The sequence below is a fragment of the uncultured Pseudoteredinibacter sp. genome (assembly GCF_947500695.1).
Taxonomy (GTDB): domain Bacteria; phylum Pseudomonadota; class Gammaproteobacteria; order Pseudomonadales; family Cellvibrionaceae; genus Pseudoteredinibacter.
Genome location: NZ_CANMSS010000003.1, coordinates 346,029 through 461,371, shown reverse-complemented (window position 1 = coordinate 461,371; position 115,343 = coordinate 346,029). Strand labels below are relative to the sequence as shown.

Below are 115,343 nucleotides of genomic sequence, written 5' to 3'. Positions count from 1 at the left end.
GAGCCGCATTCGCTGCAGAAGCTACGTTCTACTTTTTCGCTGGATTGGTAGCGTTTAATTGTGTCCTGGCCCTTGGTGTAGCGTAACTCGCTACGGCGGATACGCGCATAGGAGGCGAAGGCGGCGCCGTGCTGTTTTTGACACATCTTGCAATGGCAGTGCGATGCGGTAACGGGCTCGGCCAGTATTTCATACTGGATAGCGCCGCATAGGCAGCTGCCCTGGTAGCGCACGCTGTCTTTATTAGTCATTTGTGACCATTATTGTTTTTAGTTTTTGTTTTGCTTTTCAATTGTGGCGTTCTTTTTAATGGCCACTCTCTTGCTATCCAAGGTGTATATTAAAACGGTGCGCTGCGTAGTAAATCTAAGAAGTGATTGGCTTCGCTGACTTGTTTACCTAGCTGCTCTTCCACGTCTTGTTGGGCGTTTTGCCACAGTGGGTAGGCTTCGCGCAGCAGCTTTATGCCTTTATCGCTAATACGTAAGCCGCGCTTTCGTACGCCCTCTTCTACCCTTCGCTCTATTAAGCCATCGGCTTCCAGTAGCTTGGCCCCACGTGTTAGCGAGGTGCGCTCCATCCATAATTTATCGGCAAGCTCGGTGATGGAATCGGGCTCTATACGGGCGACGGCCGCCAGCAGGGTGAACTGCGTAATGGTAATACCAAGGGGGCGCAGTGCACTATCGTAGCGCCGGGTTATGGCCCTGGCGGCACTTAAGGTACGCACCGCCATGCAGCGCCCAGTTATGTTTTCAATCATCTTTTTATCGCTCATACCGTAGATATACACGATTATCGTTGACTTTCCAATCGTGCATATGCACTATTCGTGTGTATATGCACGATACGGACTGTAAACACTTGCTGTTTAAAGCGCGATATAGCGCGCTTAGAGCATCGGTATTGAGGGCTGCAAAGACTTGGAATCACAGCTTTAAGTACGCCCATTAGCACTTAAAAAGGCTGCACGAGGAAATGCAGCAGTGGCATTAAGAACAAGTGCCCAACAGCTAGAAAACATTGATTAGTTATTTATGTGCCGGTCTCAAGCCATAGGCAAATGGCCAGCATAAGAAAGACAAACATTCGAAAACACGAAGCAATAAGAGGCCTGAGATTATGGCGAGTAATACGCAAATACCTAAATGGATAGACCGCAGCCTTGCCTACCCCTGGCTGCTGCTTGTATTGACGATGGGGCTTATTGCTGCCAGCGCGAGTTTTTTACCCAGGCTTAGCAAGGATACTTCGGCTGATGCTTTTATCGATCCGAACTCTAGCGCGCTTATTTATAAAGATAAGGTAGAGCAACTGTTTAGCCTTACCGATCCTATTGTTATTGCGGTCATTGATCAAAATGGCATTTTTAATGCCGAAAACCTCGCCCTGTTAAAACAACTAAGTGATGGTGTTAAGCAGTTAAAATATGTTGATCCGGATCGGGTAACTAGCCTCGCTACGGAAAACAATATCAACGGCACCGCCGAGGGTTTAATCGTCGAGGGCTTTTTAGATAGTGATACCGAGCACTTTAAAGCGCCCGCCGATAGCGAACAACGCGCAGCCGAGATTCGCACAGCCATTGAAGACTTCCCCCTTTATCAAGGCAGCCTAGTTGGCAAAGCGGGCACCGCTACTTTAATTGTGGCCGAGATCTTAAATGAAGATGAAGCGCAGCTAGCCTACGATGCGGTGGTAGAGCTGGTAAAGAATACCCCCAAGCCTGAAGGCACGGTGGTACATATTGCCGGTGAAGGTGCGGTAGCAGGCTTTCTTTCTACCTATATCGATCGTGATGCCAGCCGCTTGAACCCCATGGCCGGCTTGATTATCACCATTGTGTTATTGATTGGTTTTGTTTCGCTGCGGGCCACCTTACTGCCTAACATTATTGTGGCTGGCACGGTCTTGGGCAGCTTTGGTTTAATGGCGGCTTCTGGTACGTCTTTTTATGTGATTACCAATGGTTTGGTGGTGAATTTAATTGGTATCTCCGTGGCCGATTCCATTCATATTTTATCGGCCTATTATGGTATACAGCGAGCGCAGCCCAGTATCGATAAAAAGCAGGCCGTTAAATTAGCCGTTGCCAGCATGTGGCGACCTGTTAGCTTAACCAGCATTACGACCATTACCGGCTTTCTCGCCCTTTCGGCCAGCGCCACCATGCCCCCCGTGCAAGCCTTTGGCTTATATGGCGCGCTTGGCGTTGCATTAGCTTGGTTGTATTCATTAACTTTGCTGCCAGCGCTAATGATTTTATGGCCGTCCAGTCGTATTCCCCTGCCGTTTCGTAACAACAAAAACCACAGCGATAAACCCAAAGCAGTGGAGCGCTTGCTAAATGGTTTTGGTAAAGCCGTTTTGCATCGCCCTAAGCTCACCATTGCTATTGGCGCCGTTGCTTTTGCTATCGGCATAATTGGCGCAGCACAAGTTAAGGTGGATGAAGATAGGATTGAAAACTTTCAACAAAGCGAGCCGGTGTATATCGCCGATAAAGCCATCAACGCGGCCACCGATGGTATCTACAACTTAGATATCCTAGTCGAAACCGATAGCAATGGCGGCTTATACAACCCCGCGACACTGCATAAAATCGCCGATCTGCAGCAGTATATAGAAAGCTTGTACAGCGTTGGCGGCAGCACATCAATTGTGGATTATATTAAGCAACTGCACCGTTCGGTAAATGAAGGCAATAAAAATTTTTATAGCATTCCTGACGACCCAAATCTTATTGCACAGCTGTTCTTCCTATATAGCGCCAGTGCCGATCCAACAGATTTTGAAGAGGAGATTGATTACGATCATCGCCAGGCGCTTATTCGGGTACAGGTCAAAGAAGGCAAGTACAGCAACAATAAAATTCTGATCCCCAGCATCGAAAGATACATAGAAGAGCACTTTAATAGCCCGGACATTCAAGCCACGGTTACCGGCCGCGTCGCCGTGAACTATCACTGGATTAAGGGTATCGATCAGTCCACGCTGTTTTCCATCATTATTTCTTTTATCTGTGTTACGGCTACCGCTATGTTGGTTTTTAAATCAATAAGCGCTGGCTTGCTGGCCGCCACGCCTGTAGGCCTCGCCATATTATTGGTGTATGCCGTGATGGGCTTTAGCGGCATACCACTAGGTGTTAGCACCTCAATGTTTGCGGCGATTGCAATTGGCCTATCTATCGATTTTGCTATCCACACCTTAGACAAGCTGCGTGAAATTGGCCGCGAGTATGGCCTAAGCGCCGAATCGCTGATGGCTTTTTACCCCGATACCGGTCGCGCACTGCTCTTAAATTTTATTGCGGTAGCGGGTGGTTTTGGGGTGCTAATGAGCTCGGAGGTACCACCACTTGTTAAATTTGGTGGCCTTGTGGCCGTTGCGGTTTCGGTCGCTTTTCTGTCTTCGCTTAGTCTATTGCCTAGCTTGGCACTGTGGCTACAACCCAAAGCGCTATTAAGCGATAACTCATCAACTGAAGAACGTCAGGCTGAAGGAGATTCTTATGAAGCCCAATATAAATAAAGCAAAATTCCGCAAAGCGCTGAGTTTGAAAAATGGTGTTCTAAGCATCGTCTTAAGCTTTGCTGCAGCCAGCATACTGCAAGCGGAAGGTGAAAACATAGAGCCAAGCACATTAAACGCCGATAAAATTATCGCAAAAGTAAACGCCCGCCCGGAAGGTGAGCATGTTATCCGCAACTTCTCTATCGAGCTACGGGATAAAAATGGCCGTACACGTCGCGAAGAAACCATCGCCCACCGTCGTTATTTTACCAACGATAAAGGCGAGCAAGAAAAACGTACCATCATTTTTTATACCGAGCCCAGCCGGGTAAGAGGAACAGGCTTTTTAACTTACGATTACGCCAGCCCAAATCGCGATGATGATCAGTGGCTGTACCTACCCGCGTTGCGCAAAGTGCGCCGCATATCCGCATCCGATAGAGGCGATTATTTTTTGGGTACTGATTTCACTTATGAAGAAATCAAAAAAGAGCAAAAAATAGAAGCCAGCGATTATCACTTTGAACTGCTAGGCGAAAAAGAAATTGATGGACGACAGCTGCTCGTGGTGGAGGGCCTACCCGCCAAGCCACAAATCGCTGAAGAGCTTGGCATATCAAAAGCCATTTGGCATATAGACCCAAGCATTTGGATGAGCCGTCTGAGCGAATTCTACGATCAAAATGGTAACCATAGCCGTACTATGCAGCTAGAAGCCGTAGAGGAAATCGACGGCTATCTTAGCAGTAAGCAAATTATTATTAGCAACCACAAAACCGGACACAGCTCGCGCATCCGTTTTTCCAATATTGATTATGCAAGCCCAGTACCCCAAAAGCTATTTACCCAAGCACGCTTGAGACGCGGCCTATGATTCCTCTATACCCTGCCAAACGGGCGCTTAGCCCCCTCCTTTTGGGGGTACGCTTTGTTGTGGCAACATTAATTGCTGTTTTTCTGTCTGCGCAATTAATGTTGCCCAACAAAGCGCTTTCTCAAAGCCTTGGGGCAAGTAGCCAGATCGATATTAGGCATAGCCTAGATATACGCTACGCACTGGGCTTTGATAAAGGCGAAACTCAATTAGCCGAAATCAGCTATAAGCCGGAACTATCTGGCCGCTTAAATGATGGTATTGATTATTTTGTTTCAGCTAGAATACGAGCCTTCTCAAGTCAGGCGCTTGAGCAAGGTACAGTAAATAATCAAGGCGATAGCCGCTCTCATATCAATCGGCGCAGTTTTATTGGCGGTAATATAGAACTAGAACTCAAGGAAGCCTACGCCGATATCTTTACCGATAATGGCTACCTTCGTATCGGCAAGCAAACCGTGGTATGGGGCCAAGCCGACGGTTTGCGCGTACTGGATCAGATTAATCCCTTAAATTATCGCGAGTTTATTTTGGGAGATATCGAAGACAGACGCATTGCCCTATGGATGGCCAAGCTAGAACATAGCTTTGCGAATATCACCGCAGAATTCATCTGGCTGCCCGATCACAGCTATAACGACAGCCCAAATGACGGCCCCTTTAAACCCACATCACCGCGATTAGTACCAGCCCTATCCGAGAGCTTTCGGGGCACCGTAATACAACAACCAAGCGATCGCCCTAATCGATTTATCCGTGATGACGATTATGCTTTGCGCCTTAGCGGCTTTAGCCAAGGCTGGGACTGGTCGCTCAATGCGTTTTATTTTTACGATGATAGTGCCGCGATTAATGTAGATAGCAAACTAGGTAGCGAGCTGATTTTAAGCCCCAGCTATAAACGCTCATTACTCCTTGGCGGCAGCGCCTCTAACGCCTTTGACAAACTCACCTTTAGAAGCGAACTGGCCTATCAAACTAATAAGCATCAACTGGTAAACAACAAGCCAGGCTTAAACACACTTAACAAAACAGAAAAGTTCGATCAAATCAGCAGCGTATTAGGCCTAGATTATCAACTCAGTGCCAATACCTTAATTAGCGGCCAACTGTTTGTAAGCGCACTACTAGATTCAGGAGATATCGACCAAACATACAACAGCGCCACCCTACTAGCCCGCCAAGAGCTGCTAAACGATACCGTCATTTTAGAAGGCCTAATCATTCACGACCTAGACAAATCCGATGGTTCGCTACAGCTATCAGCCAAATACTACCTAGACGATGCCATCACCCTAAAAACCGGCATGGATATTTTTTATGGGGATAGAGAAGGGCTGTATGGGCAGTTTAGGGAAGCCAGTAGGATGACGGTGGGGCTTGAGTATAATTTTTAACGGATTCGCCCTTTCGTCTCCACATCTCTAGGGGTGAATACGATTCCGCCTTCAAGAAGAATAACGTTTCCGCCACCAGTAACGTATCGAATACCCCAATTCAAAAAACAATGCGAAAGGAATCACTAGTGCGATTAACGAAAAGACAGAATAAACAAATACTAACGTAGGACCAACTGCTAACAAAAACCAAACAATCTGCAGAAAGACAATGAGGGCTAAATAGAGATTCGTTTTTGAAGAGTTTAAAATACGACAAAACCATTTCACAGTGTATGCAAGCAGCACGATGGAAAGTGCCAGCAAAGTCCAATCTATCGCTCTGATAAGCGTGTATTTATAGTATTCTCTTTCCTCCAGGTTTTCCCACTTTGACCTTAGCTCACTGAGGTTTTTCTCGCTCAAAAATTTAATATCACCAGGTTCAATACGTCCTCCCTCCGACTTTACTTCCCTATAAGCCTCTAGGCCTTTCTTTTGACCAGACCACAACCAGAACCTCCAATTTAAGGTAAGTTGGACCATTCTAATTCCTTCAAAGCTATCCAGCTCACTTAACTCTCCTTCCAATACAGGCTTAGCCCAAATCGGCGCCTCTAAAACAACTGGTCGTTGGCCACAAGGCCCCCAAGCTTTTTCATAAGCGACATAGAGCACCTTCTCACAGCTACTTTTACTGCACTTGCCAATAATTGTGTCTGTACGGTAAGTACAAGATAGCGCTTCACTCTTCATCGATACCAGAAAGAGAAGCATCACTATAGCTTGGAAAAAAGTTCGCATGATCAACAATCCTTATCCATCAAAAGCACTTGAGTTAAAGAAGCTTACAGCTCAGTTGAAGTCCCAGATAGCATACTTGCTACTCACATTTAGAATGAAGCTCTATCAAGGCTAGCTTTAACCCCTTTTCAGGCTCAAGCTCCTTAATTTCATCAGCCAACTCTAACTGGCTAATACTTTTTACATTTTCAATGGTCTCGCGAATATCGCGATCGAACTCACTAAAAGTAACCTGCTGATTATTGAGTGCCGCGAGGATTACCCCGCCTTCGCGCAAGTAATTAGAACAGCGGCGAAGCAGCTTTTGATAATCGGGCCATCCTCGGAAGGAGCCCTTCTGGAAAGGTGGTGGATCTAATACGATGATATCGAACTTTGATTGCTTGGCGATTTGGCTATTGGATTTAAGAATATTCTTCTTCCAGATAGACACTCGCTCATCCAACATCGCGTTTAGCTCGTGATTATACTGAGCAGTTTTAGTAGCGCTGCCACACATATCAACGTTCACGACTTTCTTGGCGCCACCATGCAAAGCAAATAGAGAGAAAATGGAGGTGTAGGAGAATAAATTGAGTACTCGCTTATCGGCTGCATGCTCCTGCAACCAGGCCCAGCCACTGCGCATATCGGGGAATACACCAGTATTGCGGTTCTTCCCGATATTTACCTGGCACTGTATACCCTCGGCCAGCACCGTATCGAATTCCAAAGGCAGCTGCTGCTCAGCTGAACTGCGCGAGAAAAGCACTTCGTTTTCCACATCAGGCCAAGGGCGGGCTTGCAAGATGACAGATTCGATAAAGTCATGCTCTTCAAACACCGCCTGCAAAGCTGCCCTAGCCTCATCGGCTAATTCATCTTCATAACACTGCACAAACAGCACCGGCGGATACCACTCCACATTCAACTCGTCCAAAGACGGAAAGAATTTACCTCTACCATGGAATACACGGGAGACCTGCGCTGGGTGCTTGCTTAGGTTTTGGGTGATTTCTTGTTGCAGTGGATGTGGCATAGCTCAATATCATACTTTTGAAGAAAACGGCAAAGACGCCCTGAGCTACTAGTTTATATTTGGCATAGAACTAGTGGCAAATAAGGCTTCTGCGATATTATAAGGTACATATCTTAATATTTATGCAGCTTAGCGGCTTATTTCTGGAGCCGTGTTTATCTGAGGGTATTGAGACAGCGACTAACTATTACGAGACACAGCTAAGACAAAGCACATACAGTTCACTCGGCCTTATCTCGACTCCGTTGATTAAGTGCTATTGACTAACAAGGCCACTCAGAGCCCTGCTTCGACCATACCCTTGATCTTGGCAGCCTTTTCGAAATGATCCAATTGATGGGTTTGTATCCACCAGGTGGCAGCTTCCATAAGTAAGTCTGGGTCATTATTTTTGTTTTCAAAAAACGCATAAAATGACAAGCCCACCGTTTCACCTTTAGCTTCTATTTTTTTATCACAAACTGCGATTATTTTTTGGCGAAGGTTGTCCCGCATTTGATTCCTTAAGATTATTAAAAAAGCCTAGATTGATTTATTACCATTCACTTCTTGTCTAGGCTTAAAAGCCGGCAGCATAGCAAACTGGCATTTGCATACGCCTTAAGCCGGCATTATTTGACTCGGAGCCAGCATTAAAACGCGGCGGCTATGCTCTTTGCCTATTCAGTGGACTTCTTAGGCACACTCCAAATCAACAACAACAAGCCTGAAATCATAAAAATAGCGCAGCCAGACAATAACCAAGAATTGATATACCAGACCTCACCCCACTCAAAGGTGCCGCCCATTATTTTCTTCCAACCATTAAAGTGCTGATGGGCTGCCACAAAGAAGCCAAAAGCTGCGATGGTGCTGGCTAGATAGAGGTTTATCCAGTGTCTTGGGTTAGGCAGCATTAGTGCCAAACCTAGTATGCCAATAATCGTACGCTGAGCGCGACAATATGGGCAGACATACACCAGGCCAGTTAACTCTGTGGTCCAGGCCACAACACATACAATAATCGCCAATAAGCCCACAATTCGGCGATTATTCCAAAGCCAATGCAACAAGGCCTGATCCATAGTAATGCTCCAATATAAGATTTAACGATAACGTTATAATGTAACATTATATGGAGTTTTGGGCATGTGTTTTTTGAGCGCAGATCTATCTTCAAATAGCTAATCCAATAACGACTGGGCCATTGACATACCGGCTACGCCTTAACGATCTCTGCAAGTTTCGAGATCGCAAGGTCGAGTTTTTCACTCCACGGATTTCCAGCATTCAGGCGAATACAGTTTTTATAAATATCACCCGCAGTAAATATCACCCCTGGAACAATATTTATGCCCTGTTGTGCAGCTTCCTCGAAGATAGAAATACCATCGCAACCCTTTGGAAGCTGCACCCATAGGGAATAGCCTCCTGTAGGATTTGAGACTCGGACTTCTTGGCCAAAATGTTTGATTACACTCTGCCTTATCCTGTTAACCTGTACCGGTAGAGCTAAGCGCAGATTTGCCAAATGTCTCCGATATTCTCCACAGCGAATAAAATCAGCCATAGCCAGTTGAAGAGGGGTATTTACAGAAAGGCTGCGTGATAAAAGTGTGTCGTGCACTTGCTTTAAAAAGCGACCCGGCGCACACCAACCAAGCCTATAGCTGGCAATAAGCGATTTGGAAAATGAACTGCACCAAATGATATGTCCGGTTTTATCCCAGGCCTTGATTGGCAATTGGCGCTTAGTTGTAAAACCACACTCACCGAATACATCATCCTCTATGATAGGGCAGTCATATTTACTCGCCATGGCTGCAATCCGTTGTTTGTCTTCCACTGAAAGATTGTAGCCCAGCGGGTTTTGATTACACCCTGTAAGTAAGCACGCCTTTACCTGGCCACTAACCATAACGGCTTCTAATCTATCGAGATCGATACCTGCTTCAGTAGAGGGCAATTCTAATACTTGCCTATCTAAACTTGCTAATAGCTGCAGCTGCCCACTAAAACAAGGCGAGGCTATCGCTATATTATCTCCGGCGCTACTTACCGCTTCGACTGCAAGAGCAATTGCCTCCATGCAACCATTAGTGATCATAATATCTTCGGGCAATAGATTTAAGCCATCACTACTGAAGTGTTCACAGAGCGCATTTTTAAGGCAGGGCTGGCCACTAGCTGGGCCGTACATCAATTCCTCTTGGGTTGATCGTCTTATAATACGAATCAAGCTGCGCTGAAGGTTTTCTTTAGGTATCAATTCCGCTGCCAATTGCACTGTACCAAAAGGAATCCTCTCTCGATTACCAGCCGAATGCTGAACTTCAGCAAGCAACTCAGCTTTGTTGATTGGCCTTCCCACTGGTTCGATCGCAGGAAAATCTAGACTACCGGATCGATCGCTAGGTCGTCTTACATAGAACCCAGATTTAGGTTTTGCGATAAGGAAGCCCTGGGCTTCAAGTAATTCGTAACACTTTTTGACCGTTGTAATACTAACGCCGCGCTGCTGACTCTGCTGCCGAACAGAAAGCAATCGCTGGCCGTCGTTTAACCTATTACTCTCTATGTCACTAATCAGTTGAGCCGCAAGCTCTCGATAACGATAAGCCAATCTGTATCCTTTTATTATCTCATTTTTGTATCTGTTATCTTTTCAGGCCGAGAATACAATAAATTGACAACATGGTACAAATTAGGAGATATCTATCGTGGCTCAATTAGAAGAAGATGCGGCGAATTTCGAAGGCCTTGCCAGAGATGTTGCTCAATGGAGCAGTCAATTCCAGGCTGAACTTAAAAATCGACCGGTCGCGGCTTCAACTGGCCGCGGTTTGCCTAAAAGGATGCTGGCGTTAAACGGAAACGGCGCCAGATCAGCTTTCGATGATTTCACCGCTCATATCGCGCCACAACTAAGCGCATCAGCGGGGCCTCGCTATCTCGGGTTTGTTACGGGCGGAGCAACCCCAGCATCGATAATGGCAGATTGGCTTGTAGCCGCGACAGATCAAAATGTCGCTGCACCGGGTGACTCCATAGCAACTGAAGTCGAGCTACAAGCTGCATCATGGCTACTCGAACTGTTCGAGCTACCCAGCTCCTTCGAGGGGATTCTAACTAGCGGGGCGACGGCCTCTAATGTATTAGGCGCTCTCTGCGCTAGACAACATGCCGGATCGCAACAAAATTTGGATATTGCCAAAGCTGGATTATCGGGATCTGAAATAGAAGTTTTCGCGGCCACACCTCATGCCAGCATGCAAAAAGCATTTAGTTTTTCAGGTCTAGGGCGTGATGCGATTACTTTTGTTCCGTGCCTACCCAACAGCGAAAAAATGGATACCAATGCACTAAAAAGCATGCTCAAACAAAGTAAAAGTAAAGGTAAGATTGTCGTAGCAAGCGCAGGTACAGTGACTGGAACAGATTTCGACGATTTAAGGGAGATCTCGAAACTATGTAAAATTCACAAGGCTTGGCTGCACGTTGACGGAGCATTTGGGTTATTTGCAAGATTGATGCCTAGCTGTAAGCATTGGACCGAAGGAATCGAACTAGCTGATTCGATCACGGCTGACGCACATAAGTGGCTGAATGTACCCTATGACTGCGGTATATTTTTTTGTAAACATCCTAAAATACTGCAGCAAACCTGTTCTGTTGCAGCACCATACCTAGACATTGATAATACCTTGCCCGCATTTATGGATCGAGGCATTGAGAACTCTAGGCGCTTTAGAGCACTACCTGTATGGATGTCGCTATTGGCTTACGGAAAAAATGGATACCAACAACTTGTAGAAAAAAACTGTGCCCAAGCCCTGGCCTTAGCAAAATGGATCTCTGATTCGAATGACTATGAGCTTTTAGTAGAGTGCAAACTTAATGTTGTTGTTTTCCGCCCAGTAGGATCAAGAGATAAAGAAGTTAAAATCGCGCTCAAAAAAATTAATTCCACGGGAAAAGTATATATGACCCCGGGAATTTGGCAGGGAGAGGCAGCTATCAGAGCGGCGTTTAGTAATTGGCAAACATCAATGAAGGACGTAAAAATCGTGTGCAATGCCCTGAAATCTTTAACAGGCAAGGACTTAGTCTAATACAATTTCCGCGCAGTTTTTTGATACTTTAGAGAGCTTTCATTTAATGCACCATGTAACAAGCGGTGCGCTTAAGAAGTAACACCCACATTGAAAACTGCACCACAGCTTAGCGCTGCGGTGCAGTTTAAAAGTGATACTTGAAAAACTCAGCAATTTTTAACTCACAAACTCGGCTTAGTATAAGCCGCTGGCTTATCGCCTTTTTGCTGATAGCGTTCGTGCAGTAGATCTTGGCGGGCGCGGGTGCTTACTGGCTTGCCATCGATCCACATATTCAATACGCGGCTGCTTAGCTCTAGCGGATCGCCGGACCATAGCACAATATCGCGACTGCCTACTTTTAAGTAACCATCACCAAGTTTAAAAGTTTTGGCGGGCACGCTGCTTAGTGCACGGATCGCTACATCATGAGGTAAGCCGTGAGCTACGGCGTTGCCGGCATGGTAGCGCAGTTGCTGTAGATTATGACTATCTGATTCGGTTAGGATAATTTCTACCCCAGCCTTATGCAGCTTTGCTGCATTGTCTAGGCGCTGATGCAGTGAATCAAAACCTTCTGGTAGATTACGCAACGGTGATACCAAGACGGTTACTTTATGCTGCTTTAATTGCTCGGCCACATCGATGGCGCCAGCAGCGCCGGCAATCACCAAAGCAAAACCAAACTCTTCTTTTAGTTTAAGCAACTGAAGGATATCCGCCGGACGATCAGTTTTAACCATTAGCGGGAAGTCACCAGCCAATAAACGCTTAACCACTTTGATATCGTCTTTTACTGGCTTTGCTTTGGCGCTTTTAGAAACAGGCTTTTTGGCAGTTTCTAATTTCTTGCGCAGATCTTGCAAGTCTTTCGCGCGCGAGCCTTTGCCCTTACCACCTAAGGTAAAATACAAGGCAGTATCCGCTTTAAGGCGGCTTTCGGGGCTTGCACTTAGATCCACACTAAAGGCTCGGCTTTCAAATGCACCTTTAGAGCTACCCGCCACTACGGCATGACTAATACCGCCTTTACGAGTGTAAGGGATTAGCAATGATTGATAATTAAACGCCAAGCTTGGATCAAAAAAGAAACCGCCTTTTTCCTCGTAAAAATCCGAGGTCTTTTGAACAGCACTAACTTCGGTTAAACCCAACTTATTGTTTACCGCAATAAAACCGGCACTTAGCACCTTGCCTTTACCGTCAATAACGGTATCGGCGCTGAGTGATTGATCGGATAGCTCACGAATAACACCATCTTCAATCAATACATTCATATCGGTTTTAGGCGCCAAGCCTTCACCGTAAAACTTCACACCATTAATCGCCACAGTTTCTGCCAACACACTGGCACTTGCCAGCAGGCCAAATGCCGTACAGGCTAAGCGTGTTTTGTTTAATGCTCTCATTACTTATCTCCTGCTGGCTGGCCTAATAGAAAATCGCTTTGCGCTTGGAAAGCAGGATCTTCTCTGTCGTAAACCTTTGCGCCATCGATAAAGACCTGTTCAGCCTTAGCGTAAACGCTAAATGGGTTTTGGTTCCAAATAACCACATCGCCATTTTTGCCAATCTCTAAGCTTCCGGTTTTATCGGCAATACCTAAGGAGCGCGCAGCATTTAAGGTAATCCAACGAATAGCATCAGCCTCATCTAAATCGTAACCAGCTTCCTGGCTGCGATATAAAATTTTACCGGCCTCTTGGTTTAGACGCTGAATGGTACTGGCTGAGTCGGAATGCACAATGGCACAACCTAGCTTGCTGGCATCTTTACCTTTACCCGCATCCACCATGGCGACGTTTTCTTGCACCATGTCGAAGGCTTCCATTTTAAAGCCCCACCAATCTGGCCACATAGCGGCACAGTTTTGATTTTCTGCCAACAGATCAGCGATTTTGTAAGCTTCTACCGCGTGGTGGAAAGTACCTGCGTGATAATTAAATTCTTTGGCCACATCAATCATCATGGCCATTTCTTCGGCCTTATAACAGTGGTTGTGAATTAAGATCTCACCATTGAGCACACCCATCAAAGTGTCTTTTTGTAAATCACGCTCTGGGGCATTCTTTATATGGCCAGCATTGTAGTCATCCCAAGCTAGCTTATATTCCCAAGCGCTAGCCCAAGCGGCACGATAGCCCGCAACATTACCCATGCGGGTATATGGGCTTACACCTTTCTTACCGTAAACACGCTTGGGGTTTTCACCACAGGCCATCTTCAAACCATAGGGTGCATCCGGAAATTTCATCCCTTGCATGGTAGTGGCTGGCACATTGCGCAAAGTAACCCCACGGCCACCGATCAAATTGGCGGAACCCGGCAATAGCTGCAAGGTGGTGATACCACCCGCACGAGCGCGATTAAAACCTGGGTCTTGAGGCCACACGCCATGCTCGGCCCACACTTCGGCGGTAACCGGCGAGGTTACCTCATTACCATCTTGGTGAGATTCAACCGAAGGGCTTGGATAAACCCCTAGGTGCGAATGCACATCGATAATACCCGGCGTTACCCATTTGCCACTGGCATCTAACTCTTCGGCACCAGCTGGCAGCACCAAGCCCTTACCTACAGCGTCAACCTTGCCACCGATCATCAACACATCGGCTTGCTCTAGCTTTTCGCCATTGCCCAGCAATACCGTTGCATTGCGAATCATCACATCACTGCTTGGCATGGCTTCATAGGTAGAAGGGAATGGGTTTTTATTGATGCTGACCGCCTTACTTGGCCTATCTCCATTACAAGCCATAAGGCTCACAATAGAAACCGCCAAACAGGCACGCCGGAAATACTTAGGCATAAATTTATCCTGCTAGAGTTTGAGTTGTTATAGTTTTACAACGAAAGACACAGCCATACACTCAGCCAATTTTCACGACTTTACCGACATATAAGCTCATTTCAGCTTGTTTAGACTATCACTGATGTAGGGAAAAGGCGGGGTAGAAGCACCGGAACAATAAAGAGCGAGCGCCGAATGAAGCAAAATGACTCGCGTCCTTTTGCGAGGCATTTTGGTGACTGAGGGAAGCCCGGAGGGTCGCCGCTCGTTCCGGAGCTTCTACCCCGCCTTTTCTCGGCCAGCGATCCACATATTTATAATCTCAACGGTTGTTAGCAGAAGGTGGGGGCTAGCTCCTGGAACAATAAAGAAAGAGCGCCGATCGTTCCAAGAGCTAGCCCCCACCTTCTGCCGCCTCACGATTCACTATCTCTATATCAAGAAGCAAGCACTGCGCATCAACACACAACATGCTACAGTGCAGAAAAAACCAATAATAAAAACACTACTATGACACAACTATTCAAGACCCCAACCGCCACCGCCGTCATCATCGCCAACATGGTTGGCACCGGCGTATTCACCAGCCTAGGATTCCAACTTGTCGATATTCAATCGCCCTTCGCCATCCTACTGTTATGGCTAATCGGCGGCATCATCGCCTTCTGTGGCGCCCTATGCTACTCAGAACTCGCAGCCAGCCTGCCAAGATCTGGCGGAGAGTATCACTTTCTTAGCCGAATTTTTCACCCCTCTGCTGGCTTTGTATCCGGCTGGATATCAGCCACCGTAGGCTTCGCGGCCCCCTCGGCACTGGTTGCCCTCACCTTCGGTAATTATCTAGCCGCCATATGGCCAACATTAAATCCGCAGACATGCGCACTGGCCTTGCTCGCCGTTATTACTATCGTGCACAGTATAAAACGCAGCAGCTCTGGGCAATTCCAAACCCTATTTACCTTAATCAAAGTCGCACTTATTTTAGGCTTCTGCATCAGCGCATTGGCCCTAGCACCGAGCTTACAAAACATCAGCTTTGCGCCCCAACTAAGCGACAGCCAACTGATGGGCACCGCAGCTTTTGCGGTATCACTTATCTATGTGAACTACGCTTACACCGGCTGGAATGCCGTCACCTACCTAAGTAGCGAAATAGAAAACCCGCAACGAAACATTCCCATCTCACTTCTGATGGGCACTATCGTAGTGGTCATTTTATATTTGTTATTAAACGGCAGCTTCTTACTGCTCGCCCCTATGGAAGATTTACAAGGCAAGGTTGAAATCGGCTATATCGCAGCCAAGGCCGCTTATGGTGAAAGCGGCGCCATGATCATGGCCTGCATACTGGCTATTTTATTAATCTCTACAGTAAGCGCCATGCTAATGGCGGGGCCTAGAGTTTTGCAGGTTATTGGCCAAGATTACCCGCTATTTAGAAAGCTAGGGCAAACCAATAAGCAAGGTATCCCCAGCATCGCAATTATCGTTCAGGCGATAGTAACGGCGCTGTTTATAGTGAGCGCCAGTTTTGAGAGTATTTTAATTTTCGCGGGCTTTACCCTAAGCCTAAACAGTGTGCTTACCGTAATCGGCTTGCTTGTTGTTCGTCGCCGCGAACCTGAGCTAGCGCGGCCATTTAAAATGCCGTTTTTTCCGATACCGGCTGTTGTGTATTTAAGCTTGATGTTATGGAGCTTGAGTTATATAGCAATTTATAAAACCCAGCAGGTTTATATGAGTGCCGTTTTGATAGTTATTGGCTTTGGATTTTATTGGTTGACCAAGAGGATTCAAGGCGGTCGAGAAGAAAGTTAAGTGGCGAACGATCGGTAAAAGGGCGGCTAGGTTTCTGGAACGAGCGGCGGCCCTCCAGGCTTCCCTCCATCACAAAAAAGCCTCGCAAAAACACGCGAGTCTTTTTTGTTCCTTCGGCGCTCGCTCTTTATTGTTCCAGAAACCTAGCCGCCCTTTTACCTAACATTGCAGACTGTTTAAGCAAAGCGAATAGTCTCTACTAAAATTCAATTTTCGAGAAGTTACTGATCCAGCAGTCGCAGCTCTTCTTCCTAAAACCTTCCAGCCTGTGAAGGCATCTGCCATACCGCATGATGCAGCTCGAATCGCTGAAAGATTTCTTTAGCTTCTTCAACACTCCACTTTGTCCAATTTGGGCTCAAATGGCTGCCGTACCAGACCTTTGAAAACTCCCAAATTTTATTGAGGGGCTGCACATCGCCTTTATTCGTATCATGTCTTTTACACCAGCTATCAACTTCAGCTTCTGAATCGAAAATAAGCATTTTACTGCAGGTATAGGTGACATTATCCCAAGCATTTACCATGGGGATCGGAAAGTGAATAAACAAATTCTCGTTTTTAATCTGGCCATCTATTATCTCAACACGGATTTGTTTGGCCTCTCCCCCCAAGGTAGAGGTAATCGTTAAATCACAACCCAACAAAGCCGCAGCACCTAAAGAACACCATGCACAATTCCCCCACCAACTGCCATTATTTGATTCGATCCAAAAACCTGTTGGGGCAGTCGAAAAAGGATGCATCACCCAAACTTCTGATGACTTAGGGTGCAAAACAACCCCATGATAGTCCTCTAAAGCCTTCAGGGCCGCTATGGTATCTGAGCTTGAAACAGAAAAGTGCTGAGCAATACTATCGATTTTGGGAGCATAGCCATGCTCAACAATATGACTCATCACGAAGTAGTGCAGCGTCGAATTATTTAGCTCTACAGGGTTCGATTTCATCGTATCAATTATCAGATTCTTCTGGCTTAAGATGCTTCTGCAAGGTTTCACGAACAAAGTCAGGCAACGGCGCCGGCTTATTGCTTTCTCGGCTGACATAAACAACCACTGAGATCGCCTCTGAGCACAACTGGTCATTCTGCCATACCTGATGACCGATAGAGACTGAGCTGTTGCCAATCTTATGGACATAGTTTCTTACAGAAACCTCAGTGCCATGAAAAATCTCACGCAGAAAGTTTTGTTCGGTACGGGCCATAAAATAGTTAAAATCGAAGCCAGGCAATATGTGCACAATAAAGGCCTGGCAACCCTCTTCAAACCACACAGAAAGAGCTGTAGCGCCAATATGGCCACCGGAGTTGGTTTCGGAAGAGCGAGGAAGGATGGGGATTTGGTGCATTGTGAACTCTGTATTTTTTCAAGCTAGCTAATCATTGTGACCAACCATCATAACAGAACCACCAAGCAAACCACTAAGCGCCTCATGAACGAGGTAAAAAGTGGGGGCTAAGCTGTGGAACAATAAAGAGCGAGTGCCGAAGGAGTAAAAAAGACTCGCGTCTTTTTGCGAGGCTTTTTTGTGATGGAGGGAAGCCCGGAGGGCCACCGCTCGTTCCACAGCCTAGCCCCCACTTTTCGCCGATCTATAGGCACCAACAATCAAATTTAACCACCCACTGCCTGCCCAGGCTCCCCACGCGGCGGCTCAGAAAACGGCGCAGCGGCCCGACGACGTGCGATACGGAAGTTCAAATGCTCGCCCAACATCATCGATTCAAAGGCCGTAAACAAACGCTGCATTTGTGGCTGCTTATAAGGGAAGATATCCACCGGATCCATCGCATGCACATTCATCGACGCCCCCACCTCAAATACCAACAAATCACCATTCGGAGATTCACCGCAGTCAATTCCCAAATAATCTAAACCTGAAACCTCATAAATTTTACGCAAGGCTGCACGATGTTTTTCCGCAAAACCCTGACTAAAGCTCGCCATGGTATCGGCTTCTTCTTTACGCTTAACTTCACTTTCCATCATCCCAGCATTTAAATAATGCACCATCCAATGATCGGAAATCGCCATATGGGCCAAATGAGGCTCGCCATTAATAAGCATAATACGGTACTTACGGAACTGCCCATCTGTACTGCGATAATCTACAAAGCGGGCCAGATAAAATAATTCACCCGCCGTAGACTGTAAGTACTCTAACAAAGCAGCTGCATCTTCTACACAAGCTAAATCGTTACCCGCATGGGAATCTAAAGGCCTAACAATCAGCGGAAACTCGGCATCCGATAAAACTTGCTTTAGCTCACCCGGATGGATACATAGATAAGCCAATTGATCTCGACTCACAATGGCATTAATCGGCACATCAAGGCCACACATATCTTGAAGACGATAGGAAATTTGATCGCGCCCCATGCATAACAAAGCATCTGGCTTATTTAGAATTGGGCGTGGCCAGTCAGCAATCATAGGATTGATAAGATCTAGGCTTTCCCGATTGCGCTCTAACTCGCTTAAAGCGACAAAAGCCACATCATGCTCAGGTAAATACAGTGGTCGCGGTAAATCTGGGCTGATATATAAAAAATCCAATTGAAAACCAGCACCTTCGGCCAAAAACTCCAGCGGCGTATTCGTCATCAGATTACCGGGGGCCATCAAGGCCAATACCTTCAATGGGCTTTGGGGCACCTTAGGAATTAACTGAAAGTGCTGTTGAATGCTCAGCGCCTCTTGCTGTAATGCCACGCCCGTTGCCTCGTCGCCACGCAGTTGCAGTAACACCGAAAGATCCATCAGAGCGATAGCATCGCCCTCACCCGCTCGCTGCAGCAACTGCTGAGCCTCCAAGGCTAAGTCTTCGCCAGCAAAAACACGGCTCATTAACTGGGCCAAGCCCATAATGGCATTGGCATTGGAATCGGATTCACTAGCACTATTTGAGGCACTGGTTTCAGCACTCTGCAACTGGGCATTACTCATGATCGTGGAAGCCTGCATCTATAAAAACGGACAAACCTGTGCACCTAGCGGCACAGATCACTTACATCGCTACTCGTTTGATAACTCTTGCTCAAAGAACAGTGCAAAGCCTATGCCAGCAAAAAATTGGCATATAAAACAATGAACTAGCTATAAAAGAACAGAAAGAGGAAATGACAGAGGGGCAATAGCGGCAGCGATTGTTTGGCACACTGGCCACCACCACGAGCAGGCGGCAAGGATTCGCCGCCGTAAAAGGAGCTTACTTCCAGCTTTTAGGTAGCGCGATAGACTTCCAATCGTCGTTGGCACTAAAGCTTAAGCTCTGGGCCTTACCAGCACCAATTCTGGCGCCTTTTAGGTTACGAGCTTCTAGATTGACCGTGTTAATCTGCTTACTCCAAAGCGCACGCAGAGCATCTTGCTTAAACCACAGCTCTTCAGGCATTACCGCCGGTAAATCCATTTCCTGGTATACCCAGATAAAGCGGCCATCTATTTCAAAACCCAAAGTCTCTAAGTTGATCGCCTCACCATCAGCACCGCGTACCTCAAAGCTATTACTCAGGTAGTCAGCAAAGCGCTGCTGGGTGGCTTTGTTATTATGAATATCGGCGCCCTTGCCGAATAAATGCTTAATGGCATGCTCAGCATCGTGTAAATAAAACCGATGGGCCACCTCTAGCTTGCCACTGCGCTGATTAAACAGCACATCTGTAATGCCTGCCTTTTGCTGGTGTGCGCTGGCCGTAGCTGCCAGTCCAAGCATTAGCAAAGCAAGCCAAGCTCGAAGTAAAGTACTCATTTAAATTCCTCCACCAAAAACAAAGCCCCGGTATAAACACCATTTAAGGGCATCTATACAGGGGCCTTGGATTTTAAGAAAAGTTCAAGAATTATTCAGCGTCTTTTTTCTCGCCGTCTTTCTTGTCCTTGTCTTCATCGGTCTTTAGCTCAGTCTTAATATCTTGCATGATATCGCGATTAACCTTGCCAGAGCGCTTCTTAGTTTTGAAAGCCTCAACACGTGAAGGGATAATACGACGCGGGTAATGGTTGTTTTCATTATCCACATCCGCAGTTTCCCAGTGCGGGTCAACCACAACGCGCTCTAGCTCTTTTTCTTTATCAGTAACAATTAGCTTCTTCACGGCTTTCGGGGTACGACGCCAGATTTCTGCAGGAATGTACTGATCTTCAGTAGTGCCATCGGTAAAGTGCAATTGCAGCAAGATAGGCATGACCAAACCACCCTTGTTCGAGAAGTCTAGAACATAGTAGTTCTTATCTTCTTTAACAGCGCGCTCTAGGGTTTCACGCTCCCAATCTTTTAAGCCATCAATAAACTTATTGTATTTATTGCGCTCTTTGTTGGTCACAGTGAAGCGGTCGTTATCGTCGTAGAAATCGCTAACATCGCTGTTGATATCTACCCACAATTTGCGGCCTTCAGCCTTGTTGCGCATATTGAAGAAAGATTCTGGCTTATCCTGCTCTTCTTTACGCTGACGGGCAAAATCGATATCTGGGTCACGGGTATCCAAGCGTAGCTTGTAAACACGATCCAAAGAAATATCTACATGATCGGTCGAGTAAAACCAACCACGCCAAAACCAATCTAGATCCACACCAGAAGCTTCTTCCATGGTACGGAAGAAATCAGCAGGGGTAGGACGCTTAAACATCCAACGCTGTGAATACTCTTTAAAGGCGAAGTCGAACAACTCACGACCAAGAATCACTTCACGCAAAATATTCAGCGCGGCAGCAGGCTTGGTATAAGCATTCGGGCCAAGGCGCAATACCGAATCGGATTGCGTCATGATAGGCACTTGGGTTGAAGACTTCATGTAATCTACGATATCGCGTGGCTCTACACCCCAAGGAATCGTTGGATCCCACTCACGACCGGCAACACCATCAAGGAAGCTGTTTAAGCCTTCGTCCATCCAAGTCCACTGACGCTCGTCACTGTTTACGATCATTGGGAAATAGATGTGACCAATCTCGTGAATCACCACGCCAATCAAGAAGCGCTTTTCCGCCTGAGAATAAGTACGGCTACCGTCATCTTGCAGCTCGGTACGCGGGCCATTAAAGGTGATCATTGGGTATTCCATACCACCTACAGGACCGTTAACGGATTGTGCTACCGGATACGGATAATCAAAGGAGAAGCGTGAGTACACTTCCATGGTGTGAACTACAGATTCGGTCGAGTACTTCTTCCACAGATCGCCACCTTCTTTCGGGTAGAAAGACATGGCCATTACATGGTCTTGTACCTTACCACCCTGCTTATAGCCTTTAGCATCCCACATAAACTTACGGGAAGAGGCCCAAGCGAAGTCACGTACATTATCGGCTTTAAACTTCCAGGTTTTGGTTTTGCTGGTGCCTTCTTTTTCGTTTTCCAAAGCTTCTTCTTCGGTCACGATAAATACAGGGCGCTTAGCGGTTTCTGCTTTTTTCAAGCGAGAGCGCTGCTTAGCGGTCAACACCTGGCTAGCGTTTTGTAGGGTACCGGTAGAAGATACGATATGATCCGCAGGAACCGTCATTTCTACTTCATAGTCACCAAATTCCAAGGTGAATTCGCCGCGACCTAAGAACTCTTTGTTAGTCCAAGCTTCGTAATCAGTGTAAGCCACCATACGAGGGAACCACTGAGCTAGCAGGTAAATATCGTTACCGCCTTCGCGTGCATCATCTGGGAAGTGCTCATAACCAGCACGAGCCCAAACCGCGTTCTCTTCAACGATATTGAAAGCAAAATCCAAATCGAACTGAGTGCTCTGACCTGGCTTTAATGGCTTAGCCAGATCGATGCGCATATTGGTGCCTACGATGGTGTAGTCCAAATTGCGACCGGAAGATTTTACGTTGCTAATGATATAACCCAGTTCATTGTCTTCCATAAACTGGTGACGACGCAGCTCGGCCAAGCTTAGCTTGGCAGGTGCACCACTGCTGGCGGCCTTAGTTGAAGGACCGCGACGGCCGATACCGGCAAATGCGGTAGTCATCTCAGCCATAGAGTCGGTTTTAAACTTGTTCTGATCCAATTGAACCCATAGATACTTCAGGGTGTAAGGCGAATTGTTCTTGTAATAAACCTTCTGGCTAGCTTCAATGCGACGTTTGTCTTCTAGAAGCTTAACCTTGATCTTATAGTCCACCTCTTGCTGCCAGTACTGCTGGCCCGGCTCGCCAGCCGCGTTGCGGTAGATATTTGGCGTAGGTAGCACTTCGTCTAACTGACGGAATTTGTCTTCAAAATCGCCCTTAGTCTGGGAGATAGCCGCTGTTGATAGCTGACTACCAAAACCAGCCAATAATAGGCAGGAAAGCAAAGTTGCTTTTTTCATGGATGATAGACTCAATTAGGTTAATAGGATCAGGCTGGGTAAGCCCTGTTAAGTGATGGCTTTGAGCTTATGACCCTAAACCACCAAAACCGGACATTCTAGGATTAATACATGACAGATGGAAGGGGCGCGCGGGAGCACTTCTCAATATTGAGGTAAGTTGCACAATCGATGAGACAAACTACTGAAAGGTTGTTTTTTGTACAGCTAACGCTGTAGTTGATAGATACGATGGCGACTGATCTGGCGCAGCTCTACACCGTCTGGAAACTCTATGCTTTCTTTATTGCCCAAGCAGAGATAGCCACGAGGTATCAGGGACTTATAAAAGCCTTGAAGAACCTTGCCCTTTAAATTCGGCCCAAAATAGATCATCACATTTCGACATAGCACCATATGGAATTGCTCGCCGGGTGCAAAGCCACGCAAACCATGCTGGGCAAAATGGATATGATCCAATAATTCTTGGCGAAGTTTAGACAAGCCATAGCTCAAACTGAAATACTCTAGAAGGCTGGCCTGTCCACCAGCATTACGATAGCGCTCAGCCTCTTGCCTAGCAAAAGGCCCAGACAGCACGCCGCTACGAGCCTGCCGCAAGCAGGCAAAGTCTAAATCTGTCGCCAGGATTTCTGTGCGCTTAAGCAAGCCCGCCTCATGCAACATAATGGCGAGGGAAAAGGCTTCCTCCCCTGTAGAGCAACCAGCAACCCATATTTTAAGACGGGGGAATTCTGATAGATAGCCGAAGCACTGCTGTTTTAAATCAAGATAAAATTCAGGGTCGCGGAATAAATCAGTGACATTGACGGTGAGTGCATCTCTTAATAAACGGGCCCTTTTTTTTGGCTCAAACTGCAGCCAACGCAGCAGGGCGAGACTATCGCCATCACATAGATCGCGAGCTACTCTTGTTATTTGGCGCTCCAGGGAGGCCATCGAGTAACCTTCGTAGCTCCAGCCGAGTTCACTTTGAATAAAGGCTAAAATCTCTCGCTGTTCTTCTCTCCACTCCTCTTGACCAAGTTGAACATTGTCCATGATTACTCGATTGCTTAATGTCATTTATTAAAAGTAGCCCAACTTCACTTACTAAACTGGTTGCTCTTCAACCGGTAGCCACATTTGCATTAGCACTAGCAAGCGGTCAACATCAATGGGCTTAGGCAAATAATCGTTCGCACCCGCTTCTAGACATTTTTCTTTGTCGCCTTTCATAGCATTTGCGGTTAGCGCTAGGATAGGAATACTCTGCAGGTTTTCAATCTCACGGATACGGCGCATGGCTTCGTAGCCGTCCATTTGCGGCATCATAATATCCATTAACACAAGCTCGATGCCCTCTTCTTCCTGCAAGAGCTTGATCGCCTCTGCACCACCTGGAGCTAGGTGCACTACCATATTTCTCTTTCGCAGTACCTTCGCTAGCGCGAAGGTGTTACGCATATCGTCGTCCACCAAAAGAATGGTGCGGCCATCCAAATCGATATCTTCATCACTTTTTAGAATCGCGGGTTTAGCATTGGCTACCAATTGTTGATCGCTCAACTCTTTAGTGTTTAATGCTTCTTCGCTTTCAATATCAACTGGTGTACTTTGCTGCTCTTTTTCAATTTCATTACTACGACATACTAAACTGGCAAAGGTATGGATTTCTTCTAACATACGCTCTGCTGAATCATCCGATTTAATAACAATTTGCTGGGTAAAGCGTCCAAGCTTATCTTGTTCCTCTAAGCTTAAGTCTCTACCCGTATAGATAATCACAGGGGGCAAATCAGCTTTATCGTCGTCATCAAGCTGCTGCAATAAATCGAAGCCGTTTGTGTCAGGCAGCCCAAGGTCAAGTATGACGCCGTCGTAGGTTTTTTCACGCAATAACTCAACAGCCTCTTGGCCTGATCTCGCTTGACTGAGCGCAACACCTTCCATACGCAATAACCGCGTTAGAGCGAGGAAGGTGGCATGATCATCCTCTACTACCAACATTTTCAATTGAGTGACATCTGGATTCACCAACTGGCTAATTACCGTCTTGATTTCGCTTGGTGAAGATGGTTTTAATGACTTACCCACTGCCCCCATAATCTGCATATCCGATAAGCCATCTAAAGCCGTAAATACATGCACCGGTAAATCTTGGGTCGCAGCTGTGGATTTAAGCGCAGCCAAAACGTCGCTACCATCTAAACCGGGAAGCATATAATCTAAAATCACCCCTTGTATGGGGTATTGCTCGGCCATCGCTATACCGGATTCGCCATCGGCCGCGACAATCGCCTGACAATTTTGTTGATGGCAAGCTTGCAATAGGATGTCAGAGAATTTTTCATCATCTTCTACGATCAGTAGCAAGGGCTTGCCTGGCTGTAGATTTTGGCGATCATCTTTATGGATACCAGCTGCATTCTGTGGAACCTTGGCAACTTCCTGCTGCAACATGACTACCGAAGTTGGTGCTGATTTCTGCGGCCCATTAGATGCAGCCAATGCAGATAGAGGAATCTCTAAGCTAAAACAGCTGCCTTGACCTACCACACTATTTACAGATATGTCTCCGCCCAACACCTCGGCTAGTTTGCGCGCAATAGACAATCCCAAACCGGTACCGCCATACACTCGACTGATAGAGCCATCAACTTGCTGAAAAGCTTGGAAAATAGTTTGCAGTTTATCTTCAGGGATGCCGATACCGGTATCTTCGACAGAGAAGCTTAGATTATTATCACCTGCAATACCCGGTGAAACGTGAATACGTAATTTAATTAAACCCTGCTCAGTAAATTTAATAGCATTACCAATTAAATTAATAAGCACTTGGTTCAATTTTGCGCCGTCGGTATGAATTTGGGCAGGCACATCGCTATCGGCTTCGATAACAAACTCTGAACCTTTTTCTTTTGCCATATGGTCAAATCGAGTTTTCACCGACAAAAGCAAATCTGAGACACTAACAGCTTCAACGTTAAGCTGCATCTTGCCTGATTCCACCTTAGAAATATCCAAGATGTCGTTAATTAGGCCAAGCAAGTGTTTTCCACTATCGTGAATAACTGCCGCTGATTCGACTTCATCCTCACCTAAATTACCATCTTCATTGTCCATCAAAGATCGCGCTAGAATCAGTAAGCTATTTAGGGGGGTACGCAACTCATGAGACATATTCGCTAAAAATTCAGATTTGTAGCGACTGGCGGCCTCAAGTTCTCTAGCTTGGCGATCGGTTTCTTCCTTAGCAGTGCGAAGATTTTCACTTTGTACTCTTAGCTCAATACCTTTTTTTCGAAGCTCTTCATTGGCTACTCTCAACTCTTCTTGCTGCACCTGCAGTTCTTCGGTTTGCGCCTGACTTTCCTCCAACATGTTTTGGACTTGCACGCGCTGCTCGGCGGCAATCAAAGCAAGACAAATACTCTCTGAAGAGTAATCAATAAGCTCTGCGGTGCGCTCATGGGGACTACCCAACCAAGCTAGCTCAATCAAAGCAACAACTTGGCCATGATAAAGCAAAGGCACAATCATTAAGGAGTTAGCGACGGTTTGCTGGGTTCCGGTGCGAACAACCATTTTTATTTCAGAATCACCGTTTGAATTAACCACTATAGTTTTTCTATCTTGAATCGACTGACCGATAAGCCCTTGTTCAGTCGACACCAAGGCTTCAAGCTCGGGCGCCTCGCCCATTCCATAGTGACCAATTAATTCTAGGTGATCTCCAACATAGAAGTAGATTGTTGATGCTTGCGCTTCTAGCTGCTCTGATAAAACTCTTATGACATTTCTAGAAAGCACCTGGGTAGATTGATCCGCACCCAAGACCTCTGAAAGCCGAGCCATACTGTTTTTGTACCAAAGATCTGATTCTACCGAGCTAATGGTTTCTTTCAGGTTATCTACCATAGCATTCAGAGCTTTGCCCAACTGGCTAAACTCATACCACTTTGAATCCGGCACTTTTTGATCTAAATTACCTTTGGCAATTTGCTTTGCACTTCGCACCATTTCAGTTACAGGTTGTACGATGCGAAGGGCAAGAAAATATCCCGCCACTCCCACAATGACAATTGCGGTGGCTAGAAGGACAAGAATGTCTCGACTGTGAGCTTCAAGCTGACTAAATGCCTCCGCCTCATCCATTTTCACAACCATGCCAATACCGGCCGACTCAATTGGATGCCAAGCAGCAAGTACCGGAACTGGGCGATAATCTAGGGAAGCTTCAACGCCACTGTTGCCCGCTAGGGCTTCACGAATAGGCTTGGCCCATTTCCCGCTCATCTCAATACGTTTTTTGTAAGTCGCCCCTTTGACATGGCGCAGTGGAGCCATTAATAAGGCAGATCCTTCATATTGAGTCGCAAAAACAATTTCACCGGTCTCTCCAATGCCGGTGTAGTCTTGCGCGATATTGATCAATTCTCGGTTATCGAACTGCTCTACAATAATAGCCGTCAGCGATGCTCCATCCATGATGGGCATGGCAATATAAAAGGTGAACGTGCCCGGATAATTTACATCTTCAACAAAAGGAGACATCACCGGTTCAGAGGAGTTTAAGGCTCGATCAAAGAGTTTTTGTAAACCCTCGCCTTGATACCTGCCCTCGTAAATACTATAGCCTGCGTTGTTATTGTAGGCATCTTGATAAAGAACTGTTCCATTGGGATCTAGTAGGTAGAAGCTTCTGAAGCCTGCTACGGATTTTATATCCCGCACTATGTTGCGAATAACTTTGCTTTCTTTGGAGTCCTCCAGGGCCACTTCACGTCCGCTTTCGAATAGGCGCCTAAGATCTTTTACATTGTTACGTAAAGCGCTGGATCTAGAGACCAGTTTTATTCTTTGACGCTGCTGATGCTCATAGTCTTTCCAGCGTGTTAGCTTATGGTTCGCAATCGCTGATAGCGAATTACCAACCTCTTTATGAATAATATCGGAGTAAACAGCACTACTAATGTATACCAACGCCCCTAAAGGCAAGATGGCGATCAAGAAAAATGATAATATGAGGGTAACTTTCAACCTATTCATAAAACTAATAGCTCTTTACATAAGTCAGCAAAAAATTATTTATGCTCCAAAGCACAAGCTTTTTCTAGCTCATTTGAGCCGCATATATAAGTCTTAAATTCTTCATTACTGATAGCCGGGCTAAAGTAAAATCCCTGTACATAATCACAGCCAATTTCCCTAAGGAAGTCGTACTGTTCCTTGGACTCTACGCCAGTGGCAATTACCTTCATATCAAAGATGTGAGCAATTGCCATCACCGCTTTAACAATTTTTTCTTGAGCCTCATTACCAGGCACTTCCTTAATGACCGCGCGATCAATTTTTAGCTGGGAAGCTAAATTATTTTTCAAATAATTTAGCGCTGAGACATCAGCTCCGACGTTATCCACAGAAACGCCAATACCACATTGTTTGAGGTTACCAAGCTGCTGTTTAACGGAATCAAAGGGGCGCGCAAGAATTTTCTCTTTTACTTCGACTCCGAGAAAGTCATCCAGCTCATCTACGGAAACCGATTCCCCGACAGTAGCCAACACTGGGCTTAGAAAGTCATTAACATTTCCACTAAATCCATTTTCACTGATTTGTGCGGTAGCGACATTAACCATCACCCGAACTTTCTGCTGTGTTTCATTCCACCAACGCAGTGAATCAGAGAGTGCTTCGGTTATAACCCAATCACCAATACGGTCAATAACTCCACTGGACTCCGCCACCGGCACGAAAGTAGCCGGTTCTATCATGCCCAGTTCTGGGTGCTGCCAACGCAGCAAAGCTTCCGCAGCTACAACTTCTAAGGTTCCGACACAATGAATGGGCTGGTACAGCAAGAACATTTCCTGTTTCTCAATAGCTCGCTCTAAATAGGCCGACATTGACTTATACTGCTTTTCGCTTTCGCTTTGGCCGTCAACAACGAAACGAAAGCAGTTCTTACCCGCTTCCTTTGCCCGATACATGGCGCTATCCGCAGATTTAATTAGCTCTGCAGCATCAGCACCATTACCTGGGTACATCGACACTCCCAAGCTAATACTCAGTTCTAGTTTATGATTAAGCCAATGAATAGGCTTAGCACAGGCAGAGATTATCGCTTGCAGTTTGGGAATAATGCAGTCGCGATCTTGCACATCGGTCATTAGAATCACAAACTCATCGCCACCAAAGCGGGCGACAGTGTCTGTAGGACGCATCATGTTTCTTAATCGACTGGCAATTTCTTTTAAGACAAAGTCCCCAGCTTCATGCCCGTAAATGTCATTGACAGGTTTAAAGCCATCTAGATCTAAAAACAGCACCGACAACTTGCCACCATATCGATCTACACGAGCAACGCCTTGGTTTATATTGTCTAAAAGTTGACTGCGATTCGGTAAGCGAGTCAGCATATCGTGCTTAGCCAGATGGCGAATCTTCTCTTCGGCTTCTCTTCGAAACGCCACCTCTTGATGCAGACGGGAATTCATGCGCCACATCTCTACAAAGATAGCAACCTTCGCCAGTAGAATTTCAGCATCGATAGGCTTGTGGATATAATCCACCCCCCCAGATTTGTAACCATTTAGCTCATTTCTTTCATCCCGCGCCACTGCCGTTAGAAAAATAATGGGAATATGATGTGTACGATTTTCTTGCCTCAATAAAGTAGCTACTTCATATCCCGTCATCTGGGGCATCTGTACATCCAGCAGCGCCAAAGCAATATCAGGCTCTGTGAGCGCAAGCTGCAAAGCTTGATTTCCGTCACTGGCCTCTAAGACCTCAACATCATGACGCCTAAGCAGCTTGCGCATCGCGATTCGATTAGCGGCCACATCATCCGTAACGAGTATTTTTGGAATCGGTTCCATTAACGCCTCTCCACTCAATGTTCAGACAAGAATGATTCAAAGTCTTCTGCTGGCATAGGCTTGCCTATATGGAACCCTTGCATTAAATCGCAATTGACTTGCTTTAAAAAATCCCACTGCTCTTCAGTTTCAACACCTTCAGCAATTACTTTTAGATTTAAACCATGAGCCATAGCAACAATGGCGGTGACCAGAGTTGCATTCTCTTGATCGTCCGGCAAACCAAATATGAAGGATTTGTCGATTTTTACGGTATTTACTGGACAGCGTTTTAAATAACTCAGGGAGGAGTAACCCGTACCAAAATCATCAATCGACATATTAAAACCAAGATCACGTATATCGATTAGCTGCTTACCAATTTTATCGCTATCGCTCAGCAGCAGCCGCTCTGTGATTTCCAATTCCAGCTTGGCTTCAATGCCACCCATTTTTTTCTCGTTGTCTGCATGAATTCGCTTAACTTCAGCAAACAATCTAGGGTCGTGAAACTGATTCACTGAGACATTAACTGCGACGGTTAAATCACGGTGAAATTTTGATTGCCAATACTTAGAATAAAACTCAGCCTTTCTAAGCACCCACAAGCCAAGCGCATTTATCTGACCACTACCTTCAGCTATTTCAATAAAGTCTTCTGGATTCACCCAACCAAGCTCTTTGTTATGCCAACGCAGTAATGCCTCTGCAGCCACGGGCTTCCCACTAGCAACCTCTACGATTGGCTGAAACCATAGTTGCATTTGCTCTTCTTCCACGGCCTTGTGAAGCAATAGCTCCATATGCAGTTTTTCTTGGGTGCTACGATTAATATCGTCATTAAAGAAGTGGTAGTTACCTGGCCCCATCTCTTTGGCCCGGTACATCGCCGATTCGGCATTTTGAATGGCAGTTTGAGGGTCATCGTTAAAATTATTACCTAGACTAATGCCAATACAGGAAGACATTCTTACGGGTTGGGCGTCGATGGTTAAAGGCTCTTCAATCACCCCCAATATTTTGGTCGCCATTGCAGCTGCGGCCGTTGCATCATTGATGCCCTGTGGAATGATTAGAAACTCATCACTACCTATTCGCGCCACCGTATCACCAGCGCGAACCATTTCCTTAAGCCGACGACTAATCTCAACCAATACCCGATCACCCGCATCGTGACCTAAGGTTTCATTGATGCGTCGCAGGCCATCAATATCAATGAAAAACAGCGGGCAAAAATGCTCATCTCCCTCAGCAATAGAAAACGCTTGGCTAATCCGATCTAGAGCCAGAATTCGATTGGGTAGATCGGTCACCTCGTCAAAGTTGGCTTGTTTTAATAGGCGTCTCTCATAATCTTTTCGAACAGTTATATCTTCTTCGATGCACAAATAATTACTAATTTCACCGCCCGCATCATATAAGGGAGATATGGTGGTATATGACCAATAAAGATTGCCGTCCTGCTTGCGATTATGAAGTTCGCCACACCAAGACTGACCGGTCTCTATAGAAGTGAGAATCGATTGCTCCGCACTTTCTGGGTTGTAACCAGATTGGTGAAAACGCAGACTTTCCCCAAGCACTTGATCTGTCGAATAACCAGCAAGACGAGTAAAAGTTGGGTTAACAAATTCAATTTTGGCATTGGCATCGGTTATAATGACCGATGCGGGGCTCTGCTTGACCGCTTCTGAAAGCTTGCGAAGGTTTTGTTCGGCCTTGACCCTTTCGCCCACTTCAATTTTTAGCTGCTGATAGTTTTCTTTTAATTGTTTATTCAGGCTCTCCAGTTTTTGCTTTTGCTCATGCAGCTGTAGAAAAATATTGACTTTGGAAGTTAGAATGTCACGCTCAACTGGCTTTTCGATATAATCTACGGCACCAGAGATATAGCCCAACATTTCATGGCGCTCATCCTTATAGGCGGCAGTCACAAAGATAATGGGTACACAGCGACTACGCTCTTCATAGCGTAACAGCTCTGCTACCTCATAGCCGTTCATTTCCGGCATATTGATATCGAGAAGGATCAGAGCAACATTATCGTGCTTAAGCATCAACATCAGGGTTTCGTTTCCCGATGAGGCTTCGATAATATCCGCATCGACGGACTTTAATACTTGACGCATGGCTACGCGATTAGCCAGTACATCATCCGTCACCAGGATCACTGGACGTGGTAATGCTGCATTCACTTGACACCCTTCCCAAATCCTTTGCACGAGGCCTATGCAGCCACACTACTTGTGCCTATAGTTTTCAATAATTTTTAGAAATAGTTGTAAAGCTGTCATAGCAATTAACACGCTAATTTTTATGACGCCTTAAATTGAAGACTAGACCAGCAAACGCTGAATGCAATTTAGCGACAAAGTAATTATATTTAGCTGTCCTTAAGGGTTTTTTTGTTGACCAGGCTAGCAATTTTGCTTGAGAATATTAGGCTCACGCAAAGCCCTACCAATCTACGGCAGACAAATGGCGAAAAACTTATGAGCTACCCAGACTACTTAGTAAACAACATCTTGCTGCTGGGCTGCTAATGACCGCTATAGACCCCAGCTGGACGGTATCCAGCCGCCAAGCGCTGCTATTTATGCAACTTGCCGACAGTCTAGAAGTTTCACGCCAACGCTTGATCAGCGATTGCGACTTAGACCCACTGTGGCTGGAAAACCCTGATTTTCGTATGCCCGTTGCCGCTATTTATAAACTGGCCAAACGATTAGCGGAACTGAGTGGCAATGAAGATATAGGATTGTTGGTTGGGCGAGTGAGCTACCTCAATCTCGTTTCTTTGATTCTGTATTTGCCAAAAATTTGCGACAACCTTAGACAATGGCTCAATATGATGCCCAGTGTTATGGAGATGCAGGGCGATATCGGCGAATCAGTGGTAATTCGAGAAGGCGATAGCATTCGCACCCAATGGAACCCGCTGATCAATAATGAGCACAGCGGTCGCTATTTCGCCGATATGATTCTGGCGTCTTCAGTATCCTTGCTGCAATCTGTCTGTATCCAGCCGGTTAAAATACAAAAGGCCTATTTCGCCTACCCAGAACCCGTGGATCTTAGCCTGCACCATCAAATATTTGGTGAGCAACTGTTCTTTGAGCAGAGCTTTAGCGGCCTATTTTTCGATATTGCCGCTTTAGACTACCCCCTAGTCAAACCTCTAGATGAAGCCGCCTTAAGATTGCATGAAAATATCTTAGGCGCCGTAGATCGCGATAGTGGCGACGGCTTCTTACGCCAGATGCGCCGCTCTATCGTCAAGGCTCTACCAAGTGGCGCGATGAGTATCGATAGTATTGCTGAAGAGCTGAGCATCTCTAGGCGCACTCTGCAACGTCGCTTATCAGAGCGAAACACCCACTTTTTAAATGAGGTGCAGGATATTCGTTCGGCGATCGCTTCGCGCCTACTTAAAAACCAACAGATGGGCATTACCGAGATAGCCTTTCTATTGGGCTATGCTGACTCTTCTTCCTTTTCGACCGCATTTAAAAGCTGGCATGGCATCTCTCCTAAAGACTATGCTCAGCAGCATGGCGACGACAAACTCTAGGCCATCACCCTAAGCTATTTTCTAAGCTACCCTTTAGCCGCTTAAGGGCATCTATTCGCATTGGCACCGATGCCAAATCGGCTGGCACCAATTCCAATGCAAGGGTCCTGCAGCCCCTCTAAGATTGATTGTTCTACAGCTAGGACGGGCCGGTTTTACGGTGACTACAGCCTAGCAACGATAAGAAATAATGGAGAAGCCCATGTCCCTAGATTTTGATAGCGCCCGCCTACACAACCCCTTCCTCACCGAGGACCATGAGGCCTGGCGCAGTCAATTGCGTAAATTCCTTGATAGTGAAGTAGCCCCCTACTTCGATGATTGGGATGAGGCTGGCAAGATTCCCGATGAAATGTGGAAAAAGGCTGCCGATGTGGGCCTACTTCAGCTGGGCTACCCCGAGCAGTACGGAGGCATTAGTGAAGGAATCGATCTCTATCACGCTCAAATTGTAAACGAAGAGCTAGGCCGTATCGGCTCTGCGGGCGGCATCGCCAGTACCTTATTAGTCCACGGCATCGGCTTACCTCCAGTGGTGAATTTCTCTCAAGAGCACATCAAAGAAGAAGTGGTCCCTAAAGTACTAAGCGGCGAGAAGCGTATCTCACTAGGTATTACTGAGCCCAGCGGCGGCTCGGATGTTGCCAATATCAAAACCACCGCTCGTCGTGAAGGCGATTACTACATCGTTAACGGCAGCAAGACCTTTATATCGGGTGGTATGGGCGCTGATTGGATAAGCACTGCGGTACGCACCGGCGAAGAAGGCCCAATGGGCGTTTCTATGCTGCTAATTCCTACCCATTTAGAAGGCGTCAGCCGAACACCGCTAGACAAGAAACAAGGCTGGTGGTGTTCTGACACTGCAACCATTTATTACGATAACGTTAAAGTGCCTGCCGATCATTTGATTGGCGAAGAAGGACACGGCTTTCTTGTCATCATGAATAACTTTAACAGTGAACGCATGGCGATGATCGTCAATATGGAAGCCTGTGCCCGCTGTTGTTTGGACGAAGCCGTTAATTGGGCAAAAGATCGTAAAACTTTTGGCAAGCCTTTGTCTAAGCACCAGGTCATTCGTCACAAAATTTCTGAAATGAAACAACGCATCAATGCTACCCAGGCGTATATTCAAGTTGTCACCCGCGAGCTTTCTGGAGGTCGCGGCGATTTTGGCGATATTGCCCTGCTGAAAGTTCAGGCCAGTGAAACCATGGAGTTTTGCGCCAAAGAAGCCAGCCAGATTTTAGGTGGCGCTTCTTATCTGCGCGGCTGTAAAACTGAGCGAATTTATCGAGAAGTACGAGTCAATGCTATCGGCGGTGGCTCAGAAGAAATTATGCGCGATTTAGCGTCGCGTCAGTATCAGCTATAAGCGAATTTTGGAGAAGAATATGCAAACCGATGCAACGACCTTGGATGCCTTTCGCGCTGAAATTTCCCAATGGTTGATAAACAACATCCCCGAAGATCCCGGCTTCTTATTACCACAGTCCTTTATGGAAGTCGGTAGCGAAGAACAGCTAGAGTTTTTAATTGCATGGCAGAAAAAGGTCTACGAAGCTGGTTATCTTGGCATGGCTTGGCCTAAAGAATATGGCGGTGGCGGTATGCCGCAGGTTTATCAGAATATTGTCGATGAAGAATTGATGAACCACAAAGCCCCAATCATTTTCAATGTGATTGGCCTTGGCTGGGCCGGCCCACTGATTTTGGATATGGGCACAGAGGAAGAAAAGCAAAGATACATCAAAGGTATTTTAACCGCCGATGATATTTGGTGTCAGGGTTTCTCTGAGCCAGATCATGGCTCGGATCTTGGCAACGCCCAAACCCGTGCCGTACGTGACGGCGATGACTACATTATCAATGGCAGTAAAATTTGGACGACTTTCGGTAACTATGCCAAATATATGATTTTGCTAGCACGCACCAATCCAGATGCACCTAGCAAATACGCCGGCCTATCATTCTTTTTATCGCCTATGCATGCCGATGGCATCAGCACCAGTCCGATTCAAAAGATTACTGGCGAGTATGGCTTCTGCCAAACTTTCTTCGACGACGCGCGAATTCCTGCCAGCTGCTTAATGGGCGAAGAAAACCAAGGCTGGAAAGTAGCTATGCGCACCTTGGAATATGAGCGCAGCGTTCATGGTGGCCAAGCAAGTACCTATAAATTCTTGCCAATTGCCATGGAAGATTTGCTACACACCTGCAAAACCATCCAGCGTGATGGCAAGCCGCTATTAGACGATCCCGTTGTGCAGGATCAGCTAGTGCAATTTCTAATTGAAGAAAAGTCTCTTGCCTTAATGAAAGAGCGCGGAGAAATTCCTGAGCTTTGTACCGATTACCCATTTTCGCTGGCCCTTAGCGGCAAGCTAATCGCCACCGAGCTTTTCCGTCGTGCCAGACAATACGCCGTGAGCCTACAGGGCGCCAAAGGTGGTCTTTATGTTGGCGACAATATGGCAATCGAAGGCGGCCAATGGCAACGAGGTTATTTCAATAACTTCTCAGCCACCATTGGCGGCGGCACCAGCCAGGTACAGGCAAACATTATCGCTGAGCATGCTCTTGGCTTACCGAAGTAAGTAGCCATAACAGTGAGCATCTAACACAGGATACGAAAATGACTTTTATTAATATTGAAGCCAATACCGATATGCGCTTCAGCGAAGATCAGCAAATGATTCAAGAAGCCGCCCGTGGCTTTTGCCAAGATAAGTCCTATATCGAAGCGGTAAGAAAGTTGCTTGATAGCGAGACGGGTTTTCAAGCTGAGATATGGCAAGAAATGGTTGAACTTGGCTGGTTAGGAATGTGTATCGAAGAAACCCATGGCGGCTCTGCTTTAGGCTTAGACTGCCTGATTCCAATCGCCGAAAGCATGGGACGTCAGTTATTGGCGACACCTTTCTTCGCCAGTACCTTAGCTGCACAACAAATTCAGCGCGCTGGTAGCGAGGCACAAAAATCTCGCTATCTACCCATGATAGCCAATGGCACAGTTGCGACGCTTGCCCTGCTGGACAATGAAGATTGGGGCGCGGAGGTCAGTAAATGCAGTTTGAGTGCCGACGGTAAAATAAATGGCCGTAAAGTTTTGGTTGAAGCGGCCGCACAGGCCGAGATATTTATTGTTTTATGCCAACAGGGCGAGCAACAGCGCTTAGCGATTGTAGAGCGCTCGCAACTTGCTGACTCTGCGGTTGAAGCTCATACGCTGATCGATGAAACTAAACGTGCTGGTATTGTAAACTTAAACGATATCAGCATCAGCGAAGAGCAGCTTATGCCATCCTCAGCTGCGAATGCTTTAGATGATGTTAAGCTAATTGGCGCTTTACTAATCGCTGCGGAGTCCGTCGGTTCGGCAGCCGCTTGCTTAAACCTAACTGTTGAATACTTAAATACTCGCAAACAGTTTAACAAGCTGATTGGTTCTTATCAGGCCTTAAAGCACCCTACTGTTGATATGCTGAATATGATGGAAGCTGCGCGTTCACAGGTTTACCACGCAGCCACTTTATTAGCCGATAGCCAAGGCGATATCACTCGTGATGCTGAGATTGCTTGTCGCATGTCGAAAGCCAGCGCTAATGATGCCCTGCTGTTTGCCGGTGATCGCGCTGTGCAATTTCATGGTGGTATGGGCTTTACCTATGAGTGTGATGCCCAACTGTATATCCGCCGTGCTCAATGGAGCCAGCAACATTATGGCGATTCGGCTTATCACCGCAAACGCTTGACGCCACTGCTTCTTGCTTAAATTGCTACAAATAACGCAATAGTCACTTTAGGCCACAAATGATTGGCTAAAGAAGCCGACCATTGTTAGTCGAAAATAAAAACGGGCATTATTTATGCCCGTTTTTTGTTTAACTAATTTCAGCGAACAAAACGCTAACTAAGTATTAGTCGCCCACCCACCTGCAAATGGCACCGCCTGCCCAACAATATGAGTATTATCTTCGGAAGCCAAAAAGGCCATTAAGTTCGCGGTTTCTTGAGCAGGAGCACATCGCCCAGCTGGAACTTGTTTTAGCTCCTCTTTAAACTTTTCACTCTCGCGACGCTCCAGCGGATAATAAGCATCATTTTCGACATAGTTTTGCGCGATTGCATTGAACTGTACGCCAGCTCTCGCCAACTCGCTGCCCGCGGCTCGTACAAAGGCGTTTTGCGCTCCGCGCATGGCCGAGTAAGCACTTGCACCGTATATTGCTCGTAAAGGAGAGGCGCTGGTCATCCCAACAATTTTACCCTGCCCACGCGATTTCATTTGACCTGCAAAGGCACGTACCACGCGCATAAACGGATGCAGCAAACCATCACATAGGGAAAACCAATCATCGTCAGTGATGTTCTCGACCTTATTTGGACGAGGCTCAGTACCAAAGTTAGCAATCAAAATATCCGTTTGGCCCGCTTCGGCCATTAGCTTATCTACCGCCTCGTTACTATCCAGCGCTGTAGACCAAGCCAAGACGCTAGCCCCCAATGATCGAAAGTGTTCTACCGCTACAGGCCCCATGTAATTATCACTATCGGTAACGACCACTCTTTTATTTTCAAACTCGCCTTGCTTCATACTTATCTCGTCTTTTGTTACTGTTGTTATGGTGATTATCGAATTATTTTCACAGTGAGAGTGAAATCGCGAAATATGACTGACTATCCAAGCGCAAATCGCAAGACTTCATCGAGCAGCATAGTATCCGCTATATTAGTCAGCGTTTTGTTTTGCGCGGCATTAGTTGCAATTTTTGGCATTTGCCAAGTTTTACATATTAGCATGCCGAAGCTTGGCATTTACCCTAGAGAAACTGACAGTTTATTGGGCATTTTGTTAGCGCCCCTATTACATGGTTCTTGGTCGCATGTAATCAATAATATATCGGCACTGCTAGTGCTAGTTGCCGGCCTGTATTTAGGGTACCCCCGCAGCCGTTACTATGCGTTTGTTGTTATTTGGCTAGGTTCTGGAATTCTCACCTGGTTTTTCGCTCGCGATAGCTTTCACTTTGGCGCCAGTGGTTTAAGCCATGGATTGTTTTTCTATTTATTGATCATTGGCCTATTAAGACGAGACAAGCGCTCTACCGCACTGCTAATGATTGCCTTCTTTTTGTATGGTGGAATGCTAATGAGCATCTTTCCAGGCGAACCCGGAATATCTTATGAGCTCCATTTGTTTGGAGCGATGATGGGAGTGTTGATGGCTTTTCTTATGCGCCACCAAGACCCTCTTCCAGAACGTAAAACCTACTCATGGGAAGAGGAAGATGATAGCCAATTGGATGAAGATCCATATTGGCTAGAGGATTCAGAAACTCGGCAAACAACCGAAAGACAAAATGATTAAGCCCTAGTTTGTCACTTAGCTCAACTTATAAACCCAGCTCACTTAATAGCGCATCACTGTCATCGCTACCACTGCTGCTTACCGAAGTAATCTTGGCATTTTCAATCGCCCGTTGATGTCCCGCAATCACCGCATCAGGGTCATGAGCATCTTCAGCGATATAATCTTTAGTGGCGACGAATTCCGTATTATCCATGGAATATTCCAGGTAGAAGGTATTGTTGCCATTGGTGTAAAACGCGACGCGCTTGGTGACGGGTTCTTGTAAGCCAGCATCGATTGAAATTGTTAACTGACGACCGGATGTCAGCACCTTAGGCTGGCTTTGATCTACGCAGCTTTGAAGGCGCATATTCACTTTATTGATAAAGTCACCGACGATCTGGTTCATCAGTTCACCTACAATATCGGAAACCTCATCAGAAGTGTGCTGCAGAGCAAGGCTGGATTCATCCATACCCATACTGACCATATAATCTTGATAGATTTCCATGGCCGCCGCCGCACTGAAATTCAGCACTACCAAGCCGGTAAAGCCACCTTCAAATACTACAAAGCCAGAAATATCGGGCTTTAAGCTGGTCGTTTTGATGGATTGAATCATTTGCGCGTGGCGCACAGGCTTGTGGCAAGCCGCTGTTAATACAGTGGAAACAGAGCCGCACAGCTCTAAAAGTATATCTTCTGGGCCCACAACGATGTTGCTGGACTCTTGGCCATTCACCTGACTTAAACTGCTCATGCTGTTTCCTTTTCCCTATGCACTTCTTACTGAATACGCGTCTTGTTCATAGCAGTATCGGCGGTAATGCCTAAGAATTTATGCATACATAGTGTTAATTTTAACCATAAGCATAGTTGGGAAGGTCAGTTTTGCCAGTACTTACAAACCCAGCAGCCATTGTTTGACCGCATCGACAGCTAAATCCTCACCGCGCCCTTTAGGGCGTACCACAAAATAACGCTCCTCGCAGGGCAAGGATTCATCACAAGCAAGCACCAATTTCCCCTCCTGAATGTCGGCCGCCACAAAATAATCGGGCAAAATCGCCAAGCCCAAACCTTCGCTAGCCACCTGAGATATCAAACTGAAACTCTGCAGCCGCGATCCGGGCAAAGCGTCAATATCATGATCCGATAAGCCCGCAGATTTTAACCAGGCTCCACTGGATGAGGGCTTTGAGGTGTGATGCAGTAAGGGGAAACGTAAACTGTCTTCAAGCCGCTGAATTTTGCCAAATTGTTGCAGCAATGATGGCGAGCTAACGGCCACTAGGGTATCGGCCATTAGAAACTCAGCATCGAGATCAGGCCATTCCCCAAGGCCATAGAGAATCGCAATATCATAACTGTCAGACTCGTAATACAAAGCCTCCAAGTCGGTTTGCAGCTCAATATCAAGCTCAGGATGACGCTGTTTAAAAGCTGCCAGCCTAGGCACCAGCCAGCGACTAGCAATTGCAGGCTCAACACCCAAGCGTACCCGCCCAGAGACCTTCCCCTGCAAGCGCTGGGAAGCATTATGCAATCGACGCAACAGCTCTCTAACTTCTTCCCAGTAGGCTCGCCCGCGTTCCGTGAGGTAAAGACGCTGCTTTTCTCGGCGAAATAATTGCACCGAAAGCCCAGCCTCAAGCCCTGCTATCTGTCGGCTTACTGCGCTTTGAGTCATATTTAAGCGCTGACTGGCCCGGGTTACGCTGAGCAGTTCAGCGACGGCGTCAAAACATTGCAAAGCTTGTGTGCTGGGTAGGTATTTAGCCATAGACTTTATGAGTTTTAGGAATGAACTATGGAGAATAAATCGTTATTCAAAGTCTGCCAAGGGATCTATGCTTGAAACATTGAAATAAAAGGAGGCAAGCGATGACTCAGGCAATACAAACCGGTGGCGTACTGTTGGCCAAATTGATGGAAGCCTATGGTATCGATACAGCTTTTGGCATACCCGGTACTCACACCATCGAGCTATATCGCGGCCTGCCTCAAACCAATATCCGCCATGTAACTCCGCGACATGAACAAGGCGCCGGCTTTATGGCCGATGGCTATGCGAGAGTAAGCGGTCGCCCGGCAGCCTGCGTTACAGTTTCTGGGCCAGGCGCACTGAATATCGCTACCGCCATGGGACAAGCTTTACAAGACTCTGTCCCAATGCTGGTAATCTCAGCCGATAACAATCGCCACGAAAAAGGCTTGGGCGAAGGTCGCCTGCACGAGACCACAGATTTGCAACGCGCCATGGAACAAAGTAGCGTTTGGGCTCACACCGTTTCAAGAGTGGACGAGCTGCCTATGATCTTAGCTCGCGCCTTCAGCATTTTTCATAGCCAACGCCCAGGGCCTGTGCACCTTTCAATGCCGTTAGATGTGATCACCGCTGATGCCAGCCATGTTGAGGTGGAAACCTGGCCACTACCAAGCCGACCAGCAGCCAATGAAGCAAGCATTAAAGCGGCCGCCAATTTGCTAAACAACGCAGAAAAGCCTGTGCTGGCGCTGGGTGGCGGTGCCGCAGATGCCGCTGAGCTCGCCTTGGCTCTGGCTGAAAAACTGGATGCCCCCACCACCTTGACCCATAACGCTAAAGGTATTCTGCCCCCCGAGCATCCGCTATTGATAAATAGTAGCCCAAGCTACCAGGCCGTACGGGATCTCTATTTAGAGGCCGATGTGATCCTCGGTATTGGCACTGAATTTAGCGAAACGGATTATGATTTTTTCTTTGACGGGGGCTTTGCGCTTGGTGGAAAGCTGATCCGCATCGATATTGATGCCACACAGCTGTGCCGCAATGCTCGCCCCGATATTGCAATCCAAGCTGATAGCAATGCAGCCATTACCGCGCTATTGCCCGAGTTAGATTTTACCGCACGCGCAGGTGCACAACGCAGCAAAGCGGTTCGCGAAAAACTCGCTCCAAGTGTGGATCAAAATTATCAAACCTTTTTGGATGCTTTATACGAAGCGCTGCCCGAAGCTGCCATTTTGGGCGACTCTACACAGCCAGCCTACTTCGCAGCAGCACAACTGCAGGCACGTAGTACGCGCCGCTTTGCTTCAGCCGCGACAGGTTATGGCACGCTTGGCTACGCCCTACCCGCCGCCTTCGGTGCAAAGCTCGCAAAGCCAGAGTTGCCAGTGATTAGCTTAATCGGTGATGGCGGTTTGCAATTTACTATCAATGAGTTATCAACAGCCGTAGAGGCTCAGCTGCCTGTCGCGATTGTAGTGTGGAATAACCAGCGCTATGAAATGATCGCGCAAAATTTTGAAACAGCCGGCATGCAGCCCATCGCCTGTGATATTCACACGCCAGACTTTTTAGCGATTGCTACAGCTTATGGCTGTCGTGCCGCTCGAGCCGAAAATCCAACTCAACTTATTGAACTGCTGCGTGAACACCGTGAGCACAATATGCCCACGGTTATTGAAGTTCGCGAAGCCGATTTTTTAACTCAATCATAACGGATTAAGAGCCCATCATTATGACTTTCGATGCCCGTATCAGCCAACTATCGCAGCGCTTGATTGAAGAATCCTCCGGTGTTTGGGCCGTGCACGATCAAGCTTGCGAACAATTCGCTAATGGCGAAGATGTTTATTTGCTATCGGTCGGCGACCCTGACCTTGCCACCCTCCCGTCAACAATTCGAGCGACCATTGATAGCTTAGAAAAGGGCCGCACTCATTATGCGCCAGGGATGGGAGAGAAACATTTACGTCAAATTATTTCTGATATCGAAATTAAAGCCTCTGGCAAACACTGCGACCCTAGTAATGTAGTGATTTTTCCAGGCGCAACGAACGCTATTTATTCAGTTATGGCCTGCCTATTGAATGACGGCGAAGATATTATTGTGGCCGAGCCTATGTATGTTGGCTACGAAGGGATTTTCAAAGCTTTGAATGTCAATGTAGTACCTGTTGAACTGGATGTAGAAAACCATTTTGAGCTCGATGTAGAGCGCGTTAAAGCAGCGGTCACCAACAAGACCCGAGTTGTCTTTATTAACACACCAGGCAACCCAGCAGGTAATATGATCAGCGAAAGCCAACTTCGTGAACTTGCCGAATTTTGCTTAGAGAACAATTTATGGCTAGTTTGCGATGAGGTTTACTCGATGATCACCTTCGATGAAACTCACACCTCGCTACGCAAAGCAGCGGCGAGTTTGGACAACGTTGTTATTATCGATGGCTTATCTAAATCCCACGCAATGACCGGCTGGCGCTTAGGCTGGACTGTGGCGAGTACTGAGTTTTCACAACGACTATTGGATTTCACTTCATCAACCATCTTTGGGTGCTGCCAATTTGTACAGGACGCGGCAGCCTTTGCTTTGAGCAACGATGAAGAGTATATCCAGGGTGTGCGTGAAGAATATCGCCAACGACGCAACTATGTTTGTGAGCGCGTAAATAGCATCCCCGGAATTTCCTGCCAGACCCCAAAAGCCGGCATGTTTGTTATGATCAAGGTCGACGATCTGGCCGAAAACGGCTTATGTTTTGCCGAGGATTTATTGAAGAAAGAAAAAGTATCGGTGTTGCCCGGCATCGGCTTTGGTCAAAGCACCACAAATTATGTACGAGTTTCACTTGCTCAGCCAATTAATGTACTCAAGCCAGCATTTGATCGCATTGAACGTTATGCTAAAGCCTTAACCAGCTAAAGACTTCCTTAGCAAAATGAACAGGGCCTTATAAGGCCCTGTTCTCGCTCTAAAGAAAAATCCCGCCATCTATCTAGCTATCTATCTGTCATTTAGAACACAACCTTTTACTCTCACTCCAAAGAATATTTTATTAACAATCGCCATTCATCGATTAATCATCAATTATTACCACTCATCTCCATAAAGTACTAGATTCTAATATACAGGTATCTTTTTTGTTCGCTGCGGTGCGGCTTTAAAGCGTAGTTGCCTAAGAAATCACTATGCAGGAGAGACTTGTGTTTCAGTTCAAAAACTTAGCTATTCGATACAAATTACTACTGATTGTCTTAGCACCTTTATTACTCGCCCTCTTTTTTATTGGTAGCAAACTCATTCTTTTAAAAGAAAGCTCTGACCAGATGAGCAAGAGCCGAGACCTAAGCATATTGGCTATGAACGCCAATCAACTGGTACACGAAATCCAAAAAGAACGTGGCATGACAGCTATCTTTCTTAGTAGCCAAGGCAATCGATTTGCCGACAAAATCAAAGAACAACGTAAAAACACCGACAAGCTTCTTAACGTTTATCGCAAGAGTTACAGCGAATTAAGCTACACACTAAGCAGCCCAGAACAGAAGAAGCTTGGTCAGTCCATTAATCAGCAACTCAGTGACCTGCCAGACATCCGCAACAAGATTGATTCGTTCAATATTCCACTCCCTGAGGCGCTGGCAAAATTCACAGAGAAGAACAAAAACTTACTAGACCTAAACACTCAACTTAGCCTAGAACTCAATGAGCCAGACTTGTCTAGGTCTGCTACCGCCTACGTCTATTTCCTACAAGCTAAGGAAAGAGCTGGAATTGAACGTGCTGTAATTGCATCACTTCTATCATCTAGCGGCGAGCAAATTGAGTTGCGAAAGAGAGCAACCACACTAGGAATCGAACAAGAAAAGTTCATGGAACTCTTCAGAAACCTTGCCAGCCAAGCTTTACTTAGAAATTCGGAAAAACACCGCGATGCACAACTCTGGCAAAATATACAGAATGTTAGAGATTCCATATCAGAGGGGCGCACAGACAGTTTGGTGGAGGCTTCAGACTGGTTCAATATGGCCACCCAAAGAATCAACCTTCTCAAAAAGGCTGAGCTGGCGATTGAAAATGATTTTCAAAAAATGATGAGCCAAAAAAAGAACTCCAGCCAATCTGCGTTCTATACTATTCTGATCATCGCCATTGTAGGTATTGCCATCGCGGTATTGCTTTGTAGTTACACGGTGAAAGGGATTACCGAACAACTAAAAACCATATCTTCAGCCATGCATCAGCTTGGCGAAAAATCTAATCTAAAGGCCCACGCCCAAAGCAATAGTGATGATGACCTTGGCCAATTGGCAGACTCATTCAATGCCATGGTGGCACAGATGCGAACACTCATACATAACACCAAAGAAGCCGATAGCTCGCTGAATAAAACCGTAAACACTCTGGAAAATATTTCAGAGGCGGTAAACGAGCAAGTTAACTCTGGACTAGGACAAACTCAAATGGCCGCTGTCGCGATGAATCAGATGGGCTCTACCGTGCAGGAAGTTGCGCAAAACTGCTCCCAAGCAGCGTCTCAATCCGAGGAGGCCAACAACTCAGCGGAATCCGGCAATCAGATGTTGCAAACTGTACTTAGTGAGATGAAGCAGTTAAGCAATGAATTGAGCAGCACCAATCAAGTTATTCAATCTCTAGCAGAAGATAGCAGCGAGATAGGGTCAATCCTAGATGTAATTCGAGGTGTTGCAGAACAAACCAATTTGCTGGCTTTGAATGCCGCTATTGAAGCTGCCCGAGCTGGCGAGCAGGGCCGAGGCTTTGCAGTCGTCGCGGATGAAGTTCGCTCACTTGCTTCCAAAACCCAAGAGTCTACCGGGCAAATTCAAGACAATATTGAAAAGCTTCAACAAGGCAGTTCTAAAGCAGTAAGTGCCATCAGCAGCAGTTTAGAGCTCGCGGAGAATACCGCCAATAGCTTAAATAACAGCAGCGAAAATATTGGTATCGTTATCCAGCAGATCTCGAACTTAAATAAAATGAACATTCAAATTGCAACGGCTACCGAAGAGCAATCTATCGCTGTTGAAGATATCAACAAAAATGTTCAGTTTATTCAGGAGCAGTATAATAAAACCAGCAGCAGCTTAACGTCTTTAAACGCCGCCACCGATGAAGTCAGCGATCTTTCGAAGAATCTATCTGAGAACGTAAAGCAGTTTCAGGTTTAGAATTAAAAAAACAGCGAATAACCCATCGAGTTATTCGCCATGAATCTTGAACCTAGGAATGAAACTTAAAGCTATCTTAAATCTGGTAGTAATTCGGCCATCAATTCCAGAGTAGAAATACCCAAGTTTCTAGAGCGCTCAGGAGACCAGCCCTCTTTTTCATCAGGGATATTGGCGTTGTCTTTAAAGGGCATTTCTATGGTGAAAGATAAACAATCAAAACGCTGCCCTACCTGATTACAAGCGATACGCAAGTCTGCCTTGCCAGGCTCATCTTTGTCATAACCATAGACAGACTGAAAATCTGGATTTATCTCTTGATAACGGCGACGGAAGCGCTCTTCCAATTCTTGTAGGCGCAGGGAATAACTCGGGTTACCTTCACAGCCCGCGGTGAATACATACGGCAACTCTTCGTCACCATGAATATCTAGAAACATATCAACGCCAATTCTGTCCATGGCATTACGTACCATAAGCACTTCTGGGCTGGATTCAGCTGTAGGATCTTGCCAAGCACGGTTAAGATCGGTACCTGCACCATTGGTGCGTAAATTACCCGCCCATGACCCGTCGGGGTTCATATTTACCACAAAGTAAATATCGGCACCCATTAGAAGAGCTTCACTATCAGGCATGGCGAATAGCTTTTCTAGTAAACCTTCCATAAACCATTCCGCCATGGTTTCACCTGGGTGTTGGCGCGCAATTAACCACAAATTACGCTTTTCAGCCGTTTGTGCAGTGCTTGCAAACTTAAACAACTCAACACTATGACCATCGACCGTTTGGCATTGATCGATTTGTTCACAGCGCTCATGACTATTGATAGTTGTTAATAGCTGCTCGTGGCGAGCCTTATCATAAGGTGCAAAATACGAGTAATAAACTTGATCGTGCTCTGGCTGGTGTTGCCATTTCAACTGGCCGTCTTGATATTGAGCAGGGACTCGGAACCAGCTTTCGCGATCATATGAAGCGACAACATTATAATTATCCCAAGCATCGGCGTAGGAGGCCTTGCTGGCGTTTTCAAGACTAAAGCCCATCGCCTGACCCGCACAGTTTGATACCGAAAAATAAAACCACTGAAAGTAATCCGCCGCGATATCACGGCGGATCTCTAAGCTTATCTGCTCGGGGTTAGTAGCGTCCTTGACGACAATATTGCCACCATCAAAATCACTGGCAATTGAAATAGTTGTGCTCATAGCAATCTCACTTAATTTATCAACACGCAAAGATTACATCTTTGGCATGTAAAACATGACGCTCTTATTAATGACGTCTAATGTATCTAGCGGCTCTTTAGAAGTCATAAAGAAGCACCATAAAATAGCCGCACAGTTAAGCAAATTTTTAAACATAAAAAAAGCCCAACTCAGCGGATATTCCACGAGTTGGGCGAAAGATGCTTCGGCTTTACAGCCGTTGCGGGAGATTTGTTCGTTGCTAGTCTTCAGAGATCGACATTAAAGAGGCATTACCACCAGCGGCTGTTGTATCGGTAGTAATCGTCTTTTCGATAAACAAGCGTTGCTCAAAGAACGCAGCATTGGCTTGTAGCTGAGGCAAAATAGCGCCTTCACGCTGTGCCAATACAGCTTGCAACTCAGAGCTAAATGCCGGCACTAAAACAGCGGCTAATTCTGGACTTGCCAATACAGCCGCCAGCTCACTTTCACTTACTGCACAGATAAGATCAGCCGGCATATCCGCTTGCTTGGCAAAAGCTAGCAGGTGCTGGAACAGCTCTTGATCACCCTCTTGCAGGCTAACCAATAAGGCATTACCGGCCAATAGCGCTGAAATAAGTGGCGCAAAGAAATCACGGTAGTTTTGCCCATCTTCTTTTAAGGCCAGTAAAACGCCACGGGCATCGTGCCCCAAAAGATTGCTTTCACCAGTTGGGCCAGGCAGCTCTTTGATTTTGGCAAAACGATCATCCATCGCCTGCAGACTATCCTGACTATTGTGTAGCATCGCTTCAAGATTCGGGAATGTGTCCAAACCCGCCATGCTGGCAAGCAGCCTGCGCAATTGATTTAAACGCCCATCAAAGCCAATTGCATTCCAATGAGCCTGTGCGGATGAAACTTTAGCCATTAGGCGATCTGCTGCTGCATCGCGTCTTGGCTCTGGCAATTGTAATTGGATAGTGTCTGTTGCAGAGTCGCTGACATTCTTCACTAGCGCCTGCAAATAAGCTGGGCCACCGGCTTTTGGTCCGGTACCAGACAGGCCACGACCACCAAATGGCTGCACACCAACAACCGCACCAATAATATTGCGATTGATGTAAACATTGCCCACTTTGGCTTGCACCGCGACCTTATCGCAAACGGCCTGAATACGACTGTGTACACCTAGGGTTAAGCCAAAGCCGGCGCGATTAATTTGCGCTATAACATCGTTCAGCTCACTGCCCTTAAAGCGCACTACATGCACTACCGGCCCAAAAACTTCTTCGTGCAATATGTCTAAGCTCTGTAATTCATATAAATGCGGCGCAAAATAGTTACCATGTGGTAAATTGCTATCGATGCCACAAGCATAATGTAAGCGCGCTTTTTTATCGGATAGCTCCGCCAAGTGTTGCTGATGCGCTTGCAAACGAGATAGTGCCGCCTGATCGATAACGGGGCCCACATCGGTACTTAACCACTGCGGATCACCCACATGTAACTCTGCCATCGCACCTTTAATCATGGTGATTACTTTATCGGCGATATCTTCTTGCAGGAACAACACACGTAAAGCCGAACAACGCTGGCCTGCCGACTGAAAACCTGAAGACATAACATCATCAACCACCTGCTCTGGAAGCGCGGTTGAATCCACAATCATGGCGTTTTGACCGCCTGTTTCGGCCACCAAGGGCGCCGAGTTTTCTTCACGCGCGGCCAAAGTTCGATTAATCCACTGGCCTGTCGCAGTTGAGCCGGTAAACATGACTGCCGCAATGCGTGTATCAGGCACAAGCTTTTCACCCACTGGCTTACCTGGGCCAATAATTAGCTGCAACACATCGGCAGGCAAGCCCTGCTCTCGCCACAGCTCAATGCAGCGCAATGCCACTAGACTGGTTTGCTCGGCAGGCTTTGCTAAAACCGTATTACCGGTAACCAAAGCTGCAGCAACTTGACCTAGGAAAATGGCTAATGGGAAGTTCCAAGGGCTGATACAAAGCACAACACCGCGTGCTTGCACTGCATTTTCATTGAATAAGGTTTCCGCTTGGCGAGCGTAGTAACGGCAAAAATCAACGGCTTCACGAATTTCCGCAACTGCATCAGGAACTGACTTACCCGCCTCTTTTACACACAGGGCCAAGAATTCATCACGATTCGCTTCAAGCGCATCAGCCATTGCATTTAATAACCCTGCACGCTCAACTGTTGGGCGAGCCGCCCAAGCTGACTGAGCCGTCTGCGCTTGCTGCAGCTTCTCTTCAATGGCCGATTCGCTATCAAACTGTAGATGACCAATAAGCTCATCTTGATTGGCCGGGTTGCGCACTTCGCAATCACCTTCGGCTGTTGCAGCCGCCTTCAGCCAGTTGTCCAATAAAGCGGTTAAAGCAGCTTTGGCCGGCTCGGTGTGATTACAATCCGTAAGATCAAAACCAACAGAGTTTTTACGGGCCACGATATCTTCACTTACTGAAGAAAACTCGCTTTCAAAAATATCTTCCGGCAATGGAATTACTGAATTGCTTTTCTCTTTCCAAGATTCCACTGTGGCAAAAGGATCTTCCAATAAGGATTCAACCGGAATCGATTCATCAACAATATTGTTTACAAAAGAGCTATTAGCGCCATTTTCAAGCAGACGGCGAACTAGATAGGCCAGCAAATCGGCATGCTCACCTACGGGTGCATAAATACGACAGCTAATGCCTTCATCGGCCACCATGTTTTCATAAAGTGCCTCACCCATGCCATGCAAACGTTGGAATTCAAAACCTTTGCGTTCGCTATCCATGGCTAAAATGCTCGCGACGCTATAGGCATTATGGGTGGCGAACTGCGGGAAGATGCAATCTCTAGCGGCTAATAATTTTTGAGCACAAACTTGGTAGCTAACATCGGTAGATGCTTTACGGGTAAATACCGGATAGCCTTCTAGACCTTCTTCTTGGCTCCATTTGATTTCCGAATCCCAGTAAGCACCTTTCACTAGGCGCACCATAATACGGCGACCGCCCTTGCGAGCGAGCTGAATAATCCAATCGATCACCAAATGGGCACGTTTTTGATAGGCCTGAATCGCCAAGCCAAAACCTTCCCAACCAGCGAGATCCTCATCAAGATAAACCGCTTCGATAATATCGAAAGAAAGGTCTAAACGATCAGCTTCTTCGGCATCAACCGTAAAACCAATGTCATAGTGCTTTGCCGCCAAAGCCAGTTCTTTTAAGCGTGGAACCAGCTCATCCATTACGCGCTGGCGATGAGAAAACTCATAGCGTGGATGAATAGCGGACAACTTAACAGAAATACCCGGGCTTTCTTCTGGCCCAGCATTTGCGGCTGCTTTACCAATGGATTCAATAGCATCCATATAGCTTTGGAAATAGCGTTGAGCGTCGGCATCGGTACGCGCGCCTTCACCTAGCATATCGTAAGAGTAGCGGTAGCCTTTGGCTTCCTCTTCGCTGGCACGCTTAAGAGCCTGAATAATGGTAGTGCCCAATACAAACTGAGTACCCATAATTTGCATGGCATAGCGAACTGCGCGGCGAATAACAGGCTCGCCAACGCGGCCCATGGTTTGCTTAAGAATGCCAAAATTGCGGCGATTATTTTCATCGCTGTAAGTCACCATCTTGCCAGTAAGCAATAGACCCCAAGCGGAAGCATTTACAAACAAAGAATCTGAATTACCGAGATGTGAATCCCAATCACCGCCCGATAATTTATCGCGAATCAATCGATCCATGGTGTCCTTATCTGGCACGCGCAGCAATGCTTCGGCCAAACACATCAAGACAATGCCTTCATCAGTAGATAGCGAGAATTCTTGCAATAGCGCGTCAACACCGCCCTTGCCTTCTTGCTCTTTACGGATATGCAAAATCAGCTCGCGAGCTTTTTGCCAGATTTTGGCTCTAGATATAGCGTCGATCTGATCCTGGGCCAATAACTCCTCTACGACCTGACCTTCGTCCATACGATAGGCATTGCGTATGCTTTGACGCAATTCGCTCTGGGCATTGTGATTTTCTGGGTACAGCATGAAAGCTCCAAACTACCGAAATTCGAATGTTTGGCATTATAGAGATTACACATCAGAATTAGATTGCAAAAATGGCAATTAAATAGCACAATATTTTGATCTGCATTAGGTATGCGGAATTATAGACTTTAATAACAATAAGAGATTAACGCCTGAGACCAAATAATCCCTTAGGATTTATGTACTTAGCCCCAAGCGAGCATTGATCTATGAGCCGTAAAATTAAGAGTGACAAGCCCTTTAAGCCCGATCGTACTGATCTGGTGATCCTAAATACCCTTCAAAAAGAAGGCCGCATCTCCAATGTAGAACTGGCTAATCGGGTACATTTAAGCCCCAGCCCATGCCTTGAACGTGTGCGCCGCCTAGAATCTGAAGGCTATATCCGCAGCTACGGCGCCAAGCTTGATGCCACCATGTTAGATTTGGCGATGGTTGCCTATGTGCAAGTTACACTCGATCGTACCACCGGTGATGTCTTTGATAACTTTAAACAAGCTGTCGTCACACTTCCTCAAGTCGCTGAGTGCGATATGGTTGCCGGCGGTTTTGATTACCTTGTTAAGCTGCGCATGAAAGATATGGAATCGTATCGAGATGTTTTAGGTAAGTTGGTTGATCTACCCGGGGTAGCACAAACCCACACCTATATTGTTATCGAAAGCGTCAAAGAAGATGCCGGCCTGCCTATTGGCGGTAAAAACTAAGGCGACCGAATAGAGAGCTAACAATTTAAAGTGCTCGCAGCTGCTCACTCAGCGGATGCGGGCACCAAAAATACTGCCTCCGAATATAATCACTTCCCCCAAGCTCAATCGCATTGTGTAATTCTGCAACAATAGGCTGCAATGCCTGTTCACCCAAGCGATAGGCATGCATCTGCCCAAGCAATTGCTGACTTTGATCTGTACTAAGCTGCTGTTTTACGTAACCCATAATGTGCATTAGGGCATTAACCATCGCACCACGACTGGGCTCTTGCTTAAAGATCTGCATAAAGCCCAGACGGTACTCCTCAAGCTGGGCCAAAAAGTTATCCGCATTACGGCAAGCCAACAATTTACCTAAACGTTTATAGGCGGGCACACTAAAAGCCATCACCAAATATTTATAGCGACTATGGAAATCCAGCAACTCAGAAAAGGACTGAGACTTTTGAACGCTGCTTAGCCGGTGGTGGGCATAAACCGCAACAAGAAAGCGATCCAGGCTCGGTCCATGGTGTAAATCGCACTCTTGCACCACTGGCAAGGCTGGCTGGCGACGTTTTAACTCGGCAGCAAACACACCATCCATGTGGCGCGCTTCTGAATTGTCTTGCTGAACAATAAGCTCCGCACTTGCCAAAGCACAGCTAGGGGAGTGCTGCATAAAAATATAGCCATCTAAATTTTGGCAGGCTTGGAAGATCTCCTCGCAACTTTGAATCATTGCGGGCGCTAGATTCTCTTTTAGATCTAGTTGCTCTTGCTGGCCAGGGTTACGTCTTAGCTCGACAGCACCAGCTTCCTCGTAAAGCGCAATCGTTGGCCTAGGCACCCCAAAACCGGCGCTGAGCTCTGGGCAAAAACCACGCATAGACACTAGCCCAGACAGACTAGCTTGCAGTAAAGCTGAACGCTTATGGGCGCCATCATAGCGAACCGACTCGCCCAATAGGCAGGCACTCACGCCTAACGCAGGCCTATCGGCTTCGGTATCAAGCTCTAAACTGTCCATTTTAATTCCTTAACTACGCACATTTTGCGAACCCTCGACGGCAATCACCAAACTCATCCACAAAGCCCAGCAGGATTCTTAGCTTAAGCGTCGCCGCAATGCGACTGGATCCAATAGCCATAGCGACCTTAACTGGCTTCTTTAGCAAAGGCCTTATGCAGCATAATTCTCTAAAAAAATGCCCGCAGCCGACATTTATACTAAATTGAGGCTTCTAACTATAGATTGATTGCCCACCAACAGGCAGCCTTATAACATTGCGCCTAATAGCCCTTATTAAGTTTTTAGTAGCTATTCTTAGTGCACTAGTCTTACCGCTCTAGTCTTACCTAAATAGCCGAATGTTGATATCGATAGGAAAGTGTTATGCCGAGCTCAAGCAAGAACGAATTTTATCACAGCCTACAAAGCCAGATTGAGCAAATTAAGGCTGACGGCCTCTACAAACAAGAGCGTTATATCAGCTCACAGCAAAGCACCTCTATCGAAGTTGCCGGCCAACAGGTTATTAACCTTTGTGCAAACAACTACCTAGGCTTAGCCAACCACCCAAGCTTAATTAAAGCCGCCCAGCAGGCCGCTGACGATTACGGTTTTGGCGTGGCTTCAGTGCGCTTTATTTGCGGCACCCAAACCATTCACAAGCAATTAGAAAATGAGCTAAGTGACTTCCTTAAAATGGAAGATACCATCCTTTATCCTTCTTGCTTTGATGCCAATGGCGGCCTATTTGAATCCATTCTTGGCCCAGAAGATGCCATTATCAGTGATGCACTTAATCACGCCAGCATCATCGATGGTGTTCGACTATGTAAGGCCAAGCGCTACCGCTATGCTAATAACAATATGAGAGAGCTGGAAGCGCAATTGCAAAAAGCCGATGAAGACGGTGCTCGTTTTAAATTGATTGCCACCGATGGTGTGTTTTCAATGGATGGCATTATTGCGGATCTAAAATCGCTTTGCGATCTAGCCGATAAATACAATGCCTTGGTTATGGTCGATGACTCTCACGCAGTAGGTTTTGTTGGCGCCAATGGCCGAGGCAGCCATGAATACTGCGACGTAATGGACCGCGTAGACATTATTACCGGCACACTGGGTAAAGCCTTAGGTGGCGCATCTGGTGGCTTTACAGCGGCCAAAAAAGAAGTGGTAGAAATTCTACGCCAACGCTCACGACCCTATTTGTTTTCTAACTCGGTAGCGCCCGGCGTTGTCGCAACATCTTTGAAAGTGCTTGAGCTTTTGCGTGAAGAGCCACAATTACGCGAGCAGCTGTGGAAAAACGCCGAGTACTTCCGTGAAAAAATGAGCGCTGCGGGCTTTACTCTTGCCGGTGCTGATCATGCCATCATCCCGGTGATGATTGGTGATGCCAAACTTGCCGGTCAAATGGCGGACAAACTTTTGAGCAAAGGCGTTTATGTTATCGGCTTCTCATTCCCAGTCGTACCGCGTGGCGAAGCACGCATCCGCACCCAGATGTCGGCCTTGCACAGCAAGGAGCAATTGAATCATGCCATTAACGCCTTTATCGAAGTGGGCAAAGAACTAGACATCATCTAAGCCGAGTTTAAGAGAGATAAAATGAAAGCACTTTCAAAGTTACACCCCGAACCCGGCATTTGGTTAACCGATGTAGAAGCACCGAAACCTGGCGTCAACGATCTTTTGATCAAAACACGCTTAACGGCTATCTGTGGTACCGACATACATATTTACAACTGGGATAGCTGGTCACAGCAAACCATTCCGACACCGATGGTAGTTGGCCATGAATTTGTTGGCGAAGTGGTTGCCATTGGCGAAGGTGTAAAATCTTTCCAAGTGGGTGATCGTGTTTCTGGCGAAGGCCATATCACTTGCGGACATTGCCGCAACTGTCGTGCTGGCCGTCGCCACTACTGTGCCAACACCCAAGGTATTGGGGTAAATATTCCAGGAGCTTTTGGCGAGTACTTAACACTGCCAGAAGAAAATGCCTTTAAGATCCCTGAAGATATCAGCGATGAAATGGCCTCTATCTTCGATCCATTTGGCAACGCCGTACACACCACCTTAAGTTTTGATCTAACCGGTGAAGATGTATTAATTACCGGCGCCGGCCCTATCGGTATTATGGCCGCTGGCATTGCTCGTCATGTCGGCGCCCGCCATGTAGTCGTTACTGATATCAACGATCACCGCCTAGCGATGGCCAAGACCATGGGCGCTAGCCGTGTAGTAAATGTAGCCAAAGAATCACTGCAAGACACCATGGCCGATCTTGGTATGACCGAAGGTTTTGATGTTGGCTTGGAAATGTCTGGCGTACCCAGCGCTTTTCAAAGCATGCTAAGCAATATGATTCACGGCGGCAAGATCGCCATGTTGGGCATTCCACCCGATGATATGGCTATTGATTGGAACCAGGTGATCTTTAAGAGCCTTACCATTAAAGGTATTTACGGCCGCGAAATGTTCGACACTTGGCACAAAATGGCTTGCTTACTGCAATCAGGCTTAGATTTAAGCCCGGTGATTACCCATCAATTTGATGTTGATGATTTTCAGGAAGGCTTTGACACGATGCTGTCAGGCCTAAGTGGCAAAGTTATTTTAAAGTGGTAAGACCCTTTTAAAGTGGCCCAGCTACAATACAGCAACAACAATAAAAACAATTTTAAAAATAAATTTTTAGCCGAGGAAACTGATCATGGCCATCAGTGTTTTTGATTTATTCAAAGTGGGTATTGGACCATCCAGCTCACACACTGTTGGCCCAATGCGGGCCGCCAAACAATTTTGCCTCGCCCTAAAGAAAGCCGATCTTCTGGGCTCCACGGCACGCATCCACTCAGATATGTATGGCTCACTGGGCGCCACCGGCGTCGGTCACGGTACAGCCAAAGCCGTTATTCTCGGGTTATTAGGTGAAACCCCAGAACATGTTGATGTGGATAATATCGCCCGCATGGTGGCCGAAGCCCGCGAAGAAAAATATTTAAATTTGCTCGGCGAGCATATTATCAACTTTGACGAAGACAATGATTTAATTCTTCATCGCCGCAAAACGCTACCTTACCACCCCAACGGCATGGGCTTTCAAGCTTTTAATAAGAACGGTGAGCTTTTATTGGAAAAAACCTACTACTCAGTAGGCGGTGGATTTATCGTGGGCGAGCAAACCGCCCAAACCGATGCCGTGACAGACGATCCCCGCCCAGAGGACTATAGGTTTGACTCAGCCGCCCAGCTATTACAAATATGTAAAGATAAAAACATCAGCATTTCTGACGTTATGTGGCATAACGAAGCCGCCTGGCGCGCCGAAGCAGAAACCGCCAGTGGGCTAATGGATATCTGGGCAGTAATGCAAGAATGCGTAAATAATGGTTTACGCCACGAAGGATTATTACCTGGCGGATTGAAGGTCAAAAGACGCGCCCGTGAAATGCAACAGCAATTACTAAGCCGCCCAGAGGCCTCTCTAGCCGACCCACTCACAACATTAGATTGGGTAACACTTTATGCGCTAGCGGTTAATGAAGAAAATGCGGCAGGCGGCCGCATGGTAACCGCCCCCACCAATGGTGCTGCAGGTATTATTCCCGCCGTATTACACTACTATATTCGCTTTGTACCAGGTGCCAATGACAAAGGTGTACAAAACTTCCTCCTAACCTCCGCCGCAATCGGTACTCTCTATAAACGTAACGCCTCCATCTCAGGTGCTGATGTAGGTTGCCAAGGCGAAGTCGGCTCTGCCTGCTCAATGGCGGCCGGTGGCCTAGCGGAAGTATTGGGCGGCAATCCAGCTCAAGTTGAAAACGCCGCCGAAATCGCTATGGAGCACAACCTAGGCCTTACTTGCGACCCAATCGGAGGGCTAGTACAAGTCCCCTGCATAGAACGCAACGCTATGGCCGCCATCAAAGCCATCCACGCTGCCCGTATGGCATTAAGAGGCGACGGCTCACACTTCGTATCGCTCGATAAGGTGATCAAAACCATGCGCGACACAGGCCGCGATATGCAAGAGAAGTACAAAGAGACCTCCCGAGGAGGCCTGGCTGTGAATGTGTTGGAAGTGCCGGTGAATATTATTGAGTGTTGATGCTCTCCACGGGCACCATCATTCAATTTCTACCTTAATCTATACCCCTCCACCCGTAAGTCTCATTCTTAGCGGAGCAAGCGTACATATCTCATGTTAAAATGGGCGATTTGAAAACTAGCGTTCAAGCACTAAAGTAGAGCCATTGGAAAGCAATATGCAAGCTGACTTTCGCCCAGACATTCAAGGATTACGTGGAATAGCCGTGATCGCGGTTTTAATCAATCATTTAAACCCCAGTCTCTTAGGCGGTGGTTTTTTTGGTGTAGACGTATTTTTTGTTATTTCAGGTTATCTCATCAGTAAACTACTAGTGAAGAGCCGCTTGCAAACCGGAAATCTCAATCTCCTCAGGTTCTACGCCAATCGAACCCGGCGACTATTACCTGCGCTCGCTTTGATGATTCTTGTTACCACAATAACTTACACCATTTTTCTGTCACCAGCAGAGCAAATTCGCCACTCTCAAGGTGGAATATTTGCTAGCTTGTGGCTGTCGAATATGTATTTTGCAAGTATAGATTTAGCCTACTTTGCAAGCGATAGTAAAAATCTGTTCTTACATACATGGTCACTAGCAGTAGAGGAGCAGTTTTACTTACTGTGGCCTGCCGTCATATTCCTTCTTTACAGCCCCCCAAATTCCAAACAAGTTATAACCTCTAAAATTACTTGGATTGTATTCACAACTACTGTTCTTGCGGGTTTGGTTTATTTGTACGATCACGACTGGGGGTTTTATTCGGTAGGCGGAAGAGCTTGGCAATTCGCGTTAGGCGCCATGGCCTTCATTTACTCAGACAAAATACAAGAGCTTAGGTTTTCGAAGATAACGCCATTAAAATTTGCATCCCTTGCAATGGTAGTCCTGCCAATGTTTACCCACCCTGTGACAGGATCTGAACTTACACCGGCATACTCTATTCTTCCTACTCTTGGCACCGGCTTGTTGTTATTTTTAGGCACATACAACTCCAATAACAGCTTTCTATCTTCTAGGCCACTACAGTTTACAGGCGATATATCATACTCCCTTTATCTTTGGCATTGGCCCATAATTGTTTTAGCGAACCTTTACTTCATAGAATTAACAGCCCTACAAACCGGGGGAGTAGTAATTGCTATATTATTGTGCTCTAGCATTAGCTTTTATGGGGTAGAACGCCCTATTCGATACTCACAATTCCTTTCAGAAAGACCAAGTCTTTCGCTTTTCGGAGCCCTATTAATTTGCATTACCCTCGTGTCCATAAGCTTGGCTTCATTTGATTTTGCTAAAAAATGGGCAAACGATCCTCTGCAAAAGGCAATCAGTTCAATAAGACAGGATCTTCCAACTCTTTACTCTCACCAATGCGATGACTGGTACCACTCCGATGTATTAAAAGTATGCAGCTTTGAAACTCGCCATAAAAAAACTGTTATGTTATTAGGTGACAGTACCATCGGACAGTGGTTTGACTCAGTACGCCACACCGCTCGTTCTAACGAGTGGAATTTACATGCTATTACAAAATCCTCCTGCCCTATCGTTGATCAACCATACTACTACCCAAGGATTGGTCGTATCTATTCAGAATGTGCCAGCTGGCGAGAGAAAGCTCTTGATCACTTAGCCAAAAACCCACCAGAGTTGCTTATCATTGGAAGCTCCGCGGCAGCATTTAGCAAAAGAGAATGGATAGAAGGAACCCGGTCCGTCCTTGATAGGCTTCGTAAAATCAAAAAGATAGTTATTTTAACTCCGCCTCCAAAATTGAGTTTTGACACACTAGAATGTATCGCTCGCACAAAATGGCAGCAAAAGCTCGGAATACCCAGTCAATTATGCGAGGAACACTTAAAACCAACTCACCTATATTCATACCTCTCGGAGTCCGCAAGTATCTTTCCGAACGTGCAAGTATTAGATATCAATAAAAGGATCTGTCCAAATGGACTGTGCAGATCTGAAACTGATGACTACGTGGTCTATCGCGATAAAGTTCATATCAGCAATCAATTTGCACTATCCATCAGTGAGATTTTTGAGCCATTTCTTTTGGAACAGACCAGCAACTGACAATATTTGTCAATTGCTGCTAATTCCTGCACTCCCAGGGAAGATACTCATTTGGGATAGGGTTAGAGGCTCCCGGCTTGCACGTATGTAAAACCAGCCCGTCGGGGTCGGCATAAAAACTCAATGATACGGTCGCTAAATTGATTCTTGCACCGACATTGTTATTCATTCTAGCCTCATACAGGCCTGCAACTGAGGTTTGAATTGATTCTGTAAACTTACCATTGAGGACCTTGGGACCAGAAAAAGATGTAAGTTCAGCCAACGTAGGAAATTCACCAAATTCCACATAGTAACCGCTGACATCGGTTTTTAGCGCTCGAAGCATGCTAATTGGCTCAGCAACCTTAGCCCTAGACGTATAGTCCTGATACGCCGGCAATGCAACAGCAGCCAAAATCCCTATAATAGCCACTACAATCATGAGTTCAATCAAGCTAAACCCTCCCATTTTCCGCCTCATAAAGCCCCCCTAAATACACCCACAGAATAATTATTTAACGTTATAATATATTACTAACAATAACTTATAATACGACACACCAAGGAAACTAGGCATTTGAAAATACTTGTTACAGCGACATCTTATCCGCGCCATGAAAGCGATTGGCAAGGTGTGTTTATCAAAAATATTGTTGGTGAATTATCAAAGCTACATGACATTTCAATGCTTAGCCCAAGGGGCCCTGCCCCAAACAACGTACACTGGGTTAGCGATGAAAAAGCCATTATAAACCTAGAAAAGGTTGCAGACCTCGGCGGCCCAGCGCACCTTCTTCGTACAGCTCCACTCAAAGCAGCAAGATACATACCAGGTCTAGTCTCCTCCCTGATAAGAGTATACCGCTCAAATTCTGATGCCGAGATCCTTCACATTAACTGGCTCCAGAACTCTATTGGGTCAAAAAGTCGAAAAACCCCAAAGCTGTTAACAGTACTAGGGACAGATTACAAACTTTTACAGCTACCGCTTGTAAAGACATTAGTTAGACGACAGATCAGCAGCTCAAACTGCGTTATAGCACCCAATGCAGACTGGATGTGCCCGTTATTAAAAGAGAGCTTTGGCGATATTGCCGATATCCACCCTGTGCATTTTGGTTGCAGCGAGGATCTTTACGATATTACAAGAGCACCCAAAAGCGGCAAATGGATAGTCGTCCAAAGAGTAACCAAGGCAAAAATGGGGCCCCTCTTTCTTTGGTACAATGAACTCCCCGAAAACAATTCGATCCATCTATTTGGCCCAAATCAAGAAGGATTGAAAATTCCAGAAGGTATTTCTTTTCACGGAAGCACCACCCTAGAAGAGCTAAAAAACAATTGGTTAAGTAGTGCTACCGGAATAATTACACTAAGTACCCACGATGAAGGCTTACCTCAAATTTTGATCGAAGCGGCAGCGAGTGGCCTGCCAATTATCGCTTCTAATCAAGTTGCTCACAAAGAAATTGTACAACACGGTCAAAACGGCTACATCGTAAACAGCCCTAAAGATTTTCTTAACGCCGTAAACAAATTGAACAACTTAGACCACAATATAGCGTTTTCAAAAAAATCACGTGAAATAGCCAAACAAAAATTTGGTACCTGGAGAGATTGCGCACAGCGTTATAACGAACTATATAAAAGGCTTTTATGAAAATTTCAATTATCGGTGGACATGGATTCATAGGGCGAGCTATAGCTCAGAAGCTCGTCAAAGATCACGAGCTACACATCATAGCTAGGCGTAGCGAGAATAGAAGCGAAATTCCAAATATAAAATACCACTACCACAGCTACGAAAGTGAAAAGCTATTGCCTGTTTACGACAGTAGCGGCCTGATAATTAATGCCGCTGGAAACTCAACACCCCTAACCTTTGCGCAAGAACCATCGAAAGAAGTGCACTACAATTTGATGCACTTGGCTCAATTCATCGAATTGCTTCACAAAATTGACACCCCTCTTGTGTACATATCAACGGGAGGAGCCATTTACCAGCCATCATCCTCAGCAATAGCCGAAAATCACCCTCTTGGGCACTGGTCGTACTATGGCGCAGCCAAACAATCCGCTGAAACTTTTCTTTCGAGCTTTTCACAACAAACAGGAAAGGCTGTAACTATTCTACGCCCCTCAAATATATATGGAGAAGGGCAGCCGCTAAAACCTAACTTTGGTGTAATCCCAACACTATTCGATGCTGCAATTAATCAGCGAAAATTCCACATCATAGGCAGTGGCCAATCTAGCAGAGACTATCTCCACATAGAAGATTTTACGGCAGCAATTGAGGGAATCATCTCATGTAAAACTTTCCAGTCCAGCAACACCTTCAACCTTGGATCAGGGGCTGGAACAAGCTTAATTAGATTGATTGAATTAGTTGAAACGATCAGCCAACAGAAAATAGAAAGGGTCAAATCCAAGCACAACATTGAAGATAACCACATCATATTAAATAGCAATAAGCTACAAAATAAAACGCACTGGAGACCTACAATCGATTTAACAGAAGGGCTCAATCGAGTTTGGAGAGAGTTTAATGCGACGACTTTCTGAGAACCCAGATATACCCAGGCATCAAAAAATAAAAACAGCGACAAAATAGCTTATAAAAAAAGTGTTTAAGACCCAAGGATGGCAACATATAGTCAGCCTGAAACCTAACGGGATCATTTACGATTTTCTGAGTATAATCAACAACTTCAAACTTTTTCACCAAATGTTTTAATGCCCAGTAGCTATAATGTTTTTCGTGGTAGAAGTCCCCCTTCCCCATAGCACGTACGTATTTATGGGCCAAGAATCTAGGCAAGAGCGACAAGAACTTCAAATTATAGTGAGGTTCGTTAAACATAAGTCTATTCGAAGCAGAAAAATAGCAAATCCCACCAGGCTTTAAAACACGATTTATCTCAGCCATCATCAATTCTGGGCTAAGTACATGCTCATACACCTGAGAGCAAATCACAACATCCACACTGGCTGTTTTAATTCCCATACCCGTTGCATCACTAGTAACAAAGTGAACATTTTTAGATACCGCTATTTTTCTAGCGCCAAACTGAGCATTAACATCAATATCCAAGCTCGTGATCGAAGAGAAGTAACCCGCTAAATACTCATCAATAATCCCTGAAGATCCACCAACATTTAGCAAGCGTAATTTTTTGCAATCCTCTTCAATACAATCACTAAGAACTGACCACATTGTTTTAGCTTTTTGGGTTCGCCCTTCTTGATTAAACATTTCCGAAGCTATCATTGAATAGTTTTCTTGCTGCTCCCTTTTCATACCCTACTCACCACTCAACTTCATATCAGAAGAAACAAGAAAAACTCCCATCACCGCTCCCAAAGCAAGGTCATAAAAAACCAATACAAATCTATGAGACAATACCAATATCATAGCATCTTCCATCGATATCAGCTGTGAGGCAAGGGCCACAAAGACACCCTCACGCACACCAATTCCTCCCGGAGCAAAAACTGCCAGAAATCCTACAGCAACAGCGATAACCATTGCCGCCGAAAGCTTAAGTAGAGTCACACTCTCTACACCAGGCATCAATATTGTAGCTAACACCGCTACGGCTAGCATCACAGCCAACCAACTAAAAACTATGCTAACGGCCACAAGCCACTGCCAAACACCACCATCAACAATTTCCGTCAAACGAAGTTGCCACCGCCCTAGAAAGCCTCCCCCCCAACTCCACTTAAATAGAATCAACCAAATGAATACAGGGGCCACCACCACCAAACACACCGCCAAAACATTTTGAAGCCAACAGCAAACGCCAATAGCAGCACCGATTAGTAAAACCAACATCTGCTCCCAAACAGTGATCGCCGTCGCTTGACTCAAAGAAAGTCCATTTTTACCGACTAAGGCAGCTCCCCGAACAACAACACCCCAGACCTTACCAGGAATGTACTTCCCCAACTGCAGAATCACGACATGTATAAATACTAGATGAAAAGAGAGGCTGAATTTTGCCACACCCCGAACAGCTGCCCACCAAGACCCCATTGCTGCAAACAGCGCCATCACCTGGATGCCTATCAAATACAAAACCTGGGTTTGAGATAAAACTGGCAATTCTTCACGAGAATCTAACTTGCTTGCCAAGAAAAAAAAGGCAACAAGCAAGAAAACAATAAATAAGATGCCCCTCCACCTTATCTTCTCCCTCACAACTATTTCCTTTACTTTTTGTAGAACAAAGTAGACACCTGCTCGGAAAGCAACCCCATCAAGAATACCAAAATAGCTGACACTAAAAGAAACATTCCCATATTAGTAAACCGGCCCACGCTAAAATACGTATACAAATAGTAAGACATGCCCGTAGTCAGCAAACCAAATGAAACAAGACTAAACAACTTTAACGGCGAGTATAATGTTGCAATTTTGAAAATAATCAGAAAAAATTTAACCCCATCTCGCACCAAGTTAATATGGCTTTTACCGTCTCGTTGCAGGACATTTATCGGTTTAAAACCAACAGAGTAACCGGATCGTAAAAATGCCATCGTAGATGTTGTGGGATATGAGAAGCCATTGGGCAACATATATAGAAACTCTCGAAATTTGTCTGCGCGAACGGCACGAAACCCCGAAGTAAGATCATGTATTTCTCTACTCGACATCCAGCTAGCAAACCAATTATAAAAACCATTTGCTAATCTTCGTCCCAAACTAGCTTGCCCAGAAGCATCTCGAGACCCAACGACGAGATCATACCCGGACTCTAGTTTATTTAATAACGATGTAATCTCTTCCGGTTGATGCTGCCCGTCGCCATCCATAAACACCAACACATCCCCGATTGCAGCCCTAGCACCAGTTTTAATACTTGCACCATTACCCATGCTTTCAGGATGAGAAATACATTTCACACCATGCTCAGCGCAGAGCTCGACAGTGTTGTCACTGGACCCATCATCCACAACGATAACTTCGAATACCTCTTCAATCAAAACAAGCTTAGGTAATATTTTAGCGAGGCCAACAGACTCATTTTTAGCAGGAATAACAACGGAAACTTTATCCACGCCAGTACTCATATCAATTCACCTCTATATCCAACTTAATTTCTGCTTCCAATTTATCAAAATAATCAGCCTGAAGCTCGACCTCAAACGGATAGACAGATCGCATAACCTTTATTAAGTCAACGGCCTCTTGATAGCGGTGCATAGTTGCCAGCAATACCACCAACATCTGGTCATTTTGAAAGCTCCCACCTTTGTGCTCAAGCAGACGAGCCAAGGCCTGGTCCAAACTACCGCTTTCCCAGCTTATCCTCGCAGCAAAGCCATGTAACATCGCATACTTTCTTTTATACTTCGGGTTTTCACCGAAAGAGTCGACCAAATCAATCAAATCTTTTTCACTAAAGTTGTCGCAACCATTACCCTTGAACTCTAATTCAATCAAACTTTCAACTGCAGCAAGAGCACCATTGGAATATCGCGCTGACTTCGCTGCATCTACTACATCCTCGGTGAGCCCCCTATTAAACCGACCTTCATAAAAGCAATCAAACTCGACGGCCAATAATTGAGGTGCTAGCTCTCCACGAAAATCCTCTTCAAGGCGTATCAATTCACTGAAAGCCCTATCAACCTCCCCAACCTGCTGATACAAGTCAATCTTTAGCGCTCTAGCCCGAATAGACCCACTGCGCTCCTCAGAATACAAATAAGCTAACCGCGCAGGATCACCCCAAAGAATATTGGTGGTAACAGATATAGCTAAAATAACAGCGGCATACGCTGCAGCTATAAACACGAACACTTTACGTCGATTAGGCTGAATGTAATCCCTCCACAGCCAAACTGACAGCGCGACTATCGCCACCCATACAGCCAGGCTTGGAAGGTAGTTTCTGTGCTCAAAGTATAGCTCCAAGGCAAGCGCTGAAGCCTCTACTGAATGCCCACCTAAATACCAACACAATAATACTAGAGGCAAAGCTACGCCTTTAGTCCTTGCATAAATAGCTGCTAACAAGGCTATAAACCAAAAGCATATCGCCCAAAAGGTTGAAAGCGGATCAAATACAGAATGAGATATTGCAAAGTCATCATGAAACAAGCCTAGAGAAGCTGGCTTCGGTATTACCGTTTGCAAAGCATAATCCAACAGCGCCCTGGGCTGAGACAGGAGCCGCTCCACCAAAGTGAATTCCCGAATTAGGTAATCATCAATCAGCCTATCCCAACCAATAAATACAACCACTATAAAAGCAGCAATGCCGACCCATAGCACCCAAGGCACAAGCCGCCGCCAAACAAAACTTGCTGGGCGCTCAAATTCATTCAAAAAATAATATATACACAATGCATAAACTAGCAGCAGCGCAGCTGTTTCTTTCGCTAACAAACCCAGCACCGCCAAACCAGCACTAGCAACTAGCAGCCAGAACCCACGAACCACGCTATCTTCGAGCAATGCGCGCCATGAATACACCAAACAAATCAGCGCACCCAAAACAGCTGCCGAGCTCAGCAGAACCATTCTCTGTACAACGTATAAAACTGTGGAACTTTGAATAGGGGCTATTGCCCATAAAAGCGCTATAGAAAGAGCAAACCACACACGTGAAGATGAGCCGCGTATAAACCTCGGTAACAAAAGATTCAAAAGCCAAAACACTAAAAGGGCATTCATAACGTGAATGCCTATATTTACCCATATAAAGGCCTTCGGGTCAGGCCATGAATTCTGTTGAAGAGCAAAGCTAAGTAGGGCCAGCGGCCTACCTAAAGGTCCCGTTTGACCACTGAAAACCCCGTAATACCATCCATAGCTATCAATTTGCTCAAACAAGTCAGGCAGAGTGCCGTAGTCGTCAAGCCAAAATTTGCCACTAACTCCTGGGATAAAAACTAGCAGAGTGACAACTGCTAGCATAAAGACAATCACCCACAACCTAGAAACGCCTAACACCCTATCCCCCAGGGAAAAATTGTAGAAACAAAAAACCCGGCAATTGCCGGGCTCTTCAATACCTTAAAGTGCGCTATCTTATGGGCGACACTCTGCAGGCAAGTACTTATTAGGAATTGCGTTAGCAGCGCCAGGCTTACAAACATGAACCAACAAACCGTTTGCATCAGTAGAGAAACTCATTTGAACAGTTGCATTGTTGATGTTAGCACCTACTTGAGCACGCATAGTAGCGATAAAGATACCAGCTGCTGCTCCGGTTACAGTTGTTGTGAACTTGCCAGAAGTGACCTTTGGCCCAGCGTAAGCAGTTAGCTGCGCCAAGGTTGGCAAGGTACCTGTGTCAGTATGGTATGCACTAACATCAATTTTCAAACCAGAAAGTAAAGACACTGGCTCAGTTACTTTAGTACGAGAAGTGTAATCCTGGTACGCAGGAAGAGCTACAGCAGCCAAAATACCGATAATCGCAACAACGATCATCAATTCGATCAAGGTAAAACCTTTTTGAACAGTTTTCATCTTTTATATCTCCAAAAAAATAAATCCGGTTCCTCCCATAAAGCATAGACTGTGCCAACCATTGAAAAATGGCCTGCAGAGCAGATGATTCACGGATTTAGAACCTGTGAAGACAGCAAAAAAATGTGATCCAGTTCACACGAAGTGACAGGATACGTCACCTTGTGGCAAACTTGGTACTTTATTGTTGCCCACACAGCCTTTTTACTGAAAGCGGGGCTATACTACAGCTAATTTCGTTTCAGAAATATGATGAATTTCTAGCTTTCACATAGGCTTATCATATAAAGTTGAATTATATTGTAAGTATTGAATCGAATAGACTTAACAGAACGATCAGACCTTAAACTATATCGGAATGGACTAATGTCGGCGGAAGCCCAACAACTCAGCGGCCTGGCCCAGCGCCTTGTCAGGGATAAGCTACTTTCATTGGAAGATGCGCAAGAAGCAGTTGCTGAAAGCAAGCTTGAAAAAGAACCCCTTGTACAATATCTGGTCAAGAGGAATATTCTTGGGGCGTCAGCGGTGGCGACCGCCGCAGCCGATGAGTTCGGCACCCCCCTTATCGATCTTGATGCCTTTGCTGTAGATTCAGCACCTAAAGATATAGTTGATAAGCAGCTTATTGCTAAACATAGCGCACTACCTCTTTACCAAAGAGGGAATCGGCTATTTCTGGCAATGGCGGATCCCACCAATATTCGTGCCCTTGATGAAATCAAATTTAATACCGGCATGGGAACCGAAGCAATCCTTGTAGAGGCCGATAAACTGTATCTGGCCTTAGAGCGCTTTGTTGCCAAAGCCGAAGAAAGCCTTGGTGATGCTCTCGGCGATATTGATGATGATTTTGACGGCCTTGTATTAGAGGATGGCAGCGGTAGCGCAGACCTTGACGATTCTGACCAAGAAGAAGTAGATGAAGCTCCAATCGTGCGCTTTATCAATAAGGTTTTGCTCGATGCTATTAAAGGGGGCGCATCTGATATTCACTTTGAGCCTTATGAAAAGGCATATCGCATTCGCTTTCGCACCGATGGTGTACTTCACGAAGTTACCAAGCCCCCCACGGCTTTGGCCACTCGCTTGGCCGCACGTTTGAAGGTAATGTCCCAGATGGACATTTCTGAGCGCCGAGTGCCGCAAGATGGGCGTATTAAACTGCGCGTATCCAAAACCAAGGCAATTGATTTTCGTGTAAACACTTTGCCCACGCTGTTCGGCGAAAAGATCGTATTACGTATTTTGGACCCAAGCAGCGCCCAACTGGGTATTGATGCACTTGGCTATGAAGACTTTCAAAAGCAGCTGTATTTAGATGCGCTCAATCAACCTCAGGGTATGATTTTGGTAACAGGGCCAACAGGTTCTGGTAAAACCGTTTCTCTGTATACCGGCTTGAATATTCTTAACACACCAGAGCTAAACATCTCCACCGCTGAAGACCCAGTGGAAATTAACCTTGAAGGTATCAACCAGGTTCAGGTCAACAATAAGGTAGGCCTTACTTTCGCCGAAGCCTTGCGTTCCTTCCTGCGACAAGATCCAGATATCGTGATGGTAGGTGAGATTCGAGACCTTGAGACCGCCGAAATTGGCATTAAGGCCGCGCAAACCGGTCACTTAGTGCTCTCAACCTTGCACACCAACTCCGCACCAGAAACCTTGACTCGATTATTAAATATGGGTGTACCGGCCTTTAACGTAGCTACTACGGTAAGTCTAATTATCGCTCAGCGATTGGCACGTAGACTATGCCCCGAATGTAAGGAAGAGAGTGAAATCCCTGAAGATATCATGAGTGCCGAAGGCTTCGATAATATCGGCATTGATAAAGCAGAATTTGAAATTTATAAAGCTGTAGGTTGCTCTAAGTGCTCAAACGGCTATAAAGGTCGTGTGGGTGTATACGAGACTGTGCGCATTACCCCCAAAATCTCTTCTTTGATTATGGAAGGTGGTAACTCACTGCAAATTGCCGACGCTGCTGCAGAAGAAGGCTTTAATAATTTACGTATTTCTGCGCTTCGAAAAGTTGCCCAAGGCCTAACCAGCCTTGAAGAAGCTAACCGCGTTACAAAAGACTAAGCTTAGGAAGCATACACAATGGCGGATACCATCTTTATTTATAAAGGTACCGATAAGAAAGGGAAGGCTGTTCAAGGTGAGCTAAAAGGCGCCAGTACCGCATTGATAAAAGCTCAGCTATTACGTCAAGGCGTAAAGGTAAAAACCGTACGTAAAAAGCCGAAGCCTTTATTCGGTGCCGGCCGAGCAATTAAGCCTCAGGATATTGCCGTTTTCACACGCCAAATGGCCACAATGATGAAAGCTGGCGTGCCTTTAGTACAAAGCTTTGAGATTGTTGCTGAAGGTGTAGACAACCCTCGCCTTACAGACCTCATACTTGAAATCAAAGACGGTGTCGCAGCCGGTGGTGGGTTCGCCGCATCACTGCGCCAACATCCGAAGTATTTCGATGATCTGTTTTGCAGCCTGGTTGAATCTGGCGAACAGTCCGGTGCTCTAGAAACGATGCTCGATCGAATTGCTACTTATAAAGAAAAAACAGAAGCACTTAAAGCAAAAATTAAAAAAGCCATGACGTACCCTATCGCCGTGCTAGTAGTTGCTTTAGCGGTTACCGGAATTTTGCTGGTTAAAGTTGTTCCTCAATTTGCGGAAACATTTTCTAGTTTTGGCGCAGATCTTCCGGCTTTCACTTTATTTGTATTGGGCATCTCAAATACCGTACAAGAGATCTGGTATTTGATCCTGGCAGGAATAATTGCTGCAGTTTGGTGCTTTTCTCAAGCTCGCAAAAGATCACAGAAGTTTTCAGATGGGGTTGATAGAGTTACCCTCAAACTCCCAATTATTGGCAATATTGTATACAACTCAATCATCGCTCGCTTTTCAAGAACCCTAGCAACAACCTTCGCCGCTGGTGTACCGCTTATTGATGCACTCACATCAGTATCCGGCGCGGCTGGTAATGCAGTTTATCGTGATTCCATTTTGAACATTCGTGATGAAGTCGCCACAGGCATGACAATGCATAGCTGCCTACGAAGCGCAGGCATTTACCCATCGATGCTTATTCAAATGACATCTATTGGTGAAGAGTCGGGCTCGCTTGACGAAATGTTAGATAAAGTTGCAACATTTTACGAAGAAGAAGTCGATAACATGGTAGACAACTTAACCACCCTATTGGAGCCAATGATTATGGCCGTATTAGGTATTTTAGTAGGTGGCCTGATGATTGCTATGTACCTCCCCATCTTCCAATTGGGTCAAATCGTTTAAGGCCAAATCATGCTGCAAGATGTATTCAGCCAATACCCCGGCGCACTCGTCGGGGTTGTTTGTATTTTAGGCCTGCTGGTTGGCAGTTTTTTAAATGTAGTTATTTATCGCTTACCCAAAATGCTCGAACGCGAGTGGAAGCAGTATTGTGGCGAGATCTTAGAACTGAAAGAAACCGCTCAAGAATCAACTTCAAAAGAAGAATTTAATTTAGTTGTACCCGCATCCACCTGCCCCAGCTGCGATCATAAAATTCGTGCATGGGAAAACATCCCGGTTATCAGTTATTTGTTTTTGCGCGGACGCTGCAGCAATTGTAAAAGTAGCATATCTATTCGCTACCCCATCATTGAAGCAGTGACGGCGGCACTCTCGGCCGTGCTCGCAATAAAGTTCGGTTTTGGCTGGCAGCTTGCTGCTGCACTGCTATTAACCTGGGCATTGATATCGCTCACCATGATTGATATCGACACTCAATTATTGCCAGACAATATCACTTTACCTTTACTGTGGCTGGGCCTAATTCTAAATAGCCAAGGCCTGTTTACTAGCCTGACAGATGCCCTATGGGGCGCGGTATTTGGTTACTTAAGTCTCTGGTCGGTATATTGGATATTTAAGCTGCTCACCCAAAAAGAAGGCATGGGCTATGGCGATTTTAAATTGCTGGCCGCTCTTGGCGCCTGGATGGGCTGGCAGGCCTTGCCCGTCACAATATTACTATCGTCGGTCGTAGGGGCGGTAATCGGTATCGCTGGCATTTTGATTATGGGGCGCGATAAAAACATCCCTATCCCCTTTGGCCCTTATCTCGCTATTGCCGGCTGGATTTATTTTATGTGGGGCGAGACAATTGTGAACGCCTATCTAAGCCTTTATAAATAAACGCTATGAAAGAAAAAAAATGGGTGGTCGGCCTTACCGGCGGTATTGGCAGCGGTAAAACCGCCGTCTCGGATCGCTTTGCTTTAAAAGGTATTGTGATTGTCGATGCTGATATTGCTTCGCGTACCATTGTCGAGCCTGGTAAGCCTGCGCTGCTGGAAATCGCCGAGCATTTTGGTGCCGATATTATCAACAGCGACGACCAACTGGACCGAGCAAAATTACGCGAGATCGTGTTCGCCGATCCCGCACAGCGCAGCAAGCTGGAGGCCATTACACACCCTCGTATTCGCGATGAAATTGTAAATGGAATCACTACAGCAAGCAGCCCCTATGTGATCCTAGCCTCACCATTGCTGATGGAAACCGATCAACATAGCATGTGCGATCGCATTTTATTGGTAGATGTTCCAGAGGCCTTGCAACTTGAGCGCGCTAGCGCTCGGGATGGCGTAAGCGTAGAACAAATCAAAGCGATTATGGCTGCTCAAACCAGCCGCGATAAGCGTCGCGCCAGCGCCGACGACATCATTGTTAATGATCAAGATCTTGCTTGGCTAGATGATGAGGTAGAGCGCTTGCATGAGCTTTATCTGGAGCTTAGCCCAAGCCCTTGATCCTGGGCCAAAGCCCCCTTAAGCTAATGGCTCAAACCGTAAATAGCTAGTCAAAACCGTACAAATGAGAGCCTTCATGAGTAAAGAAATCAGCTTACAATGCCCAACCTGCAAGAGCGAAGTAAAGTGGAATGACGATTTTCCGCAGCGCCCTTTTTGTAGTGCACGCTGTCAGTTGATTGATTTAGGGGAATGGGCAAACGAGAGCCACAAAATTGCAGGCTCTTCGATTTATGAAGACATGTTGAGTGGTGACCTTGAAGCTGCCGCCATGATGAACCCAGACGGTAAGATTGAGCACTAGGGCCTGCTAACACTCTCTAAAGCAGCTGCTGCAAGCGCTCTACAATAGCCACATTCGCCGCAGGAAAGGCATACTGATCTAATTCGACCAGTGGCACCCAGCGCAGTTCTTGGCCCTCCAAGCCCTGCTCTTGCCCCTTAAAATCGTTTACCTGCCAGATATCCAAGAATACAGCTTTATCACCATAGTCATGGCTTACATCCATTAAAGGGCTGGCAGCGAGAAGCTCAATATCGAGCTCTTCTTTAAGTTCGCGAGACAGGGCATCACGAGGCTCTTCACCTTGTTCAAGCTTGCCACCTGGAAATTCCCATAAACCACCTTGATGAAGATGGTCGGGTCTTTTGGCGAGCAAGATACTCTTAGCTCTTTCAGACTTACCCCAAATAACCCCGACCATGACATGCACTGTTTTTTTCATTATTTAAACGATTCCGTTAACGGCCTTATCACTAAGAACGATAATCAGCATTGATCGTCACATAATCGTGGGACAGATCACTGGTCCAAACGGTCTCAGAAACACTGCCGCGATTTAAATGAATACGAATAGCAATTTCTTCTTGATCCATTATCTTTTGCCCAGCGGCTTCGGTATAGCTTTCTGCGCGGCCGCCGTTTTCAACGATAAGCACATCATCTAAATGCACAGTTATCAACTTATCATCTAAGCCCTTCACACCGGCATAACCGATAGCGGCTACGATGCGCCCCCAGTTAGGATCGCTGGCAAACAGTGCTGTTTTCACCAAAGGCGATTGCGCCACTGCATAGGCGACTTTTAGGCACTCTTCTTGATTGCCGCCACCAGCAACATCTACAGTGACAAACTTAGTGGCACCTTCACCGTCGGAAACAATAGATTTGGCCAACTCAATTAGAATTTTTTCGATGGCGGCATACAAAGCTAATGCCGCTGAGCTTTTGGCATCATCGATATGGGCTAAAGCAGCTGTTCCCGTTGCCATTAAAATACAGGAATCGTTAGTGGAGGTATCACCATCCACAGTAATACGATTAAACGAAGCCTCTGCCGCCCGAGAAACCATATCTTGCAATACCTTGCTGCAAACATCCGCATCCGTCGCAATGTAGGCCAGCATGGTAGCCATATCAGGCCTGATCATGCCCGAACCCTTTGCAATGCCCGTAACGGTAATCGTATGGCCATCGATTTCGATCTGCTCACTGGCACCCTTAGGGCGAGTGTCCGTCGTCATTATCGCGCGTGCGGCCTGCTTCCAAGCATCTTCTTCTAAAGCGGCCATCGCCTCAGGAATACCTGCCAACAAATTCTCCATTGGCAATAATTCACCAATAACACCTGTTGAGAATGGCAATACCTGCTCGGTTTTGGTGCCAGAAATCTCAGCAATCTTTGTGCAACTCGCTATTGCATCCGCTAAGCCCTGCTCGCCAGTGCAGGCATTGGCATTACCGGAATTCACAATCAGATAACGAATATCGCCAGGAAGATGGTTTTTACACACCGTAACCGGGGCTGCACAAAAGGCATTTTTAGTAAATACACCAGCAACACTCGAGTTTGGACCTAGCTCCATAATGAGCAAATCATCGCGGTCGGTGTAGCGGATATTGGCCGAAACCGATGCTAAACGAAGACCTTTAACCGGGTGCATTTTAGGGAAAGGAAAGTTGCCCACTGCCATGGTGAATCCTACTTTTAATAATTTTATCGGTTACTGCGTCGCACCCAAGCTTCGATGCGACATTTCAAATCGATCAATATAAATTGATAAAGCTAAGTTATTGTACCGTGAAGCGAAGCGCTATGCTTCAAGCAATAGTGGTAAAAAGGTCTTAATTGATTAGCTTATAAGCAACAAAGACGACAAAAGGCGAACATAAGAAATAAAAAAGGCCCGCTAAGCGAGCCTTTTTAAACAGCTATCACGTAAGCGATTAACTCAGCTTGCCGTGGCACTGCTTGTACTTCTTGCCCGAACCACAAGGACAGGGATCATTTCGGCCTACTTTGGCACCCTGGCGTACAAACGGTTTGTCCGCATCGTCAGGATCCATTTCTGTTTCTTGCTCTAATGCCGAAGCCGAGGCATGTTCAAGCTCCATAGCCTGCTGCTTTAGAGCCTCTAAGCGCTGGCGCTCCATCTCTGCAACCTGCTCTTCGCTCATTGGCTCCACACGGAACAATACACGCACAACTTCATGCTTCAAGTTATTCAGCATGGTTTCGAACATCTCGAAAGATTCGCGCTTGTATTCCTGCTTAGGGTTCTTCTGTGCATAAGCACGCAGGCCAATACCTTGACGCAAGTGATCCATGTTAGAAAGGTGTTCTTTCCACAACACATCAAGGATCTGCAGCATTACCTGACGCTCGATATCACGCATAGCATCGCCAACGCGCTCGCACTTTTCGTCATAAACTTTTTGCAGTTCTTCGGTGATACGATCACGCAACTGCTCTTCATCCATATGGTTATCTTCGTCCAACCATTTTTGCAGCGGCAGCTCAGTTCCAAATTCATTATGGATATGCTGCTCTAAACCAGGAACGTCCCACTGCTCTTCCACACTCATTGGTGGAATAAAATCGGCCGTAACATCATGGATAACATCGGCGCGAATTGCGGTTACGGTTTCAGCGATATCTTCGGTTTCCAGCAACTCATTACGCTGGTTATAAACCACCTGACGCTGATCATTGGCAACATCGTCAAACTCCAAAAGCTGTTTACGAATATCGAAGTTACGACCTTCTACTTTACGCTGGGCTTTTTCGATGGCGTTGGTCATCATCTTGTGCTCGATGGCTTCACCCTTCTCCATATCCATAGCCTGCATAAAACCACGCAGACGATCAGATACAAAGATACGCATCAAGTTATCTTCTAAGGAAAGGTAAAAACGAGAGAAACCAGGGTCTCCCTGACGACCGGCACGACCACGCAGCTGATTGTCGATACGGCGTGATTCATGTCGCTCAGTACACAGAATATGCAGACCACCAGCTTCAAGAACTGTTTTATGGCGCTCTTCCCAATCTTCTTTAATCTTATCGATCTCGGCCTGAGCTGGGTTTTCTAGCTGAGCAACTTCGGCCTCCCAGTTACCACCCAGCACAATATCGGTACCGCGGCCGGCCATATTGGTGGCAATAGTTACCTTGGCAGGACGACCAGCTTCAGCAACAATCGACGCTTCCTGCTGGTGGAACTTAGCATTAAGAACCTTGTGCTCAATGCCTGACTTTTTCAAACGCTTAGACATTTCTTCAGAAGATTCAATCGACGCAGTACCAACCAATACTGGCGCGTTGCGCTCCTGACAGTCTTTAATATCTTCAACAATCGCGTCAAACTTCTCTTCGGTGGTCATATAGACCAAGTCATTAAAGTCTTTACGCTGAATTTCTTTGTTGGTTGGAATTACCACAACATCCAGGTTATAAATCTGACGGAATTCAAAGGCTTCGGTATCGGCAGTACCGGTCATACCCGATAGCTTCTGATAGATACGGAAGTAATTCTGGAAGGTGGTCGATGCCAATGTTTGGCTTTCTTGCTGAATGGTTACACCTTCTTTGGCCTCTAGCGCCTGATGCAGACCTTCAGATAAGCGACGACCATGCATGGTACGGCCAGTGTGCTCATCGATCAGCACCACTTCGTTTTGCTGAACAATATAGTCCACATCTTTTTGGAATAGGGTGTGGGCCTTCATAGCCGAGTGCACATGGTGCAGCAAAGCTAGGTTATTCGCGGCGTACAAGCTTTCATCTTCGGCCAGCATGCGCTCACGGATCAGTAAATCTTCAACCAGCTGATGGCCCACTTCGGTCAATTCAACCTGGCGAGACTTCTCATCCATGGTGTAATGGGTTTCTTCCTCTAACTGAGGAATCAACTGGTTCATACGACGATAAAGCTCAGAGCTATCTTCTGCCGCACCCGAGATAATCAAGGGCGTACGAGCTTCATCGATCAAGATCGAATCCACCTCATCAACTACCGCAAAGTTCAATGGACGCTGGGCTTTATCTTCTCTACGCAGCGCCATATTGTCGCGCAAATAATCAAAGCCAAACTCATTGTTAGTACCATAGGTGATGTCCGCACGATAGGCATCGTATTTTTCTTGTGGATCTTGCTGAGAGTGGATAACACCAACGGTTAAACCCAACGCCTCATACAGAGGGCGCATCCAGTTGGCATCACGGCCGGCAAGATAATCATTCACTGTGACAATATGCACACCCAAACCAGATAGGGCGTTTAGGTAAGCTGGTAAGGTCGCTACTAAAGTTTTACCTTCACCAGTTCGCATTTCCGCGATACGGCCTTCGTGCAGAGTAATACCACCAATCATCTGCACATCAAAGTGCCGCATTCCCATAACTCGGTGGCCTGCTTCGCGAACCAAAGCGAAAGCTTCTGGCAGAATGGCATTTAGGGTTTCGCCTTCTGCTACACGTTCTTTAAAGCTAGCGGTTTTCTCCTTAATCTCAGCATCACTGAGGGCCTGCATGCTTTCTTCATGGGCGTTAATTTTCTTGACCAACTTGCCCATACGCTTCAATTCGCGGCCGTTTTTAGTACCAAAAACCGCTCTAACCAGCTTGCCTATCATGTTATTTACCAATTCCTACGGATGTCCCCTACATATTGGGGCGAATATTGTCAGTTTAAAGCCGCAAAAAGCGGTCAAATTCAAAAAGGTGCCAAGTAAACCCCAAGCAGCCTGCGGGTGCAAGCTTAGGTTCACTTAATAAGAAGAAGTGCTATCGATGTGTACGATGGATATAAGAGGCGGGGTCTACAGCGCGACCGTTTTTATAAACTTCGAAATGTACATGGGGGCCAGTGGATCGGCCCGAAGTGCCCATGGCTGCGATGATATGGCCTTTTTTCACCACATCACCAACTTTTACTTTGATCTCGCTATTATGGGCATAGCGTGTCGAGAATCCTTCACCATGGTTAATCTCAACCAACTGGCCATAACCAGAACGGTCGCTAGCCCAAGTGATCACACCTGCTGCTACTGAGATAACTGGGGAGCCCATCTTGCCGGCGAAATCAACGCCGTTATGCCAGGCTACCTTGCCATTGAACGGATCTGTACGACGACCAAAGCGAGATGACATCCAGCCTTTTTGCACTGGGCGGCCAGCCAAGAAGATGTCTTTTTCAATCTTACGCTTAGCCATCATGGCATCTAGGATTTCAAGCTGCTGCTCCCGATCTTCAATCTGTTGGCTTAGCTGATCAATCGCATCGATAAATTCGGGGGCTTGGTAGGCATCACCTAGGGCATTTGACTCTGGGCCACCGACCGCTGGGGCTCGGCTAAAATCGAACTCGCCCTTATCAAGCTTGGCGATACTGGTAAGGCGCTCGCCCAGCGCATCTAAACGCAGCAAGCGCGCTTGCAGCTCTGCCATACGCAAGGTTAAGGCGGCAACCTTTTCACGGGCATCGCGACCGGCTTCTTGGATATCTTGCTTTTGCTTTACGAGTTCTTTTTGCCAGGCACGGCGGGAATCAGAGCTTAGAAATTCGTTTTCGGCGTCCATTTGGCTGGCTTGCCACAACCAAAAGCCACCGACAGTTGCAGGCACACCAAGTAGGCACAAAGACAATAGCGCAACAGACCACGCACCAACTGTAAAGCTGCGCGTGCTACCGTGATTCTTGCTGACCAGAATAACTTTCATACTTCTAAGCCGCTACGTCAAAAAAAATATCTGTCTATTTGTTTTACGGCCAAAAGCCGCTTTTTATTAGTGTTCAGATTAATTTTCTGAACGTCAAACAAGGCCCCGACCCGCTCTTATCGAGCAAGTTAGCGACCCAGAGACAATTAAAACCGGTGAAACCACCTTTATCATGGAAGCATTTCTGCCACCACTTTGTAGCCGCAAAGCGATATTCTTCTATTATTGCTTGCCTGCTACTAACGGCTCATCAACCCTGCTGGTCACAAACCTATCTAGGCGCGCCATGCTCAGCCGATAAACCGTCGCTATTATGGTCTAAATGGCACAATAGCTAAAGTAAGTTTAGGCCAAAAACCCCACTAAATCCTATTTGATAATAAAGAAATAGCGTTTTATGTCAAAACAGCGGGGACATCTTTACTAATTAAAGGGTCCATTGCTGTGATTTTATGCACAAAATGATTAAAACGACATTACCGGCTTCATATATGAAATAGGAGCCGCTGTTTCATCTTCAAAGGTGACTACTTCCCAAGCATCTTCCTGCTCCATTAGCTGTCGCAAGGATTTATTGTTCAGTGCATGGCCTGATTTATGAGCTTTAAACTCACCAATTAGACTATTGCCTAATAGATACAGATCACCAATGGCGTCTAGAACTTTGTGCTTAACAAATTCATCTTCATAGCGCAGACCATCCTCATTGAGGATGCGATATTCATCAACCACAATAGCGTTATCTACACTACCGCCCTTGGCCAAGCCTTTAGAGCGTAGGTATTCAATTTCGTGCATAAAACCGAAAGTACGGGCACGGCTAACTTCTTTAACAAAAGAGGTGCTAGAGAAGTCAACGGAGGCATCAAGCGTGTGGCCTTTAAAGACCGGATGATCGAAATCGATACTAAAGGAGACCTTAAAGCCGTCAAAGGGGAGGAAACTAGCTGTTTTGTCTCCCTCAGTAACTGTCACTGGTCTTTTAATGCGAATAAACTTTTTAGCCGCTTCCTGCTCAGCCACACCAGCTGATTGCAAAAGGAAGACAAATGGGCCGGCACTGCCGTCCATAATTGGCACTTCTGCAGCACTGACTTCGACAATGGCATTATCAATACCAAGGCCTGCCATCGCAGACAGTAAATGCTCTACTGTTGAAACGCGTACATTATCTCTAACCAAGGTCGTCGATAAAGTGGTGTCACCTACATTTTCAGCTTTCGCTTCTATATCTACTACTGGGTCTAAATCTACCCGTCGAAATACAATGCCGGTATCGATAGCTGCTGGTAACAAGGTTAGGAAGATTTTCTCCCCAGTATGCAATCCAACACCTGTTGCACGAATGGCATTTTTTAGCGTCCGCTGTTTGATCATATAGGTCTACCGTCTCACACTGGCCCTAAAAGGGGCGCATACTAACAGAAAACCATACTCGGCGCCATTCTTCGCCTTTCTTGCAGGCGAGAACACAACGCAGCTATCAAATATGGCTACAAAGTTTATTCCCCCAAAGCAGGCCGCTCAAATTTTGAACAGCGCTTTGAGTGCACACGCTTAACTGTATTAGTCGGCCTGTCGACGCAAGAATGCTGGAATATCGAGATACTCCATATCCTTCTCTTCAGTCAAAGGGCTAGCCGAAGCTGCTGTCGCCGGCTGAGCTGCAGCCTTTTGACGCATCGCAGTTGGCTTATCCAACTCTGCATAGTTTGGCTGGCCATTTGGACGGCGGGTGTTATCCACCACAACTTTCGTCTCAACAGGCTTGGCTGCTTGCGCCGCCGCACCTAAACCAGTGGCTACTACAGTTACACGCAGCTCTTCTGACATCTCTGGGTCGATAACAGTTCCCACAACCACAGTTGCATCTGCAGAAGCGAATTCTTCTACGGTATCACCTACCTCAGTAAATTCACCCAAGGACAAATCCATGCCGGCTGTGATATTCACCAAAATACCGCGAGCACCCTGTAGGTTCACGTCTTCTAATAACGGAGAGCGAATAGCGGCTTCAGCGGCTTCGCGAGCGCGATTTTCACCACTGGCGTGACCGGTACCCATCATCGCCATGCCCATTTCAGACATTACGGTACGCACATCCGCGAAATCCACGTTGATCATACCTGGACGGATGATTAGGTCCGCAATACCTTGTACAGCGCCAAGTAGTACATCGTTAGCAGCTTTAAAGGCATCCAAAAGAGAAGTTGTGCTACCCAATACCGCTAACAGTTTTTCGTTAGGGATGGTAATTAGCGAGTCAACGCACTCTTGAAGTTCTTTAATACCCTGATCAGCAACGGTAATACGCTTGCGACCTTCGAATGGGAATGGCTTGGTAACAACCGCCACAGTAAGAATGCCCAGTTCGCGAGCAACTTCAGCAACTACTGGCGCTGCACCAGTACCAGTACCACCACCCATACCAGCGGTAATGAAAACCATATCCGCACCACTGATCACATCAGCAATACGCTCACGATCTTCCACCGCGGCTTGGCGGCCCACTTCAGGGTTTGCACCAGCACCTAGGCCTTTGGTTAAACCATTGCCTAGCTGTAAAACCGTGCCGGTTTCAACATCTTTTAGAGCTTGAGCATCAGTGTTTGCACATACGAATTCCACACCATCGACATGGTTAGCAATCATATGTTTCACGGCATTACCGCCACCGCCACCCACACCTACAACTTTAATTACAGCACTTTGAGGTACACTATCCACGAGTTCAAACATATCTTTCCCCTTTGTTTTTCCTCAGTAACACTTTGAAAAATGGTCTCGCTGAAAATTCAGCATTAAAATAAATTTTTAAATTTTTCCCACATACTTGTAGGAGCTTCCTTACTACTATAATTCGCAGCTTTTCCTTCCTGCTGTTGGTTAATTCCGTAATTCAACAAGCCAACGCCAGTTGAATAAATAGGATTGTTTACAATATCGCTTAGGCCAGTTACGTTTTGAGGCGCACCCAAGCGAACTGGCATATGGAAGATTTCTTCGGCAAGCTCGACGACTCCTTCCATTTTTGATGTTCCACCAGTCAACACAATGCCGGCTGCTACCAAATCTTCATAACCACTGCGGCGTAACTCAGCTTGCACCAGGGTAAACAGTTCATCGTAACGAGGCTCAACAACCTCGGCCAAAGCTTGGCGAGACAAATCACGCGGTTCGCGATCACCAACACTTGGCACTTTTATGGTTTCATCAGCACCTGTTAGCTTAGCCAAGGCACACGCGTATTTAATTTTAATTTCTTCGGCGTGTGGCGTAGGCGTGCGTAATGCCATTGCTATATCGTTAGTAACCTGATCGCCGGCAATCGGAATTACACCGGTATGGCGAATGGAACCTTCGGTAAAGATGGCAATATCCGTGGTACCACCACCTATATCTACCAAGCAAACACCCAGCTCTTTTTCATCATCAGTTAGCACCGAATAGGACGAGGCTAGCTGTTCCAAAATAATATCTTCTACTTCTAATCCGCAACGACGAATGCACTTCTCAATATTTTGCGCAGCGTTTTGTGCGCAAGTCACCAAATGCACTTTCGCTTCAAGGCGGACACCCGACATACCTAGAGGTTCTTTTACACCTTCTTGCTCATCGATCAAGTATTCCTGCGGCAAGATATGAAGTATTTTTTGATCGGCCGGAATCGCCACAGCCTGTGCCGCGTCGATTACGCGATCAACATCCTGACTAAACACTTCACGATCTTTAATGGCCACAATACCGTGGGAATTCATACTGCGAATATGGCTACCCGCGATACCCGCGTATACAGAATGAATCTGGCAACCCGCCATCAGTTCAGCTTCTTCAACCGCTCGCTGGATAGACTGCACAGTCGATTCAATATTCACCACCACGCCCTTTTTCAAACCATTAGAGCGGTGAGAACCAATACCTACAACTTCCAACTGACCATCAACACCAATCTCGCCAACAATCGCGACGACTTTTGAAGTGCCGATATCCAAGCCAACAATCATTTTGTTTTCGCTTGAATTTGCCATTTATATTCCCCTGTTGGCCTAGTGGCCACTCAAATTCAACGTGAAGGCGCTGCCGCCAATTCATTTATAGGCTCGCGCCAACTAACTGAAAATCCATTTTCATAACGCAAATCAATCGCTGCAATCTGCGCCACTTTATCTTTTAAGGATCTTGGGTACACCGCCAATAAGCGCTGCATCTTTTCAACCAGTTGATCTCGCCCCAGCTTTAACAACCATCCGTTGTCCAGCTTTAACTGCCAAGACATACGATCGTTAGCTGACAACTCAGTTACCGTTAAGTCGTAGCTCGACAGCAACTGATTAAACCTTTTAAAACTACTCATCACCAAAGCGGCCGATTCTTTTGGGCCATTAAGCTTTGGTAAATCTTTTAGCAGCTCGCTAGCATCCGGCGCCTTAACAACCTTGCCCTGTGCGCTTAAAAAGCCGTAGTCATCCCAGCGAGCAATAGGGACTTCTTCAAATACTTTTACCGTAAGCTGATCCGGCCAATTCCGACTCAGAACGACGCGCGCCACCCAAGCCTCTTCTTCCAGCTCACTTTTGATCGCCGCCAACTTAAGCTGCAAAAAGCTGCGATCAATTAAGGGTTTTACTCGCTCGCTTAAAACCTCTTTCTTAATAAACCTAAATTCACCTTCAATGGCCACCTTGGCCACGGGTCTATCAACAGTTTCCAGTAATGGCTGCCGACCAAAAACTACCAATGCCGCAACCAGCGCCAACAATAGAGTCATGCTGCCATAATAGCCCCAGCGAATTTCACGCTTCAGCTTTGGCTCGGCATTGGGCTTTCTTACCGCCCCTCTTTGTCGCGACTGACTCATAACTAAAACCAGCCCTTAATGATTAATCACACTGCTATATAAAACTTGTGCAACCAGGTGCTCAAAGTCCTTACCTGCAGCCTTCGCCGCCATCGGCACCAAACTATGACTGGTCATACCAGGTACCGTATTTACTTCGAGAACATAAAACTTACCCTGCTCATCGGCCATAACATCAACCCGACCCCAGTCTTTACAGCCCAAGCTATCAAAAGCACGCTTGGCCAGAGCTTTTAATTCTTGCTCTTTTTCATCTGGCAAACCGCAAGGGCACAAATAGCGAGTTTCATCAGAAATATATTTAGCGTCGTAGTCGTAAAACTGATTATCGGTTTCCAACTTGATCGCCGGTAGCACCTCATCAGATAATACCGCCACGGTGAATTCTGCTCCGCGAATCAAACGTTCAGCGATAACACATTTATCGTATTTCGAGGCTTCAACAAAAGCCTTTTGCAATTCTTCAGCGCTGTGCGCCGGAGCCATACCAATACTGGAGCCTTCACTGGCAGGCTTAACCATGACTGAGCCGCCAAGGCGAGTCATAATCTCTGCCCAGTCACTGTCAGAATCAAGCTCGCAAAAGTCCGCTGTACTCAGTCCCATACCACGCCACAAATATTTACAACGCAGCTTATCCATTGCGTGGGCTGAGGCATTTACAGCACTACCGGTATAAGGGATCTCCATATAACCCAACAAAGCCTGTATACGACCATCTTCGCCAGCACCGCCATGCAGAGCGATAAAAGCATGATCTGGCTTTTCTTGCTTTAAAGCTTCAATAGCATTGCTGCCGATATCCATTGCAAAAGCATCCACTGATAGGTTTTGCAATGCAGCTAAAATAGCGGCGCCACTTTGCAAAGACACTTCGCGCTCAGCGGAATCACCACCCAACAAAACAGCCACGCGCCCCATAGCAGACAACTTTTTCGCTAAGGCGCTTTTATCGTTCAGTATGTTTTGTTCTACTTGCTTCATAATCTAACTCAATACACTCTACTGACGACCAAATTTGCTATTCGCCAAAGTCGTCGCCAAGGCCCCTACATTACCGGCACCTTGAGTAATCACGATGTCGCCAGGGCGAACCAAATTGGCAAGTAATTCAGGCACTTGCTCTGGCTCTGCCGCAAATACAGGGTCTACTGCGCCGCGAGTTCGAATACTGCGACATAGGCTACGACCATCAGCGCCCGGCACAACGGCCTCGCCTGCGCTATAGACTTCTAACAACACCAAAGCATCAACCGCCGACAATACTTCAACAAAATCTTCGTACAAATCACGAGTACGAGAATAACGATGCGGTTGATAAACCATCAGCAATCTACGTTCAGGCCAGCCTTCACGTACCGCTTTAATTGTGGCAGCCACTTCAGTTGGGTGATGACCATAGTCGTCAACCAACATCGCTGTTCCGCTGCCCACTTCGATATCGCCATAAACCTGAAAGCGTCGACCCACACCTTCAAATTGAGCAAGCCCAGTTTGAATAGCCTTATCATCAACGCCTTCATCGGTAGCAACGGCAATAGCCGCTGTTGCATTCAATACATTGTGCAGGCCTGGCATGGACACACTAACGGACAAATCTTCTTCGATTCCCGGGCGACGCACTTTAAAAGTACTGCGCATCCCTTCTTGCTCTACCTCGTAAGCGTAGAAATCATTGTGCTCTGACAAACCGTAGGACAATATTGGACGTGAAATTTCAGGCAAAATTTCATTAATTACTGGATCGTCACCGCATACGACAGCCAAACCATAAAAAGGCAGATTGTGCAAAAACTCCACAAAGGTGTGTTTGAGCTTGGCAAAATCACCTTCATAGGTATCCATATGATCCGCTTCGATGTTGGTAATAACCGAGACCATAGGCTGCAAATGTAAAAACGAAGCATCACTTTCATCAGCTTCAGCAACAAGGTATCGACTTGCACCCAACTTGGCATTACTGCCCGCACTATTTAACAAGCCACCAATAACAAAAGTTGGATCTTTATCTCCTGCGGCCAAAACAGAGGAAATCAAACTCGTAGTGGTTGTCTTACCATGGGTGCCCGCTACTGCTATACCATGACGATAGCGCATCAGCTCGGCCAACATTTCGGCACGACGAACAATCGGAATACGATTCGCACGAGCCGAAATAATTTCAGGATTTTGCTCATCAATCGCGGTGGAGTTCACCACCACATCTACACCATCAATATTCTCTGCTTTATGTCCGATAAAAATCTGAGCACCCATTGCCTGCAAGCGCACGGTATTACCAGACTCGCGAATATCGGAGCCAGAAATTTCATAATTCTGATTTAACAACACCTCTGCAATGCCGCTCATGCCAGCACCGCCTATACCGATAAAATGTATACGACGAATACGGCGCATTTCCGGTATATCAATCACATAGTCAGCCATGACCGGCCTCCACACATACATCAGCCACCCTTTCGGTAGCATTCGGGCTTGCAAGAGCACGACCTTTTGCTGCCATTTCTACTAATAGTTGAGGGTCTGATAATAATTCTTCTAATAAACTCGCCAATTTATCCACGTCCAGCTCACTTTGCTGGATAACTCTGGCTGCACCTGCGTCTAGCAACCACTGAGCATTTTTTGTCTGATGATCATCAATTGCGTGAGGGAATGGAACGAATACCGCTGCTACACCAACCGCCGCAATTTCCGAAACTGTCAAAGCCCCCGCTCGACAAACAATAAAATCTGCCCAGCTATAAGCCGCCGCCATATCATCAATAAAGGCATCCACTCGCGCATCTACATTCGCCAACTGATACGTTTCTCGGCACGACGATAAATGACGCTCACCACATTGATGCCACACTTGTGGCCGCTGTTCTTTGCTCAACTGCTTAAGAGCCGCCGGCATCATTTCGTTGATCGCCATTGCGCCTAAGCTGCCACCAAGAACCAATAAGCGAGGGCTTGCGCCGCTGGCAAGTCGAGCTTCGATACGCTTATCATCACGCCACAGTTCGCTTACCTCTTCGCGAATAGGATTACCGGTTTGCTCAGCCCCTTTTAATGCGCCAGGAAAAGCCTGTAATTTTCTTGTGGCTGCTAGCTTTGCCAGCAAGCAATTGGTTGTACCCGCGACAGCATTTTGCTCATGAATAATCAAGGGCACGCCAGCCAAACGGGCCGCTATACCACCAGGGCCGGAAGCAAAGCCTCCCATTCCCAAAACAGCATTGGGCTGCACACGCCTAATAACTTTCGCAGCCTGAGCTATGGCTTTATTAATAAGGAAAGGTGCTTTTAATAAACTCGCAATACCTTTGCCACGTACACCTTCGACATCTAAATAATGCAACTCAATACCTGCTGCAGGTACTAGTTTTGATTCGATGCCTTTGCGTGTACCTAACCATTGAATCTCTGCACCGCGTTGCTGCAATTCTTTGGCTACAGTAAGCGCGGGAATGACATGGCCACCGGTGCCTCCGGCCATTAATAAATAACTGTGCCCTGCTAAGCTGGCGGCTTGCGCTGTCATGCGGCCAACTCCTCTACGGCTTTTGTCTTTTTACGAGGCATGCGTTTAACCTTAGGTTTTAATAATGCGTTTCGGCGTAACTCCCAATCCAAACGCAGGATAAAACCAATTAGCGCAAAGTTTGCAATTAAACTACTGCCACCCCAGCTAACAAAAGGCAATGTCAAACCCTTAGTAGGCAAGAAACCAGATGCCACACCAACATTAATAAGTACCTGGGTAGAGAACATCGCTGCCACACCAAAGCATGCTAAGGCAGCAAATTTATCGTCCGCAGCCATAGCTCGGCGAGAAATCCCCAAAATACGCGCGATAAAGGCTACAAATAAGCCCAGCATTAGCAACACACCTAAGAGGCCGAATTCTTCAGCTAATATCGCAAAAATAAAATCGGTATGAGCCTCAGGTAAATAAAACAGCTTTTGGATGCTGTTCCCTAAGCCAGAGCCAAACCATTCGCCACGACCAAAAGCAATCAGCGATTGAGTTAACTGATAGCCTCCGCCGTACTGATCAGCCCAAGGATCTAAATAACTCACCAAACGCTGCAATCGATAAGGTGTAGCGGTCGCCAATACAGCAAGGCCGCCCGCACCCAATAGCACCAACAATAAGAACTGGTGCAAGCGAACTCCAGCCAGAAATAACATCGACATAGCGGTTACGGTAATAACTACCGTACTACCGAAATCAGGCTCAAGAATTAATAAAGCCGCAATCAACACAACACTAGCAATGGAAATACCAAAACCTTTCCAGCCATATAGCAGATCTTCCTGGCGTCGGCTTAAATAGCTCGCAAAAAACACAATCACGCAAAACTTCACTACCTCTGAAGCTTGCACAGTAATGAAACCTAGATTAAACCAACGCTGTGAACCATTAACTCGCTTACCCAAACCAGGCACCAAAACCAAGGTCAGTAAAATCAGCGCTAGCAACAAAAACAGCGGTCCATATCGACGCCATAATTGACTCGGTAAAGCCGCGATAAAACAGGCGCCGATCATACCCAGCACAATATAAACCGTATGGCGTTTAGCGAAATGCAGGCTATCCCCAAACAAACTATCAGCAATACTCACCGATGAAGAAGCCACCAAAATAATTCCGCAAGAAACAATCGCCCACAGTAGAGTTAGCAATGGCCAATCGACACTCGCCATTGCCGGGCTAGCATAAGCACTTGCTGCTTGCTTGCTGACCTTTGGCTTGCGCTTGGCAGGAAGTTTAACGGCGGCCAATTCAGTCATGGCTCACCTCCTGCACAGCATCTTTAAATGCCTGACCTCGCGCTTCAAAGCTGGCAAACATATCGAAGCTGGCACAAGCTGGCGACAGCAGTACCGCATCACCCACCTGAGCTAAACGAAAGGCTTCTTTTACCGCGAAGGGCATATCATCGGCAAAAGTGATGTCTGCAACAGAGCCCTCCAATGCAGCGGCAATTTTTGCGGCATCTTCACCAATGCATACAAGGGCACGGCAGTATTTTTCTACAGCTGTACGTAATTCATCAAAATTAGCACCCTTACCAACGCCACCCGCGATCAATACTAATTTTTGTTTGGGCCCCAAGCCCTCCAATGCCGCAATACTGGCGCCAGTGTTAGTACCTTTCGAATCATTAATAAAATCGACGCCAGCTACAGTTGCAACAAACTCACAGCGATGAGGCAAACCTGAAAAATCTTGCAGTGCGGCCAGCATGGCATCTAATGGCAGGCCGGCAGCCTCACCCAGGGCCAAAGCGGCCAGTGCATTTTGCACATTGTGTTGCCCAGGTAACGATAAGCTTGCCGCCGGCAAGAGCAGATCTAAACCTTTAGCCAAATACTCCACGCCATCACGTAAGCGGACACCATACTGCCCTAAGTCAGGCTCATTAAGACCAAAGCTAATAGCCGAAACGCCTTGAGCCATGAGTGCTTGTGTCAGCGGGTCATGGCGATTAAAAACGATATTCTGCGCACCGCGATATACTTTTTGCTTGGCCTGATGATAAGCCGCCATTCCCTCATAGCGATCTTGATGGTCAGCGCTAACATTGAGGATGGTGGCAACTTTTGCATTAAGCTGAGGCGTCGCCTCTAACTGAAAGCTGGAAAGCTCTAAAATGTACAAAGACTTTTTAGGCTGCTCCAGCAGAGATAGCACTGCCGTACCGATATTGCCACCAACGGCAAAATCAATAGCTGCTTTTTCAGCCATATGGGCTAGCCAAGCTGTCACCGTACTCTTTGCGTTCGAACCGGTAATGGCAACAATGTCGCCTTCACACTGCTCTGCAAACAGAGACATATCGCCATGAACTTTTATACCAGCATCAATAGCAGCTTGCAGAGCTGAGTCAGCCATTGGGAAACCCGGGCTAAGCAAAATCTCACTGGCCGCCATCAAGTTTTCCTGGTGCAAGCCACCAAGATGCACAGCACGTAAATAAGCGCTGTCTGCAAATTCTTCTTCAAACTGATTCAACATAGGCGGCTGCTTACGGGTATCCATAACCACAAAAGCAATGCCCTTGGCCTCTAAGTAACGCGCATAGGACAGCCCAGTGAGTCCTAGACCCACAATCGCTATCATTTTGTCGCTACCTATTAGCATACTATTCTCTGTTCAACTTTTGTTTTGTGCTGTTCTAAATCTAGCGCAGCTTTAATGTCGCCAAACCAAACATCACCAGCATCACCGTAATAATCCAAAAGCGCACAATAACCCTTGGCTCTGGCCAGCCCTTTAATTCAAAGTGGTGATGCAAGGGCGCCATTCTGAAGATCCGGCGCCCTGTCAATTTGTAGGAGCCCACTTGCAAAATTACAGAGACAGTTTCCATCACGAATACGCCTCCCATAATGAAGAAGACGATCTCGTGCCTTACGATAACCGCGATTATGCCCAGCGCCGCACCAAGTGCTAGAGCGCCAACATCACCCATAAATACTTGCGCTGGATAAGTGTTAAACCATAAGAAGCCCAAGCCGGCGCCTCCCAATGCAGCACAAAAAACTACCAGCTCACCGGCACCTTCAACATAAGGTATATTCAGATACTCGGCGAAATTCGCGTTACCGGCCAAATAGGCGATAACCCCCAGTGCGCCGCCCACCATGACCGTTGGCATAATGGCCAAGCCATCAAGACCATCAGTTAAGTTAACCGCGTTACTAGAGCCGACTACCACAAAGTAGGTCAGCACTATGTAGAAGATACCGAGATCCAATACAGCATGTTTGAAAAACGGAAAAATCAATTGTGTTTCAACAGGGCTGATTGCAGTGCTATACAAAAAATATGCAGCCCCCAAGCCACCGATTGACTGCCAGAAATATTTCCAGCGAGCAGGCAAGCCACGAGAATTATTCTCCACCACCTTGCGATAATCATCGACCCAGCCAACGGCGCCAAAAATGGCCGTTACAGCCAAAACGACCCATACATAACGATTGCTTAAATCCGACCAAAGCAGCGCTGAAATAAAGATGCTGGCCAAAATTAAAGTGCCACCCATTGTTGGGGTACCACTTTTGCTTAGGTGGGATTCAGGACCATCATCACGCACAGCTTGCCCAATTTGCAGGCTGTTTAAACGGCGAATCATCCAAGGACCTAACCACAAGGATAATCCTAAGGCTGTCATCACCCCTAAGATTGCCCGCATCGTTAGATACTGAATAACAGCGAAGCCACTCACATATTGCTGCAGGTACTCAGCCAACCAAACTAACATGACACCCCCGGGGATTTATTATTTTCGGCAGCAGACATCAGAGCCTGTACAACCTCTTCCATTGCCGCACTACGCGAACCTTTAACAAGCACTGTGCAAGAGCTCGATAATTCTGATTTTAATTCTTCAATCAAACTGCGCTTATCTTGAAAGTGCTTTCCGGCACTACATTTGCTAGCAGCATGCTTTGACAAATCGCCAACACAGAACAAAGCTGAGATAGCCTTATCCTGTGCATACTGACCAACCTTTCTATGAAGTTTTTTCTCTTCAGGCCCCAACTCGCCCATATCACCCAAAACCAAAATCGTTCTCCCTTCCTGATCGGCTAGCATATCGATTGCGGCCTGAACTGATCCTGGATTGGCGTTATAGCTATCATCAATAATTTGAGCGCCCGTAGAATGCTCAAAGCGCTGCATTCTGCCCGCAGCATTTTTCGCCGAAGACAAACCTTGCACGATAGTTTCCAGCGACACAGAGCAAGCATAGGCACAGCTTGCTGCCGCCAAAGCATTGGCAACATTGTGACGGCCAGGCATTGCCAGCTGCACTCTTTGTGTTGCAATGGGAGTTGTTAAATCAAAGGCATAACAAGCATCGGTTAACAATTCGATATTGCTCGCGTAGATATCGGCCTGCACAGAATCAGTACTGTAACGAACGACCTGTGACTCTGCTAAACCACCTGCCCAGCGATCGGCGTATTCACAATCTTCATTAATGATCGCTTTAGCAGACTCAGCCAAGCCTTGGTAAATTTCACCTTTGGCCATTGCCACACCATCCAGACTACCAAAGCCCTCTAGATGCGCTGCCATAACATTGTTCACCATCACAACAGTGGGCTTAGCAATTGAGCTGAGATAAGCAATTTCACCAGGGCCGCTTGCACCCATTTCAATAACTGCATACTCAGTGTCGGCCTGCAAATCAAATAGCGTTAAAGGCACTCCGATATGGTTATTCAGATTACCTTTGGTTGCCAAAGTTGGCCCGAGCAATGAAAAGATGTTAGCCAACATTTGTTTGACAGTGGTCTTTCCGCTACTGCCAGTAATACCAACTACCGGACCGCGAAAAGACTGACGAAACATTTGCGCAATTGACGCCAAGGCAGCATAGCAATCCGGAACCACTAGCTGGGGAATCTCAATAGCAGCCTGCTGCTCCTCAACTATGGCTGCAATGGCGCCTTGCGCCTGAGCTTTTTCCAAAAATTGATGACCATCGAAATTCTCACCCTTAAGGGCAACAAAAATATCTCCGGCGGACACTTTACGGCTATCTGTGCTCAAGCCTTCAATTGAAATTTCACTATCAATATCCAAGGCCAAAGCAGCCGCTATCTTTTGTAAGCCAAGAGGAAACATTACTGTACCCCTCCTTGCTGAAACTGTTTTTCTTGCAGAAATTTCTCGGCAATGACCCGGTCATCAAACCAAAGCTTTTCGCCCTTAACGATTTGATAATCTTCATGCCCCTTGCCTGCAATAAGGACGCAATCACCATCAACGGCACTAGCGATGGCCTGCTCGATGGCAGACTTTCGATCAATAACCATTTGCGACTCGATTGCTGAGGCATCGATGCCCGCCTGAATATCATCAAGAATTCGCCGAGGGTCTTCATTGCGTGGGTTATCACTGGTCACCCAAATAGAATCAGCCAATCGAGCAGCAATAGCTCCCATTTGTGGGCGCTTGCCTCTATCTCGATCACCACCGCACCCAAATACACACTGCAGTCGACCACTACAATGCTGACGAACTCCCAACAGGGCTTTCTCAAGAGCATCTGGGGTGTGAGCGTAATCTACGACTACAGTAATGCCGGCATGATTAAAAGTTTCTAAACGACCTTTAACAGCACACAACTCAGGCAATAGCTCACACAAACTTTCCCAGCTATAACCCTTAGCAATTGCAGCAGCCATCACCGCCAATAGGTTGCTCACATTAAAGCCACCCAGTAACTGAGTTTGTAATTCAACTCTACCCCAAGGACTAATGAGCCTTAATGTCATACCTTCGGAGTGATATTCGGCCGACTCACAATAAATGTCGGCAAATTGATTGGTACAGCTATAAGTTAGCGTTTTTAGACCAGATGCTTTTAATACATGCGCAAAAATTTCACCGTATTCATCATCAAGGTTTAATACCGCGGCTGACAAACCCTTGAAAGTAAACAACTTCGCTTTGGCTTTAGCGTAAGCTGCCATGCTGCCGTGATAATCAAGATGATCGCGACTGAGATTGGTAAACACCGCAATATCAAAATCTACAGCAGCAACACGCCCCTGCATCAAGCTGTGTGATGAAACCTCCATAGCGACTGACTGCATTCCCGCCTCACGCAGCTCTGCCAAAATCGCTTGGGCTCGAATAGCATCAGGGGTGGTCATACCCGTGTCTTGCAAAGTCATTTTAGCCTTGCGATCAACTTCGCCATAACCCATAGTCCCAAGCATCGCAGCACGCTGACCCAACAATGCCTGCAACTGTGCAAAAAGCTGAGTGCAACTGGTCTTACCATTAGTTCCCGTAAAACCAACAACCGATAAAGCTGTACTGGGTTCGGCATAAAAGTTCGCAGCAATTCGACTCATTTTGTGAAGCAGAGCTTTTATCGAAACAACAGGCACACCCTGGCGACTAGAAATTGCGCCATGATCCTCGCCATCCGCTTCTTGCAGTACAGCGACTGCTCCAGCTTTAATGGCCTTATCGATAAAGCGACGACCATCGGTTTCCAAACCCGTCACAGCGATAAAACAATTGCCTTTTCTTACTTTTCGGCTGTCCTGTTGCAAGCCAGATAAATGCAAATCTTTGTGCTCAGCAGCATCAATATCTAAGCCCGACAACAAATGCTGCAAACTGCAGTAATTGGAAGTACTCATTGCATACCCCCAACCATAGCGACTTGCGAGCTATCGCTCACTCTTGGAGGAACACGCAATAAACGTAGCGCAGATTCCGCAACCCGAGAAAAAACAGGGGCTGCCACCTTACCGCCTGAGTAAGCCTGAGTACCCGGCTCATTAATCATGACCACGGCCACAATCTCCGGCGCATCCGCAGGAGCCATACCGGCAAACAAAGACATATAGCGATTTTCGGCGTAACCTTTTGAGCCTAGCTTGTGAACGGTTCCCGTTTTTCCAGCAACTGGGTAATCGGTAATTTGGGCGAGCTTACCAGTGCCTTCTTTTTCTGGCACTGTACTCAACATTTTACGCACCTGCTTTACCAAAGCGGGATCAGCAACCTGATGACTTTCGACACCCTCTTGATGATGCAAAATCGATACAGGACGGAAAGTCCCGTCATTGGCGATAACATTGTAAGCTTGAGCTAGCTGCGCGGCGGTTAAACTCATGCCATAACCAAAAGAAAAATTGGCATGCTCGGTAACATGCCATTTAGGTCGATTCGGTAAAGTTCCTGTACGCTCACCAGGAAAACCTGTTCCCGTGACCGCACCCAGGCCGAAGCGCTGATATATATCCCGTATGGTTTCAGGCTCCATTTGCAAGGCCAACTTAACAATTCCAACCTGACTTGATTTGGTGAGAATTCGCTCTAGATTTATTTCACCGTAATTAACTGGATCGACAAAGGTTTTTCCTGGTACTCGAACATAGCCAGGGTTGGTATCAACCACCGTATCTTTTGAAAACTTACCCGTTTCCAATGCCGCCAGAATGGTTAAAGGCTTCATGGTCGAACCAGGCTCATATTGATCGGTCAGCGCTCTATTACGTAACTGCTTAGCCTTAATCTTGCTGCGATTATTGGGGTTGTACGATGGCTGATTGACCATAGCCAAAACTTCAGAGCTTGCCACGTCCAAAATAACCACAGAGCCCGATTTTGCCTTGTAAGCTTTTAAGGCGGTTTTCAGTTCGCGATGCGCCATATATTGCAAACGCAAATCAATACTTAAACGTACATCCTTCCCGGACAGAGCAGCTCGAATCAAACCTGCATCTTTAATAACGCGCCCTTTTAAATCCTTAATAACACGTTTAGCGCCCGCCTCACCCTTAAGCCAATGATCATAGGCCAACTCCAAACCTTCCTGCCCCTTACCTTCAACATCAACAAAGCCAACTAAGTGAGAAGCTACTTCTGCCGCAGGGTAAAAACGTTGATACTCAGTCGTTGCGTAAACCCCATCAACACCCAAGGCCATAACAGCTTCAGCTTTATGTGGCGGCAAGTGACGCTTTAGATACATAAATTCTTTATTGGCAAATCGATCAAATTTTGCAGCCAACTCTGACTGCTTCAGGCCTAAAGCTTTAGCCACCGCACGCAATTGGCCATCATCGTTTTTGAAAAGCTTAGGATTTGCCCACACCGAAGTTACCGGCGAGCTCACTGCCAAAGGCTCACCATTGCGATCGGTAATTAAGCCGCGATAAGCATTAATCGTTTCATGTCGAATAGTCCGTGCATTACCTTGACCTTGCAAAAACTCATAGCCGCGCTCATTACCCGGAACCACCTGTAGGAACGCCAAGTGCCACATCAATGCAAGTAGCAATAGCGCAATAACGGCAACGGTGAAGTGAAAACGCCATTTTGCCAACATCGCTATAGCCAGGCCCTTACCCTTGGCGGGCGCCTGCTTGCGCTTTGATGTTGTGACTTTTTTATTCACCGCTATCTCAATCGTGCTGTTTTGTTATTTAATAATGACCAGCTCATTGGCAGCTGGTGCTTTCATTTTCAATTGTTTTTTAGCTGTTGTTTCAACTCGGTTATAACTGGCCAAAGTACTTTGCTCGAGCAGATACTGCCCCCAAGCGACCTGATAACCATTGGTCATACGCTTAGCAAGCTCGAGCTGATTCAACTTAATGCGGCTTTTATGGGTACTATCGACGACTGCGATAGCAGATAGCATCACCAGCAACCATAGCAACGCCATGATCAACGGCCAACGCCACTGAAATTCCCCCGATTCTGCCACCTCAATTCCCTGCCTTTAAAGCTTTTCTGCCACGCGCATCACAGCGCTGCGTGAGCGAATATTTTCTGCCAGCTCACCGGCATCGGCTTTCATAGCCTTGCCAACGCTACGCATTGTTTTATCTAATTGATCTTCAGTAACTGGCAAGCCAGGCGGCAACTCCTGCCCCTTTTCCTGACGCCGAATAAAACGTTTAACTAAACGGTCTTCTAAGGAGTGGAAACTAATAACCACCAAGCGCCCACCTGGCTTGAGAATGCTCAAACTCTGGTCAAGCACCGCTTCAAGGTCCGCCAATTCATTATTGATATGAATACGTATGCCTTGAAACGCTCGAGTAGCTGGATTTTTACCCTTCTCCCAAGCTGGATTTGCATCAGCAACGATGCGCGCCAATTGCAGAGTCCGAGTAATGGTCTTGGCTTGTCTGGACTCTACAATGGCGCGGGCGATTCGCTTAGCGAAGCGCTCTTCTCCATACCCCTTTAATACTCGGGCAATTTCTGTCTCCTCAGCAGAATTCACCCAATCGGCCGCTGTCATACCCGCACTACTATTCATGCGCATATCCAGCGGACCATCCTGCATGAAACTAAACCCCCGTTCGGCTTCATCCAGCTGTGGCGACGACACCCCCAAATCTAACAATATGCCGTCAACCAACCCTGTCTTGCCGCGCTCTGCGACAAATTCTTGCATTTGCGCAAATGAACCATGCGCAATTTCAAATCGTTTTTCTTCGGCAAACTTTTCATGTGCTACTGCAATCGCATCAGGATCTTTATCGATGGCCATCAAATGACCATTCTGCCCTAAGGAGTTGAGTACCAATGCACTGTGGCCACCGCGACCAAAAGTACCGTCAATATAAAAACCATCTTTATCAATCAATAGATGGTTGACCGCTTCATCTAGCAGAACACTGTAATGTGGTGAATTACTCATTAGCTCAGCACCTACAGCGAAAGCGTTTGCATTTCAGGCGGAATCTCATCATCAACCGCCTCATCCAATAGAGCTGACCAACCAGCCTCGCTCCACAATTCAAATTTTTTCCCCTGCCCTACCAGCATTAACTCTTTCTCTAAATTGGCGTATTTACGTAATGGCCCCGGAATAGAGATACGACCATTAGCAGGATCCATTTCCACAGCTGTGGCATAACCGATCAGCAAGCGCTTAGCGCGAGCGGAAACCTTGTTAAAGCTAGGAAGATTTTCAATCTGAGGAAGAATTTGCAGCCACTGCGGCTCTGGATAAACCAACAGACAGCGCTCTTCAGTATTTGCGGTGATCACTAATCGTCCCGCACAGGCCTCTACCAACGAGCCGCGAAGACTTGTTGGAATCGCCAGACGCCCCTTCGCGTCCATATTGATTGCGTGACCACCTTGATACACTGAGTGCTACCGTTTGCTCGTTTTGGGACATTTGCTCCACCAAACTCCACCCGGAATCTAGAAAAAACACAAATCTCCACTTTTTTCCACATAGCTACACTATAAATCTGAACTAGGCAAAGTCAAGGTAAAAAGCGTTTAAAATCAGGGATATTGCAGCGATCTTCGAGAAACTTGTTAAGAACTGGAGGTTTCCCTGCAACTGAAAACATCAAAAATCAAGAAAAAACAACACGCTAAAGCGCAAACTTAAAGTAATACTTTAAGTTTGAAAGAAGAGCTCAATGAATTCCAAAATAATGCCAAGATTGGCGAAGGGAAAATAAGTCAAAGGCGGCCTATAAGCCGGGTTCTGTCGTGAACAGTCATTCATCTGGGATGCTTGTCACCAAACACCTCAAGCGACCTACCCGAATCCAGCGCGGGTCACGCCTATAGGATTCCTATTTGGTCTTGCTCCGAGTGGGGTTTACCATCGCCACAGACTGTTACCAGCTGCGCGGTGCGCTCTTACCGCACCTTTTCAACCTTACCGGCCGCGAACGGCTTAGGCGGTTTCCTTTCTGCTGCACTTTCCGTAGGCTTTCGCCCCCCAGGCGTTACCTGGCACTCTACCCTTTGGAGCCCGGACTTTCCTCCCTCCTTATATAAGAAGAGCGACTGCCCAGCCACCTTTGACAGGGGCAACAATAGCGATTCAATACACCACTTGCAAGCTTTATGATCTTTACATTTTTATCGTTTACAAGCCAGAAAGCCCACACAATAATAGAGTTCGTTTATGCAATTGACAAAAAGATTCTAAATCGGTGTCATTGGTGGACAAATTGGCCAACCCTGTTGGCTATTCAGCCTAAATAGTATATGGTTCGCGATGCCTAAAAGTCGTGAACGATCGACATATAACAACAAAAACAAAAGCTTAGGCACAACACTGTAAAAACTACTATAAATAGTAGCTGTAACAGACAACCTATATAAGTCTGAGCAGCAAATACCCGCTCATCACAGGAGATCGACTGATGAAATCTATTAGACAACGCACTCTAAGTGTTGCCATCGGCGCAATAGCAGCCGCTTCAGCCATGCCCTCTCTCGCACAACTTGCCCTTGAAGAAGTGGTAGTTACCGCCCAAAAGCGTGAGCAGAGCTTGATGGATGTACCCATTTCCGTTAACGCGGTAGCGGGTGAAAAAATGAACGAGGCCGGCATCAATACCCTTGAGGATATGACTGCTTACGTTCCCAACCTAACATTCAACCAAACTGGTATCGGTACTATTATTGGTATTCGCGGTATCAGTTCTGGTATCAACCAAGGCTTCGAACAGTCTGTAGGCCAGTATGTAGATGGCATCTACTACGGCCGTGCACAGCTAACCCGTGCACCTATGTTTGATATGGAGCGTGTAGAAATTCTACGCGGCCCTCAGTCGATCCTATTCGGTAAGAACTCGATTGCAGGTGCAGTTTCTATGACAACTGCCAAGCCAACTGATGATTTCGAGGGCTCGGTAACAGCATTGTACGAACCAGATCACGGTGAACGTGATGTTAAGCTGGTTCTTTCTGGCCCATTAACTGACACCCTAAGCGGCCGCTTAGCTATCTTGGATCGTCAAATCGATGGTTATTACACCAACACCACCTTAAATCGTGACGAATCCGATGAGGATGTGAGTGTTGTACGCGGCTCTCTTCGCTGGGACGCCTCTGATGACCTAACCGTTAACCTAAAAGCTGAAAAGAGCAGTTTTGATGTTAAAGGCCGATTCTTAGAATTGGTGAATGAAGTTGGTGCTGTGCCATACTCAGCTGCTGTATCAGCCACGAGCGCCGCTGTAGGCAATGGCAGCTACGTGCTGGATGCCACTCAAGACTTTAACCGCCAATCAAACGGCGACAGCAGTGATAACGAAACCGAAAACCTGACTCTGAATATCGAGTACGCCATTGGTGACATCACCGTAAACGCCATCACTGGCTACAATGCTTATGAGTACTCAGAAGATTGTGACTGTGACTTTATTGGTGCTAGCATCTTTACCGCACAATCTGGCGAAGACTTTGACCAGGTGAGCCAAGAGATCCGTTTTACTTCTCCAGGTGGCGAAACTGTTGACTGGATCGCTGGTGCGTTTTGGCAGTCTACCGATCTAGCTTTTAACGATTCTATTACTGTCCCAGGTGATAGCTTGTTGCGTGCTTTAAATCCCAACTTTGCTAACATCGCCACTCAGCGTACCTTCAACCAAGAATCTGATCTTTGGTCTGTATTCGCTCAGGCAACTTGGAACATCAATGACGAGTTTCGCCTAAACGTCGGTGCTCGATACACATCCGAAGATAAAGAAGCTGATCGTCGTCAATACCATGTCAACAGCGCTGGTCAAGATGTTGGCTCTAACGATTTACTGCTAAACACTCTATTTTCGGCATTTGCTATCGAGCCTTACGACACCCTACGTGATAGCCGTGACGAAGGCGCATTTACTCCTCTAGTGACAGCTCAGTGGGATGTAAATGCCGACGCTATGCTTTATGCAACCTTTACCACTGGCTTTAAAGGTGGCGGTTTTGACGTTCGCTCAAACGCCCACCCAGATCCAGCGTACGGTGTAACTGTAGTAACTGCTGGCGGCCCTGTCCTGAACCCAGGTAAGACTGGCGTATTCGAATACGAAGAAGAGAAGGCTACTAGCATCGAGCTTGGTGGTAAGTTTACTCTTGCCGACGGCGCCGCTGAATTGAATGTGGCTCTATTCCGCACTGAATACGAAGATCTTCAGACTTCTCAGTTTGATGGTACTTTAGGCTTTAACGTAACCAACGCCGGTGAAGCAACCAGCCAAGGTATCGAAATGGATGGCCGCTGGTTGCTATCTGAAGGCCTAACCCTAACCGGTTCTGCTGCGTACCTAGACTTCGAATACGACAAGTTCCCGAATGGGCAGTGTGCTTTCGGTGTAACGCCAAACAGTGCAAGCAACCCAGGCCTGTGTGACTTCTCTGGTCAGCGTCGTGAGTTCACTCCTGAGCTACAAGGTACCTTGAGCCTGGATCACGTAATGCCAATCGGTGAAGATTTCGAATTGCATTCAACCCTAGATTTGATCTACAGCGACGAGTACTTCGCCTCTCCAACTCTAGATCAAAACTTGGTTCAAGAAGCTTACACCAAAGTTAACCTACGCGTAGGCTTTGGCGCCGCAGACGGCCAGTGGGAAGTAGCTCTAATCGGTAAGAACCTAACTGACGAAGACGTTGTGACCTTTGGTAACGTAGCTCCACTATCGACTACCTTAACCGGTGGTGCTGGTGCAGCATACTACGCCTTCTTCGACCGTCCTCGCTCTGTAGCAGTACAAGGTACCTTGCGTTTCTAAGCTAAGCACTTAAAAGCTACAAAGAAAAAGCCCCGCACTGCGGGGCTTTTTTATATTTGTAATAAAGAGAATTAAAGCTTAATCGTCCTTGTTATCTAATGCCCACTGATAAAGTTCTTTTTTACGAAGGCCTGTTATCTCAGCACCTATTTGCGCCGCCTGTTTTACCGGCAACTGCGCTAACAGACAGCGCATCATGTGTTCAACATTTGCATCTAGCTGCTTTGCCGATGCCTCACAACCTTTCACCAAAATAACCATCTCACCTTTGCGCTGATTATGGTCCGCTTCAACGGCGGCCAGCACCTCTGTTGCAGCGCCAGAAATCAGAGTTTCAAAAGTTTTGGTTAACTCCCTCGCAAGCACTAACTCGCGGTCCGCACCAAATACTTCTGACATCGCCGTCAAACTATCAATAATACGATGCGGCGCCTCATAAAAAATCATAGTTCGCTCTTCGTCCAACAGCACTTGCAAAGCATTCAAGCGCTGCCCAGCTTTTGCGGGCAAAAAGCCTTCAAAGCAAAACTTATCCGACGGCAAGCCCGCCACACTTAGTGCTGCCGCCATTGCACAAGCCCCCGGAACCGGCACGACTTTTATACCCGCGTCTCTAGCAATTTTTACTAGCCGATATCCTGGGTCTGAAATTAGCGGCGTTCCAGCATCACTGATTAACGCGATATTTTTACCGCCATTCAGCAGGTCTAACATCGCCTCTGTTTGTGCTTGATCCGTGTAATCGTGATAGGCCCGCAAAGGCGTATTGATGGAGAAGTGCTGGCATAATCTTGAGCTGTGACGAGTATCTTCAGCCGCAATCAAATCAGCATTTGATAAGACCTCGATTGCTCGTTGAGTGATATCACCCAGATTCCCGATCGGTGTGGCCACCACGTACAGGCTGCCCGCCCCAGAAGTTGTTGAATTTTTCATCGCCGGCACGGAACATTCACCTCTCATTCATGGCCAAAGAGCACTATAGTACCCTCATTAAGAGTAACTGACATGCCTGCCGCAAAGAATAATTGCTATGATAGGGCCATGACAAATTTAGAGAGCACAATGAGCACCGTGTTGAAAACAAGCTTAGCCCAAGCCAAGCCCCAAATAAGTCGACTTACCTTGACCGCACTAGTCTGCGGCCTATTACTAAGCGGCTGTGGCTCGAACCCCAGTAAAGACCAAGGCAGCTTTCAACAAGCAGCCATCCCAAGCACACAGCCCCAACACACGGTTGCACAGCTATTAAAATTAGCACGCAGTAGCCAAGCGCGCGAAGCCAGCCAATATCTTTTGCAAGCCGCACAGCAGCTCAGCCAGCAAGAGGAATTGAGCTGGGCTCAGAATTTACTCAAAAATATCGACCCGATGCTGCTCAGCAACTTCGACTTTATTGAGTACAGCATTTTACATGGCAAGCTTGCGATGGAAGACGGCTCGTATTTTCTTGCTAAAGATAGCTTCTCCAGCCAGCGTTTGCAGCAGCTGGACGGGCAAATGCAGGCCGATCAAAAACAGCGTTTAGGAGAGCTCAAAGCCACCTTATTCACCCTCCTTGGAGACACTGAGGCAGGCGTTCAAGAACGCCTTGCCCTGCGCCAATGGCTCAGCATTGATCAGCTGGCGGACAATCAAAGCGCATTGTGGCAGACCCTAATGATGGAAAGTCCCGATAAGCTAGAGGCGCTGGCCAAGCAACAACAGCAGCCACTATTCAAAGGTTGGTATGAACTGGCCTCCATTGCGAAAAGTCAAAGCGACAGTATTGAGCAACAACAAGCCAAGGTGCAGCAGTGGCAGTTGCACAACCCAACTCATCCAGCCGCGCAGAATTTGCCTGAAGATTTACGCTTGCTAGGCCGACTGATCGATGAGCAACCCCGCAAAATCAGCATCATGCTACCGAGCCGGGGTAAATATGCCCGCGCTGGTAAGGCGATTAGAGATGGCTTTATGGCCGCTTATTATCAAGCCAAAGATAAAGGCCAAAGCACTCCCCAGTTAGAGCTCGTCGACAGCAGTCAGGGTGATATCGTGCAGCTCTATCAACAAGCGGTGCAAAGCGGAAGCGAACTGGTTATTGGCCCACTAGATAAAAGCCAAGTAAAACGTTTAAACGATAGCGCCCAACTTAGCATTCCCGTTTTAGCGATGAACTATATTCAGGCACCTTCGAACAATCCCGGCGACGAATATCAACAACTGTTATTTCAGTTTGGTTTAGCACTGGAGGACGAAGCTCGCCAAAGTGCTCAACGCGCCTATTTGGAAGGCCATCGTCGCGCCTTGGTGATCGCCCCTCAAAGTTCCTGGGGTAATCGCGGCACTCAAGCCTTTACGGAAGAGTGGTTAGCACTCGGAGGGGAGATTGTTGGTGAACAAAGATTCACCGGCAAAGGCGATTACTCTCGCGTTATCAAAAACAGTCTACAGCTGGATTTAAGTGAAACTCGCTACCGCAATTTGCAAAGAATCTTGGGCACCAACCTAGAGTTTGAACCCCGCCGCCGACAAGATATCGATATGATCTTTGTATTGGCCAATAACAACCAAGCAAGGCAAATTAAGCCCACCTTAGCCTTTCACTACGCCAGCAAAATACCGGTATACGCTACCAGCCACATCTATGGTGGTCGAGAAGCCAATAAAGCCAATCGTGACTTAAACGGCATTCGTTTTACTGCCCTACCCTGGCTAATTGAAGAGGACGAATCATTGCGCTTGGCAGTAGACGAATACGCCAAGCCCATTCCAGCCTACCAGCAACTCTATGCACTGGGGGCCGATAGCTTTGCCCTGTACCCTCGCCTTAGCCAACTTGCACAGGTTCAACAGTTGCAGTTGCAAGGCCGTACAGGCCGTTTGCAGATGCTCAGCAATGGCCAACTAGCTAGACAGCAAGATTGGGCTATTATGCGCAATGGTAAGGCACGGGAGCTCGCGAATCTAAGCCAGCCGTAATCCCGCAAGGTCTATTGCGGGATCATCAGGGCTGTCTATGCTTAAAGCATCAGTCCCCTGCTAGGAGCTAAGTTTGGAAAAGGAAAACAGACGACAGCTGGGCGAAAAGCAAGAGGCGCTCGCCGCTCAGTTCCTCAACGAAAAAGGACTAAAGCTCCATTCCAAGAATTACCTTTGCCCCTACGGTGAAATAGACCTCATCATGCAGAGTGAATCGGAATGGGTGTTTGTGGAGGTCCGCAGTCGCAGCCCAAGCCAATTCACTAGCGCCCTTGAAAGCATTGGCCCACAAAAGCAACAGCGACTGTTGCGCAGTGCTGAGCACTTTCTAATTTCACAAGGGCAAAGTAATAGCCCCTGTCGCTTCGATGTAATCGCTATTTCACTTCTACCTGAAGGCCGCTCTGATATAGAATGGCTGCAAAATGCCTTGGGCTATTAAGCCCCGCGCCGTAATTGCTATTCAAGACAGAAAGAGCCCAGCATGGATCAACACGTCATCAATTTGTTTCATCGCAGTATCGAAGCCAAAATGCAGGTTGGCGAGCAGCTCGCCCCGCTTATTGCCGAAGCGAGTGAAATGATGGTGCATGCCCTCGTCAATGAAAACAAAATCTTGCTATGCGGCAATGGCAGTAGCTGTGCTATAACGCAGATTTTCTCAGCGAACTTAATCAACCGCTTTGAAAATGACCGACCTAGCCTACCCGCTATTGCACTCGGTACAGATGCCACCTCGCTTTCCGCGATCGCGGACGTTGCTAGTTACAATGATGCCTATGCAAAGCAGGTACGTGCCCTCGGTCAACCTGGCGATATTCTGGTTATTATTTCTAGCAGCGCCAAAGCGGGAAATCTGATCAGAGCCGTTCAAGCGGCACATGATCGAGAAATGTCTGTTATTGCACTGACTGGTCAAGATGGCGGGGATATTTCTGCGCTTCTCGATGTCCACGATATAGAACTGCAAGCACAACTACATTCAAGACCACGCATTCATGAAGTGCATTTATTAACTGTGTTCTGCTTATGCGACCTTATTGATCAACAACTATTCGGAGTTTATAGCCCTGATGAATAAACTAGCCGGCCTTTGCAAAGCCATAGTCATAGCGAGCTGTGTGTTGAGCTTGAATGCTTGTACCTCTGTTATTAGCGCCACCACAGATAAGCCTATTCAGCCTGACCCTAGTAAGCGCACCTTTGGTACCTATATCGATGACGAGCAGCTGGAAACCATTGCCGAGGTAAACCTTACCAAAGCCAGCCCCTCACTCGACTCTTCCCATATTAACGTCAACGCCTTTAATGGCGTTGTATTGGTAACCGGTGAAGTGCCCAACCAAGAAGCTCGTGAGCTTGCCACCAGTACTTTGCGTAAGCTGCATAAGGTCCGCCAAGTATTCAATGAGCTACAAATTCAAGGTAATAGCTCATTCTTAGGCCGCACAAACGATTCATGGATCAGCTCAAAGGTGAAAACCCAGCTTTTGGCCAATGAAGATATCGACAGTGGACGTATTAAGGTGGTCACTGAAAATGGCACGGTTTATCTCATGGGTACGGTTACCCGCGCCCAAGCCAATAAGGCCGCCAATGTAGTGAGCCGCATTGGCGGCGTACAGAAAGTTGTTCGGACATTCGAGTATATCGACTAGCCAATCCCGCCTTATTTGCCTCCCGAGCTAGCAGATTCTGCTAGCTCAACTGCTACCTTCGGGCTTTTTTGCCCGAAACTGCTCCTAGTTGATTGCTAAAATAATCATACTTTACAAATAAAATAATAGGAGCCGACCGTGACCGCCAATGTTGAGAACTTCGACCGCTGGATTCGCAGCAGCTTTATTGAAATAAACACCGAGCTAGAACAGCGTTATCAGCAACAAGACGATAAAGCCAATGTAGAAGGTATTGGTGATACGCTAAAGGCCCAACTCGAAGGTGAAGGGCGTGCCCTCATTAGCGAGTTATTGGCTGAGGGCAACACTGATGAAGGCTTTGATGCTGGCTTCGATCTATTGGGTAATGTTGGCTTTTATATGGCCGCCTGCCGCCGCCATGAGATTACCGAGCCCTCGCGAGAAGATAGCTCGCCATTAAAAGAAGCCTCAGCGCTAGCCTTACAACTGGGCGCCTCTCTTGGCGTCACGCCTCGTTTCGCCACCGCTCACTTAACGACTCATAACCGAGCCATTAACGGCGTTGCTAAAAGCTTCACCTCATTAGAAGACGAGTTTATTTTCAATGAATACAATACTCGCGCGGTGCTCGCCTATAAACGTGCCGCCGATGCATTATTTCGTACCGTACCATTGGGCATTTCCAATGTATCGGTACCCGACCTACTCGATGCTGCTTACGACGCCTTAGAAGATGTCATTCGCTTGAACGACATCTTATTTGAAAAGCTTGATGTCAACGCCTTCTTCTATTTGGTTCGTCCTTATTACAAGCCCTATCGCGTAGGGCGTGAGATATACCGCGGTGCCAACGCTGGTGATTTTGCCGGCATCAACATCATCGACTTAATGCTTGGCCTCTGTCGAGCGGACGACTCTTACTATTCCCAGCTGTTGGTCGATAAAATGCTCTATATGATGCCAAATGATCAACGATGCCTGATGGACTGCATGCGCCGCCCAAGTCTTATGGACCAGTTGCTTCAGGCAGCCACAAAAGAATACGATAGCGAGTGGTATCAGCTAGTCGCCAGCAAGTTCTTAAAAGTTTGTGAAGCGCATGGCCGCACCGCCGAGCAACACCACAATAATTTGGTAGAAAAGTTTATCACGCGACCGGCCGAAGACATGGATGAAGCCTATGCCAACAAGCTTACCGCCAGCGGGCCACCACTGCCGGTATTGTTGCGTTCGCTCGCTAAGCTTAGAGATTTACGCTTGGCCGCCGAGCGAGATGATATCCCCAGCCGCTTTCAAGATGTCGCGGCGATTCGAGACAATTTGAGGTAACTATGGGCCCGGAAGATTTTCTACTGCCCAAGCAGCGCTATTTACTCAGCCACTCTGTCGGTTTATCGCTGCGCAGCAGTCAACAAGCGCTAAACGATGGTTTTTTTAAGGCTTGGCAGGAAAGCCCTGCCGAGGCCTGGCCAAATTGGTTGCGAGCGATTGAGCAATTTCGCTCAGCGCTAGCTCAGCTACTGAACGCAAAGGCTGATGACTTCTGCCCTCAGAGCAATTTATCTAGTGGTTTCAGTAAAGTCTTACAAGCCATTAAGCCGAAGCAAACTCGCAATACTATTTTGCTAAGCGAAGAAGACTTTCCTAGCATGAGCTTTGTCGCCCAACAAGCCCAAGCCTTCGGCTGGAACTTTCGCTTTTTACCCAAAGATATGGACCATCAAGATATCTTACAGTGGCAAGCTCAGCTGACGGACGATGTCGCTTTAGTTTTACTCACCCACGTTTATTCCAATAGCAGCCTTCGTCTAGATATCGCGACGCTTATTCAGCATTGCCAGCAACAAGGTATTCTAACTGTGGTGGACATCGCTCAATCTGCGGGTATCGTCCCAATTGATTTGCAGCACTGGCAAGCAGATTTTGTGCTGGGCTCCTGTGTTAAATGGTTATGCGGCGGCCCAGGTGCTGGATTTATGTGGGTAAACCCAAAAATCGTGGAAGCTTGCGAGCCCAAAGATGTGGGTTGGTTTTCACACCAAGACCCATTTGAGTTTGATGTACATAGTTTTCGCTATCACCCTAGCGCTCTGCGCTTTTGGGGCGGCACCCCTACTGTACAACCCTATGCTATTGCAGCCCATAGCATCGAGTATTTTTGCAACTATGGCGTAGAAAACAGTCAGCGGCACAATCAGACTTTGAGTCAACAACTTCGTAGTGCAGCTGGGGCTTCCTGCCTAACGCCTGAGTACCGAGGCGGCACTGTCGTTTTGAAATTTGAGCAGCAAGACAAATTCATTGCCGCTTTGGAATCAAAAAATATTCAATTTGATCAACGACCAACAGGGGTTCGACTGTCACCACATATATACAATGATCAAAGCGATATTGACGCTGTTTTAGATTGCATGCCCAGCAAATGATAACTCTCTAGCGGCAAGCTTTATAGCTGCGCTTGTCGCTAGAGACTCTGATAGAAATTAACGGTTTTAAATTCCTCAAACTCACCCAGGTCTGGAAAGGTAATCGAACGGCGCACGGATATAGCCTCATAGCCAGGCTCATTGAAATTCTTCACGCGGGAATCAGCGATAAGAGTGCGAGCAAAGCACTGACGGAACTTTTCCAGTAGCGGTTTATTTTCCCAGTCATACAACACGTCTGCTGCTAGCACCAAATCCACTTCCGGGCCAGCTAGGGAAAAGCAATCACGATTAATTTCCAATCGCTTATCATCCGCAAAGCCATTGAGCTCACTATTGGCCGCTACAGATAGCAGTGCGCCCTCATCCAGATCACTAGCATAAACCTTTTTGGCGCCCGCCATTAAAGCTGCGATAGCGACAATGCCTGAACCGGTACCAAAATCGACAATGACTTTATCTCGTACTAATTCAGGATCCGCCAAAATCATCGCCGCCATAGCTTGGCCGCTGGCCCAACAAAAAGACCAATAGGCCGGCTCTTCAAATACCGCCGCAATAGTTTCCTCACTCAAACGGGCATCCATTATCTTGGGGTCAACCAACCATAAAGATACCTCTGGCACATCGGGCAATGGCGTTGCCTTTAGTTGGGCGTGGGGCAAAGTCTGCCGAAAGTGGCGCAACAACGCTTCTGGCGCACTTAGAGCATTTGTCATGTTTTGTTCTCAATCATTCAACACAGCAGGTTCATCAAAGTGCTAAACCTATGATTCGGATTTTTTTTCTTCACTATCCTCAAGGGGCTCCAATAAATCAATACTATCCGGAGTTTCGACAGCCTCTCCTGAGCCTAACAGAACACCAACCCAATGAGTGTCTTCATTACTTTCCAGAGCAATTTTAACCGTCATGGTTAACGGTACTGACAACAGCATGCCAACCGGGCCAAGTACCCAACCCCAGAACACCAATGAAAGGAATACCACCAAGGCAGACAAGTTCAAGCCCCGACCCATTATGCGCGGCTCAATACCATTACCAACCACAGTATTAACTACTAGGTATCCAGCACCCGTCAGCAATGCACTCACCGGGCCGAGCTGTACTAAAGCCAATAATACGGCTGGAATTGCGGCCAATATGGAGCCTAAACTCGGCACAAAATTGAGTAAAAATGCCAACAATGACCACATCACCGGATAATCAACGCCCAGAATCAATAACCAAACAAAAACCAGTACCGCGGTCAGTAGGCTGATCCACATTTTAATGGCCATATAGTGATTTACTGATTCGGTAAACCGGGCAATGGCACCCACACCAAAATTTTTCTTGGCCGACTTTAATTTCTCTGAAAAACCAACCTCTTCAGCCATAATAAAAATAACGGTTAGCAGAATTAAAAAAGCTTCTGTCATCAAGCTACCGAAAGAAGCCAAAGTATTTCCGGCGATACGCAAGGCAGCTCCCGGATCAATATTTTCGGCCAACACACTGGTTTCTAAATCGATGCCATAGCCCTGTAACTTTGCAATCAAGCCTTGAAACATGCTAGTCAATCGTTCTTGATATACTGGAATATCTTGGCGGAACTCGGCAACCGAACTCCCCACCACAGCACTGATAGCCCCACCAATAGCTATGATCAAAAAGATAATAGAGACAATTGCCAAGCCATTGGGCAAGCCTCGTTTTTTCAACCACAATAAGAGCGGCGAGCAAACCACCGCAATGAATAACGACAACAAGAAAGGAACTAATATCGCTTCCGCTGCACGCATGCCCGCTACTACGATGACAAAAGCCGCCGAGACTAGAATAAAGCGAGACACTCCGGAAAATTCACCCGGAGCTGGGTTGTGATTTTGCATTAATGCCTTCCTTATTTAATTTTTTGAGCGCTCTGTACGCAGCTCTTCTAAAAGCTCAGCCACGGCTTGGATACCAGCCTCGGTCAATAAATGTCCGCTGCGGGTTTGCCCAAGATAATACTGCTCTTCTATTTCAACACATCGCAGCCGAATATGCTCTAAATCGGGATTGTGGCGAATGGGCACAGAGGTAAATACCGACCAGTCATTCTCGGTCGCCTGAGCATTTACTACCAGTTGTAAAAAACTCTCCACCGCCAGCGGGTCTAAGCGATAGTGGGGAGTTTTCACTAAGCTCAGCACGGTAATCACCACAGCCAACAGTATTGCTGTTAGTACAATTAAGAGCAAAAGGTCCATAAGCCCCCCCAATCAATAGCCGCTAGATTTCCAGTGTATCGTTGCGAAGGAATACCTTCGCCTACCGCCGTGGTAGAAGCAAATAGTGGGCCGGAATCAAAGGCTGCTCTAAAAAGCTCACTGATGCCCTAGGGCTCCGCTGAGCAAAACCTGCATTATTCAGAGGTGCCCTAGTTATACGCCATCAAATATCATCCGCAGTGCCAATATTAACGTAATTGATATCATCATTGGCTTAATCAATTTGCTGCCCTTACTGATCACCAAATTAGACCCCAATCGCGCCCCAGCGAATTGGGCTACCGCCATAATAATCGCTAGCCCCCATAACATCTGACCAGCAAAAACAAAGACTATCATAGAGGTAAAGTTTACTGTGAGCACCAAGGGTTTGGTGTGCGCCGTCGCCTTACGTATGTTAAATCCACGTAAGCTGGCCAAAGCCACCGCAAAAAAGGAGCCGATACCCGGGCCAAACAATCCACCATAGAAGCCAATACCATTGATACACAAAGCGTCGAATACAGGTTTCTTCAATTTAGCAGGACGATCTTCATCACTCAAACTAGGGCTTATCAACATATAGAGCGCCAGCAGAATCAATAGATAAGGAATAAACTGAGATAACAGCTGAGTCGGGATAAACTGCACCAATACTGAGCCCAGAATGGCTGCTATAAAGGCACATAGCAAACTAGTTTTGAGACCTTCGCCCTCGATATGTCCTTTACGAAAGAAGTTGATCGTCGAAGATAGGGTGCCAAACACACTTTGAAACTTATTGGTGGCTAAGGCGTTTAATGGGGGGACACCCAGCCAAAGCAAAGCTGGCAGCACAATCATGCCACCACCACCGGCGATAGCACTTACAAAGCCTGCTATAAAGGCCAAAGCTGCCAATAACAGCGTCGTCCAAAGCGGTAAATCTAATAGCCAATCCACAATTACAGCAAACCTCTTAATATCATTATCGCGCTTTCATTTAGTGCGATTTTTAGCCGCCAAGCGATTTACTTGACTAATCCTTTGTTCACCCCTGCCGATAATAGGTGTATCGCCCCTAAATTTCAGCCCCTGCGAGTGAAATGCATAGCTAATGTGAGCCTGAAAAACCGAGAGCTCTCCACCTACGAGTGACATAGCTGGCCTTTACAAACGCTAGCGAGGCGACCAGAACCGGCGAAAAGCAGAGTTCATACAAATTATTAAGTACTTTGAGCGTGTTTTAACGAAGCGACGGCTACGAAAGTCAATTTTCAAAAGCCTGCTAGGAGCAGCTCTTCACTGTGTTATGAGGATTCAATATGGAATTAAGCCAACTGATCAATAATGCAACAGATCTTCCAAAGATCCCGGAAGTTGTGCAGAAGTTACTCGACAGTTTTAACAGCGCAGAATCAGATGCAGATTCTATCGCCAAACAGCTCAGCCAGGATCAGACCTTGACGGCAAAAGTGCTGCGCATGGCAAACTCTTCCCACTTTGGCGGTGCTCGTAAAATCGGCAGTGTAAACGATGCCGTGGTTTTCTTAGGTTTGAATAGCTTGCGAACTTTGGTTTTAGCTTCCGGTATTACCTCATCGTTTAAAGCACCAGAGCATATCGATATCAAACAATTTTGGCGTAACAGCTTCGCCATGGCAGGAGCTTGTCGCTGGGTCTGCAATTACAGCAAACGCGAACTGGATAAGGAATTGGCCTTTACCTGTGGAATGATGCACAACGTGGGCACCATTTTAATCAGCATTTTATGCCCAGATGATGCCCTAGAAATTCATCAGCTGGTAGAGCAAGGCGCTAACCGTGAAGACCTTGAACAAAATCGTTTAGGTTTTACCAATGTCGAAGCCGGAGCAGAGCTTGCCGATCGCTGGCGCTTTCCGCCGGCAATGGCCGAAGCATTACGCCACCAACACAATCCCGAAGCCTCTGATGCCGAGTACGCCGCCATTCTGTATTTGGCCCACTATATTTTGGCCATGAATGCTTCAGATGATAAAGAAAATATGATGGCCAACTTTCCCAACGCCATCGCTGAAAGTATTGATATCGATTTAGTATCAATGCTTGATGAAATTGACCTAGCTTTCGACGAGAATTTTGACGATCTATTCGCCTAAAATCGACTGAGTTTCCATGACATGCAGTCATTGCCCCCGTTAAGGGGGCTTCTTTTTTGAAGCTAGCTTTTTAGATAGTCTTTTAGCTAAACTTTTTGCAGTACATTTCTAAGCTGGCTATAGCTCAAAAATTTTTCCGGGATTTAGAATATTTTTCGGATCAAAATTGCTTTTAATCGTCTTCATTAATTCAATTTCGATAGCACTGCGACTAATATCTAAATAAGACCGCTTCTCCAATCCGATACCGTGCTCGGCAGATACCACTCCAGATCTAGAGCGCAAAGGTAAATAGACAATATCATTTACTTGGGAACGTACCTCTTCGTAGAGTCCCGCCGCGCGAATCACAAAATGTAAATTACCATCTCCAAGGTGCCCAAAGGTAATGCAACAACTGTCGTCCGGCCAAGCTTCTTGCACGCCCTTGTGCACTTCAGCCACATAGGACTCCATATGTTTTAAGGGCACACTGACGTCAAAAACAAAATAAGGAAATATCTCCATTAAAGCTTCAACATCATCACGGATGGCCCATAGCGCCTCAGCTTCATTCTGTGATTTTGCCAATACGGCATCGGCAATCAAGCCCTGCTCAAACAGCACCTCCAAGGCACTGGCAAAGCGTTGTTTATCAGTTTCCTGATCAGCGCCTAAAGACTCTATCAAGACATAAAAAGGGTATTGTTCTGTGAAGGGGTAACGATGACGCTTACCTTCCTGACAAACGGCTTCATAGTAATTTTGCCACATCACCTCGAAGGCGCTCATGCCACCACCTAAGAGCTTATCAGCTTGCCCTAACAAGGCAGTTAAACTGGCAAAATCACTAACAGCCACCATGGCTGTGTTTTCGCTAATCGGAGCGGGCTGCAAGCGCAACACAGCACGAGTAATCACTCCCAATGTACCTTCAGAGCCTACAAACAAATGTTTTAGATCGTAGCCGGTATTATTTTTTATCACCGAGTTCATGGAACTGATAACACGGCCATCGGCCAGCACTACCTCTAGACCCAAGACCATGTCACGACTCATGCCGTAGCGAATCACTCTATTGCCACCGGCATTGGTGGCAAGGTTTCCGCCTATAGTGGCGCTGCCCCGGGCACCTAGATCTAGAGGGAAAAATAAATCTTGTTCGGCAACAGCTTCTTGCAAACTTTGCAACACGACACCGGCCTGCACCGTTGCGGTTCTAGAAAGCGCATCAATCTCTTCAATCTGATTCATACGCTCTAAGGACAATAAAACATCCTCACTGGTACTCACACAACCACCCACCAAGCCGCTGCCACCACCGCGGCTTACGACTACTTGGCCAAGCTCATGGCAAACAGCCAAGGCTTTAGATAGTTCAGTGGTGCTTTGTGGGCGAATAATCGCCTTGGGAATCAAAAAAACACAAGCGGGGTGCTCCCTCAAACTGTCGCCATAGATTAACGAAGCTGGCTCAAGGCATTGTTTCAATCGATCGATAATATCCATTCGCACCCCACTTACGGTTTAGAGAAGTGAGCAGTTTAAGGCCTAGCGAGCCCTTAAAGAATGACCTCGATTAAACGTGGGCCAGATTCAGCTAGCGCGGCTTTAAACTGCGCTTCAAATTCCTCTACATTAGTGGCTCGGCTCGCCTTTACGCCCTGCCCTTCGGCTATTTTTACCCAATCGAGATTAGGGTTCGACAGATCCAACATAGATTTGGCACGCTCACCTGGATTCTCTACCCCAACTCGCATTAATTCCAAGTTCAAAATGGCATAACTGGAGTTATTGTAAATAACCGTTACTACATCCAACTGCTCTCGAGCCATAGTCCAAAGAGCTTGGTTGGTATACATGGCTGCACCATCGGCTTGTAAATTGATCACTTTGCGATCTGGGCAAGCCACTGCCGCGCCAACGGCAACGGGTAAGCCTTGACCGATAGCACCGCCAGTTAACGTTAACCAATCATGCTTTGCTGCCCCTTCATACATGCCGTAGGAGAAAATACCCGAGGTATTGGCCTCATCAGAAACAATGGCGTTTTCAGGAAGGTAATTAGCGATCACCGCACCAACCGCCTCAGCGGTAAACAGCTCCTCCTTGCTTGGAATCGCCGGTAAGGCTAGATCTTCAACAAGTTCTAGCTCAGGTGCTTCAAGTAACGCGACCAAGCGCTGCAGAGCATCAATTTGGTCATCTTGGGCACTGCCCAAATCTTGAATCTGGCAATCGGCTGGGGTGAGCACACTGGGCTTTTCAGGGTAGGCAAAGAAAGAGACTGGTGCCTTAGTACCCAATACCACCATATGTTTGAAATCCTTCAGCACATCAGCGGCAAATTCACCTAAATATGGCAAACGATCTACAGTGGGGCGACCACGTCCACGCTGAATGCGAGCTGGGAAGACTTCGCAGATCACTTTTGCGCCGGTAGCCTGCTCAATGCGCTTTGCCAGCACAATGCCTTCTTCACGCAAAGCTCGGCCACCTAAGAATAAACAACATTGCTCACCTTCTTTGAGGGCCTTAGCAGCCGCTGCTAGATCCTCATCACTTACCTTAGGCCAAGCCGCCGGCTCGATGGGCGCAACGGCACCCTCAGACTCTGTCCAGGCATAGTTGGCCGGTACAATCAGGTTAGCAATGCGCCCAGCGTAAGAGGCCGCCACTGCCTCAGCACCATCTTTTGCCATCTGAACCGCACTTTGACTGGTGCGCACCCAATCAGTGTGTAAGGAGGCATGCCCCTCGATGTCTGAAGTAAGCGGGGCATCGAGCGGAATATGGTCGACCGCATGCTCTCCAATGATATTAACAATAGGAGAAAATGCACGCTTGGCATTGTGTAGGTTTGCCATACCATTGGAATAACCCGAGCCTAGATGTAACAAGGTTGCCGCAGGCTTATCAGCCATACGGCCGTAGCCATCAGCCGCACCGGTCACCACACCTTCAAATAAGCCCAAAATTGGCCGCATACCTGGGATTTTGTCAATTGCGGCGACAAGCTGCATTTCGGAGGTGCCAGGGTTTGCAAAACAAACCTCAACCCCAGCATCTATCATGGTTTTCAACAAAGCTTCAGCGCCATTCATCGACATGAGCGTCTCCATTATTTTCAAGTTTTGACTACGGCCGCTTGCATTCAACTCGCATTCAACTTCGAGTATTTAGCAAGACAACCCTAGAGTATTTTAGGTTGGCTAGTTTAGAATAAGCCCCTCTTAGACTCTGTCAGTTAGGCGACAAGTCGCCAAGACCACCAGCAAAGATTACTTTCATGACTCAGGACTCCCCAGCCTCTACCAATCGTGACAGCCCACTTAATTGGATTGCACATCTGCCACAAAACGTTGAGGCCGAGGTTTGTGCCGCCATGAAGCCCCGTCAAGTCAAGGCGGGCGAAGCCATATATCGCTTTGGCGAAGAGGCCGATGCCACCTATCAAGTTATTTATGGCAGTATCCAATCGAGCAATGTTACCGCGGAAGGCAAAGAGATTTTGCTGCACATTATGCAACCTGGCGAATGCTTTGGTGAAATCGGATTGATTGAAGGTTCACGGCGTGCAAATAATACCGAAGCCCGTGAAGATTGCGAGCTGGCGGTACTCAATAAAAGCGATTTTAATGAGCTGCGATCACGCCACCCAGAAATCAATGAGGCGATATTGCAAATGCAATGTATGCGTTTGCGCATGGTCTTTATGTTTATCGAAGACAGTGCCCTGCGACCACTTCGGCAGAGGCTAGCTCGCCGCCTGGTACTAATGGCCACTATGCTGGGCTCGCGCGATGAGCAACAGATCTTTATCAAACAATCCCTTTCCCAAGAAGAGCTCGGCAAGATGCTTGGTGCCTCGCGTCAATCCATCAACAAAGAGTTAAGCCTACTGGAAAAAGAAGGTATCGTTGAGAAAAGCCGCGATGGTATCCGAATCCTAGATCCTGCGGCATTAAACGCTATAACCTGATAAGCTTAGCGCTGCCGTTATCGCCAATACAAATACAACATTATGGCAAGCGGTGAACTTATCTAAACCATAGCAAACAACGATAGTATTATGACCAGCAACGAAAGTTTTTTAATCGATCATCAAGAAAGCAGCTGCCGCTTTATAGTTCCCAACAGCCAAGCGGTTTTAGAGTATCAACTATCCGCCGATAAAAGCCGAGTCGATTTTAATCGCACCTTTGTGCCAAACGATATGCGCGGCAGTGGTGCGGCACAAGCCTTAGTAAGCGCCGGTCTGCGCTGGGCACGCGAAGAACAACTGACTATCGAAGCAAGTTGCTGGTATGTCGATAAATTTTTAAACCGCAAAAGTTCTCAAACGAAGCAACCGTGATTCATACTGATGTCATTATTATAGGTGCAGGCGCTGCTGGGCTTATGTGCGCCTGGCAGGCCGCTGCCCGCGGTCTAAATGTTCATTTGCTAGAGAGAGCCAAACGCCCAGGTCGAAAAATTCTGATGTCCGGCGGTGGGCGATGTAACTTCACTAACCTGGAAGTCGAACCCAAGCACTTCCTGTGTAACAACCCCCACTTCGTAAAATCAGCACTTAGCCAATACAGCAACTGGGATTTTATTGGCAAGGTGATTGAGTATGGTATTCCCTACCACGAAAGAGATTTGGGCAAGTTATTTTGCGATGACAGTGCGAAAGATATTCTCGACCTACTTCTTAATGAGTGCGAGCAGGCAGCTGTTAATTTAATCAAAGGCTGTGAAATTACTGAGGTGGAGTGGCGCGATGGTGGCAGCTATATGCTCAGCACCAATAAAGGTGATTTTCAAAGCGCCCAACTCGTTATTGCGACTGGCGGCATGTCTATCCCCAGTATGGGAGGCGGCGATCTGGGCTACCAAATCGCCGAGCAATTTGGCCTCAATATAATACCTACCCGAGCGGGCTTAGTGCCCTTTACCTTTAGTGATTACGCAGGGCAGATTTTTGAATCTCTATCCGGTATCGCACTGGATGTTACCCTTAGCAACGGCCGAGCAAGCTTTAGCGAAGCCGTATTGTTTACCCATCGAGGCCTCAGCGGCCCAGCCAGCCTACAGCTATCAAACTACTGGCACAGCGGTGAAAGCATCGCTATGGATTTATTGCCGAGCCTAGAAGCGGAGCCGTTTTTGCTCGCAGAGAAAAGCAAACAAGGCCGTGCTAAATTACGAAACGTACTGCGTGAACTACTACCAAAAGCCCTCGTTAAACTATTAGAGCAGCAGTGGTGGCCAAAGGAAGCAGAACTAGCCATGGCCGAATTTAGCAATCAGCGCTTACAAGAAATAGCCAGCCAGCTCAATCATTGGGTATTAAAACCCTCTGGCACAGAGGGCTATCGCACCGCCGAG

At 46.7% G+C, this 115,343-nt stretch carries 93 protein-coding genes and 1 other RNA gene (2 of these 94 cut by a window edge); 36 read left to right on the top strand and 58 right to left on the bottom strand.

Annotated elements, in window-relative coordinates; translation table 11 throughout:
- Both Q1A08_RS08645 and Q1A08_RS08640 read right to left on the bottom strand, forming a co-directional pair.
- A protein-coding gene (locus Q1A08_RS08645) for a GFA family protein (RefSeq protein ID WP_299771875.1) crosses the window boundary here: on the bottom strand, nt 1-251 show its 5' portion. 139 nt of this gene lie to the left of the window's left edge; the window shows 251 of its 390 coding nt (coding positions 1-251); it begins with the start codon at nt 249-251; its stop codon lies off the left edge, out of view.
- An 89-nt stretch (nt 252-340) separates the two neighbouring features.
- Nucleotides 341-778 carry a MarR family transcriptional regulator gene (locus Q1A08_RS08640; protein ID WP_299771873.1) on the bottom strand — a complete coding sequence of 146 codons (438 nt, stop codon included), beginning with the start codon at nt 776-778 and terminating at the stop codon, nt 341-343.
- Between the two features lie 344 nt (nt 779-1,122).
- Here Q1A08_RS08640 and Q1A08_RS08635 point away from each other — a divergent pair, with 344 nt between their 5' ends.
- From Q1A08_RS08635 to Q1A08_RS08625, 3 genes are read left to right on the top strand one after another with little or no spacing between them, the layout of a single operon-like run.
- Complete coding sequence (locus Q1A08_RS08635) at nt 1,123-3,534, top strand: MMPL family transporter (protein WP_299771871.1); 2,412 nt, start codon at nt 1,123-1,125, stop codon at nt 3,532-3,534.
- Nucleotides 3,515-4,390 (top strand): outer membrane lipoprotein-sorting protein, encoded by an 876-nt coding sequence (locus Q1A08_RS08630; protein WP_299771869.1) that lies wholly within the window; start codon nt 3,515-3,517, stop codon nt 4,388-4,390. Before Q1A08_RS08635 ends, Q1A08_RS08630 begins: the two co-directional genes overlap by 20 nt.
- A 59-nt stretch (nt 4,391-4,449) precedes the next feature.
- A complete protein-coding gene (locus Q1A08_RS08625; RefSeq protein WP_299771867.1) occupies nt 4,450-5,787 on the top strand; it encodes a DUF1302 family protein in 1,338 nt (445 codons plus the stop codon).
- 51 nt (nt 5,788-5,838) lie between these two features.
- Here Q1A08_RS08625 and Q1A08_RS08620 read toward each other — a convergent pair whose 3' ends face one another.
- The 5 genes from Q1A08_RS08620 to Q1A08_RS08600 form a co-directional block, all read right to left on the bottom strand.
- Nucleotides 5,839-6,570, bottom strand: a complete 732-nt coding sequence (locus tag Q1A08_RS08620) for a hypothetical protein (protein WP_299771865.1) — start codon at nt 6,568-6,570, stop codon at nt 5,839-5,841.
- Nucleotides 6,571-6,649: 79 nt separating this feature from the next.
- On the bottom strand, nt 6,650-7,588 hold the full coding sequence (locus Q1A08_RS08615; protein ID WP_299771863.1) for a class I SAM-dependent methyltransferase: 939 nt from the start codon (nt 7,586-7,588) through the stop codon (nt 6,650-6,652).
- Between the two features lie 276 nt (nt 7,589-7,864).
- Complete coding sequence (locus Q1A08_RS08610) at nt 7,865-8,083, bottom strand: DUF6500 family protein (protein ID WP_299771861.1); 219 nt, start codon at nt 8,081-8,083, stop codon at nt 7,865-7,867.
- 164 nt (nt 8,084-8,247) lie between these two features.
- On the bottom strand, nt 8,248-8,652 hold the full coding sequence (locus Q1A08_RS08605) for a hypothetical protein (protein WP_299771860.1): 405 nt from the start codon (nt 8,650-8,652) through the stop codon (nt 8,248-8,250).
- Between the two features lie 134 nt (nt 8,653-8,786).
- Nucleotides 8,787-10,190, bottom strand: a complete 1,404-nt coding sequence (locus Q1A08_RS08600; protein ID WP_299771858.1) for a PLP-dependent aminotransferase family protein — start codon at nt 10,188-10,190, stop codon at nt 8,787-8,789.
- Nucleotides 10,191-10,287: 97 nt separating this feature from the next.
- Between Q1A08_RS08600 and Q1A08_RS08595 the strand changes: the two genes are divergently transcribed.
- Complete coding sequence (locus tag Q1A08_RS08595) at nt 10,288-11,679, top strand: aminotransferase class I/II-fold pyridoxal phosphate-dependent enzyme (RefSeq protein ID WP_299771856.1); 1,392 nt, start codon at nt 10,288-10,290, stop codon at nt 11,677-11,679.
- Nucleotides 11,680-11,843: 164 nt separating this feature from the next.
- On the opposite strand, the gene Q1A08_RS08590 is transcribed toward Q1A08_RS08595, so the two are convergent.
- Nucleotides 11,844-13,070, bottom strand: coding sequence for a hypothetical protein (locus Q1A08_RS08590; RefSeq protein ID WP_299771854.1), 1,227 nt, complete (start codon nt 13,068-13,070; stop codon nt 11,844-11,846).
- Nucleotides 13,070-14,470 (bottom strand): amidohydrolase, encoded by a 1,401-nt coding sequence (locus tag Q1A08_RS08585; RefSeq protein WP_299771852.1) that lies wholly within the window; start codon nt 14,468-14,470, stop codon nt 13,070-13,072. Before Q1A08_RS08585 ends, Q1A08_RS08590 begins: the two co-directional genes overlap by 1 nt.
- 492 nt (nt 14,471-14,962) lie before the next feature.
- Here Q1A08_RS08585 and Q1A08_RS08580 point away from each other — a divergent pair, with 492 nt between their 5' ends.
- A complete protein-coding gene (locus Q1A08_RS08580; RefSeq protein WP_299771850.1) occupies nt 14,963-16,270 on the top strand; it encodes an amino acid permease in 1,308 nt (435 codons plus the stop codon).
- A 251-nt stretch (nt 16,271-16,521) separates the two neighbouring features.
- Here Q1A08_RS08580 and merB read toward each other — a convergent pair whose 3' ends face one another.
- The 9 genes from merB to Q1A08_RS08535 all read right to left on the bottom strand — a co-directional run bounded on the left by merB (nt 16,522) and on the right by Q1A08_RS08535 (nt 31,626).
- Nucleotides 16,522-17,220: an organomercurial lyase gene (gene merB / locus Q1A08_RS08575; protein WP_299771848.1), complete on the bottom strand. Its 699-nt coding sequence runs from the start codon at nt 17,218-17,220 to the stop codon at nt 16,522-16,524.
- Between the two features lie 4 nt (nt 17,221-17,224).
- Complete coding sequence (locus Q1A08_RS08570) at nt 17,225-17,623, bottom strand: thioesterase family protein (protein ID WP_299771846.1); 399 nt, start codon at nt 17,621-17,623, stop codon at nt 17,225-17,227.
- A gap of 266 nt (nt 17,624-17,889) precedes the next feature.
- Complete coding sequence (locus Q1A08_RS08565) at nt 17,890-19,221, bottom strand: hypothetical protein (protein WP_299771845.1); 1,332 nt, start codon at nt 19,219-19,221, stop codon at nt 17,890-17,892.
- Nucleotides 19,222-19,483: 262 nt separating this feature from the next.
- Nucleotides 19,484-20,026: a DUF6702 family protein gene (locus Q1A08_RS08560; RefSeq protein ID WP_299771843.1), complete on the bottom strand. Its 543-nt coding sequence runs from the start codon at nt 20,024-20,026 to the stop codon at nt 19,484-19,486.
- 91 nt (nt 20,027-20,117) lie between these two features.
- Entirely contained in the window at nt 20,118-22,589 is a 2,472-nt protein-coding gene (locus Q1A08_RS08555; protein WP_299771841.1) for a M1 family metallopeptidase, read from the bottom strand.
- Nucleotides 22,590-22,796: 207 nt separating this feature from the next.
- Entirely contained in the window at nt 22,797-23,630 is an 834-nt protein-coding gene (locus Q1A08_RS08550; RefSeq protein ID WP_299771839.1) for a CheR family methyltransferase, read from the bottom strand.
- 51 nt (nt 23,631-23,681) lie between these two features.
- Nucleotides 23,682-27,620 (bottom strand): response regulator, encoded by a 3,939-nt coding sequence (locus tag Q1A08_RS08545; protein WP_299771837.1) that lies wholly within the window; start codon nt 27,618-27,620, stop codon nt 23,682-23,684.
- 35 nt (nt 27,621-27,655) lie between these two features.
- Nucleotides 27,656-29,452, bottom strand: a complete 1,797-nt coding sequence (locus tag Q1A08_RS08540) for an EAL domain-containing protein (RefSeq protein ID WP_299771835.1) — start codon at nt 29,450-29,452, stop codon at nt 27,656-27,658.
- Nucleotides 29,453-29,466: 14 nt separating this feature from the next.
- On the bottom strand, nt 29,467-31,626 hold the full coding sequence (locus Q1A08_RS08535; RefSeq protein WP_299771833.1) for an EAL domain-containing protein: 2,160 nt from the start codon (nt 31,624-31,626) through the stop codon (nt 29,467-29,469).
- Between the two features lie 347 nt (nt 31,627-31,973).
- On the opposite strand from Q1A08_RS08535, the gene Q1A08_RS08530 reads away from it, so the two are divergent.
- The 4 genes from Q1A08_RS08530 to Q1A08_RS08515 all read left to right on the top strand — a co-directional run bounded on the left by Q1A08_RS08530 (nt 31,974) and on the right by Q1A08_RS08515 (nt 36,780).
- Nucleotides 31,974-33,002 carry an AraC family transcriptional regulator gene (locus Q1A08_RS08530; RefSeq protein ID WP_299771831.1) on the top strand — a complete coding sequence of 343 codons (1,029 nt, stop codon included), beginning with the start codon at nt 31,974-31,976 and terminating at the stop codon, nt 33,000-33,002.
- Between the two features lie 202 nt (nt 33,003-33,204).
- Nucleotides 33,205-34,380, top strand: coding sequence for an acyl-CoA dehydrogenase family protein (locus Q1A08_RS08525; RefSeq protein ID WP_299771829.1), 1,176 nt, complete (start codon nt 33,205-33,207; stop codon nt 34,378-34,380).
- 19 nt (nt 34,381-34,399) lie between these two features.
- Nucleotides 34,400-35,602 (top strand): acyl-CoA dehydrogenase family protein, encoded by a 1,203-nt coding sequence (locus tag Q1A08_RS08520; RefSeq protein WP_299771827.1) that lies wholly within the window; start codon nt 34,400-34,402, stop codon nt 35,600-35,602.
- A 38-nt stretch (nt 35,603-35,640) separates the two neighbouring features.
- Nucleotides 35,641-36,780: an acyl-CoA dehydrogenase family protein gene (locus Q1A08_RS08515; RefSeq protein WP_299771825.1), complete on the top strand. Its 1,140-nt coding sequence runs from the start codon at nt 35,641-35,643 to the stop codon at nt 36,778-36,780.
- 138 nt (nt 36,781-36,918) lie between these two features.
- On the opposite strand, the gene Q1A08_RS08510 is transcribed toward Q1A08_RS08515, so the two are convergent.
- Nucleotides 36,919-37,602 carry an SDR family oxidoreductase gene (locus Q1A08_RS08510; RefSeq protein WP_299771823.1) on the bottom strand — a complete coding sequence of 228 codons (684 nt, stop codon included), beginning with the start codon at nt 37,600-37,602 and terminating at the stop codon, nt 36,919-36,921.
- A 75-nt stretch (nt 37,603-37,677) separates the two neighbouring features.
- Here Q1A08_RS08510 and Q1A08_RS08505 point away from each other — a divergent pair, with 75 nt between their 5' ends.
- Nucleotides 37,678-38,376 (top strand): rhomboid family intramembrane serine protease, encoded by a 699-nt coding sequence (locus Q1A08_RS08505; protein WP_299771821.1) that lies wholly within the window; start codon nt 37,678-37,680, stop codon nt 38,374-38,376.
- Between the two features lie 25 nt (nt 38,377-38,401).
- On the opposite strand, the gene Q1A08_RS08500 is transcribed toward Q1A08_RS08505, so the two are convergent.
- The gene (locus Q1A08_RS08500) at nt 38,402-39,118 is read right to left on the bottom strand and encodes a DUF3334 family protein (protein ID WP_299771819.1); all 717 of its coding nucleotides are present in this window, start codon (nt 39,116-39,118) and stop codon (nt 38,402-38,404) included.
- Between the two features lie 141 nt (nt 39,119-39,259).
- A complete protein-coding gene (locus tag Q1A08_RS08495) occupies nt 39,260-40,141 on the bottom strand; it encodes a LysR substrate-binding domain-containing protein (protein ID WP_299771817.1) in 882 nt (293 codons plus the stop codon).
- 101 nt (nt 40,142-40,242) lie between these two features.
- Here Q1A08_RS08495 and Q1A08_RS08490 point away from each other — a divergent pair, with 101 nt between their 5' ends.
- From Q1A08_RS08490 to Q1A08_RS08480, 3 genes are all read left to right on the top strand, one after another.
- Nucleotides 40,243-41,844 carry a 5-guanidino-2-oxopentanoate decarboxylase gene (locus Q1A08_RS08490; protein ID WP_299771815.1) on the top strand — a complete coding sequence of 534 codons (1,602 nt, stop codon included), beginning with the start codon at nt 40,243-40,245 and terminating at the stop codon, nt 41,842-41,844.
- A 20-nt stretch (nt 41,845-41,864) separates the two neighbouring features.
- Complete coding sequence (locus Q1A08_RS08485; RefSeq protein WP_299771813.1) at nt 41,865-43,052, top strand: pyridoxal phosphate-dependent aminotransferase; 1,188 nt, start codon at nt 41,865-41,867, stop codon at nt 43,050-43,052.
- Nucleotides 43,053-43,333: 281 nt separating this feature from the next.
- Nucleotides 43,334-45,322 (top strand): nitrate- and nitrite sensing domain-containing protein, encoded by a 1,989-nt coding sequence (locus tag Q1A08_RS08480; RefSeq protein WP_299771811.1) that lies wholly within the window; start codon nt 43,334-43,336, stop codon nt 45,320-45,322.
- A 71-nt stretch (nt 45,323-45,393) separates the two neighbouring features.
- On the opposite strand, the gene Q1A08_RS08475 is transcribed toward Q1A08_RS08480, so the two are convergent.
- Nucleotides 45,394-46,533 carry a M14-type cytosolic carboxypeptidase gene (locus Q1A08_RS08475; protein ID WP_299771809.1) on the bottom strand — a complete coding sequence of 380 codons (1,140 nt, stop codon included), beginning with the start codon at nt 46,531-46,533 and terminating at the stop codon, nt 45,394-45,396.
- Between the two features lie 241 nt (nt 46,534-46,774).
- On the bottom strand, nt 46,775-50,560 hold the full coding sequence (gene putA, locus Q1A08_RS08470; protein ID WP_299771807.1) for a bifunctional proline dehydrogenase/L-glutamate gamma-semialdehyde dehydrogenase PutA: 3,786 nt from the start codon (nt 50,558-50,560) through the stop codon (nt 46,775-46,777).
- Nucleotides 50,561-50,769: 209 nt separating this feature from the next.
- Here putA and Q1A08_RS08465 point away from each other — a divergent pair, with 209 nt between their 5' ends.
- Nucleotides 50,770-51,267: a winged helix-turn-helix transcriptional regulator gene (locus Q1A08_RS08465; protein ID WP_299771805.1), complete on the top strand. Its 498-nt coding sequence runs from the start codon at nt 50,770-50,772 to the stop codon at nt 51,265-51,267.
- 25 nt (nt 51,268-51,292) lie between these two features.
- On the opposite strand, the gene Q1A08_RS08460 is transcribed toward Q1A08_RS08465, so the two are convergent.
- A complete protein-coding gene (locus tag Q1A08_RS08460; protein WP_299771803.1) occupies nt 51,293-52,279 on the bottom strand; it encodes a DUF523 and DUF1722 domain-containing protein in 987 nt (328 codons plus the stop codon).
- Nucleotides 52,280-52,645: 366 nt separating this feature from the next.
- Between Q1A08_RS08460 and Q1A08_RS08455 the strand changes: the two genes are divergently transcribed.
- From Q1A08_RS08455 to Q1A08_RS08440, 4 genes are all read left to right on the top strand, one after another.
- A complete protein-coding gene (locus Q1A08_RS08455) occupies nt 52,646-53,848 on the top strand; it encodes a glycine C-acetyltransferase (protein WP_299771801.1) in 1,203 nt (400 codons plus the stop codon).
- A 21-nt stretch (nt 53,849-53,869) separates the two neighbouring features.
- Nucleotides 53,870-54,892 (top strand): L-threonine 3-dehydrogenase, encoded by a 1,023-nt coding sequence (tdh, locus tag Q1A08_RS08450; RefSeq protein ID WP_299771799.1) that lies wholly within the window; start codon nt 53,870-53,872, stop codon nt 54,890-54,892.
- A gap of 85 nt (nt 54,893-54,977) precedes the next feature.
- A complete protein-coding gene (locus Q1A08_RS08445; protein ID WP_299771798.1) occupies nt 54,978-56,378 on the top strand; it encodes an L-serine ammonia-lyase in 1,401 nt (466 codons plus the stop codon).
- A 157-nt stretch (nt 56,379-56,535) separates the two neighbouring features.
- The gene (locus Q1A08_RS08440; protein ID WP_299771796.1) at nt 56,536-58,440 is read left to right on the top strand and encodes an acyltransferase family protein; all 1,905 of its coding nucleotides are present in this window, start codon (nt 56,536-56,538) and stop codon (nt 58,438-58,440) included.
- A gap of 19 nt (nt 58,441-58,459) precedes the next feature.
- Here the strand turns inward: Q1A08_RS08440 and Q1A08_RS08435 are convergent, their stop codons facing one another.
- Nucleotides 58,460-58,903: a pilin gene (locus tag Q1A08_RS08435; RefSeq protein ID WP_299771794.1), complete on the bottom strand. Its 444-nt coding sequence runs from the start codon at nt 58,901-58,903 to the stop codon at nt 58,460-58,462.
- Between the two features lie 153 nt (nt 58,904-59,056).
- On the opposite strand from Q1A08_RS08435, the gene Q1A08_RS08430 reads away from it, so the two are divergent.
- Both Q1A08_RS08430 and Q1A08_RS08425 read left to right on the top strand, forming a co-directional pair.
- Entirely contained in the window at nt 59,057-60,082 is a 1,026-nt protein-coding gene (locus tag Q1A08_RS08430; protein WP_299771792.1) for a glycosyltransferase family 4 protein, read from the top strand.
- A complete protein-coding gene (locus Q1A08_RS08425; RefSeq protein WP_299771790.1) occupies nt 60,079-60,987 on the top strand; it encodes an NAD-dependent epimerase/dehydratase family protein in 909 nt (302 codons plus the stop codon). Before Q1A08_RS08430 ends, Q1A08_RS08425 begins: the two co-directional genes overlap by 4 nt.
- Here Q1A08_RS08425 and Q1A08_RS08420 read toward each other — a convergent pair.
- From Q1A08_RS08420 to Q1A08_RS08400, 5 genes are all read right to left on the bottom strand, one after another.
- The gene (locus Q1A08_RS08420) at nt 60,968-61,723 is read right to left on the bottom strand and encodes a class I SAM-dependent methyltransferase (RefSeq protein WP_299771788.1); all 756 of its coding nucleotides are present in this window, start codon (nt 61,721-61,723) and stop codon (nt 60,968-60,970) included. The genes Q1A08_RS08425 and Q1A08_RS08420 overlap by 20 nt on opposite strands.
- Before the next feature lie 3 nt (nt 61,724-61,726).
- Nucleotides 61,727-62,626: a lysylphosphatidylglycerol synthase domain-containing protein gene (locus Q1A08_RS08415; protein WP_299771786.1), complete on the bottom strand. Its 900-nt coding sequence runs from the start codon at nt 62,624-62,626 to the stop codon at nt 61,727-61,729.
- Between the two features lie 11 nt (nt 62,627-62,637).
- On the bottom strand, nt 62,638-63,498 hold the full coding sequence (locus Q1A08_RS08410) for a glycosyltransferase family 2 protein (protein ID WP_299771784.1): 861 nt from the start codon (nt 63,496-63,498) through the stop codon (nt 62,638-62,640).
- Between the two features lies 1 nt (nt 63,499).
- The gene (locus Q1A08_RS08405; RefSeq protein WP_299771782.1) at nt 63,500-64,954 is read right to left on the bottom strand and encodes a hypothetical protein; all 1,455 of its coding nucleotides are present in this window, start codon (nt 64,952-64,954) and stop codon (nt 63,500-63,502) included.
- A gap of 510 nt (nt 64,955-65,464) precedes the next feature.
- A complete protein-coding gene (locus Q1A08_RS08400; RefSeq protein ID WP_299771780.1) occupies nt 65,465-65,908 on the bottom strand; it encodes a pilin in 444 nt (147 codons plus the stop codon).
- 366 nt (nt 65,909-66,274) lie between these two features.
- Between Q1A08_RS08400 and pilB the strand changes: the two genes are divergently transcribed.
- The 5 genes from pilB to yacG all read left to right on the top strand — a co-directional run bounded on the left by pilB (nt 66,275) and on the right by yacG (nt 71,026).
- Complete coding sequence (gene pilB / locus Q1A08_RS08395) at nt 66,275-67,999, top strand: type IV-A pilus assembly ATPase PilB (protein WP_299771778.1); 1,725 nt, start codon at nt 66,275-66,277, stop codon at nt 67,997-67,999.
- 18 nt (nt 68,000-68,017) lie between these two features.
- Complete coding sequence (locus tag Q1A08_RS08390) at nt 68,018-69,220, top strand: type II secretion system F family protein (protein ID WP_299771776.1); 1,203 nt, start codon at nt 68,018-68,020, stop codon at nt 69,218-69,220.
- Nucleotides 69,221-69,229: 9 nt separating this feature from the next.
- Nucleotides 69,230-70,105: an A24 family peptidase gene (locus Q1A08_RS08385; protein WP_299771774.1), complete on the top strand. Its 876-nt coding sequence runs from the start codon at nt 69,230-69,232 to the stop codon at nt 70,103-70,105.
- A 5-nt stretch (nt 70,106-70,110) separates the two neighbouring features.
- A complete protein-coding gene (gene coaE, locus Q1A08_RS08380; protein WP_299771772.1) occupies nt 70,111-70,722 on the top strand; it encodes a dephospho-CoA kinase in 612 nt (203 codons plus the stop codon).
- Between the two features lie 76 nt (nt 70,723-70,798).
- Nucleotides 70,799-71,026, top strand: a complete 228-nt coding sequence (yacG, locus tag Q1A08_RS08375; protein ID WP_299771770.1) for a DNA gyrase inhibitor YacG — start codon at nt 70,799-70,801, stop codon at nt 71,024-71,026.
- Nucleotides 71,027-71,042: 16 nt separating this feature from the next.
- Here yacG and mutT read toward each other — a convergent pair whose 3' ends face one another.
- From mutT to rnpB, 21 genes are all read right to left on the bottom strand, one after another.
- On the bottom strand, nt 71,043-71,447 hold the full coding sequence (gene mutT, locus Q1A08_RS08370) for an 8-oxo-dGTP diphosphatase MutT (protein WP_299771768.1): 405 nt from the start codon (nt 71,445-71,447) through the stop codon (nt 71,043-71,045).
- Nucleotides 71,448-71,478: 31 nt separating this feature from the next.
- Entirely contained in the window at nt 71,479-72,696 is a 1,218-nt protein-coding gene (argJ, locus tag Q1A08_RS08365) for a bifunctional glutamate N-acetyltransferase/amino-acid acetyltransferase ArgJ (RefSeq protein WP_299771766.1), read from the bottom strand.
- Nucleotides 72,697-72,949: 253 nt separating this feature from the next.
- A complete protein-coding gene (secA, locus tag Q1A08_RS08360) occupies nt 72,950-75,637 on the bottom strand; it encodes a preprotein translocase subunit SecA (protein WP_299771764.1) in 2,688 nt (895 codons plus the stop codon).
- Between the two features lie 151 nt (nt 75,638-75,788).
- Entirely contained in the window at nt 75,789-76,724 is a 936-nt protein-coding gene (locus Q1A08_RS08355; protein WP_299771762.1) for a M23 family metallopeptidase, read from the bottom strand.
- 465 nt (nt 76,725-77,189) lie between these two features.
- The gene (lpxC, locus tag Q1A08_RS08350) at nt 77,190-78,101 is read right to left on the bottom strand and encodes a UDP-3-O-acyl-N-acetylglucosamine deacetylase (RefSeq protein ID WP_299771760.1); all 912 of its coding nucleotides are present in this window, start codon (nt 78,099-78,101) and stop codon (nt 77,190-77,192) included.
- Between the two features lie 189 nt (nt 78,102-78,290).
- Nucleotides 78,291-79,463 (bottom strand): cell division protein FtsZ, encoded by a 1,173-nt coding sequence (ftsZ, locus tag Q1A08_RS08345; protein WP_299771758.1) that lies wholly within the window; start codon nt 79,461-79,463, stop codon nt 78,291-78,293.
- Between the two features lie 62 nt (nt 79,464-79,525).
- A complete protein-coding gene (gene ftsA, locus Q1A08_RS08340) occupies nt 79,526-80,752 on the bottom strand; it encodes a cell division protein FtsA (protein WP_299771756.1) in 1,227 nt (408 codons plus the stop codon).
- Between the two features lie 35 nt (nt 80,753-80,787).
- Nucleotides 80,788-81,582, bottom strand: a complete 795-nt coding sequence (locus tag Q1A08_RS08335) for a cell division protein FtsQ/DivIB (RefSeq protein ID WP_299771754.1) — start codon at nt 81,580-81,582, stop codon at nt 80,788-80,790.
- 15 nt (nt 81,583-81,597) lie between these two features.
- Nucleotides 81,598-82,566 carry a D-alanine--D-alanine ligase gene (locus Q1A08_RS08330; protein ID WP_299771752.1) on the bottom strand — a complete coding sequence of 323 codons (969 nt, stop codon included), beginning with the start codon at nt 82,564-82,566 and terminating at the stop codon, nt 81,598-81,600.
- Nucleotides 82,567-82,584: 18 nt separating this feature from the next.
- On the bottom strand, nt 82,585-84,009 hold the full coding sequence (gene murC, locus Q1A08_RS08325) for a UDP-N-acetylmuramate--L-alanine ligase (protein ID WP_299771750.1): 1,425 nt from the start codon (nt 84,007-84,009) through the stop codon (nt 82,585-82,587).
- Complete coding sequence (murG, locus tag Q1A08_RS08320; protein WP_299771749.1) at nt 84,002-85,108, bottom strand: undecaprenyldiphospho-muramoylpentapeptide beta-N-acetylglucosaminyltransferase; 1,107 nt, start codon at nt 85,106-85,108, stop codon at nt 84,002-84,004. Before murG ends, murC begins: the two co-directional genes overlap by 8 nt.
- A complete protein-coding gene (gene ftsW, locus Q1A08_RS08315) occupies nt 85,105-86,361 on the bottom strand; it encodes a putative lipid II flippase FtsW (protein WP_299771747.1) in 1,257 nt (418 codons plus the stop codon). The genes murG and ftsW overlap by 4 nt, the downstream gene beginning before the upstream one ends.
- Nucleotides 86,354-87,715: a UDP-N-acetylmuramoyl-L-alanine--D-glutamate ligase gene (murD, locus tag Q1A08_RS08310; RefSeq protein ID WP_299771745.1), complete on the bottom strand. Its 1,362-nt coding sequence runs from the start codon at nt 87,713-87,715 to the stop codon at nt 86,354-86,356. Before murD ends, ftsW begins: the two co-directional genes overlap by 8 nt.
- Before the next feature lie 40 nt (nt 87,716-87,755).
- Entirely contained in the window at nt 87,756-88,838 is a 1,083-nt protein-coding gene (mraY, locus tag Q1A08_RS08305) for a phospho-N-acetylmuramoyl-pentapeptide-transferase (protein WP_299771743.1), read from the bottom strand.
- On the bottom strand, nt 88,832-90,211 hold the full coding sequence (murF, locus tag Q1A08_RS08300) for a UDP-N-acetylmuramoyl-tripeptide--D-alanyl-D-alanine ligase (RefSeq protein WP_299771741.1): 1,380 nt from the start codon (nt 90,209-90,211) through the stop codon (nt 88,832-88,834). Before murF ends, mraY begins: the two co-directional genes overlap by 7 nt.
- Nucleotides 90,211-91,743 (bottom strand): UDP-N-acetylmuramoyl-L-alanyl-D-glutamate--2,6-diaminopimelate ligase, encoded by a 1,533-nt coding sequence (locus Q1A08_RS08295; RefSeq protein ID WP_299771739.1) that lies wholly within the window; start codon nt 91,741-91,743, stop codon nt 90,211-90,213. Before Q1A08_RS08295 ends, murF begins: the two co-directional genes overlap by 1 nt.
- Nucleotides 91,740-93,509, bottom strand: coding sequence for a penicillin-binding protein 2 (locus Q1A08_RS08290; RefSeq protein WP_299771738.1), 1,770 nt, complete (start codon nt 93,507-93,509; stop codon nt 91,740-91,742). Before Q1A08_RS08290 ends, Q1A08_RS08295 begins: the two co-directional genes overlap by 4 nt.
- A 24-nt stretch (nt 93,510-93,533) precedes the next feature.
- The gene (ftsL, locus tag Q1A08_RS08285) at nt 93,534-93,821 is read right to left on the bottom strand and encodes a cell division protein FtsL (RefSeq protein WP_299771736.1); all 288 of its coding nucleotides are present in this window, start codon (nt 93,819-93,821) and stop codon (nt 93,534-93,536) included.
- Nucleotides 93,822-93,836: 15 nt separating this feature from the next.
- The gene (rsmH, locus tag Q1A08_RS08280; protein WP_299771734.1) at nt 93,837-94,766 is read right to left on the bottom strand and encodes a 16S rRNA (cytosine(1402)-N(4))-methyltransferase RsmH; all 930 of its coding nucleotides are present in this window, start codon (nt 94,764-94,766) and stop codon (nt 93,837-93,839) included.
- Nucleotides 94,767-94,777: 11 nt separating this feature from the next.
- Nucleotides 94,778-95,221, bottom strand: coding sequence for a division/cell wall cluster transcriptional repressor MraZ (gene mraZ, locus Q1A08_RS08275; protein ID WP_299771732.1), 444 nt, complete (start codon nt 95,219-95,221; stop codon nt 94,778-94,780).
- 325 nt (nt 95,222-95,546) lie between these two features.
- Nucleotides 95,547-95,897, bottom strand: an RNA gene (gene rnpB, locus Q1A08_RS08270) — RNase P RNA component class A.
- Nucleotides 95,898-96,243: 346 nt separating this feature from the next.
- On the opposite strand from rnpB, the gene Q1A08_RS08265 reads away from it, so the two are divergent.
- Entirely contained in the window at nt 96,244-98,607 is a 2,364-nt protein-coding gene (locus Q1A08_RS08265; RefSeq protein ID WP_299771730.1) for a TonB-dependent receptor, read from the top strand.
- Between the two features lie 78 nt (nt 98,608-98,685).
- On the opposite strand, the gene rsmI is transcribed toward Q1A08_RS08265, so the two are convergent.
- On the bottom strand, nt 98,686-99,543 hold the full coding sequence (gene rsmI / locus Q1A08_RS08260) for a 16S rRNA (cytidine(1402)-2'-O)-methyltransferase (RefSeq protein WP_299771728.1): 858 nt from the start codon (nt 99,541-99,543) through the stop codon (nt 98,686-98,688).
- A gap of 129 nt (nt 99,544-99,672) precedes the next feature.
- Between rsmI and Q1A08_RS08255 the strand changes: the two genes are divergently transcribed.
- The 6 genes from Q1A08_RS08255 (at nt 99,673) to Q1A08_RS08230 (ending at nt 105,637) form a co-directional block, all read left to right on the top strand.
- Nucleotides 99,673-101,571 (top strand): penicillin-binding protein activator, encoded by a 1,899-nt coding sequence (locus Q1A08_RS08255; RefSeq protein WP_299771726.1) that lies wholly within the window; start codon nt 99,673-99,675, stop codon nt 101,569-101,571.
- Between the two features lie 73 nt (nt 101,572-101,644).
- The gene (locus Q1A08_RS08250; protein WP_299771724.1) at nt 101,645-102,013 is read left to right on the top strand and encodes a YraN family protein; all 369 of its coding nucleotides are present in this window, start codon (nt 101,645-101,647) and stop codon (nt 102,011-102,013) included.
- 42 nt (nt 102,014-102,055) lie between these two features.
- On the top strand, nt 102,056-102,652 hold the full coding sequence (locus tag Q1A08_RS08245; protein WP_299771722.1) for an SIS domain-containing protein: 597 nt from the start codon (nt 102,056-102,058) through the stop codon (nt 102,650-102,652).
- Nucleotides 102,645-103,229: a BON domain-containing protein gene (locus Q1A08_RS08240; protein ID WP_299771720.1), complete on the top strand. Its 585-nt coding sequence runs from the start codon at nt 102,645-102,647 to the stop codon at nt 103,227-103,229. Before Q1A08_RS08245 ends, Q1A08_RS08240 begins: the two co-directional genes overlap by 8 nt.
- Nucleotides 103,230-103,367: 138 nt before the next feature.
- A complete protein-coding gene (locus Q1A08_RS08235) occupies nt 103,368-104,540 on the top strand; it encodes a monodechloroaminopyrrolnitrin synthase PrnB family protein (protein WP_299771718.1) in 1,173 nt (390 codons plus the stop codon).
- A gap of 2 nt (nt 104,541-104,542) precedes the next feature.
- Entirely contained in the window at nt 104,543-105,637 is a 1,095-nt protein-coding gene (locus tag Q1A08_RS08230; RefSeq protein ID WP_299771716.1) for an aminotransferase class V-fold PLP-dependent enzyme, read from the top strand.
- Nucleotides 105,638-105,675: 38 nt separating this feature from the next.
- Here the strand turns inward: Q1A08_RS08230 and Q1A08_RS08225 are convergent, their stop codons facing one another.
- From Q1A08_RS08225 to Q1A08_RS08210, 4 genes are all read right to left on the bottom strand, one after another.
- A complete protein-coding gene (locus tag Q1A08_RS08225; protein ID WP_299771714.1) occupies nt 105,676-106,356 on the bottom strand; it encodes a 50S ribosomal protein L11 methyltransferase in 681 nt (226 codons plus the stop codon).
- A 48-nt stretch (nt 106,357-106,404) separates the two neighbouring features.
- A complete protein-coding gene (locus tag Q1A08_RS08220) occupies nt 106,405-107,511 on the bottom strand; it encodes an AI-2E family transporter (protein ID WP_299771712.1) in 1,107 nt (368 codons plus the stop codon).
- A 15-nt stretch (nt 107,512-107,526) separates the two neighbouring features.
- Nucleotides 107,527-107,871: a hypothetical protein gene (locus Q1A08_RS08215; protein ID WP_299771710.1), complete on the bottom strand. Its 345-nt coding sequence runs from the start codon at nt 107,869-107,871 to the stop codon at nt 107,527-107,529.
- 174 nt (nt 107,872-108,045) lie between these two features.
- Complete coding sequence (locus Q1A08_RS08210; protein WP_299771708.1) at nt 108,046-108,813, bottom strand: TSUP family transporter; 768 nt, start codon at nt 108,811-108,813, stop codon at nt 108,046-108,048.
- Between the two features lie 362 nt (nt 108,814-109,175).
- On the opposite strand from Q1A08_RS08210, the gene Q1A08_RS08205 reads away from it, so the two are divergent.
- Complete coding sequence (locus tag Q1A08_RS08205) at nt 109,176-109,991, top strand: HDOD domain-containing protein (RefSeq protein WP_299771706.1); 816 nt, start codon at nt 109,176-109,178, stop codon at nt 109,989-109,991.
- A 117-nt stretch (nt 109,992-110,108) separates the two neighbouring features.
- On the opposite strand, the gene Q1A08_RS08200 is transcribed toward Q1A08_RS08205, so the two are convergent.
- Together Q1A08_RS08200 and Q1A08_RS08195 are read right to left on the bottom strand one after the other, a co-directional pair.
- Nucleotides 110,109-111,479 carry an FAD-binding oxidoreductase gene (locus Q1A08_RS08200; protein WP_299771705.1) on the bottom strand — a complete coding sequence of 457 codons (1,371 nt, stop codon included), beginning with the start codon at nt 111,477-111,479 and terminating at the stop codon, nt 110,109-110,111.
- Between the two features lie 53 nt (nt 111,480-111,532).
- Entirely contained in the window at nt 111,533-113,080 is a 1,548-nt protein-coding gene (locus tag Q1A08_RS08195) for an acetolactate synthase large subunit (protein ID WP_299771703.1), read from the bottom strand.
- 179 nt (nt 113,081-113,259) lie between these two features.
- Between Q1A08_RS08195 and Q1A08_RS08190 the strand changes: the two genes are divergently transcribed.
- The 3 genes from Q1A08_RS08190 to Q1A08_RS08180 form a co-directional block, all read left to right on the top strand.
- Nucleotides 113,260-113,952, top strand: a complete 693-nt coding sequence (locus Q1A08_RS08190) for a Crp/Fnr family transcriptional regulator (protein ID WP_299771701.1) — start codon at nt 113,260-113,262, stop codon at nt 113,950-113,952.
- A 90-nt stretch (nt 113,953-114,042) separates the two neighbouring features.
- Nucleotides 114,043-114,327 (top strand): GNAT family N-acetyltransferase, encoded by a 285-nt coding sequence (locus Q1A08_RS08185; protein ID WP_299771699.1) that lies wholly within the window; start codon nt 114,043-114,045, stop codon nt 114,325-114,327.
- A protein-coding gene (locus Q1A08_RS08180; RefSeq protein WP_363323509.1) for an NAD(P)/FAD-dependent oxidoreductase crosses the window boundary here: on the top strand, nt 114,324-115,343 show its 5' portion. It continues 186 nt past the right edge of the window; the window shows 1,020 of its 1,206 coding nt (coding positions 1-1,020); its start codon is at nt 114,324-114,326; its stop codon lies beyond the right edge, outside the window. The genes Q1A08_RS08185 and Q1A08_RS08180 overlap by 4 nt, the downstream gene beginning before the upstream one ends.

Bases quoted from the DNA above. Each gene is read 5' to 3' on its own strand.
- Q1A08_RS08640 (WP_299771873.1), bottom strand. From the start codon at position 778: ATGAGCGATAAAAAGATGATTGAAAACATAACTGGGCGCTGCATGGCG.
- Q1A08_RS08635 (WP_299771871.1), top strand. From the start codon at position 1,123: ATGGCGAGTAATACGCAAATACCTAAATGGATAGACCGCAGCCTTGCC.
- Q1A08_RS08630 (WP_299771869.1), top strand. From the start codon at position 3,515: ATGAAGCCCAATATAAATAAAGCAAAATTCCGCAAAGCGCTGAGTTTG.
- Q1A08_RS08620 (WP_299771865.1), bottom strand. From the start codon at position 6,570: ATGCGAACTTTTTTCCAAGCTATAGTGATGCTTCTCTTTCTGGTATCG.
- Q1A08_RS08615 (WP_299771863.1), bottom strand. From the start codon at position 7,588: ATGCCACATCCACTGCAACAAGAAATCACCCAAAACCTAAGCAAGCAC.
- Q1A08_RS08610 (WP_299771861.1), bottom strand. From the start codon at position 8,083: ATGCGGGACAACCTTCGCCAAAAAATAATCGCAGTTTGTGATAAAAAA.
- Q1A08_RS08605 (WP_299771860.1), bottom strand. From the start codon at position 8,652: ATGGATCAGGCCTTGTTGCATTGGCTTTGGAATAATCGCCGAATTGTG.
- Q1A08_RS08590 (WP_299771854.1), bottom strand. From the start codon at position 13,070: ATGAGAGCATTAAACAAAACACGCTTAGCCTGTACGGCATTTGGCCTG.
- Q1A08_RS08585 (WP_299771852.1), bottom strand. From the start codon at position 14,470: ATGCCTAAGTATTTCCGGCGTGCCTGTTTGGCGGTTTCTATTGTGAGC.
- Q1A08_RS08580 (WP_299771850.1), top strand. From the start codon at position 14,963: ATGACACAACTATTCAAGACCCCAACCGCCACCGCCGTCATCATCGCC.
- merB (WP_299771848.1), bottom strand. From the start codon at position 17,220: ATGAAATCGAACCCTGTAGAGCTAAATAATTCGACGCTGCACTACTTC.
- Q1A08_RS08570 (WP_299771846.1), bottom strand. From the start codon at position 17,623: ATGCACCAAATCCCCATCCTTCCTCGCTCTTCCGAAACCAACTCCGGT.
- Q1A08_RS08565 (WP_299771845.1), bottom strand. From the start codon at position 19,221: ATGAGTAATGCCCAGTTGCAGAGTGCTGAAACCAGTGCCTCAAATAGT.
- Q1A08_RS08560 (WP_299771843.1), bottom strand. From the start codon at position 20,026: ATGAGTACTTTACTTCGAGCTTGGCTTGCTTTGCTAATGCTTGGACTG.
- Q1A08_RS08555 (WP_299771841.1), bottom strand. From the start codon at position 22,589: ATGAAAAAAGCAACTTTGCTTTCCTGCCTATTATTGGCTGGTTTTGGT.
- Q1A08_RS08550 (WP_299771839.1), bottom strand. From the start codon at position 23,630: ATGGACAATGTTCAACTTGGTCAAGAGGAGTGGAGAGAAGAACAGCGA.
- Q1A08_RS08545 (WP_299771837.1), bottom strand. From the start codon at position 27,620: ATGAATAGGTTGAAAGTTACCCTCATATTATCATTTTTCTTGATCGCC.
- Q1A08_RS08540 (WP_299771835.1), bottom strand. From the start codon at position 29,452: ATGGAACCGATTCCAAAAATACTCGTTACGGATGATGTGGCCGCTAAT.
- Q1A08_RS08530 (WP_299771831.1), top strand. From the start codon at position 31,974: ATGACCGCTATAGACCCCAGCTGGACGGTATCCAGCCGCCAAGCGCTG.
- Q1A08_RS08525 (WP_299771829.1), top strand. From the start codon at position 33,205: ATGTCCCTAGATTTTGATAGCGCCCGCCTACACAACCCCTTCCTCACC.
- Q1A08_RS08520 (WP_299771827.1), top strand. From the start codon at position 34,400: ATGCAAACCGATGCAACGACCTTGGATGCCTTTCGCGCTGAAATTTCC.
- Q1A08_RS08515 (WP_299771825.1), top strand. From the start codon at position 35,641: ATGACTTTTATTAATATTGAAGCCAATACCGATATGCGCTTCAGCGAA.
- Q1A08_RS08510 (WP_299771823.1), bottom strand. From the start codon at position 37,602: ATGAAGCAAGGCGAGTTTGAAAATAAAAGAGTGGTCGTTACCGATAGT.
- Q1A08_RS08505 (WP_299771821.1), top strand. From the start codon at position 37,678: ATGACTGACTATCCAAGCGCAAATCGCAAGACTTCATCGAGCAGCATA.
- Q1A08_RS08500 (WP_299771819.1), bottom strand. From the start codon at position 39,118: ATGAGCAGTTTAAGTCAGGTGAATGGCCAAGAGTCCAGCAACATCGTT.
- Q1A08_RS08495 (WP_299771817.1), bottom strand. From the start codon at position 40,141: ATGGCTAAATACCTACCCAGCACACAAGCTTTGCAATGTTTTGACGCC.
- Q1A08_RS08490 (WP_299771815.1), top strand. From the start codon at position 40,243: ATGACTCAGGCAATACAAACCGGTGGCGTACTGTTGGCCAAATTGATG.
- Q1A08_RS08485 (WP_299771813.1), top strand. From the start codon at position 41,865: ATGACTTTCGATGCCCGTATCAGCCAACTATCGCAGCGCTTGATTGAA.
- Q1A08_RS08475 (WP_299771809.1), bottom strand. From the start codon at position 46,533: ATGAGCACAACTATTTCAATTGCCAGTGATTTTGATGGTGGCAATATT.
- putA (WP_299771807.1), bottom strand. From the start codon at position 50,560: ATGCTGTACCCAGAAAATCACAATGCCCAGAGCGAATTGCGTCAAAGC.
- Q1A08_RS08465 (WP_299771805.1), top strand. From the start codon at position 50,770: ATGAGCCGTAAAATTAAGAGTGACAAGCCCTTTAAGCCCGATCGTACT.
- Q1A08_RS08460 (WP_299771803.1), bottom strand. From the start codon at position 52,279: ATGGACAGTTTAGAGCTTGATACCGAAGCCGATAGGCCTGCGTTAGGC.
- Q1A08_RS08455 (WP_299771801.1), top strand. From the start codon at position 52,646: ATGCCGAGCTCAAGCAAGAACGAATTTTATCACAGCCTACAAAGCCAG.
- tdh (WP_299771799.1), top strand. From the start codon at position 53,870: ATGAAAGCACTTTCAAAGTTACACCCCGAACCCGGCATTTGGTTAACC.
- Q1A08_RS08445 (WP_299771798.1), top strand. From the start codon at position 54,978: ATGGCCATCAGTGTTTTTGATTTATTCAAAGTGGGTATTGGACCATCC.
- Q1A08_RS08440 (WP_299771796.1), top strand. From the start codon at position 56,536: ATGCAAGCTGACTTTCGCCCAGACATTCAAGGATTACGTGGAATAGCC.
- Q1A08_RS08435 (WP_299771794.1), bottom strand. From the start codon at position 58,903: ATGAGGCGGAAAATGGGAGGGTTTAGCTTGATTGAACTCATGATTGTA.
- Q1A08_RS08425 (WP_299771790.1), top strand. From the start codon at position 60,079: ATGAAAATTTCAATTATCGGTGGACATGGATTCATAGGGCGAGCTATA.
- Q1A08_RS08420 (WP_299771788.1), bottom strand. From the start codon at position 61,723: ATGAAAAGGGAGCAGCAAGAAAACTATTCAATGATAGCTTCGGAAATG.
- Q1A08_RS08410 (WP_299771784.1), bottom strand. From the start codon at position 63,498: ATGAGTACTGGCGTGGATAAAGTTTCCGTTGTTATTCCTGCTAAAAAT.
- Q1A08_RS08405 (WP_299771782.1), bottom strand. From the start codon at position 64,954: ATGGTTCTGCTGAGCTCGGCAGCTGTTTTGGGTGCGCTGATTTGTTTG.
- Q1A08_RS08400 (WP_299771780.1), bottom strand. From the start codon at position 65,908: ATGAAAACTGTTCAAAAAGGTTTTACCTTGATCGAATTGATGATCGTT.
- pilB (WP_299771778.1), top strand. From the start codon at position 66,275: ATGTCGGCGGAAGCCCAACAACTCAGCGGCCTGGCCCAGCGCCTTGTC.
- Q1A08_RS08390 (WP_299771776.1), top strand. From the start codon at position 68,018: ATGGCGGATACCATCTTTATTTATAAAGGTACCGATAAGAAAGGGAAG.
- Q1A08_RS08385 (WP_299771774.1), top strand. From the start codon at position 69,230: ATGCTGCAAGATGTATTCAGCCAATACCCCGGCGCACTCGTCGGGGTT.
- coaE (WP_299771772.1), top strand. From the start codon at position 70,111: ATGAAAGAAAAAAAATGGGTGGTCGGCCTTACCGGCGGTATTGGCAGC.
- yacG (WP_299771770.1), top strand. From the start codon at position 70,799: ATGAGTAAAGAAATCAGCTTACAATGCCCAACCTGCAAGAGCGAAGTA.
- mutT (WP_299771768.1), bottom strand. From the start codon at position 71,447: ATGAAAAAAACAGTGCATGTCATGGTCGGGGTTATTTGGGGTAAGTCT.
- argJ (WP_299771766.1), bottom strand. From the start codon at position 72,696: ATGGCAGTGGGCAACTTTCCTTTCCCTAAAATGCACCCGGTTAAAGGT.
- secA (WP_299771764.1), bottom strand. From the start codon at position 75,637: ATGATAGGCAAGCTGGTTAGAGCGGTTTTTGGTACTAAAAACGGCCGC.
- Q1A08_RS08355 (WP_299771762.1), bottom strand. From the start codon at position 76,724: ATGAAAGTTATTCTGGTCAGCAAGAATCACGGTAGCACGCGCAGCTTT.
- lpxC (WP_299771760.1), bottom strand. From the start codon at position 78,101: ATGATCAAACAGCGGACGCTAAAAAATGCCATTCGTGCAACAGGTGTT.
- ftsZ (WP_299771758.1), bottom strand. From the start codon at position 79,463: ATGTTTGAACTCGTGGATAGTGTACCTCAAAGTGCTGTAATTAAAGTT.
- ftsA (WP_299771756.1), bottom strand. From the start codon at position 80,752: ATGGCAAATTCAAGCGAAAACAAAATGATTGTTGGCTTGGATATCGGC.
- Q1A08_RS08335 (WP_299771754.1), bottom strand. From the start codon at position 81,582: ATGAGTCAGTCGCGACAAAGAGGGGCGGTAAGAAAGCCCAATGCCGAG.
- Q1A08_RS08330 (WP_299771752.1), bottom strand. From the start codon at position 82,566: ATGAAGCAAGTAGAACAAAACATACTGAACGATAAAAGCGCCTTAGCG.
- murC (WP_299771750.1), bottom strand. From the start codon at position 84,009: ATGGCTGACTATGTGATTGATATACCGGAAATGCGCCGTATTCGTCGT.
- murG (WP_299771749.1), bottom strand. From the start codon at position 85,108: ATGACAGCGCAAGCCGCCAGCTTAGCAGGGCACAGTTATTTATTAATG.
- ftsW (WP_299771747.1), bottom strand. From the start codon at position 86,361: ATGACTGAATTGGCCGCCGTTAAACTTCCTGCCAAGCGCAAGCCAAAG.
- murD (WP_299771745.1), bottom strand. From the start codon at position 87,715: ATGCTAATAGGTAGCGACAAAATGATAGCGATTGTGGGTCTAGGACTC.
- mraY (WP_299771743.1), bottom strand. From the start codon at position 88,838: ATGTTAGTTTGGTTGGCTGAGTACCTGCAGCAATATGTGAGTGGCTTC.
- murF (WP_299771741.1), bottom strand. From the start codon at position 90,211: ATGTTTCCTCTTGGCTTACAAAAGATAGCGGCTGCTTTGGCCTTGGAT.
- Q1A08_RS08295 (WP_299771739.1), bottom strand. From the start codon at position 91,743: ATGAGTACTTCCAATTACTGCAGTTTGCAGCATTTGTTGTCGGGCTTA.
- rsmH (WP_299771734.1), bottom strand. From the start codon at position 94,766: ATGAGTAATTCACCACATTACAGTGTTCTGCTAGATGAAGCGGTCAAC.
- Q1A08_RS08265 (WP_299771730.1), top strand. From the start codon at position 96,244: ATGAAATCTATTAGACAACGCACTCTAAGTGTTGCCATCGGCGCAATA.
- rsmI (WP_299771728.1), bottom strand. From the start codon at position 99,543: ATGAAAAATTCAACAACTTCTGGGGCGGGCAGCCTGTACGTGGTGGCC.
- Q1A08_RS08255 (WP_299771726.1), top strand. From the start codon at position 99,673: ATGAGCACCGTGTTGAAAACAAGCTTAGCCCAAGCCAAGCCCCAAATA.
- Q1A08_RS08245 (WP_299771722.1), top strand. From the start codon at position 102,056: ATGGATCAACACGTCATCAATTTGTTTCATCGCAGTATCGAAGCCAAA.
- Q1A08_RS08240 (WP_299771720.1), top strand. From the start codon at position 102,645: ATGAATAAACTAGCCGGCCTTTGCAAAGCCATAGTCATAGCGAGCTGT.
- Q1A08_RS08230 (WP_299771716.1), top strand. From the start codon at position 104,543: ATGGGCCCGGAAGATTTTCTACTGCCCAAGCAGCGCTATTTACTCAGC.
- Q1A08_RS08225 (WP_299771714.1), bottom strand. From the start codon at position 106,356: ATGACAAATGCTCTAAGTGCGCCAGAAGCGTTGTTGCGCCACTTTCGG.
- Q1A08_RS08220 (WP_299771712.1), bottom strand. From the start codon at position 107,511: ATGCAAAATCACAACCCAGCTCCGGGTGAATTTTCCGGAGTGTCTCGC.
- Q1A08_RS08215 (WP_299771710.1), bottom strand. From the start codon at position 107,871: ATGGACCTTTTGCTCTTAATTGTACTAACAGCAATACTGTTGGCTGTG.
- Q1A08_RS08205 (WP_299771706.1), top strand. From the start codon at position 109,176: ATGGAATTAAGCCAACTGATCAATAATGCAACAGATCTTCCAAAGATC.
- Q1A08_RS08200 (WP_299771705.1), bottom strand. From the start codon at position 111,479: ATGGATATTATCGATCGATTGAAACAATGCCTTGAGCCAGCTTCGTTA.
- Q1A08_RS08195 (WP_299771703.1), bottom strand. From the start codon at position 113,080: ATGTCGATGAATGGCGCTGAAGCTTTGTTGAAAACCATGATAGATGCT.
- Q1A08_RS08190 (WP_299771701.1), top strand. From the start codon at position 113,260: ATGACTCAGGACTCCCCAGCCTCTACCAATCGTGACAGCCCACTTAAT.
- Q1A08_RS08185 (WP_299771699.1), top strand. From the start codon at position 114,043: ATGACCAGCAACGAAAGTTTTTTAATCGATCATCAAGAAAGCAGCTGC.